The following is a 112,481-nucleotide window of genomic DNA, read 5'->3' as shown; positions in this document are numbered from 1 at the left end:
GTAGGCGTCCCACGAGATCTTCTCGGTGTCGATGCCGTGCTGGGCCAGCCGGCCGTTGACGACCTCGGCCAGCGGGGTCGGCTTCTCCGCGCCCTTCAGCCGGGTGCGGCGCGCGTGCTGGGCGAGCATGGCCCGCTCCTGGAGCACCGGGCCGGCGTAGCGCAGCACCCGGTCGACCGGCACGCCGGCGATGCGGGCGACGTCCTCGGCGGACTCACCGGAGCGGATGCGGGCCTGGATGTCCCGTGGGGACAGCGACGGCGTCGGGTCGGTGGCGCTCGGCACCACAGCGAGCGGCGGGGCGCCCGGCTCGGCGTGCAGCGCCGACGCGATCCGCTCGTCGATGGGCAGCGCCAGCAGGCGCCCCACCTCGTCGGCGAGCACCAGGGCCTGGCCGTCCTCGGAGAGGGCGACGAAGCGTACTGGGCGCATGGGCTTGCCTCCGTCCCGCTTCGCTGGCCGTCACGCCACGGGAGCCGGCCACCCGGGCGTCTCGCACCACCGTACGCTCATCTACCCGCCGATGGGGACTGCGACACCCCGGCATGTCGTGACTGAGCTGCGGTAATGATCACGGTGGGTGGCCGCCGGAGCCCTGACGGCCACGCACCGTGACGGCGTGATCAGAGTCGCTCGACCACGTAGTCGATGGACGCGGTGAGCGCCTCGACGTCGGCCGGCTCGACGGCCGGGAACAGCGCCACCCGCAGCTGGTTGCGGCCCAGCTTGCGGTACGGCTCGGTGTCGACGATGCCGTTGGCGCGCAGCACCTTGGCGATCGCCGTGGCGTCCACCCCGTCGGCGAAGTCGACGGTGGCGACCACGTTGGACCGCAGCGCAGGGTCCGCCACGAACGGGGTGGCGAACGACGAGCGCTCGGCCCAGCCGTACACGATGCCGGCGCTCTCGGCGGTGCGCTTGGCCGCCCAGGCCAGCCCGCCCTGGGAGTTCATCCAGTCGGTCTGCTCGGCGGCCAGGAAGATGGTCGCCAGCGCCGGGGTGTTGTACGTCTGCTCCAGCCGCGAGTTGTCGATCGCGGTGACCAGGTCGAGGAAGGCCGGGATGTAGCGGCCCGACTCCTTGATCTCGGTGGCCCGGGCCAGCGCGGCCGGCGACATCAGGGCCAGCCAGAGGCCGCCGTCGGAGCCGAAGCACTTCTGCGGGGCGAAGTAGTAGACGTCGGTCTGGGCGACGTCCACGTCCAGCCCGCCCGCACCGGAGGTGGCGTCGACCAGCAGCAGCGAGCCCTCGTCGGCGCCCGCGACCCGGCTGATCGGCACCGCGACGCCGGTGGAGGTCTCGTTGTGCGGGGTGGCGTAGACGTCCACGCCCGCCTCGGCGACCAGCGTCGGGGCGCTGCCCGCGTCGGACTTGCGCACCGTCGGCTCGCCCAGGAACGGCGCATCCTTCACCGACTTGGCGAACTTGGCGCCGAACTCGCCGAAGCTGGCGAACTGGGCCCGGTCACGGATCAGGCCGAACGTGGCGACCTCCCAGAACGCGGTGGTGCCGCCGTTGCCGAGCACCACCTCGTACCCCTCGGGCAGGGAGTAGAACTCGGCCAGGCCGCGGCGCAGCCGGGCGACCTGGTCGCGGACCGTCTTCTGCCGGTGCGACGTGCCCAGGTAGCTGGTGGCGACGTCGGCGAGGGCGGAGACCGCGGCCGGACGGACCTTGGACGGCCCGCAGCCGAATCGTCCGTCGGCGGGCCTGATCTCGTCGGGAATCCGGATGGTCGGTGCGTCAGCCACGGTCTTGAAGATCCTTCCGCATGGGCGAGAGGTGAGCTGGCAGGCGCGGACGATGTGCTGCCGCGTGGCGGCGGGCGGCGTCCGAGCCCGTTCCGGCGACACTGCCACGGCAATCCTCGCACCTGCTCCGGGCCGTCCGGCGGCCAGTCCCACGCCGGTCGGTGAGGCGTCCGCCACACGGGCCGCGAGCCGGTCCCGGAAATGCCGGAGCCCCGCTCCACCGGCGGGTGGAAGCGGGGCCCCGGGCGAGACGTCAGACGCCGTGCGGGATGGCGTCCCAGCCCTCGACCTCCTGCGGCTTGCGCGAGCCGTGGCCGACGTACGTCGCCGACGGGCGCACCAGCCGCTGGAGCTTCTTCTGCTCCAGGATGTGCGCCGACCAGCCGCCCATCCGCGCGCAGGTGAACATCGAGGTGAACATGTGCGCCGGCACCTCGGCGAAGTCCAGCACCACCGCCGACCAGAACTCGACGTTGGTGGCGAGGACGCGGTCCGGGCGGCGGGCCTGCAGCTCGGCCAGCGCGGCCTTCTCCAGCGCCTCGGCGACCTCGAAGCGCGGCGCGCCCAGCTCCTTGGCGGTGCGCCGCAGCACGCGGGCGCGGGGGTCCTCGGCCCGGTAGACCCGGTGGCCGAAGCCCATCAGCCGCTCGCCCCGGTCGAGCACGCCCTTGACGTACCCGTCGGCGTCGCCGCTGCGCTCGACCGCCTCCAGCATGCTGAGCACCCGGGACGGGGCGCCGCCGTGCAGCGGGCCGGAGAGCGCGCCGATGCCGGAGGAGATGCAGGCCGCGGCGTCCGCGCCGGTGGAGGCGACGATCCGGGCGGTGAAGGTGGAGGCGTTCAGGCCGTGCTCGGCGGCCGAGATGAAGTACGCGTCGACGGCCTTGACGTGCCGCGGGTCGGGCTCACCCCGCCAGCGCTTCATGAACCGCTCGACGATGGTCTCCGCCTTGTCGATCTCCTTCTGCGGCACGGCCGGCAGGCCCAGGCCGCGCGCCGACTGGGCGACGAAGGACAGCGCGGTGACCGACACCCGGGCCAGGTCCTCGCGGGCCTGCTCGTCGGAGATGTCGAGAAGCTGGCTGAGCCCCCAGTACGGCGCCAGCATGGCGACCGCGGACTGCACGTCGACGCGGATGTCACCGGAGTGCACCGGCACCGGGAACGGCTCGGCCGGCGGCAGGCCGGGGCCGAACCGGCCGTCCACCAGCAGCGCCCAGACGTTGCCGAACGAGACCTGGCCGATCAGGTCCTCGATGTCCACGCCCCGGTAGCGCAGTGAACCCCCCGCGCGGTCGGGTTCGGCGATCTCGGTCTCGAAGGCTACGACGCCCTCCAGGCCCGGTTTGAAATCGGACATGTCGTCTCCTGGCTTCGGCTCGGCGCGCCCGGGCGGGCTGATCGAGCCCCGCAGCTCAGGCGACCCTTCAGGGATGTGGTTCGGAACATCTTGCCCGGTGGGTAACCGGCTGCGCGACCCACAGCCACTGTGCGCCACACGACATCCCCGCCGCTGGCCGTCGGTGAGAGAGGGAGAAGACTGGGTACCGGGGCCTGGCCAGCGTCGGGGGACGCCGGCACGCCCGGGAGAGGGACGAGCACAGTGACAGGCGACACACCCGCACCGGCCGGTATGCGTAACGAGTACGCCGCCGACCTGGGCCTGACCGAGGCGGACCTGGCGCCGGACTGGCACACCCAGTTCGCCCGCTGGTTCGCCGACGCGGTGGCACATCCGCTGCCCGAGCCGAACGCGATGGTGCTCGGCACCGCCGACGCCCGGGGCCGGCCCAGCGGGCGCACCGTGCTGCTCAAGGGGTACGACCCGGAGGGCTTCGTCTTCTACACCAACCACGGGTCGCGCAAGGGCACCGAGGTGACCGGGAACCCGTGGGCCAGCCTGGTGTTCCCCTGGTTCCCGATGCAGCGGCAGGTGACGGTGACCGGCCGGGTCGAGCCGGTGGACCGGGCCGAGACCGAGGCGTACTTCGCCGGCCGGCCGCGCGGCTCGCAGCTCGGGGCGTGGGCCAGCGCCCAGTCGACGGTGGTGCCGGACCGCGCCGCGCTCGACGAGGCGTACCGGGCGGCGGCGGAACGGTTCGCCGACGTGGACCCGATCCCCGCGCCGCCGCACTGGGGCGGGTTCCGGGTCCGGCCCGAGACGGTCGAGTTCTGGCAGGGCCGGGCCAGCCGGCTGCACGACCGGCTGCGCTTCCGGCGTACCGGGAACGGGGTCTTCGTCGTCGAGCGGCTCGCGCCGTGACCGACGTCACGCAGGCCCGGCGGCGGGGTGCGCGCCGCTGGGCGATCGACCTGCGCCCGCTGCGCGTGCCCGCGTACCGGCGGGTCTGGACCGGCAACGCGATCGCGATGTTCGGCTTCCAGTTCACCGCCGTGGCGGTGCCGGTGGAGATGTTCGACCTGACCGGCGGCTCGCTCTGGGTCGGCCTGCTGGGCATCGCCGGTTTCGTGCCGCTGCTGCTGTTCGGGTTGTGGGGCGGCGCGATCGCCGACGCCCGGGACCGCCGCCGGGTGCTGCTCGTCGGCGGTTGCGTGCTCTGGGCGTCGACGCTGGGGCTGCTGGTGCAGTCGCTGGCCGGCGTGCGCAGCCCGCTGCTGCTCCTGCTGCTCGTCGGCCTCCAGTCGACGGCTTTCGCGATCACCTCACCGGCCCGCAGCGCGATCCTGCCCCGGCTCGTGCCGGCCGAGCTGGTCCCGGCCGCGACCACGCTGAACTTCACCACGTTCACCGCCGCCGCCGTCTTCGGCCCGCTCGCCGCCGGCCTGATCTTCGCCGGGTGGGAGGTGGGGACGGCGCTGCCCATCGCGTACGCGGCGGACGCGCTGCTGTACACGGCGGCGCTCTGGGCCACGCTGCGGCTGCCCGCGATGCCGCCCGCGCCGGACCCGGACGGCGGCGTCCGCAAGGCCGGGCTGGCCAGCATCGTCGACGGTTTCCGCTACCTGGCCACCACGCGGGTGCTGCTGCTGTCCTTCGCCATCGACCTGATCGCGATGATCCTGGCCATGCCGCGGGCGCTCTTCCCCGAGCTGGCGCAGGAACGCTTCGGCGGCGCCTCGGCGGTGGGCTGGCTCTACAGCTCGATCGCCATCGGCGCGATGCTGGGCGGCCTGACCTCCGGGTGGATCGGCCGGGTCCGCCGACAGGGCCTCGCGCTCACCGTGGCGGTGGTCGGCTGGGGCGTCGCGATCGCGCTCGCCGGGCTGGCCGGGCAGTTGTGGGTGGCGGTGGTGCTGCTCGGCGTCGCCGGGGCGGCGGACCTGGTCAGCGCCACGCTGCGCCAGTCGATGCTGCTGGTCTACGCGCCGGACCGGATGCGGGGCCGCCTCCAGGGCGTGAACACCGTCGTGGTGGCCGGTGGCCCGCGTCTGGGCGATCTGCGGGCCGGCGCGACGGCCGCCGGGTTCGGCACCGGCGTCGCCATGGTCGGTGGTGGCCTGGCCGCCGCCGTACTCGCGGTGTTGCTGGTGGTGGCGTTCCCGGCGCTGCTGCGCTATCGCTCGACCACCCCCGCCGAGGAGCGCCACTGACGGTAGGGTCGCCGACATGGGGATCGACGTGCAGCCACCGTCCGGTACACAGTGGACCATTTCCGCCGACGGCCACGAGGCCGTCGTGGTCGAGGTGGGCGGCGGGCTGCGGGCCTACCGGCACGACGGCGTGGACTACCTCGACGGGTACGCCGAGGACGAGGTCTGCCCCGGCTCGGCCGGTCAGGTGCTCGCGCCCTGGCCGAACCGGATCCGGGACGGCGTCTACTCGTTCGGGGAGCGGTCGTTCCAGCTCGACCTCACCGAGCCGGAGCGGCACAACGCGCTGCACGGCCTGGTGAACTGGGCGCGGTGGCAGCTGATCGAGCAGTCGGCCCAGAGCGTGACGATCGGCTACGACCTGCCGCCCAGCCCCGGCTACCCGTGGGCGCTGCGGCTGCGGGCCCGGTGGAGCGTCGGCCCGGACGGGCTGCGGGCCGAGCACGAGGCGACGAACCTGTCCGGCGAGCCGGCGCCGTTCGGCTTCTCCGTGCACCCCTACCTGCAACTGCCGAAGGCCGGCGTGGACGGGATTCGGCTGCACCTGCCGGCCCGGCGGCGGGTGCTGGTGGACGGCCGCCTGCTTCCGGTCGGTGCGACCGAGGTGACCGGCTCCGAGTTCGACTTCACCAGCCCGCGCCCGATCGGCGACCTGGTCCTCGACACCGCCTTCGGTGACGTCGAGCGGGACGCCGACGGCGGCTCGGCGGTGACGCTCGGCTCGCCGGACGGCTCGTCCGGGCTGCGGATCTGGGCGGACCGCGAGTTCGGCTGGTGGCAGGTGTTCACCGGCGACACGCTCGGCGGGGAACGGCACCGCCGGTCGGTGGCGGTCGAGCCGATGACCTGCCCGCCGGATGCGTTTCGCTCCGGCAGGGACGTCATCACGCTGGAGCCGGGGCAGACCTGGCGGGGCGCCTGGGGCGTCCGGCCGGAGGTCTGAGCGTGGAGTTCGCCGAGGTAGTCCGCCGCCGCCGGATGGTGCGCAACTACGACCCCGACCGCCCGGTACCGCCGGAGGTGGTGGACCGCCTGCTGGACCACGCGGTCCGCGCGCCGTCGGCCGGGTTCGCCCAGGGCTGGGGCTTCCTGGTGCTGGAGGAACCCGAGGACCGGGAACGGTTCTGGGCGGCGACCACGCCCGGTGGCGGCGGCCGGGAACGCTGGCTGGCCGGGATGCGCCGGGCGCCGCTGATCGTGGTGCCGCACGCCAACCGTGACGCCTACCTGGACCGCTACGCCGAGCCGGACAAGGGCTGGGCGGACCGCGCCGAGGACCGCTGGCCGGTGCCCTACTGGTACGTGGACACCGGCTTCGCGGCGCTGCTGATGCTGCTCACCGCCGTGGACGAAGGGCTGGGCGCCTGCTTCTTCGGCATTCCGCCGCAGCGGATCGAGGCGTACCGGGAGGCGTTCGGGGTACCGCCGGAACTCAGCCCCGTCGGAGCCATCACAGTGGGTTATCGGGCCGTCGACCATCGGTCACCGTCGCTGCGCAGAGGGCGGCGTCCGGTGCAGGATGTGGTGCGGCGGGGACGGTGGACCTGAGCGGTTAGGCTGACATCCACATCGTCAGCCGGGCCTGGGGGAGGAGAGCACGCCGTGATCTTCAGGGCGGTCCGGGACGGGCGTCCCTACCCGGAGCACAACCTCACGCTGAAGCAGTGGGCCGAGATCCCGCCGCGCCCGCTGCGGCTGGACCAGCTCATCACCACCAAGCGCGAACTGGCGCTGGACAAGCTGCTCGCGGAGGACTCCACGTTCTACGGCGACCTCTTCCCGCACGTGGTCCAGTGGAACGGCGGCCTCTACCTGGAGGACGGCCTGCACCGGGCGCTGCGCGCGGCGCTGCAGCAGCGCAACCAGATCCACGCGCGCGTGCTGGTCCTCGGCGACCAGGGCGAGTGACGCCCGGCTGAGCCTTGGTTAAGGTGACGCCATGACTCCTCTGGACCTGCTCGACATCGATGCGTCGCTCAGCGAGGAGGAGCGGCAGATCCGCGCCGTCGTGCGCCAGCTCGTGACCGACCGGGTACGCCCGCACGTCGCCGGCTGGTACGAGGACGGCCAGGTGCCGGCCCGTGAGCTGGCCCGCGAGTTCGGCAAGCTCGGCCTGCTCGGCATGCACCTGACCGGCTACGGCTGCGCCGGCGCGTCCGCCGTCGCGTACGGGCTGGCCTGCCTGGAGCTGGAGGCCGGCGACTCCGGTGTCCGCTCGCTGGTGTCGGTGCAGGGATCGCTGGCCATGTACGCCATCTGGCGCTTCGGCAGCGAGGAGCAGAAGCAGCGCTGGCTGCCCGCCATGGCGGCCGGCGAGGCGATCGGCTGTTTCGGGCTCACCGAACCCGACCACGGCTCCGACCCCGGCTCGATGGCCACCCGGGCCCGCCGCGACGGCGACGACTGGATCCTCAACGGCAGCAAACTGTGGATCACCAACGCGCCGATCGCCGACGTGGGCGTGATCTGGGCGCGCACCGACGAAGGCGTGCGCGGCTTCGCCGTACCCATGGACACGCCGGGGGTGACGGCGCGCGAGATCCGGCACAAGATGTCGCTGCGCGCGTCACTGACCGGCGAGATCGCGCTCGACGACGTCCGGCTGCCGGCCGACGCGCGACTGCCCGAGGCGATCGGGCTGAAGGCGCCGCTGGGGTGCCTGACCGAGGCCCGGCACGGCATCGTCTGGGGCGCGCTCGGCGCGGCCCGCGACTGCCTGGAAACCGCATTGGAGTACGCGACCACGCGCACCCAGTTCGGCCGCCCGCTCGCCGGCTTCCAGCTCACCCAGGCCAAGCTCGCCGACATGGCGGTGGAGTGGAACAAGGGGATGCTGCTCGCGCTGCACCTGGGCCGTCTCGCCGACGCCGGCTCGCTGCGGCCCCACCAGGTGAGCGTGGGCAAGTTGAACAACGTCCGGGAGGCGCTCGCCATCGCGCGGCAGTGCCGCACGATCCTCGGCGCGAACGGCGTCTCCGGCGAGTACCCGGTGATGCGGCACGCCAACAACCTGGAGAGCGTGCTCACCTACGAGGGCACCTCCGAGATCCACCAGCTCGTCATCGGCCAGCGGCTGACGGGCCTGTCCGCGTTCGCCTGACCTGCGGTTTCACCCGATCGGGACGCTCGGCGAGCGACTGTCGCACGGTGGCCGTACCGTCTTTGTCAGTCGATGTGTCGGACGAGGACGGTGAGGGCGATGGCCCGCGACGGTGACATCAACGAGCCCACCCGGGAGTTCCCGGACTACCCCACCAGCGAGTCCCTTCGCGACCGGGCGGAAGGCTCGCCCGACCCGGGCCGCGATCCCGATCGCGAGCCCGGTCCGGGCGCCCCGGCGTCGGGCGGCGGCGCGGCTCGTGGCCTGCTCTGGGTGCTCGGCGCGGCGGCGCTGGCGGTGGTGGTGCTGCTCGGCGTGCAGGCCACCGGTCTGCTGCCCGACTTCCGCAACCCGTTCGCCAAGGAACAGACCGACCGCAGCCAGCCGCCGCTGCTCAAGTCGATCCGCGACCTGAGCCGCTACGTCGCCGCCGAGGGCAACTTCCAGGTCGTGGTCGACGTGCAGAACGACCGGCGCAACGTGCCCGACTTCCTGCTCAACGAGCGCACGCTGTTCGTCGGGGCGGGGCGCGTCGAGGCGTACGTCGACTTCGCGAAGATCGCCGACGGCGCGGTGACGGTCTCCGAGGACGGCAAGTCCGCCGAGATCAAGCTGCCCGCGCCGCAGCTCGGCGAGACCGACCTGGACATGGACAAGAGCTACGTCTTCGCCCAGCAGCGGGGCCTGATCAACCGGCTCAACGACCTGGTGGCCGGCGACCCCAACCGGCAGCAGCAGATCTACAAGCTCGCCGAGGACCGGATCACCGCGGCGGCCCGCGACAGTGGGCTCGCCGCCCGCGCCGAGGAGAACACCCGCAAGATGCTGGAAGGGCTGCTGCGCTCGCTCGGCTACGAGAAGGTGACTGTCACCTACACCGCGCCCTGATCTTCGTGCGCTGACGCCGCGCGCCCGCCCCGATGGTCCGGGGCGGGCGCGTCGCGTGTGTGCCGGTGTCCCGGCTTCGTGTCGCGTCAGCGGGTGGCGAGGTAGCGGTCCTCGTTCGGCATCAGAACCCACAGGATCAGATAGATGATCACCTGCGTGCCGGGCAGCAGCAGCGACAGCAGGAACAGCAGCCGGACCAGGCCGGCCGACATGCCGAACCGCTGCCCCAGGCCGGCGCAGACACCGGCGATCATGCGCCCCTGGCGGGGCCGGACCAGTTTGCGACTCATCGTCGTCTCCCACTTCTGCGGCGATCCGCCGCGCTGATTCCACGGTAGAGAGGGGTGCGCGCCGCGCCCTCGGCCCCGAGGATGATCGGCGACCCGGGCACCCGTAGGTGCATACCCCGGACCGTCCCCACCGACTCACCGCGGAGACTCCCGGGTCGCCGCCGCGGTTTCCGGTCCGAGGTGGTCCCGCAGTCACGGGTCGGGGAACTGCGGTTCCTGCTCAGCGCTTCCGCACTGCTGGCCACACCATCAGCCCTACCTCCCGCCCCCTCCCGCTCCCGCCTTCCGTCTCCCGCCTTCCGTCTCCCGCCTTACGCGATCTTGCACTTGAGGCCCTCGACGTGCCCTATTTGCTCTGGATTGACGGGGCGGGAAGTGCAAGATCGCGGCAGTTGACGGGGTGGCGTGCGGTGGGAGCCGCGCTCGGTCGCGTGTTGCGGCGAGTGCGTTCCGTGGTGCGGGACTGGCGTTCCGTTGAGTGGGATTCGTGGAGATATTGGAAGGAAAGGGTCCCTATGGGTGCCGTTTGGTTCCGAGATCTGCCGGGAGCCGGGAGCCGGGAGCCGGGAGCCGGGAGCCGGGAGCCGGCCTCCCGCCGCGCTGTGCGGCGATCTTGGAGTTGTGGTGGTTCACGAAGGTCGTAAATGCCGCCATCCGGGCGCCACAACTCCAAGATCGACGGGGGGAGTGGGGGCCGGAGGGGACAGCGCTTCCTCGCGGGCGGGCATGGGGCGGAGTGGGGGCGGGTATCACGAGGGCGGGGTAGGCTCGCGGGTCGGGCGCCCCCACCCTGGGCGCCGGCCGTCCCGCCTGGCGGGGGCGGCAACCCCACGCACCGGCTCGGATCCGCACAACGGGGACGACGGCGAGGAAAGCAGCAAATGATCAGTGTTTTCGATCTTTTCAGTGTCGGTATCGGGCCGTCCAGCTCGCATACGGTCGGGCCGATGCGGGCGGCTCGTACGTTTGTGGCGGGTTTGAAGGCTGACGGGCAGCTCGCCGACGTGGCGCGGGTGCGGGCGGAGCTGTTCGGCTCGCTCGGCGCGACCGGTCACGGGCACGGCAGTGACCGGGCGGTGCTGCTGGGGCTGGAGGGCGAGGTTCCGGAGACCGTCGACACCGACTCGGTGGGGCCGCGCGTCGAGCGGATCCGCACCCAGCGGCGGCTCGACCTGTTCGGCAGTCAGGGGGTCGACTTCGACCCGGACACGGATCTGGTGCTGCACCGCCGGCGGTCGTTGCCGTATCACCCGAACGGGATGACGTTCGCGGCGTACGACGTGGCCGGGAACGAGGTGCGGACGCGCACGTACTACTCGGTGGGTGGCGGGTTCGTGGTGGACGAGGCGGCCGCCGGGGCGGACCGGATCAAGGCGGACAGCACCCGGGTACGGCATCCGTTCCTGACCGGCGCGGAACTGCTCGAGGTCACCTCGGAGGCGGGTCTGTCGATCAGTGAGGTGATGCTCGCCAACGAGCTGTCCTGGCGTAGCGAGGCGGACGTGCGGGCGGGGTTGCTGGAGATCTGGCGGGTGATGCGCGAGTGCGTGGAGAGCGGCTGCACCCGTGACGGCGTACTGCCGGGTGGGTTGAAGGTCCGGCGGCGCGCGGCGGAGATGCGGCGCGGCTTGGAGGCGGAGACCGGTAGCGGGGATCCGTTGCGTGCGATGGACTGGGTGACGTTGTTCGCGTTGGCGGTCAACGAGGAGAACGCGGCGGGTGGGCGGGTGGTGACCGCGCCGACGAACGGGGCTGCCGGGATCATTCCGGCGGTGCTGCACTACTACACCCGGTTCGTGCCGGGCGCGTCCGAGGAGGGCGTGGTGCGGTTCCTGCTGGCGGCGGGCGCGATCGGTGTGTTGTTCAAGGAGAACGCCTCGATCTCCGGTGCCGAGGTGGGCTGTCAGGGTGAGGTGGGTTCGGCGTGTTCGATGGCGGCGGCCGGGCTGGCCGAGGCGTTGGGGGGTACGCCGGAGCAGGTGGAGAACGCCGCCGAGATCGGCATGGAGCACAACCTGGGGCTGACCTGCGATCCGGTGGGTGGCCTGGTGCAGATTCCGTGCATCGAGCGCAACGCGGTGGCGAGCATCAAGGCGATCACGGCGGCCCGGCTGGCGTTGCGGGGCGACGGGGTGCACCACGTGTCGCTGGACAAGGTCATCAAGACCATGCGGGAGACCGGCGCGGACATGAAGGTCAAGTACAAGGAGACCGCGCGGGGCGGGCTCGCCGTCAACGTCATCGAGTGCTGACCTCGTTGGGGTGATCCCGGCCCGCACCCGGCCCGGGAGCGCGACTGACAAAGCGACCATCATGCGGTGACGTCAGGCGTCGCGGCGCTCTGGTCCGCCCGCACCTCGCTGCGCATCCTGGTCCGCCGGGACCTCGCGGTGAAGTACCAGCAGTCGGTGCTGGGCTACTTCTGGTCGCTGATCGAACCGCTCGGCATGGGCCTGATCTACTGGTTCGTCTTCGGCGTGCTCTACTCCGGCGCGACCCGGCGGCACCTGGGCGAGGCGGCCGGGTCGTACCCGCTGTTCCTGATCACCGGGATCTTCGCCTGGATGTGGGCGAGTTCGGCGCTGACCGAGGCCGCGAACGCGCTCACCGGGCAGGCCCGGCTGATCACCACGATGAACCTGCCCCGGCCGATCTTCCCGATCGGGCGGGTCACCGGCCGCTTCGCCGAGTACCTGGCCGGGCTGCCGATCCTGGTCGCCGTCGCGGCGATCTACGCGAGCCAGGGGAAGATCCGCCCCGGCTGGAGCCTGCTGGCGCTGCCGCTGGCGGTGGCGGTGCAGTTCGTGCTGCTGGTGGGGCTGGCGCTGCTGCTGTCGGCGGGCAACGTGCTGATGCGCGACATCGAGCGCACCATGCGGCTGATCATCCGGCTGCTGTTCTACGCGACGCCGATCATCTACCCGCTCGACCTGGTCCAGGAGTCGGGCATGCCGGGCTGGCTCAAGATCGGGTACGAGCTGAACCCGCTGGTCGGGATCTTCCAACTGCACCACGCGGTCTGGTACCCGGACGAGTTCCCGGACGCCCGGCTGCTCACCATCACGGTGTCCGGCAGCGTGTTGGTGCTGGCGCTCGGCTGGTGGGCGTTCCACCGCCTCGAACCGGCAGTGCTGAAGGAACTCTGAATGGCCCCGATCATCGAGGCGGACGGGCTCGGCATCCGGTTCGTCCGCAACCGGCGCCGCCAGCTGCGGCTGCGGGAGCTGATCGTGCACCGGGGCGCCCGCGACCCGGACGCGGGCCGGTTCTGGCCGCTGCGTGACCTGTCGTTCCGGATCGAACCGGGCGAGACGGTGGGCGTGGTGGGGCGCAACGGCACCGGCAAGAGCACGCTGCTGCGGCTGATCGCCGGCGTGCTCATCCCGGACGAGGGCTCGATCCGGGTGCACGGCCGGGTGGCGCCGCTGCTCGAACTGTCCGCCGGGTTCTCCGGCGACCTGACCGGCCGGGAGAACCTGTACCTGGTGGGCGGGCTGCACGGACTGTCGTCGGCGTACCTGCGGGAACACTTCGACGAGATCGTCTCGTTCGCCGGTGAGCAGGTGGAACGCGCCATCGACACGTCGGTGCGGCACTACTCGTCGGGGATGAAGGTGCGGCTCGGCTTCGCGGTGATCGCGCACCTGCCGCACCCGGTGCTGCTTGTGGACGAGGTGACAGCGGTCGGGGACGCGGAGTTCCGCGCGAAGTGCTATGCGACCATCGAGCGACTTCTCGCGGAAGGGCGCACGCTGGTGCTGGTGTCACACAACGACAAGGACCTCACCCGGTTCTGCCGTCGGGGGCTGTACCTCGACGCCGGACGGCTGATCGTCGACGGGACGATCGACGAGGCGCTGGCGGCCTACGCCGACGCGGCGAAGCGGTGACGCTCGCGATCGTGCTCGCCGCCGACCCGGCGGCGGGCCACCTCACCGAGCCCGGCCGGCCCGCCGGGGAACCGCTCACCGAACGCCTGGCCGCGCAGTGGCGCGGGGCCGGGGCGGACGACGTGCGTATCGCCGCCGACCTGACCGAGCTGGCCGACCTGGTGGCCGCCGCGACCGGCCCGGTGCTGGTGAGCGGTGCGGACCTGGTGGCGCACACGGCCGTACTCAAGCATCTCGCGACCAGCCCGGTGGGGCCGACGGTGGCGCTGGTGCTCACCGATCCGCCCGCTCCCGGGCAGGCCACCGTGCGCGAGGAGCGCGGCCAGGTGGTCGAGGTCGACGCCGCCGACGCGAGCGGCGTGTTCGGCGGCGCGCTGCGGGTGGGCCCGGCCGACCTGCCGGCGCTCGCCGACGCCGCCCGCCGCGCCGCAGGCGCCGCGCCGGATGCGCCGGACGCGCGCCTGACCGACCCGGCGTCCGCGCCGGGCGTCGGCGCAACGGACGGCGGGCCGCGGAACGCGGTGGACCGGCTCGTGGCCGACCTCGCCGCCCGCGGCACGCTGATCTTCGCCCAGCGGGTACGTCTGCTCGTGGCGCACCGGGTCGGCGACGAGGCGCAGCGGGCGGCGGCCGAGGCGGCGGTGGCCGCTGTCGACGAGGACCGGGCCGAGTTGAAGCTGTCGGTGAAGGAGCGGGACGACTTCTTCACCACGTTCTTCGTCAGCACCTGGTCGCCGTACGTCACGAAGGCGGCGGCACGCATCGGGATCGGCCCGACCGGGGTCACCATGGTCTCGGTGGCGTTCGCGGTGGCCGCGGCGGTGCTGTTCGGCGTCGGTGGACGGCCCGCGCTGGTGGCCGGCGCGGTCCTGCTCTACCTGGGGTTCGTGCTCGACTGCGTGGACGGGCAACTGGCCCGCTACACCCGGCACTTCAGCGCCTGGGGCGGCTGGCTGGACACGATGGCCGACCGGTTCAAGGAGTACGTGGTCTACGCCGGTCTCGGCTTCGGGGCCACGCATGCCGGGTTCCGGTACGGCTGGGCGCTGGCGCTGGCCGCGATGACGTTGCAGACCGTGCGGCACATGACCGACACCTGGTACGGGGCGTTGCACGACGAGGCGGCCCGGCGGCCCAAGGTGGTGACCGCCGACGCGGGCGGCATCGGCGGGAAGCTGAACGCCGCGTCGACGCGGGTGCAGGCGGACACCGGCTCGGTGTCGTACTGGCTGAAGCGCACTGTGGTGTTCCCGATCGGGGAGCGGTGGGCGCTGATCGCGATCGCCGCCGCGCTGTTCGGGCCGCTGGTGGCGCTGGTCGCGGTGCTGGTCTGGGGGACGCTGGCGTTCGCGTACACCGGGGGGTTGCGGACCTTGCGGGCGCGGTGGATGCGGGTGCCGGTGATGGCCACTGTGGACGCGGGTCTGCACCGTGACGACGGCGTGCTGGCGCGGACGCTGCCGACCACGCGGCGGCCGCTGCTGCTGGCGGTGCTGGGCGCGCTCGGCGCGGCGGGGACGCTGGTGTGGGCGCTGCTCGCGGTGCACGGCGGCGGCGACCTGCCGGTCTGGGTGCCGGTGCTCGCGCTGGTGCTGCTGCTGGGCGCCGCGCAGGCTTCGCGGGCGCCGCACGAGGGGTCGCTGGACTGGCTGGTGCCGGCCGCGTTGCGGGCCGCCGAGTATCTGTTCGCCATCGCGGTCGGGGTGGCGGGCCGGGCACCGGCCTGGCTGATCTTCGGGTACGTGCTGGTGCTGACGCTGCACCACTACGACCTGACCGCCCGGCTGGAGAAGCGGCAGTCGGCTCCGCCGCTGCACGCCGCCACGCTGGGCTGGCCGGGGCGTTCCCTGCTGCTGGCAATCGGGCTGATCGCCGGATATGCGAGTATCGCTCTGGCTACACTCGGTGCGTACCTTCTCGTGGTTTTTGTCGCGAGCGTGGTCCTCGCCTGGGTGGTCCTGCCGGCCCGCGCCCGTGGGGGTGTGCGCTCGCCGGGCTGACGGAGGGCGGGCCGGGGTGACCTTGATCAGCTTCGTCGTGCCGGCCTTCAAGGTGCAGGGCTACCTGCGGGAATGTCTCGACTCGATCCTCGACCAGCCGTTCGCCGACATCGAGGTGATCGGCGTCGACGACGCCTCCCCCGACGACAGCGGCGAGATCCTGGCCGAGTACGCGCTGCGCGACCCCCGGGTCCGCCCGGTGCGCCTCGCCGAGAACGTGGGGCTCGGTCCGGCCCGCAACATCGGGCTGGACCGGGCCGTCGGCGAGTACGTGTGGTTCGTCGACGGGGACGACTGGCTGGTGCCCGGCTGCCTGCCGCACGTCGCGGACCGGCTCCGCGACACCGCGCCGGACGTGCTGATCGTGGACCACGTCCGGGCGCACTGGAACAACATCGGCACCCGCAGCGCAATGCGCGAGGTGTTCCCGGTGCCGCCCGGCGCGACGACGTTCACGCTGCGGGACCGGCCGGAGACGCTGAAGCTGCTGCACACCGCGTGGAACCGGGTGGTACGGCGGGAGTTCCTGATCGAGCGCGGCCTGCGCTTCGAGCCGGGCTGGTACGAGGACGTCTCGTTCAGCTATCCGGCGCTGATGGCCGCCGGGCGGATCGGCGTACTCGACCGGATCTGCCTGAACTACCGGCAGCGCCGCACCGGCGCGATCACGAAGACCCGGGGGGACCGGCACTTCGAGGTCTTCGCGCAGTGGCACCGGGTGTTCGGGCTGATGGACCGCTGGCAGGTGACGGGGCTGCGACCGGCGGTGTTCGAGCGGATGATCTGGCACTACCTGACGGTGCTCGGCAACGGCGACCGGATCGCCCCCGAGCTGCGCGCGCCGTTCTTCGCCCAGATGCACGCCGACTACGTGCGGTTCCTGCCGCCCGAGGGCTATCCGGTCCCGCCCGGCCCGGAAGGGCTCAAGCACCGGCTGGTGGCGGCCGGCCGATGGCGAACGTTCAGCGCGTTGCGGGAGGCGCACCAGGCGACGGAGACGGCCCGGCGGACCGCGCGGCGGGCCCGGCGACGGGTCACGCCGGTGGTGCGGCGTACCGCCCGGCGGGCCCGTGACCTGGCGCTGGGCGAGTACTACCGGGCCGAGCTGCACCGGCCGGTCGACCCGACGCTCGCCGTGTACGCGGCCTACTGGTACCGGGGCTACTCGTGCAACCCGGCGGCGATCTACGAGGCGGCCCGCCGGCTCGCGCCGCAGGTGCGCGGCGTGTGGATCGTCCGCCGCGACCGGGTGGCCGCGCTGCCGCCCGGTGTCGAGTACGTGGTGGCCGGCACCCGCGAGTACCACCGCGTGCTGGCGCGTGCCCGCTGGCTGGTCAACAACGTCAACTTCCCGGACTTCGTCCGCAAGCGGCCGGGCTCGGTGCACGTGCAGACCCACCACGGCACGCCGGTCAAGGTGATGGGGCTGGACCAGCAGCGCTACCCGGTGGGCGCGATGGGGATGGACTTCGCCGGGCTGCTGCGCCGGGTCGACCGCTGGGACTACAGCATCACGTCGAACAGCTTCTCCACGCAGATGTGGGAGCGGGCGTACCCGGCGGACTACACCACGCTCGAGGTCGGCTACCCGCGCAACGACCGGCTGGCGCTGGCCACCGCCGAGGACCGCGGCCAGGTCCGCGCCGCGCTGGGCATCGCACCCGACGAGTACGTGGTGCTCTACGCGCCGACGCACCGCGAGCACCTGCCCGGGTGGCGGCCACCGTTCGACCCGGACCGGATGCTCGACGTGCTCGGGCCCCGGGGCCGGCTGCTGATGCGCAGCCACTACTTCCACGACCGGGAGCGGCATCCCCGGGGACCGGCGGCGGACGGCGTGCTGGACGTGAGCGCGTACGACCGGGTGGAGGACCTCTACCTGGCGGCGGACGTACTGATCACCGACTATTCCTCGGCGATGTTCGACTACGCGGTGCTGGACCGGCCGATAGTGGTCTACGCGCCGGACTGGGACGCCTACCGGGTGGCCCGGGGCGTCTACTTCGACCTGCTGGCCGAGCCGCCGGGCACCGTCGCGCTGGACTTCCCCGGGCTGCTCGACGTGTTCCGGTCCGGCGCGGTCGACGACGAGGCGGCCGAGCGGGCCCGGGCGGCGTTCCGGTCGCGGTTCTGCGCGCTGGACGACGGGCACGCCGCCGAGCGCGTGGTACGCCGCGTGTTCCTCGGCGAAATGCCGTAAAAGTGGTTACCGGCAGGTCACTTAACTGCGGAGCCCGGCGAATACCGCTTAATAGGACTGTCACGAGCCGAACATGGCACGTTTACCCGATGTGCGAATCAGATGATCCTGGTCACAGTCATTCCCGGGTTTGGGGAGAGAAAACTGGGGAGGTGGCGGTGGCGACCGTCGCGCTCAAGGATGTCACCAAGGTGTTCCCGGATGGAACAGTCGCGGTCGACACCATCAATCTGGACGTCAACGACGGCGAGTTCATGGTGCTGCTCGGCCCGTCGGGCTGCGGGAAGTCGACGGTGCTGCGCATGGTCGCCGGGCTGGAGGACCCGTCCTCCGGCGCGATCCTGCTCGGCGGTGAGCTGGCCAACGACCTGCCGCCACGCGACCGGAAGATCGCCATGGTCTTCCAGGACTTCGCGCTCTATCCGCACATGACGGTCGGCGACAACATCGGCTTCCCGCTGCGGCTCTCCGGCATCGAGCCCGGCCCGCGCGGCGAGCGGATCCAGGACGTGGCGAGCGCGCTCGGCATCGGCGACGTACTCGCGCGCAAACCCAGCCAGCTCTCCGGCGGCCAGCGGCAGCGGGTCGCCATGGGGCGGGCGATAGTGCGCCGGCCCGGCCTGTTCCTCATGGACGAGCCGCTGTCGAACCTGGACAGCGGGCTGCGCGCCGAACTGCGGGCGGAGATCTCCGGCCTCACCCGCGAACTCGGCGTCACCACCATCTACGTCACCCACGACCAGGCCGAGGCGCTGACCATGGCCGACCGCGTCGCGATCATGCGCAAGGGCGTGCTCCAGGACGTGGGCACCCCCACCCAGGTGTACGGGCGGCCGGCCACGCTCTACGTCGCCGCGTTCCTGGGCAGCCCCCGGATGAACCTGCTGGAGGCGTCGGTCTACGTGCACCTCGACCGGTACGTCGCGCTGAACCTCGGCGAGCAGTCGCTCTACCTGCCCTGGGACGACATCCGCAGCCGGGCGGTGGCGCACTACCACGGCGAGCGGATCGTGGTCGGCATGCGGGCCGAGGCGCTCACCCCGGTCGCCCCGGACACCGCCGGTGACGTGCTGCACGGGCGCATCCGCTACCTGGAGCACCACGGCCACGAGTCACTCGCGTTCCTCGACATCGGCGCCACCGCGATCGTGGTCGACGAGATGGGCACCCAGGTGGAGCAGGCCGCACCGGGCCAGCGCGGCCTGCGCCGGTTCAACCAGGTGATGCAGCGGCTCACCGGCCGCGCGACGGAGGCGTCAGCCCCGGCACCGGAGGCCGGCGGGGGTGGCGGCAACCGCACGAGCGTGCTGCCCGACCCGGGCCGCCACCACCGTCGTCCGGCGGAACTGGCGGTACGGCTCGCGCCGTACCCGCAGGTGTCGCCCGGGCACCCGCTCGCCGTGCAGGTGCGGATGGACGCGCTGCACTTCTTCGACGAGCGAGGCGACCGCATCGACGTCGGCTGGCGGTGAAAGGAAGGGCACCCTGTTAACGCCTCCGGTAGAGGAAGGGCCCCTTATTAACAGCCGCCGCCCGGAGGGACGGGCGGGTGACGGCGGTACGGGCCCCAGCCGACGAAGCGGGCGAACATGTCGGCCGGGGCGGGCGCGTCGTTCGGGTTCAGCCGGTAGAGGTCGCGCGTCGCCTCGTACAGCAGCCCGCACAGGTAGATGGACAGCCCGATCCGGTTGTCCTCGTACTCGCTGCGCAGCAGCAGACGGGCCGTCGGGCACGGCCACGGCTGGCCGCAGGCCCGGCAGCACCACATCGGACGCAGCGGCGTGTGCGGGGTGGCGTGCAACGGGTACGGCCGAGGTCGATCCGGCTTGGGTCCGTCCGGCGGCTGCCCGAGCTGGTGGCTGATCACCGAGGCTCCTCGTGGTGGCCGTCCCGCCGGTTGCCGGCGTCGCCGCCGCGCTGCTCCGGGACCGGCCAGCGACCGCCGTTCGCCCGCCACTGCTGGGCCGGGGTGAGGTTGCCGACCCGGCCGGGACCCATCGTCGGGAGTGGACGGGTGGGCTGCCGCATCCAGTCCGGCAGATTGTCGCCCCGTACCCGCTGGGGCAGTGTCGGTGCCGACGCACCCCGGCAGCGGAACCAGCGCAGTCGCACGGCGCAACTCCTCTCGGTAGCGGGAATCGGACGAATTCGATTCCACTGCGTGACAGTCTCGTCACCGCGCCGCTAGGGTCGGAAGGCGTTCCACCCCCACCTTCCCGGCCGTCCGACCGGCCGATTTCCGTGTGCAGCCGTGTGCAGAGGTGTGCAGATGATCCGTGTGCCGTTGTGGGAACTGTTCGCCGGTGAGCTACGTCGGTTACGTACCGATGCGGGGCTTACCCAGGAGGCGCTGGGCGAGCGGGTGAGCTATTCGGCGTCGCTGGTGGCGGCCGTCGAGCAGTGCCGCCGCGCGCCGCGCGCCGAGTTCACCGAGCGCTGCGACGAGGTGCTGAACGGCGGCGGCCTGCTGGTGCGGATCCGGGACGCGCTGATGCAGGAGGCGCTGATGCCGTGGTTCCGCGAGTGGGTGAGCATCGAGCAGGAAGCTGCCTCACTGCGTAGCTTCGAGCCGCTGGTTGTTCCCGGGTTGTTGCAGACCGAGGAGTACATCCGTGCGTTGCACGAGGGCGCGAGTCCACTCGTCGGTGAAGCGATGGAGCAGCAGGTAGCCGCGCGGCTGGCCCGCCAGCCGGTGCTGGATCGGCCCGCGCCGCCGCAGTTCGTGGCGGTGCTCGACCACTCGGTGCTGAGCCGGGCGGTCGGCGGGCCGAAGGTGATGCGCGAGCAGTTGGAGCATCTGGTCGAGATGGGCCGCCGGCCGCGTGTGCACCTACACCTGGTCCCGGAGACGGTCGGCGCCTATCCCGGGCTCAACGGTGCGTTCGTGCTCGCCACCCCCGCCGACGGCGACGACGTGGGCTACCTCGATAACCAGTTGCACGGCACAATCGTGGAGCGGACGGTGGACGTGAACTTACTGCGACAGACCTGGGAGTCCGTCCGCGCGGAGGCGATGCCGCACGGGGCGACTCTGGCGGCGATTTCGGAGGCGGCGAAGCGATGGAGTTGACCGGCGCGATCTGGCGCAAGAGCACCCGCAGCAGCGGCAATTCCGGCAACTGCGTGGAGGTGGCGGACAACCTGCCCGGCGTGGTGGGGGTGCGGGACAGCAAGGACCGGCAGGGGCCGGCGCTGACGTTCACGTCGTCGAGCTGGGCGGCGTTCGTCGCGTACGCCAAGCGCGCCTGACCCGTAGCGGTCAACCGGCAGCCGGGTCGCGAACGCTGGCCCGACGATCAGCGTTCGTGCTCGGCTCATCAATGAGTGGCAGAGCTGGACGTCGTGCCGTGCGGAGGCGATGCCGCACGGGGAGACTCTGGCGGCGATCTCGGAGGCGGCGAAGCGATGGAGTTGACCGGCGCGATCTGGCGCAAGAGCACCCGCAGCAGCGGTAATGGCGGCGACTGCGTGGAGGTGGCGGACAATCTGCCCGGCGTGGTGGGGGTGCGGGACAGCAAGGACCGGCAGGGGCCGGCGCTGAGGTTCACGTCGTCGAGCTGGGCGGCGTTCGTCGCGTACGCGAAGCGGGGTTAGGCAGCGACCGCCGTCGTCACCCGGCGGCGGTGGTCCGCCGTTCCGGCGCGAACGGCCACTCCTCGAACGACTGGCAGCGGCCGTCCTCGGCGAACCGCATGATCCAGAGGTCGCGCCACTCCTGGTGGACCGGGTCGCCGTACCGGACCTGCACCCGGGCCACAGCGGTGTCGCCGTCGACCGCGACGACCTCCGAGGTCATCTGGAAGACCTCGTCGGGTCCGTCGCGTTCGCTGTCCCACATGCGGACGATGGCGGGCAGGCCGACCACCGGATCCCGGTACGGCCCCTGCTGGTAGGTCGCGTCGGGCGTGAACATCGTGCCGAGCGCCGCAGTGCCCGGTGTGCGCCACGCCTGCTCGTACGCCGCGATCCAGGCGGCCACCCGATTCCTGTCCATGGCTGCCAGCCTGCCATCCCCGCCCGCCCGGATCTCCCACATCGGCCGCCCGGGGTCGTCGTTGTGCACGACGACGTCGGCGTGCTCGGCCGGGCGGGCAGTGGCGAAGTAGAGCCGCTGGGCGGGAAGGTACCGCTCGTGCCAGCGCCGCTCGACGTCGGCTCTCGTCGACACGCGGCTCTCGCGGATCACGGCACGGTCCACCGTCTTGTCGAGCGCGGTGGACACGAAGACGCGCAGCTCCCACCGGTCGACCAGTTCCGGGCGCAGGAGGAAGACACCGTCGAACACCAGCACGGCGTCCGCCGGAGCGGTCGTGGGCGGCGGGGACAGCACCGTATCCGTCGCGTGGTCGTAGACCGTGTGCCGGAAGCGTCGATCTCCGCCCGGGCCGAGCGGATCGAGCAGCACCCGGTTCAGCGACCCGTGATCGTGGGTGTCGACGTAGCAGCCCTCGGCCGAGAACTCGCCTCGCCGGTAACGCCGGGCGCGGGGGAAGAGGAAGTCGTCCACCGTCGCGCGGATGACGTACCGGCCCCGGGCGCGCAGGACGGCGGCCAGCTCGTCGGCGAGCGTGGTCTTGCCGGCAGCGGGCGGCCCGTCGACCGCGACCCGGGTCGGGTACGGCACGGTGACGGACCCGACCGCGTCGGCCAGGAGGCCGATCAGCTCCCGGCGGGGATAAATGGATTGCCCCTGCGCCCGGCCGGGAGTTTCACTGCCGCCCATGCCGTCCCCCTCACCGGTCTTCGTCGCGGGCACAGGTCGTTCGGGCACCTCGCGGATCGCCGACGTCATCGGCCAGCACCCGCTGATCCACCGGATCCCGATGGAAACCAAGTTCATCGTCGAACCCGGCGGCCTGCGGGACCTGGCCGACGCGCTCACCGAACGGTACGACCCCATCGTCGGCGAGGACGCCCTGCAGCGGCTCAGCGACTTCCTCACCGTACGGGTGCCCGGACGGCGTGACGATCGTGGCAAGACCGTGCCCGAGCTGGTCGGCGAACGGCGCTACCGGGATGCCGTACACCAGCTCTGGCCGCTGTTGATCGCGGACGCCTTCGAGGAGCCCGCGCCCGCGGCGGGCTTCGGCGACGGCGACCGGCCCACCGGGCCGTTCGGGCCGACGGGCCGACGACGGGTCGTGCCGAGGTACTTCCGCGACCGGGCCGAGCTGATCGCCGTCCTGCGCGGCCTGGTCGAGACGCTGTTCGGCGGCGCGGCGGCCGACGCGGGCAAGCCGACGTGGTGCGAGAAGACGCCGTTCAACCTCTTCGCCATGGACTTCCTCTGGGAGCTGTTTCCCGAGGCGACGATCGTGCACATCACGCGGCACCCGGTCTCCGTGCTCGCCTCCCACCTGGCCCAGCCGTGGGCGCCGTCAACAGTCGACGGGGCGCTGGCCTACCTCGTGCCTGTCTACCAGCGATGGCTGGCCAGGAGGAACGCCGCCGACCTGACGAGCCGGCGGTACGTCGAGGTGAAGGCGGAAGACCTCGCGGCCGACTGGGCCGGGCAGCGGCGCGCCCTGTTCGAACGGCTCGGCGTCGAGGACGCCGTCACCGCGTCGACGTTCCAGGCGGGCAGGCTCGCGCACCGCGACGACCAGTTCGACGCCGGCACCCGCGCGTACGTCGAGCGGGAACTGGGCGAGATCATCCCCGCCATGGGCTACGAGTGACGGCCGAGCTGTCGAGGGCCGGCCCCGCTGTGCGGAGCTGACCGGCCCGATCAGGTGATGCGGCTCCGGATCACGCCTTGCGGCGCAGTTCGCGGAGCACGCCGTGCCGGCGGAGCGCCCACGCCAGTCGCCGCGCGCTCGGGTGCCGGACGAACAGCACCGCCGCCCGGCGGACCAGCCCGAACCGGTTGTCGCTCACCTGGTCGTCGGCCGCCCGCCAGATCAGCTCGCGGACGCCGGGGCTGTCCAGCATCGCCCTTACCTCGTGGCGTACCCGGGGGTCCTCGGCCGCGGACGTGACGGCGGTGACCAGGCCGGGACGGTCGGCGAGCGGCTCCACTGACGCGGCGACGAGCGGCCGGCGTACGGTGTCCCGCTCCAGCAGCAGCAACACCGCCTCCCGGACCTCGGTGCTGTCGAGCCCGGACCGCAGCAGGCCCAGCGCGCTGCGCTCGACCTCGCGGTCGCGGTCCGGAAGGGACAGTGCGGCCAGCAGCACTGTCACCTCGTCGAGGTCGACGAGGTGACGCAGCCCGTCGCGGAACTCCGGGAGCGCCCACGCCACCGTCAGCCCGCGCGCGAGATCGCGGTTCATGGGCCATTCGCTACCCGGAGTCGACAGCCGCCGAAACGCCGCGACAGCGCCGTGAAATAAGCCGTGGTTACAAGCGTTCACCTGAGCCGGTCGTATTGGCAGCCTCGGTTGCGAGAACGACCGGCATGGCCGGATAGGGGTCGCTGATCGGTTTGCGCTGAGCATGGACTCTTTCCCGCACCGTCACCAGCGTGGGGCCGGCGACGTAATGCCTGCCCCGCCGCTCACCTCGTGCTTCCAGAAGGCCCTGCTCGACAAGGCTGGCCAGATCCCGAGATGCGGTCCTGTCCTCGACATCGGCAAGTTTGACGTACCCGGAGCGACGGATGCGATAGCCCAGGACTGCCTCGTAGAGGAGATCGGTCACCCGCTCAGGGAGCCTGTTCTCGGCAACGATCGCGTCCAACTCCGACCAGATGCCGGACGCCTCCTCGAAGCGGCGAGCGACGGTCTGCGCCTGCATGTGATGGGCGCGCAGGTTGAACGACACCCAGAGGTGCGCCGAACCTTCGGGGTTCCAGCGGCCACGTCCGGTAACCGCCAACACCCGGTAGTAGTCCTCGGTGTTGCTGCCCAGCCATTCCTCAATGCTGGAGAAAGCAGGCTCGACGATCGCGCGTCGGGAGAGCACCAACGTCTGAAGGGCGCGTGCCATTCGCCCGTTGCCATCACGGAACGGATGGATCATCACCAGGTTCAGATGCGCCATGGCTGCTTTGACGAGCGGAGAGGCGGTGACATCCGACCGTAGATCTTCGGTTAGCTCCTCCATGAGGTGAGGCACGTGGTCGGCGTCCGCGCCCTCGTACACCCGCTCATCGGTTCGCTCATCGTGGACGTAGATCGGGCCCTTGCGATATTGCCCCGGGCTCTTGCCCAGATCGTGCGAGAGCATCATGTAGTGCATGCTGCGGATCACCGACGTGTCGAACCGGAAGTGCGGATCCCCGGCGGTTTGCAGCACGTATCCCAGAGCCTGCCGATAGCCCCGGATCTCGGCGAAGGTCCGGTGGTCGGCGCTCAGCGGCTCCTCGCCGTCTAGCGCGGCGGCGGCGTCGTCCTCGGCGACCACGTAGCCCTCGATGCTGTTGGAGCCGAGAATCGCGCGGGCCAACATCGTGCGCCGGAGGCCACCGGTCCACCGGCGAGGAGTGCGCAGGACATCGGCGAGCATGCGGCGCATGTCATGCACCTCGGCCAGGACGGTCTCGTCGCGATCGTTGAGTTCTGGGGTGGCGTAGATCATCTCATGTCCCAATGTCTCTTAATAAGAGACAAGGCTAGCGTCAGGCGATGTGGATGTCACTTATTTAGTGACATTCGGCCAACGTGTTCCGGTGTCTTGCCGGAAAAGTTACCGGCGAGTAGCGTTCGGGCATGAGCATCGACTCTCGCCAGGTCGCGGCCGGTCTCCTCGACGCCGTGCCGTTCGCCCGCACGCTCGGGATCGAGTTCGTCGAGGTGGCGCCCGAGGCCGAGGGCGGGGTCCGGGCCGTGGTCCGGCTCCCCGACGACCCGGCGCACCACAACCACGTGGGCGGCCCGCACGCCGGGGCCATGTTCACGCTGGGGGAGAGCGCCTCGGGCGCGGTTGTCCTGGCCGCGTTCGGGCAGGTGCTCGACCGGGCCGTACCCCTGGCCGTGACCGCGACCATCCGCTACCTCAAGGTGGCGGTGGGGCCGGTGCTGGCGATCGCGCGGCTCGGCGGCACACCGGCCGAAGTGCTGGCCGAGCTGGACGCCGGGCGGCGGCCCGAGTTCCCGGTCGAGGTGGAGGTCCACACCGAGGACGGCACGCTCACCTCCTCGCTCACCGTGATCTGGACGCTGCGACCGAACCGCTGAGCCCTGAACGGGTTTGCCCGGGGCGAGCGCCGGATAGATTCAAGCGATGCTGGGCCTCCCCGCGCACGTGAGCGCGTGTCTCTTCGATCTGGACGGTGTGCTGACGCAGACCGCCAAGGTGCACAACGCCGCCTGGGCGGAGACGTTCGACGCCTACCTGCGGCGACGGTCCGTCGAAACCGGCGAGCCGTTCCAACCGTTCGACCCCGGACCGGACTACAACCGTTACGTGGACGGCAGACCGCGCGCCGACGGGGTGCGCACATTCCTGGCCTCGCGCGGCATCACCCTGCCCGAGGGCTCACCCGACGACCCACCCGAGGCGGACACGGTCAACGGCCTCGGCAACCGCAAGAACGTCGTCCTGCTCCAGCGGATCGAGCAGCACGGCGTCGAGGCGTACGAAGGTTCGGTTCGCTACCTGGAGGCCGCCACCGCGGCCGGGCTGCGGCGGGCGGTCGTCTCGGCCAGCGCCAACTGCGCCGCCGTGGTGCACGCCGCTGGGCTGGACCACTGGCTGGAGGCGCGGGTCGACGGCGTGGTCGCCCGCGCGAACGGGCTGCGCGGCAAACCGGCCCCGGACACGTTCCTGGAAGGCGCGCGGCTGCTCGGCGTCGAACCGGCGCAGGCCGCCGTCTTCGAGGACGCCCTCGCCGGCGTGGCCGCCGGACGGGCCGGCGGATTCGGGTACGTGATCGGCGTCGACCGGGTCGGCCAGGCCGACGAGCTGCTGGCGCACGGCGCCGACGTGGTGGTCACCGACCTCGCCGAACTGCTCGCGGCGGAGCCGGCCGCGTGATCCGGGAACGGGCGTATCCGGTCGAGCCCTGGCATGTCCGGGAGGTACGCCTCGACATGGACGTGCTGGCCCAGTCCGAGTCGGTGTTCGCGCTCTCCAACGGGCACATCGGGCTGCGCGGCAACCTCGACGAGGGCGAGCCGCACGGCCTACCCGGCACGTACCTGAACTCCTTCTACGAACTGCGCCCGCTGCCGTACGCGGAAGCCGGCTTCGGCTTCCCCGAGTCCGGGCAGACCATCGTCAACGTCACCAACGGCAAACTGATCCGGCTGCTCGTGGACGACGAACCGCTCGACGTCCGCTACGGCGAGGTGCTCGCCCACGAGCGGGTCCTCGACATGCGCGCCGGAACGCTCCAACGCGACCTGCACTGGCGTTCCCCGGCCGGGCGCGAGGTCAAGGTCCGCACCACCCGGCTGGTGTCGTTCACCCAGCGCTCGGTCGCCGCCATCCACTACGAGGTGGAGCCGGTCGACGGGCCGCTGCGGCTGATCCTCCAGTCCGAGCTGGTCGCCAACGAGACGCTGCCGCCGCAGAGCCGCGACCCCCGGGTGGCCGCCGTGCTGGAGTCACCGCTGCAGGCCGAGGAAGAACTCACCACCGACGACGGCGGCCTGCTCATCCACCGGACCAAGGTCAGCGGCCTGCGGGTCGCCGCCGCCATGGGCCACGACGTGCACGGCCCCGAACGCACCACGATCGAGAGCGAAGGGTACGAGGACTGGGTCCGCACCACCATCGGCTGCGTGCTCAAGCCCGGCGAGAAGCTGCACGTGATCAAGTACCTCACGTACGGCTGGTCCAGCCGCCGGTCGCTGCCGGCGCTGCGCGACCAGGTCGGCGCGGCGCTCGCCGCGGCCCGGCTCGACGGCTGGGACGGGCTGCGCCGGGCGCAGCGGGAATACCTCGACGCGTTCTGGGACGCCGCCGACGTGCGCGTCGAAGGCGACCCGGAGGTCCAGCAGGCCGTCCGCTTCGGCCTCTTCCACGTGCTCCAGGCCGGCGCCCGCGGGGAACGGCGGCCGATCTCCGCCAAGGGCCTCACCGGCCCCGGGTACGACGGCCACGCGTTCTGGGACACCGAGATGTTCGTGCTGCCGGTGCTCACGTACACCCAGCCCGGCGCGGTCCGCGACGCGCTGCAGTGGCGGCACGCCACGCTCGCCCAGGCCCAGGAGCGGGCCCGCACGCTGAACCTCGAAGGCGCCGCCTTCCCGTGGCGCACCATCGAAGGACCCGAGTCGTCGGCGTACTGGCCGGCCGGAACCGCCGCGTTCCACATCGCCGCCGACGTCGCCGACGCGCTGCGCCGCTACGTGCTGGTCACCGGCGACGAGACACTGGAACGCGAGATCGGACTGGAACTGCTTGTCGAGACCGCCCGGCTGTGGCGATCCCTCGGCCACCACGACCGGGCCGGGCAGTTCCACATCGACGGCGTGACCGGCCCCGACGAGTACACAGCCGTGAAGAACGACAACGTCTACACCAACCTGATGGCGCAGCGGAACCTGCGTACCGCCGCGGACTGCGCGATGCGCTACCGGGACCAGGCCCTCGACCTCGGCGTCACCGAGGAGGAAGCCGCCGCGTGGCGGGACGCCGCGAACGACATGCACGTCCCGTACGACGCCGAGACCGAGGTGCACGAGCAGGTCGAGGGGTTCACCCGGTTCCAGGAGTGGGACTTCGAGCACACGCCACCGGAGAAGTACCCGCTGCTGCTGCACTACCCGTACTTCGACCTCTACCGGAAGCAGGTCGTCAAGCAGGCCGACCTGGTGCTCGCCATGCACTGGCGGGGCGACGCGTTCAGCGCCGCCGAGAAACTGCGCAACTTCGTCTACTACGAGCGGCGCACCGTACGCGACTCGTCGTTGAGCGCCTGCACCCAGGCGGTGCTCGCGGCCGAGGTCGGCTTCCTCGAACTGGCCCACCGCTACCTGCGCGAGGCCGCGCTGATGGACCTGCACGACCTGAACGAGAACACCCGCGACGGCGTGCACATGGCGTCCCTGGCCGGCGCCTGGATCGCGCTCGTCGCCGGATTCGGCGGCCTGCGGGACCACGACGGGACGCTCTCCTTCGCGCCCCGGCTCTCCAGCCGCCTCAGCCGACTGGAGTTCTCGCTCCAGTGGCGCGGGATGCGACTGCGCGTCGACGTGCGGCCGCACCAGACCACGTACTCGCTGCGCAACGGCGGCCCGGACACGGTGGTGGAGCTGCGGCACCACGGCGAGCCGCTGCGGGTCACCTCGGCGCAGCCGGTCACCGTGCCGATCCCGCCCGAGCACCCGACCGAGCCGCAGCCGGAGCAGCCGCAGGGCCGCGCGCCGCTGATGCACCTGCCGGAACGCATGTAGCGGTCCCGCCCCGAAGAGGCGGGACCGCTCGGTACGCGTACCTCAGAACTGGCGGCCGTTTGACGGGCGCCCGCCGGCGTCGCGCGGCGCCGTGGCCCGCGGATCGTCGGATGTCCGCGCCGTCGAGGCGCGGTCGGCCCAGTCCGGCGAGCCCTCAAGCTCCCGCTTGCGGCGCTCCTGGTCGGTGAGTTCCTGTTCCCGGGACCTGTCCTGTTTCGCCATGACGATCCTCGCGATCCGTCGGGGTCCGTGGTCACCCCGCGCGTTCCCGCCCGGCGGCGGCTCAACCGTCCAGGTGGCGGGCGAAGCTGCGCCGCAGGTGGTCCTTGGGGCGGGAGCCGACGATCGAGCCGACCACCTCGCCGTCCCGGAACACCAGCATGGTCGGCGCGGACATGATCCGGTGGGCGCGGGTGGTGGCCGGGTTCTCGTCGGTGTTGAGGGTGACGAAGCGCAGCGCGTCGCCGAACTCCTCGGCCAGCTCGGCCAGGTGCTTCGACACCACCCGGCACGGCGGGCACCACTCGGCCCAGAAGTCGACCACCACGGGCCGGTCGGCGGCCAGCACGGTGGCCGCGAAGGTGTCGTCGGTGACCGGGGTCAGCCGGCCGGTCCCCGTGTCCTGAGGCATCTTTCCTCCCGTTGGGCGATCGCGTGGGCGAGCTGGTCGTGCAGGCGGCGGCGGACGTCGCCCAGCCGGTCGAGGTAGTCGTCCACCTCGGCGAGCTTGCGCCGCAGCACCGCCACCGAATCGGGGCAGACGTCACCGGAGTCGTTCCCCGCACGCAGGCAGGCGACGAACGGGCGGATGTCGTCCAGGCCGAAACCGATCGCCAGCAGGGAGCGGATCTCGCGGACGACGCGCAGTTCCGCCTCGTCGTAGACCCGGTACCCGTTGGCGGACCGGCCCGGCCGGACCAGGCCGTGGGTCTCGTAGTAGCGCAGGGTGCGGGTGCTCGTACCGGCCCGCCGCGCCAGCTCCCCGATCCGCATCCGCCGCCCCCGTCCCTGCCTGGTGAATCGACGCTAAACCTTGCCGCCGACGTCAACGCAACCCCGCACGCGCGGCCTCCCCGCGCGGCGTCCCCGCGCGGCGTCCCCGCGCGGCGTCCCCGCGCGGCGTTCCCCGCCGGGATCCCCGCTGGCTGTCCCCGTCGATCATGAGGTTGACGGCGTTGTGGATCTCCAAATCTGCCGCCAACTTCATGATCGACCCCGTCGGGCGGGGTCCGGTGGGGCTGGGGTGGCGTCCCCGTGGATCTTGGTACGAAACGGCCCCTCCAGGGGCCGTTTCGTACCAAGATCTCCCGTGGTCTTGCCCGGATGGGCGTGATCATGAAGTTGGCGGCGTGGGGAAGCGCTTTCTGGGCCGTCAACTTCATGATCGTGCGGTTGGGGGGTATCGGGTGGGCGGGGGGTGGAGGGATATGCGTGAGGTTTCGGTGCCTGTTGTCGACGGAGGGCTCGTCGGAGATGTCAGTGTGCCCGGCGGGGCCGGTGGGGTGGTGCTGTTCGCGCACGGGAGCGGCAGCTCGCGGCACAGCCCGCGCAACACGGCCGTCGGACGCGCGCTCAACGACCGTGGGCTGGCCACCGTGCTGGTCGACCTGCTGACCGCCGACGAGGAGGCGCGGGACGAGGTCACCGCCGAACTGCGCTTCGACATCGGGATGCTGGCCGAGCGCCTGGCCGGAATCGTCGACTGGATGGGCGCCGACCCGGAGCTGGGGCGGCTCCCGATCGGGCTGTTCGGGGCCAGCACCGGCGCCGCCGCCGCCCTGGTCGCCGCGGCGGCCCGGCCGGACCGGGTGGCCGCGGTGGTCTCCCGGGGCGGCCGGCCCGACCTGGCCGGAAGCTCACTGACCGCGGTACGCGCACCGACGCTGCTGCTCGTCGGTGGCCTGGACGAGCAGGTGATCGTGCTCAACGAGCAGGCCCGGGACGCGCTCGGCGAGGTGGCGGAGCTGCGGATCGTGCCCGGCGCCACCCACCTGTTCGAGGAGCCCGGCACGCTGGAGCAGGTGGCCGACCAGGCAGGTACCTGGTTCACCACCCACCTGCGCCAGCCGCACCCCGCCTGAGCGGCAGCCCGTCAGCCCGCGGCTTCGACGGCCGGGTCCGGCCCGGCGGCGCGGCCGGTTTCGGCGCGGTGCCGCTGCACGGTGTCCAGCACCCGCCAGAGCACCGCCGCGATCGGCACCGACACGAACGCGCCGGCCACCCCGGCGACCAGCGTGCCGGCGGTGACCACCACCAGGATGACCGCCGGATGCAGTTGCACCTGCCGCCGCATCACCAGTGGCTCCAGCAGGTTGCCCTCGATCTGCTGGACGGCGATCACCGCGGCGAGCGTGAGCAGAGCCGTGGTGGGACCGTTCGCGGCGAGCGCGACAAGCACCGCCACCGCGCCGGCCACCGTGGCACCGATGATCGGCACGAAGCCGCCGAGGAACGTGATCAGGGCGAGCGGCAGGGCCAGCGGGACCCGCAACACGACAAGCGCCAGTCCGATGCCGATGGCGTCGATGGCCGCGATGATCATCGTGCCCCGGCTGTACGCGCCGAGCGTGCGCCAGCCGGCCCGGCCCGCCTCGGCGGTCAGCTCCCGGCGCGGACCGGTCAGCCGGCGCAACACCCAGTGCCACATCGAACGGCCGTCCTTGAGCAGGAAGAACAGCAGCACCAGCGCGAGCAGGATCGCGCCGGCCACCTCGGCTGCCTTGCGCGCCCCGGCCACCGGGTCGGGCGTCCCGCTGCTCAGGCCCTGCCGGATCTGCTCCACCAGCCGGTCGAGCTGCTGATCGGTGACCGGCAGGCTGGAGGTGACGAAGTCGCGGGTGCGTTGCAGCCCCTCGTCGAGTTGCTGGCTCAGCTCGCCGAACTGGCTCGCGGTGAGGTTCCAGACCAGTACGCCGGCACCACCGAGGACGCCGAGCAGCAGCAGGACGGTGAGCAGCGCGGCGAGCCCGGCCGGCACCCGCAGCCGGCGCAGGCGTACCAGGACCGGATCGAGCAGCGCGGTGAGGAAGAGCGTGCCGGCCAGCGCCACCGCCAGCGGCGCGAGCAGCACCGCGATCTGCCCCAGCAGCCACAACCCGGCCGTCACCACGAGGAGACAGGCGCTCCAGGTGACAGCGGTCCGTACCGGCCAGGGCAGCCCGGCCCAGGTCTGCCGGGGGCCGGTCGTCGGTGCCGGCCGCGTCGGCTCGGATCCATCAGCGTCCACGTCGCCTCCTCGATCGTGGCCGTTGGTACCCGACGCACGTCGATCCGACACCCCGGCGGGAATCGCCCACCCGGTGTTTGTGCCCCCAGCCCCAGGGAAGGCTTCCAACGTATCGAAGGGAGATCCGACATGAGCGACTTCATGGACAAGGCCAAGGACTTCGCCGACAAGCATGACAAGCAGGTCGACCAGGGCATCGAGAAGGCGGGTGACGCGGCCGACAAGCGCACCGGCGGCAAGTACGACGCCCAGATCGACAAGGGCGTCGACATGGCGCAGCAGCGGACCGGCGAGGGTGACACCGGGCGCTGACCCCGTACACCCGCACCGGCGCCGGACACGACGGCGGCCACGCCCCCTCAGGGAGCGTGGCCGCCGTGGCGTCGGGGTCAGGAGCTGTAGCCGCGTCCGGCGATCCAGTTGGCCAGCTCGGTCACGTCCATCCAGTACGTCGGTGTGTCCGGCCGGGCGGGGTCGGCGATGAGGACGGTGTCGGCGTCGCCCTCGTACCGCACCACGGTCAGGTAGTGGCCGGGGTAGCTGTGCTCCACCCCGTCGATGTCCCGGGCGCCGCCCAGGATGTTCGCCACCACCGGCCGGTCGTCGTCCACGGCGGTCCGGATGTCCGCGCGCAGGCGGGCCACCTGCTCCGGGGTGGCCACGTCGTCGCGGATCTCGGTGGTCCGGTACTTGCCGCCGGTGTACTCGTTGAGCACGCGGGTGATGTCGATGGCGGAGTCGGTGCCGTTCTGGGTGGTGCCCAGCTTCGCGGCCAGCTCGTCCTGGCTCACGTCCTTGCCCTCGGCCGAGAGCGCGATGCGGGCCGAGGCGGGACCACAGTAGAAGAAGTTCGGCTGAGCCTGGTACTCGTAGTCGGCGGTGCGGTCACCCTTGCCCTTGACCGGGGCCGCGTGGGCGGCAGCCGGGCCGGCGACGGCACCGCCGGCAGCGGCGAGACCGGCGACGGAGAGCAGGCACTTGCGGATGATCGGGTTCATGTCGAGGCTCCATTCGGGGGTCGACGGCTCCGTGCGGGAGACGCGGCACCAGGAGTGGCGCTCGGCGTACGGAGAGTTCAACCGCCCTGCTTCCGGGCCTCATTTCCGGGCGTGACCGGGGCCACCGCGAAACCGGACAGAGCGCCTCAGTCGGGCAGGCTGCCCAGGAGCCGGGTCACCGCGATCTCGATGACCACCCGCTCCGGATTCGGACGCGGGGTGCGATAACGCTCGGCGTACCGCCGTTCGGCCTCGGCCACCGAAGCCGGGTCGCCGCGCAGCGCCGCCCGGCCCTCCACGGTCAGCCACCAGCGGCCGTCGACCTGGCAGACCGCCGCCGGAGTGCCGTCCGGTCCAGCCGCGGCGACGTGCCGCGCCTTGGCCGACCCCGCGGAGGTGATCACCCGGGCCAGGCCGGCCTCCGGGTCGAAGGTCACCCCCACCGGTACGACGTGCGGGGTGCCGTCGGCGCGCAGCGTGGTCAGCGTGGCGAGATGCCGGTCCGCGAAGAAGCGGGCCACCCGCCCGTCGTGCGGATCCAACCGGTGCCGTCCCGCCATGCCGTCTCCTCGTTCGCGTGTCTCATCGGCGGGGCGCCGCGCCGGGCGGCAGCGCCGGGGACTTCCCGGTGGCCCGCTGTTCCACCTGGGCGGCACGATGCTTGACGGCCAGCCGGCCCAGGTAGAACAGCGCGCCGGCCAGCACGCCCATGTCGTCCAGGTAGATCGGGTCGGGCAGCAGGTCCACCGGCAGGATCGTGTAGATCAGCGCGCCGTAGAACGCGACCTTGCCGCCGGCGCCGAGCGCGCCGAGCATGCGGCGGGTGCGGACCAGCCGGACGGCGAGCACGACCGCCCCGGCCAGCATGGCCGCCGCGACGACGGCGGCGAGTACGACGAGCACCCAGGCTTCACGGGACACGCCCTCACGCTAGCCGAGCCGGGTCGATGCCGCCCGCGGGTCGTGGCCGTGACGCCCCGGGTCGTGGCCCGGGGCGCTCAGGCCGCCACGGCCGCCCGTCCCCGGGCAACCGGGGTCAGCTCGCGGGTGATGTCGACGGCGGCCGAACCGGTCGGCAGTTCCCGGGTGGTCTCCGGCCCGGCGAACCCGACGATGGACAGCTCCGCCTGCGGCTCAGGGGCCGGGTGCAGCGCCGCGAACGCCTCGTCGCGCAGGCTCTGCGCCGCCGCCGCGGCCCGCTCGGCGGCCTGCCAGGCGGCCTGTTCCCGCTGCGTGGCGGCCCGGTGCCGGGCGGCGAGGTTGTCCCGAACCAGCCGGCGCAGCAGCAGCTCCTGCTCCACCGGGTGCCGGCTCGGGTCCCAGCCGTTCCCGCCGAGGATGTCGCTGAGCTGCCGCACCGTGATCTCGTTGCGCCACTGGGCGTCCATCGCCGCCCGGTGCAGCCAGCGCTCCCGGTCCGCGTACTCGGCCGGGGTCCGGGCGGTCCGGGGCAGCGGCAGCGCCGCGGCGGCGGCCAGGCGCCGCACGTCGTCCTCCGCCGCCTGGTACGCCTGCCAGGCCGCCTCGGCCTCCTCCTGGGCGGTCAGCCACTCCGTCCGGCTCCGCTCGGCGGTCGCCGCCGCGCGGGCGGCGGCCACCGCCACCTCGTCGGCGTACCGGTCCCGCTCCCGATCCTGTACGCGGGCCCGCTCGGCCTGATCGATGCTGCTCGGCCGGGCGGCGTCACTGATCCGGTCGACAAGCTCCGAGCGGAACCGGGACGGGCGGACGATCAGGGCGGCGACCACTGTGGCGGCCACGGCGAGCAGAGCCAGCCAGATCACGGCGGCAGCGGGGACGTCGGGCAGGACGGTGGAGAAGACGGTCTGCATCACCAGCACCTCAAGGTGGAACGACTGACGAACAACGGTTTGTGGCCCGGTCATCCGGGTGGGGTGCGTCTCGCTACGGAGACGCGGCAGGGCGCGCGGGTGCGGCAGGTGTGGCCGCGCCGGGGCGTACCGGAAAGGTGGCCCGGTCAGGCGCGCGGCGGACCGCGGCGGGCGATGGCTGCCCGAGCCGGGTCGGCGACGGCGACGGCCTCGACGCCGGGCACCCGCCCGGCGGCTGTGGATTCGGTGCCGGCCGCGTCGGCGGCGGGACCGGAGGTGGATCGCGGCGCGCCGTCGGCCGTCGTGCCGCCCGCCGCGACCGTCGTCAGGCCGACCTCGGCCGGAACCGGAGACGCGATCACGCTCGGCGCGGCGGCGGAGGCGACAGTGACCGCGACGGACTGCTCGGTCACGGCGGCATGGGCGGGTGCGGCGGCGATGCCCTGGAGGCCGACGATCAGCACCAGGCCGGCCACGGCCGTGCGGGCGATCCGGCGCAGCGTCGCCGTCCAGGTGGACGGGGCGAACGCTACGGGCAGCACCAATTCAACCTATCGGTCAGCGGACGATTTCGCAGCTCAAAGATCTTGCTGGTTACGTGAGCCGTCCCACGGGTCGCTGTGGACGGACCGCTGCCTCGATGCCGCTGTCAGTTGCCGCCGAGCACCGGCGGCGGAGCGCCGTCGCCGTCGCCCCAGACCATCTCGTCCTCGGTGAGCCAGGTCAGCCGGCCGTCGGACTCGTCGTCGCCGTGGCTGCCGCGACCACCGAGCACGCCGCCACGGCCGGCCATCGCGGGCCGCCCGGTGCCGCCGGCCCGCTCGCCGGACCTGCCCCCGGCCTCGACCACCAGGCCGCGACCGGAGGTGAGCCGGCCGGTGCCGGCCGCCGCGCGGTTCTCCGCGCCGGGCGCGCCGCCGAACCGGGCCGAGGACGCAGAGTTGGGACCGGTGCCCGCGAGCGACCCGGTGCTGAGCACGCCGGGGGCGCCGTAGAGCCCGCCGCCGCCCCCGCCGGCCGTCATCGTGGCGGGGCCGCCGCCGGAGCCGAAGCCCGCGCTGCCGCCGATCGTCGGGCCGCCGGTGGTGCCGGTCAACGGGCCGGCGCCGGCCAGCGAGGTGCCGCCCGGGTCGACGGTTCCGCCGGTGGTGACCGAGCCCGGAGCGCCCGCGCCGGGGTTGCCGCCCGGTGTGCCCGCGCCCGGGGCGCCCGCACCGGGCGTGCCGCTGGTCGGCGCCGTGTGGTGCACGCCCGACGTGGTGGCGGTGGCGCTCGCTCCCGGGCCGAAACTGCCCAGGTTCGGGCCGGACGACGGCGTCTTGACCGAGGGGCCGTTCTGCAGCGTCGGGTCGCCGTTGCTGGTGTTGCCGGGCAGCTCGACCTCGGGCGGGTCCGGCACGACGATCCGGCCGTACGCCGAGAAGTCGTAGCCCTCGGCGAGCTTCGCCACCACCTGCACCATCCGCTGGTGCGCCTTCTCCTGCTCGGCCTTGTCCTGCTGGTGGCCGACGATCCCGCCGATCACCGCGCCGGGGGCGCCGCCGAGCAGGAAGCCCTTGCCGGCGCCGGAGAGCAGCTTGTCGTTGTCGTCGGTCTTCTCCGGGCTCTCCGCCTTGGACTGCGCGGCCCGCAGCTCGCTGGACATCATGTCGAGGCCCTGCCGGATGCCCGTCATGCCCTCGGCGAGGTTGCCGGAGTAGCGCACGACCATGTCCAGCCGCCTGGTGAACTCGCGCGCGGCGTCGCCGGTCCAGCTCTTGGACAGCGCCTCCAGGTCGGCGGTGAGGTCGCGGCCGAGGTCGTCGAGCGTGCTCTTGAGGGAGGTCCACTGGGCGCTGAGCGCCTCGATCTGCTTCGGGTCGCCGGCGTTGACGCCCTGGTAGAGCTCCTCGTGGCTGACGTGCTCGTAGCGCCGGGTGTACTCAGACACGCGGGTCCTCCTTCGGCTGCTTCATCGCCTCGTTCAGCCCCGAGAGGGCGGCGGCGATGTCGGCCGCGGCGGCGGCGTTGCGGGCCTCGGCGGTCTTGTAGTTCGTCATGATCTTGTGGGTCGCCTCGCGGGCGGCCAGAATCGCCCGGCGCAGCCGGTCGACGTGGTTGACGTAGCTCTGGTGCGTCTCGGAGTAGCGACGTGCGTTGTCGGTCGCGTCGGTGAACGTGCCGAGCGCGGGCGGGCGGCACTGCATCTGGGTGTTCAGCTTGCGCAACACCGACTCCGCCTCGTCCAGCCGCCGCTCAAGTCGCTGGTGGAAGTCCTCCAGGGACAGTACGTCTACTGTCGTGCGCCCCGTCATGGCTGCATCCCCGTAGTCATCGTCGATAACCTTCGCCGCACTCAGGTTAGTCGAAACGCGCCAACCCGGGCGACCCGTGACAGGCCCCATCCACATCGGACCCGGGCGGGGCCGGTCAACCGCCCTGGACCTGGGCCGCGGCGCCGCCGGTGGAGGGGGTCGCGGTGGGCGCCGCCGGGGTCGAGGCATCGAAGTACGCCATCGCGTCCTGGCGCGACAGCGTCGGGCCGGTCGGCACCAGCGCCAGCAGCGAGGCGGGTACGGCCAGCGGGGTCACGTCGCCGTACCCGAGGGCGCTCTTCGCGTCGCCCCCGGCGGTGCCGAGCGGAAAGCGGATGCCCTGGGCGGTGATCAGGTAGACCGTCGACCCGGCCGCCGGCTTGCCGCTCTCTCCGGCCGTGGCCTGCGCCAGCACGCCCTTGCCGCCGGGCAGCAGCACGTTCTCGGCGGTGCGTACCGCGTCCCGGCCGCCCTGCCGCGACGGCATCGCGGTCGCCTCGGTCAGCTCGGCCGGCGGGGAGTCGAAGACCTCAAGCGTGGTGGTCGGCGGCTGGCCGGGCGGGCCGGGCCGGTAGGTGGCGCAGAGCACCGTGCGCCCCGGGCGGACCTCGTGCGGCGTCGGCAGCCGGGCGGGCAGGCCGTCCGGCTCCAGCCGCTGGTCGGTGAGGAGCCGGCCCGCCTCGTCCGGCGTGATCTGCGCCACCTCGCCACCCCGGCCGAGCAGCAGCAGCGCGGTCACCTCCCGGACCGTGGCCAGGCCCTGCCGGGTGAGCACGTAGTACTGGCCGGCCGCCTGGTAGACCTGGCCGATCCGGGCCGGCCGGCCGCCCACCGTGAGCCCGCTCGCGCCGCCGTCCCCGTCGATCGTGGGCTTGCGCAGCACCGGCCCCACCGGCACCGCGTTCAGCAGCTGCTGCCCGACGGTGAGGTTCGTGACGCCGGCCATCTTCAACGCCACCAGCGCCTGGTCGTCGCCGGCGACACGCAGCCGCGAGCCGCCGGTGAGCAGGTAGCGGGCGTCGCCGGTGCGCACCACGACGGCCCGGTCGGTGAGCGCGGTGCCGCCGGGCAGCGTCCGGTCGATCACCAGGTGCGTGGTGGAGCGCTGCGTGTCGTTCGGGTCGGGCACGTCGCACACCGACCAGGGGAGCCCGACCAGGGACTTGCGGTCCGGCAGGTCGTCGGGGGCGCCCACGATGCCGACCAGCCGGCCGCGCGGCCGGTCCTTGATGGACGCCTGGGACATGGTGCGGGGCTTCGCCGCCGCGTCGTTGACGATCAGCCGCGCCGAGGCGTAGTTGAGCGTCGGGCGCAGCACCCGGTCCTCGCCGAAGTAGTACGTCGCGCCGGTCTCCCGCTCGATCACCAGCGTGTTCGGCTCCAGCGGCGCCGAGTTGCTGGTGAGCTGCCCGTACGCGCCCACCCCGCCGAGCACCACGGCGGCCGCGATCACGCTGCCGAACACCGCCATGCCGAGGCGGCGCATCGGCAGGTCGTTGGTCTCCGGGTCGCCCGACAGCAGCGCCGAGACGATGCGGCGGGTGACGAAGCGGTACGCCTGGACCTGATCGCGGCGGGTCCGCATGACTAACCTCCGGCGGGGTGGGTCCAACGACGACAGGGCCGAGCGGCGTCGCGGGCTTCCCTACGATAAGGGGCCACCGGGGGTGCGCCGGACCCCGTCCGCCGCCCGAACGCCGCACCCCGCCGGCGGATGTCCAGGATGTCCAGAAGGGACGCTCACCGATGACGCAGCTGCAGGCGCCACCCGGTCGTACGGCCACCGCCCCCGCCGTACCGGTGGACCGGCCGGTCACCCCGGCCGACAAGCGCCGCCGGGGCCGGCTCGGCCCGGTCGTGGTCGGGCAGCTCGTCGTGGTGGAGTGCGCCGCGCTGGCGGTCTGGTTCGCCACCGCCGGCCCGGCCTGGCTGCTCGGGGTGGTGGGCGGGCTGGCGCTGCTGGCAGTGGTCGCCGCGTTCGCGCGCCGGGGCGGCCGATGGTGGTACGAGGACCTGATGCTCCGCCGCCGGCTGCGCCGCCGCCGCGACCGGGCCCGGGGCGCGACGCCGGGCGGCGACCCCCGGCTGGCCGCGCTCGCCCCGGAACTGACAGTGGTGGAGCTGACCGAGCGCGGCACCCGCCTCGGCATCGGGCAGGACGACCGGGGCTGGTTCGCCGCGCTGGCGCTCACCGGCCGGCCCGGCGCGCCCGCGGGCTCGATCGAGGCCGCCGTGGTGGACCGCGCGCTCGCCGTGCTCGCCGACTTCTCCGGCCCGGTCACCCAGACCCAGGTCGTCTCGCACACGCTGGTCTGGTACCCGGCCCCCGGCGCGCCGCCGTCGGCGTACCGGACCGTGTGGGTGGCGCTGCGACTGTCGGTGGCCGACGCGCGGGCCGAAACGGTGAGCCGGGGCGGCGGCCTGCGCGGCGTGCACCGGACGGTGGCGGCCGGGGTGGGCCGGCTCGGCAAGGCGCTCAACGCCGCCGGTCTCGGCCACCGCGTGCTCGGGCGGGACGAGCTGCACGCGGCGGTGGTGTCCGGCGCCGGGCTCGACCTGGCGCCGGAGGCGCCGGTGGAGACGTGGACCAGCGTGCGCGGGGGCGGCTGGACGCAGCGCTGCCTGGCCCTGCGGGTACGCCCCAACGGCTCGCTCGGCGCGCTCGTGGACGCGGTCACCGCCACCTCGGCGCCGTCGCACACGGTCGCCGCCGTGGTGCTCCCGGGCGGCCGGCGGGTTCCGCCGCTGCTGCGGGTGGCGGCCATGGACGGGCACGCCGAGGCGCTGGTGAAGGCGGTCCGGGACATGGCCGGGCGCGCGGGTGTGCCGGCCCGCCCGCTGGACGGCCAGCACGGTCCCGGCGTCTACGCCACCGCGCCGGTCGGCACCGCGATGGGGACCGTCACGGTCGAAGGTTGACGATCCAGCCGTACATGCCGCACACCCACACGGCGAGCGGCACCAGCGCGATGATCAGCAGGATCTCGACGATGTCCAGGGTCCGGCCCCAGACCGGCGAGATCCGCTTGCCGGCCACGGTCAGGCCGTAGACCAGGCTGATCACGGCCACCACGGCCAGGCCGCCGAGGACCAGCCCGAGCCGGACCGCCAGCGAACCGGCGGCGAACGTGGCGGCGGCGACCAGTCCCAGGCCGACGGTGCCGGACAGCAGCACCGGCGTACGCTGCCCGCGGCCGAGGAACGGGCGCGCCCGCAGCAGCGACAGCAGCGCCAGGACCAGGCAGAGCAGGACCGCCGGCAGGCGGCCGTCCTCGGCCAGCACCACCTCGCCGCCGAGCACCAGCAGCGAGACGGTCCAGAGCAGGCCGGTGAGGAAACCGTCGGCGCGCTCGCTGTTGCGCAGCACCGACGGCCCGTCCACCGACTCGGTGTCGGTCTTCAGGTCGTCCGGCCCGGTGGGGATGGACGGCACCGGCAGCCGGGCGAGGCGGTAGGCGAGCATCGGCAGCGCCGGCAGCGCGCCGAAGGCGACTGTCGCCACCACTGCCGCCGACGCCGCCGCGCCGATGCCGAAGGCCAGGCTGAGCACCGCGCCGAGCCCGACCGCCGCCCCCACGCCGACCGCGCCGAGGAACAGCGGCAGGCGGTCGCCGACGGCGAGCGCGGCGATCGCGCCGAACACCACCACGGCGGTGCCGGCGAGCAGGACGTGCGGGGCGGCCAGCTCGCCGAGCGTCCGCTCACCGGCGAGCACCAGCAGGCCGCCGACGCCCGCGTAGCCGATCCCGACCAGGGCCAGCACCGCGCCGGTGCGACTGTCTCCGGCCGCCCGGGACAGCACCGCGGCGCCGACCAGCAGCGCCACCGCGACCACGAAGGCGGCCGCCGCGCCGGGCAGGTGCGGCGGGCCGGTGAACAGCGCCGCCACCGCGCCGCCGGCAAGCGCGGAGGCGGCCAGGAGGACCGCGAACGCCCGCGTGGTGCCCACCTGCCAGGCGCCCGCCCGCTGGGTGGTGGAGGTGGCGACCGCGTCCACCACGTCGTCGAAGACGATCTCCGGGGCGGTCGCGGCACGGGGGTTGAAGTAGAGCACCTCGCCGTCGCGGACCCCGAGCTGCGCGGCGGTACGGCCACCGTCGAGCGGCTGGCCGCCGAGCCGGGACAGGGCCCAGCCGCCGTGCCGCACACCCTCGTCGGCCAGGTCCTCGCCCGCGTAGCGCAGCAGCGTGGGCAGCAGGTCGGCGAGCGGCACGTCGGACGGCAGCGCCAGATCCATCCTGGTACGTGGCGCCACGATGGTGATCCGGCTCAGCCCACCGGTCGCCGTCTTCGTCGCCACAGTGGCCTCCTCGTTGCTCGCAAACGATCCGCTCGGCCCACGGCGTCGCCCCCACGGGTCCACGACGCCTCCGGGAGATTACCTACGATGGCGGTCGCACAGGTTGCCCACCCGACGCTCACCGGCGGTGGCAGACCACGATCAGGGCCGCTTCTGGGGAGGGGAGAGCCGTGAGTACGGTGGTGTTCCGCCGGCTTCCGCGTCAACCGGGGCCCGCGCTGCCGCGCGGCGAGGTGCTGCTGGAGTCCCCGCCCGAGCTGCCGGAGCCGAAGGCCAAGGGCATGGGGCAGGTGCTGATGATCCTGCCGATGCTCTGCGGCGTCGGCGCGATGGCCTTCCTCTACGCCGGCCGCGGCGGCGGCATGATGACGTACGTCGCGGGTGGCCTGTTCGGTGTGTCCATGCTGGGCATGGCGATCGGCACGCTCGGCAACGGCGGCAACGACAAGGCCGAGCTGAACGCGCAGCGGCGCGACTACATGCGCTACCTGGCGCAGATGCGCAAGCGCACCCGCCGGGCCGCCGAGCAGCAGCGCGCCGCGATGACCTGGCGGCACCCGGAGCCGGACGCGCTCTGGTCGATCGCCGCCTCCCGCCGGCTGTGGGAGCGGCGGATCACCGAGGACGACTTCGGCGAGGTGCGGATCGCGCTCGGCCCGCAGCGGCTGGCGGTGGAGATCGTGCCGCCGGAGACCAAGCCGGTGGAGGACCTGGAGCCGATGAGCGCGATCGCGCTGCGCCGGTTCGTCCGGGCCCACTCCAGCGTGCCGGACCTGCCGACCGCGTTGTCGCTGCGCGCGTTCAGCCGGATCGCGTTGCGCGGCGACCGGGAGCCGGTGCTCGACCTGGCCCGGGCCGCGCTGGGCCAGCTCGTCACGTTCCACGCCCCGGAGGACCTGCTGGTCGTCGTCGTGGCCGCGCCGGACCGGCAACCGGTCTGGGACTGGGTGAAGTGGCTGCCGCACGCCCAGCACCCGGGGCGTACCGACGCGGCGGGCGCGCGCCGGATGGTGTTCGCCGCGCTGGACGAGGCGGAGACCGCGCTGGCCCAGGAGCTGGGCGGGCGGCCCCGGTTCGCGCCGGAGGCGAAGCCGCTGACCACCGCGCCGCACGTGGTGGTGGTGCTGGACGGCGGCGAGGTCTCGGCGACCTGCGCGCTGACCGGGCCGGGCCTGCTCGGCACCACAGTGGTCGACCTGTCCGGCACGGTGCCCCGCGACGCCGGGCGCTGGCTGCTCTGCCTGGACGCCGGCGACGGCACCGGCCTGGACCTGGTCCGCGGCACCGCCACGTCCCGGCTCGGCAGCCCGGACCGGCTGTCCCTGTCCGCCGCCGAGGGGCTGGCCCGGCAGATCGCCCCGTTCCGGCTCTCCCAGCAGCAGGGCGCGAGCACCGAGGAGCCGCTGGCCCGCAGCATGGAGCTGCCCGACCTGCTCGGTGTCGGCGACGCGGCCACCGTGGACGTCCGGCAGACCTGGCGGCCGCGCAGCCACCGCGACCGGCTGCGCATCCCGCTCGGCCTGGGCCCGGACGGCAACGTGGTCGAGCTGGACTTCAAGGAGTCCGCGCACGAGGGCATGGGCCCGCACGGCCTGGTGATCGGCGCGACCGGCTCCGGCAAGAGCGAACTGCTGCGTACGGTGGTCGCCGCGCTGGCCGTGACGCACTCCTCGGAGGAGCTGAACTTCGTCCTGGTCGACTTCAAGGGCGGTGCGACGTTCGCCTCGCTGGACGCGCTGCCGCACACCAGCGCGGTGATCACCAACCTCTCAGACGAGCTGCCGCTGGTGGACCGCATGCGGGACGCGCTGGCCGGTGAGATGAACCGCCGGCAGGAGGTGCTGCGGGCGGCCGGCAACTACGTCTCCCGTTACGACTACGAGAAGGCGCGGGCGGCCGGTGAGCCGCTGGAGCCGATGCCGAGCCTGCTGATCATCTGTGACGAGTTCTCCGAGCTGCTGGCCGCCAAGCCGGACTTCATCGACCTGTTCGTGATGATCGGCCGCCTCGGCCGGTCGCTCGGCGTGCACCTGCTGCTCGCCTCGCAGCGGCTGGAGGAGGGCAAGCTGCGCGGCCTGGACACGCACCTGTCGTACCGGATCGGTCTGCGCACGTTCTCGGCGGTGGAGAGCCGGATCGTGCTCGGCGTGCCGGACGCGTACGAGCTGCCCAGCGCGCCGGGTCACGGTTACCTGAAGACCGACACCGCCACGATGCTGCGGTTCCGTGCGGCGTACGTGTCCGGCCCGTACCAGGCGCCGGGGCAGGCGCAGCGCTCCACCCGGGCGCAGGTGCAGCGGCGGATCGTCCCGTACGGCATCGACTACGTACCGGCGCCGGCGCTGCCGAGTCCGGCGGAGGCCACGCCGGAGCCGGAGCAGTCGGGCGACGGCAAGGCGGTGGCCATGCTGGACGTGCTGATCGACCAGCTCAAGGGCCGCGGCAAGCCGGCACACCAGGTCTGGCTGCCGCCGCTGGCCGAGCCGTCCGGGCTGGCCGAGCTGCTGCCGAAGCTGAGCGCGCACCCGACGTACGGCCTGACCACCGCCGACTGGCCGGGCCGCGGCCGGCTCGCCGTGCCGGTCGGCATCGTGGACCGCCCGTACGAGCAGCGCCGCGACCCGATGATGGTCGACCTGGCCGGGGCCGGCGGCAACGTGGTGATCGTCGGCGCGTCGCTGAGCGGCAAGAGCACGATGTTGCGCTCGATGCTGGCCTCGCTGGCGCTCACCCACACGCCGCGCGAGGTGCAGTTCTTCTGCCTCGACTTCGGTGGTGGCGCGCTGCGCAGCCTGGACGGGCTGCCGCACACCTCGGGCGTGGCGGGGCGGCGGGACACCGAGGCGGTCCGGCGGACGGTCGCCGAGGTGGTCGCGGTGATCGACGAGCGGGAGAACCGGTTCACCCAGCACGGCATCGACTCGGTGGCCAGCTACCGGCGCCGCCGCGCGGCCGGTGAGTTCGCCGACGACCCGTTCGGTGACGTCTTCCTCGTGGTGGACGGCTGGAACACGCTGCGCCAGGAGTACGAGGAGCTGGAGCAGACCATCACCAACCTGGCCAACCGGGGCCTCGGCTTCGGCGTCCACGTGGTGATCACGGCGGTGCGCTGGGCGGAGATCCGGATCAACATGCGGGACCTGCTCGGCACCAAGCTGGAGCTGCGGCTCGGTGACCCGTCGGAGTCGGAGATCGACCGGCGGGCCGCGCAGAACGTGCCGGTCGGAGCGCCGGGTCGCGGCCTGACCCGGGACAAGCTGCACTTCCTGACCGCGATCTCGCGGATCGACGGCAAGCGCGACATCGAGGACCTGACCGAGGCGTCGGTGGCGCTGGCCGGGCACGTCGCGGCGAACTGGCCGGGCCGTCCGGCGCCGAAGGTCCGGCTGCTGCCGCGCAAGCTGGCGGTCACCGAGCTGGCGAAGGTGGTCGACCGGTCCGTCCCGGGCATCCCGATCGGCGTCAACGAGTCGGCGCTCGCCCCGGTGCACCTGGACCTGGCGAGCGAGCCGCACCTGACCGTGTTCGGCGACGCCGAGTGCGGCAAGACGAACCTGCTGCGGCTGATCGCCCGGGGGATCGCCGAGCGGTACACCCCGGCCCAGGCGCGGCTGGTCATCGCCGACTACCGGCGCGGCCTGCTCGGCGCGGTCGAGGGGGACCACCTGCTCGACTACGCGCCGTCGAACCAGGTGTTCAGCCAGGGTCTCGGCTCGATCCGCAGCGCGTTGCAGAACCGGCTGCCCGGCCCGGACGTGACCACCGCGCAGCTGCGCGACCGGAGCTGGTGGAAGGGGCCGGACCTCTACATCCTGGTGGACGACTACGACCTGGTCGCTTCCGGCGGCAGCAATCCGCTCAGCGCGCTGCACGAGCTGCTGCCGCAGGCGCGGGACATCGGCCTGCACCTGATCGTCACGCGGCGGGTCGGTGGTGTGGCCCGGGCGCTGTACGAGCCGGTGCTGCAACGCCTGCGTGAGCTGGACTCACCGGGACTGCTCATGTCCGGCAGCCGGGAGGAGGGCGCGGTCTTCGGCAACCTGCGGCCGACCCCGCAGCCGCCGGGCCGGGGCACGCTGGTGCGCCGCCGCGACGGCCAGCAGCTGATCCAGACCGCCTGGACGGAACCGGTCTGACGGGACGGACGGCGGGCGTCACTTCCGGTAGCGTCGGCCCGATCGATCGTCGCGATTACGGGGAGAGCCGGAGTTGAGCAGCCCGTCGGGTATCGGTGGAGCCCTGGAGGGCCTGTTGCGGCAGGCGCAGGAGCAGCAGCGGCGGCTGGCCGAGCTCCAGCGGCAGCGTGCGGAGCTGCGGGTCACCGGGGAGAGCCCGGACGGGCTGGTGCGGGTGACCGTCGACGGCGACATGAAGGTCGGCGACATCGAGCTGAACGCGCGCGCCATGCGGTTGGACAGCTTCTCCCTGGCCGAGGCGATGCAGGCCGCGATCGACGCGGCCTACGCCGCCTTCGAGGAGCGGCAGCGGGAGATGCTGGGCGAGATGCTCGGCGACTCCGAGACGGTCCGCCGGGCGCAGGACGGCACGCTGACCCCGGAGGACTGGTTCCGTCAGTTCGGGGTGGATCTGTCCGACCCGACCCGCAATCTGCGGCGCTGAGCGAGAGGGGACGACGATGCCGAACACCGTCGACGTCGACGCGATCCGGAAGGCGAGCCGGATGCTCGACGCCCCGGACGGGCCGATCCAGTACCTGCGCAACGTCGAGGCGCTGCTGGCCGAGGTCAAGCTGCCCGGCGGCGCGCTGAGCTGGTTCGGCACCGGGGCGGTGGAGCGGCACAACGCGGCCGTGGACGGGCACCTCGACAACGTCCGCACCGGCGCGGAGCATCTGCGCAAGGCCGCCGCGCAGCTCGAACAGAGCGCGCAGAACTGGGAGAAGTCGGATCAGCCCTGGGTGGTCAAGTGACCGGCTGGGCCCGCCAGGGGAAGGACGCCTGATGCCACCGGAGATCCTCATCGCCAACGCCTCGGGGACGGTGACCGGCTCGGTGTCGGTCGCCCAGACCACGGCGCCGGTGCGGTCGGCCGCGGCCATCGCCCGGGGCAACCTGGTCTGGATCGCCGCCTCGGCGGCGCTGATCGGCACCATCCTCTACCTGGAGTCCTTCGACAACCAGCAGGTGAACGAGTCCATCAAGAAGTGGGACGAGGCGGCCCGCCTGCTCGGCGCGGACCAGTTCGGCGCGGCGATGGCGGCGGTCCCGCCGGAGGCGTCGGAGTGGGACTTCGACGACCGGGACGCGTTCGACCAGTTCATGCGCAAGCTCGGCGCGGAGATCAACTCGCTGGCCGAGGCGTTCGCCGCCAACCGCGACACGCTCACCGCGGCCCGGGACGCGTACAACGACGCGGTGTCCGGCCTGGCGCAGGCGCTCATGCCGATCCTGGTCGCGGTGATCGCCTCGATCGCGCTCCAGTTCTTCCCCGCGACCACCGCGCTGGCCCAGGCCATCGGCATCGCCGGCCTGGCCGCCACCGCCGCGATCCTGGTCCTGGTCTTCGGCGAGATCAGCGCGTTGCTGCACGCGCTGATGGCCGCGTTCCACACGGACAGCCGGTTCACGTTCACCGCGGACTCCCGGCCCGGCTGGGCGCCCGCCGGCTCCGACCCGGACATCAAGGACATCAAGATCGACTGGGTTCGGGACTCCGCGTTCTACAGGTGACGGGAGCGGGGCATGGACACTCTGATCTTCGTACTGTTCCTGTACGTCCTGCTGACCATCCCGGTCTTCGTGCTCCTGATGCTGTTCGCCGTGCTGACCCGCTCGGCGCGGCTGCGGCGGGCCGCCGAGGTGGTCTCGCTGAGCGCCTGCGCGGCGCTGCTGGTGCTGACGTTCGAGCGCGCGTTCGAGAAGCCGCTGCTGTGGATCGTGGTGGTACTGCTGGTCGCGGTGCTGGCCTTCGGTGTGTCGACGATCGTCAAAGCCGCACGTGAGCGGCCCTGACCTCGGGACGGACCGTCCAACTCGTACGGACAGCGCCGGATCGCCTTGCCGATTCCGGGCTGTCGGAGTACGTCGATGGGCCGGCAGGGCTGCGCGGGTTGGACATCGTCCGCTACGGTTCGGATGAAGTGTCCGTCGGTGGGGTGTGTTCGCCTTGCCGCGGGGGAGGGCGCGGCGGAACCGCCGCCACAAAAGACGGAAGGGTGTGAAGCATGGCGTTCGAGGTCAGTGCAGCGACTCTGCACACCGCCGCGAGTGACGTGCGGTCCACGCGCAGCGAGGTTGACGGTGAGCTCAAGAAGCTGTGGAACGTGGTCGACGACCTCGCGATGGCCTGGAAGGGCCAGGCGTCCACGGGCTTCCAGAGCCTGATGACTCGCTGGACCGAGGACACGAACAAGCTGCTGACCGCGATGGACAACATCGCGGACCTGCTCGACAAGTCGGGCACCACGCACCAGGTCAACGACGAAGAGCAGCAGCAGATGCTGGACAAGTTCCACGCTGCTCTCAACCCGTGATCCGCGAAGACAGGCAGAGGAGGAATCGATGAGCATCAAGGTTGACTACGCTGTTCTGGAGAGCAGCAACCAGCAGATGCAGGCCATCTCGCGGATCATCGACGAGAAGCTGGACACGCTGCGGGCGATGCTGACCAAGCTCGAGTGGGAGGGCCAGGACCGGGCCGCCTACCAGCAGCACCAGGCCCAGTGGGACGCCGCCGTGCGGGACATCAACAAGGTCCTGAACGAGATCGGCGGCGCGGTGGGCATCGCGCGGGAGAACTACATGACCACGGAGATGAGCAACTCCAAGGTCTGGGGCAGCTGACCCCCGACCGGTCCACGACGGCTCCGCTCCGGCTCGTGCCGGGCGGAGCCGTCGTGTATTCCGGCCCTGTCTCGTGTATTTCCGGCCCGGCCGTGCGGCGCGAGGAGGCCGGTCAGGCGTCCTGCGGGACGTCCCGCCGGCCGGGGCGCCATCCGCGTCGCCGGCCGCGGGCCAGGATCGGCCGCAGCGTCAGCAGGACCCCGGCGAGCAGCCCGCCGACGACGGCGACCCAGATCGCGACGGTGCGCTGCCAGGCCAGCGGATCGGTGGGCGGCGCCGGCGGCGGCATGGCGCCCAGCGGCGGGTCCGTGCGGGTGCCGAGCAGGCTGGTCACCGCCCGGTAGGGGTTGACCATCCCGTAGCCGACGTCGGCGTTGTGCCCGTCGGGTGGGTTGTCGGCGGTGCGGGTCAGCCGGTAGGCGACCTCGTCGGCGCTGATGTCGGGGTGCGCGGCCCGCACCAGCGCGGCGACACCGGAGACGTACGCGGTGGCGAAGCTCGTGCCGCCCTGCGGCTCGGCCCGGTAGCCGGACCCCTGCGGCGCGGGCCCGAGGATGTTCAGCCCGGGGCCGGCGATGTCCACATAGTCCCCGCTGACCGAGCTGCCGACGTGGCCGCCCTGCTCGTCCACACCGGCGACGGCGATGACCCCCGGGTACGCCGCCGGATAGGCCGGCCGGTCCTCCCGGTTCTCCTGCCGGTTGCCGGCGGAGGCGACGACCACCACGTCCTTGCCGAGCGCGTACTGCACCGCCGATTTCAGCTGCGGGTCGTCGAGCGTGACCAGGGACAGGTTGATCACGTCGGCGTCGTTGTCGACCGCCCAGCGGATCGCCTTGCCGATCTCGCCCGGCACGTCCGGGTCGAAATTCTCCTTGTTCTCGGCCAGCACGCGCAGCGGCAGGATGCGGGCCTCCGGCGCGATGCCGGTGTACGGCGAGCCGGTGCCCTCCCGCCCGGCGATGATGCCGGCCACCATGGTGCCGTGCCCGACCAGGTCACACTGGCCCTGAAGCCGGACGAGCTGGTTGAAGTCCTCGCCGGGGAGCACCCGCCCGCGCAGCAGGGGATGCGACGGTGAGACCCCGGAGTCGATCACGGCGACGGTGATCCCCGCGCCCTTGCCGACCCGCCACGCGGAGGCCGGGTCGAGGCGGCTCAGCGCCCACGGCGTCTCGGTGGGCGCGGGGCCGCCGGTCGGCCCGCACTTCGGGGCGGCCACGGCGGGCGCGGGCACCGCCAGCGCGCCGCCGAGCAGGGCGGCTGCCGCCGCTGCCGAGAGGACGGTCCGGATCGGGTGTCCGGCCCGGGCGCGCCTCTTTGTCGCGCCCGGCCGCAAGCTGTCGCGCACGCGGTGAGATTACCGTCGCGCCGGCCCGCGCGGGCGCACGCGGTCGCGGGAACCGGTCACCGGTCGGCGGTGACGTCCCCGGCCGGCTCGGCGGCGAAGAGGGCCAGCAGGGCGCCGACCTGCTGGTCGGCCTCCGCCGGGTGCCGGAAGCGTCCCTTCGGGTTGATCGTGTACTCGTTGCGCCGCCCCACGCGGGTGCGCCGCAGGTAACCCCCGGCTTCCAGGTCGGCGACGATGGCCTGGGCCGCCCGCTCGGTGACGCCCACCTCGTCGGCCACGTCCCGCAGCCGCGCCGTGGGGTTGCGCGCGATCGCCAGCAGCACATGTCCGTGATTGGTGAGGAAGGTCCAGTTGCGGCGGCTCCCGTCCTCACCTGGTGTCGTCGCCATGGTGGCCATGCTATGGCCATCGACGCTGCCGACCCGAATCGGACGCGGGCCGGCACGGGAAAGTATGAAATGCGTATCACGAATCTTGACGTGCCCCTGACGCCGTGTGACCGTGAAGTCGCGAGGCCGTCCGGCCTGGTCGTTCCGCAGGTAGACGAGGTGAGGCAGATGACGCCGAGAAGCCCGGAGCAGGCGCTCGCCGAGCTGCGTGCCGGCAACCACCGGTTCGTCACCGGTGTGCCGCAGCATCCGAATCAGGACGCCGGGCACCGGGCGGCGGTGGCCGACGGCCAGCACCCCTTCGCGGTGATCGTCGGCTGCTCCGACTCGCGGCTCGCCGCGGAGATCATCTTCGATCGGGGTCTCGGTGACCTCTTCGTGGTGCGTACCGCCGGGCACACCGCCGGGCCCGAGGTGCTCGGCAGCGTCGAGTACGCGGTCACCGTGCTGGGCACGCCGCTCGTGGTGGTGCTCGGGCACGACTCCTGCGGCGCGGTCCAGGCCGCCCGGGAGGGGGTCCGGACCGGCGCCGCTCCGGCCGGGCACCTGGGAGCGGTGGTGGACGCGGTCTCGCCCAGCCTGCTGCGCGCCGCCCGGCAGGGCATCGACGACCTCGACGGCATCATCGACGTCCACATCGCGCAGACCGTGGAGACGCTGCTGGCCCGGTCCTCCGTGCTGGCCGAGCGGGTCGCGGCGGGCCGGTGCACGGTGGCGGGGATGTCGTACCGGCTCTCCGGCGGCGAGGTGCGGACAGTGGCGCAGGTCCCGGCGTCACTGCCCGCTCCCTCGTCGCCGGCGGACGCGGACGCGGCGCTGGCCGGCTGACCGGAGCGCCGGACGACGAAGGGGCCGCCCACGGGGGCGGCCCCTTCTTGCTGCGTCCAGGTCAGAGCATCGACATGTGGACGTGGTCGGTGTGGTTCGACGGCCCGCTGTACGACCTCCAGCCGGTGGCCGGGAACCAGATCTGCCGGTTCCAGATCACGTAGTAGATGCCCAGCCGGTCGGCGTTGCGGATGAGGAAGGCGGCCACGTCGTTGCCGTACTTGCGGGTGTCGTTGTTGTGCCAGGGTGAGAAGCCGCTGTTCTGCAGCGACCAGTCGCACGCCTTGCCCTTGGGGTGCTCCCACGGCCCGCCCGGCCGGTAACAGCCCACGAAGCGCGTGTAGCCGGCGCGCCGGACCTCCTTGTAGGCGTGCAGCGTCCGCGGCGTGATGCAGCCCGAGGTGGTCGGGTCGTTCTCGCTGCACGACTCGGCCTTCCAGCCGCCGTCGGCGGTGCGGCCGGGGCCGATCTTGGCGACCGGTGAGGTGGCGTCGACCAGGCCGCCGGTGAAGCCGAGGCCGCCGACGAGCTTGAGGGCGCGTTCGGCCTGCACCTTCTCGCGCTCCATCGCGTTCTTCTGCTTCTCCTGCTCTCGCACCTCGGCGTCGAGCGCGATCTTGGCCGTCTCGGCGCGGTTCTTGACCGCGTTGATGGCGGCCAGGCGCTGCGCGTTGAGGAGGTTCAGCTCGTCCAGGGCGTTGACGCGGCGGACGAACGAGTCGGGCGAGTTGCTCTCCAGCAGCATCGCCATCGCGCCCATCCGGCCGGTCCGGTAGGACTGGGCGGCGAGCTGGTTGACCTGCGGGCTGAGCGCCTCGAGTTCGGCCTGTGCCGCCTGTACCTCGGCGGCCAGCCGCCGCTGGCGGTCCTGCGACTTGGCCAGCTTCGCCTTCGCCTGGAGGAAGTTCCGGTTGGCGCTGTCGATCGCCTCGGTGATGAGCGGTGGTTCGCCGTCCTCCTCGTGCCCGGACGGCTTCGGGGCCGCCGCGGCGGGGGCCGCCGTCGCCGAGTTCGGCCCGGCCAGCACTGCCAGCGAGGCCAGCACGGCCACCAGGGGTGTCAGCCAGCGGCGCAGGGGTGGCGTCACAGTGTTCCCTTCCGTCGGCCGCCGACCGGGTTAGCTGACGGGTTCGGGACGGAAGTGGCCCCTACCGCTCGCGCGGATTCACCCCATGTACCTGGTTCCCCGGCTCGCCCGCAGGCGATTGGGCGGCGGCACCGCTGGCGCCGGTGCGCGCCTTCGGCGGTGACCGGCAGCGAGGTTACCCGACAGCACTCCTGCGGATCTACGTCCGGAAGCCGACCAATAGCGAGATTTCGCCGTGGCGCACCGTGACCAGCGTCGCGTTTGAAATCGATGGTCACCGTGCGGAGTGTCACCATGTCGCCTCCGTACTCTTTCCGCCGCCGAGCGCCTCCAGCGCGTCGTCGCGTCCGGTCGGCGGACGGGGCGGCGGGGGTACGGGCGACGCCGGCTCCGGACCGGGCGCGCGCCGTCCGGCGGTGGTCACGATCGCGGCCAGTGCGGTCGTCAGCGGTACGGCGGCGATCAGGCCGAGCGTGGCCACCGCGCTGCGGACGATCTCCTGGGCGAGGAACTCGCTGGTGAGGATCTGGCTCACCGGGCGGGAGTCGGCGACCAGCAGGAGCAGCAGTGGCAGCGACGCGCCCGCGTACGCCAGCACGATGGTGTTGACGGTGGACGCGATGTGGGCCCGGCCGACGCGGGTCGCCGCCCGGTAGAGCTGCCGCCGGGACAGCCCCGGGTTGGCGTGCGCGAGTTCGGTGACGGTGGCCGCCTGGGTGACGGTGACGTCGTCCAGCACGCCCAGCGAGCCGATGATGATGCCCGCCAGCAGCAGTCCGTGCAGGTCCACGTCGCCCTGGAACATGGACAGCGTGGTGGCGTCCTCGCTGCCGAAGCCGGTCAGGTGGGTGGCGGACGTGGCGAGCAGGCCGAGCACGCCGGTGACCACCAGGCTGCCGAGCGTGCCGAGCACCGCCACCGACGTCTGCGCGGTGATCCCGTGCGTCAGGTAGAGCACCACGAACATGATCAACGCGGCGCCCACGATCGCCACCAGCAGCGGCGGCTGGCCGCCACCGATGCCGGGCAGCACGAAGCCGAGCAGGATGGCGAAGCTGGCCGCCAGGCCGCCGAGCGCGGCGAGCCCGCGCCAGCGGCCGAACGCCACGATCGCGGCGGCGAAGAGCACCAGCAGCCAGATCAGCGGCGTGCCGCGCTGGTGCTCGGCGATGTTGTAGGACTTCACCGAAGGGTCGGCCGGGTCGATCAGCTCGACCAGGACGATCTTGTCGCCGACCTCGACCCGGGGCGCGCCCGGTCCGGCCGGGAGCGGCGTCTCGACCTGCCGTCCCGCGTCCGGGCCCTGCTCGGCGGCGACGGTCGCGGTGCCGCAGGGGCCGCCCGCGCCCTCCGGGGCCTCCGGCGTCGGCGGGCAGGGTTCGGTGACCACCCGGGTCACGGTGCCGTGGTAGCGGGGGACGTCCGCGCCGCCGACCGGCTCCCGGTCCTGCCGGGGCCAGAGCACCAGCGCGGCGATCACGGTGAGCGCGAACAGCGGCACCACCACGGCGACGAGCAGCCGCCGTACGCCCGGTGGCGTGGGCGGTGCGGGGCGGGTGTGGTCGGCACCCAAGGCGTCTCTCCCAACGGTCGCGGCGACGCCTGGTCCGCCGGACCGGTCTGGTCACCGGGCCGGCGCGGACGTGTCGACCACGTCCGGGTCGTCGCCCCGACATGGTAGGCAGCCCGGCTGGGTGCTCCCGGACACCGTGACCGGTGACGCGCGCCCCGCGCGGGTCAGGCCAGTCCGGCCCGGCGTCGCCGGTACTCGTCCTCGTCGATCTCGCCGCGGGCGTACCGCTCGTCGAGGATGCGCCGGGCCGCCGTCGGCCCGGACCGCTGCGGGCCGGTCCACCGCACGGCCAGCCAGAGGAGCCCTGCCAGCACCGCCAGCACCGCCAGGGACCAGATCCACATCCAGCCCATCATCGGGCTCTGCCACATCATCGGGCCGCCCTCCGTCCGTCACCGCGGGTCCGCCGGGGCCGGCCTGCCCGCCACTTCGACGGTACGGCCGCACGGGCGCGTCGGCGCGGGTCGATGTGCCCTGCTCGGAGGGGCGGAGGTCCCGTTCAGCCGCGCTTCATCAGGCGGCCGACGGCGGCCATCATCTCGGTCGCCATCTCGTCGGCCCGGCCCTCGGCGGCGCCCTCGTGCATGCAGTGCCGCGCGTGCCCGTCGAGCAGGCCGAGGCCGACCTTGTCCAGCGCCGCCTGGATGGCCGAGATCTGGGTCAGCACGTCGATGCAGTAACGGTCGTCCTCGACCATCTTCTCGATGCCACGGACCTGACCCTCGATCCGGCGGAGCCGGGCGAGGAGCTGGTCCTTGCTGGCGGTGTAGCCCCGGGTCGGGCTGGACGGAGCGGTCATGAGAACGAGGATAGCGTACCCCTCGGGGGTATGCTAACGTTCCGGCTGTACCCCCAGGGGGTATGAGATCGGAGGGCGACATGGAGAGCACCTACCAGGTGAGCGGTATGACCTGCGGCCACTGCGTCAACTCGGTGAGCACCGAGCTGAGCGCGCTTCCGGGCGTCACCGGCGTCCGGGTCGACCTGGCCACCGGCCGGGTCACCGTCACCAGTCAGAACCCGCTGGACACGGACACCGTCCGCGCGGCGGTCGACGAGGCCGGCTACGACCTCGTCGGTGCGTGACGGGTCCACGGGACCCGCAGAACCGAGGAGAAACCATGAACACGGCGACGAAGCTCAGCGGCTTCGCGCTCGGCCTCGTGGCGGTCTTCGGCGCGGCGTACGGGATCGGCAACCTGGCCGATCCCGTCGCCCCGGCCGCCGAGACCCGCCACGACGACAGCGGCAGCGACCACGGGACCGGCGACACCGGTCACGGTGACGAGAACGGCGCCGACGCGCACCTGCCCGGCGGGCTGCTCGTCTCCGAAGGCGGCTACACGCTCCAGCCCGCCACCGCGCCGGCCGGGCAGTTCGCCTTCCGGATCACCGGCCCGGACGGCACGCCGGTCACCCGCTTCGAGGTGGCCCACGACAAGCGCATGCACCTGATCGTCGCGCGCCGGGACCTGTCCGGCTTCCGGCACGTCCACCCGGAGATGGCCGGCGACGGCACCTGGCGGGTCGCCTCCCCGCTCGACGGCCCCGGGGTGTGGCGGGCGTTCGCCGACTTCACGCCCGAAGGCGGCGAGCCGTTGACCCTCGGCCTGGACGTCACGGTCCCCGGCGAGCTGGCCGCCCGGCCGCTGCCGGCGCCGGTGACCAGCACCACCGTCGACGGCTACACAGTCACGCTGACCGGCACGCCGGAGCCGGGCCGGACCAGCCGGCTCACGCTCTCCGTCAGCCGCGACGGGAGACCGGTCACCGACCTTCAGCCCTACCTCGGCGCGTACGGGCACCTGGTGGCGCTGCGGCAGGGCGACCTGGCGTACCTGCACGTGCACCCGGAGGGCACACCCGGCGACGGGCGCACCCCCGCCGGTCCGGCGATCACGTTCGCCGCCGAGGTGCCCTCGGCCGGGGCGTACCGTCTCTACCTGGACTTCCGGCACGGCGACGCGGTGCACACCGCCGAATTCACCGTCCTGGCCGGCGACCCGACCGCGCCGGTATCCACCACCGCACCGACCCCGGACGCCGGACACGGCACGCCGGGGCACGGGCACAGTTGAGCGCCGGAGGTGCCGCGATGACTGCCACGGGAAAGACGCTGCCCACCGCGCCGAACCTGATCGAACTGGCGATCGGCGGGATGACCTGCGCGTCCTGTGCCGCCCGGATCGAGAAGAAGCTCAACCGGATGGACGGCGTCGAGGCGACAGTGAACTACGCCACCGAGAAGGCCACCGTCCGGTACGCCGACGACATCGCGCCGGCCGACCTGATCGCCACCGTCGAGAAGACCGGTTACACCGCCGTGGTGCCGCCCCCGCCCGAGCAGGCGGCCGCAGCGGCCGGGGAGCCGGCGGACGAGCTGCGCGTCGCGCGTACCCGGCTCTGGGTCTCCGCCGTGCTCACGCTGCCGGTGATCGTGCTCGCCATGGTCCCGGCCTGGCAGTTCGACTACTGGCAGTGGGCCTCGCTCACGCTGGCCGCCCCCGTGGTGGTCTGGGGCGGGCTGCCGTTCCACCGCGCCGCGCTGGTCAACCTGCGGCACGGCGCGGCGACCATGGACACGCTCGTCTCGCTGGGCACGCTCGCCGCGTTCGGCTGGTCGCTCTGGGCGCTGTTCCTCGGCGACGCCGGCATGCCCGGGATGAAGCACCCGTTCAGCCTCGACATCACCCGGGGCGACGGCGCCGGCAACATCTACCTGGAGGCCGCCGCCGGGGTGACGGTGTTCATCCTGGCCGGGCGGTACTTCGAGGCCCGCTCCAAGCGCACCGCCGGGGCGGCGCTGCGCGCCCTGCTCGAACTCGGGGCCAAGGACGTCGCGGTGCTGCGCGGCGGCCAGGAGGTCCGGGTCCCGGTCGACCGGCTCGCGGTCGGCGACCGGTTCGTGGTCCGGCCCGGCGAGAAGATCGCCACCGACGGCGTGGTCGAGGAGGGCACCTCGGCCGTCGACGCCAGCATGCTCACCGGCGAGTCGGTGCCGGTGGAGGTGGGGACGGGCGACACCGTGACCGGCGCGACCGTGAACGCCGGTGGCCGGCTGGTCGTCCGGGCCACCCGGGTCGGCGGCGACACCCAGCTCGCCCAGATGGCACGGCTCGTGGAGCAGGCGCAGACCGGCAAGGCGGCGGTGCAGCGGCTCGCCGACCGGATCTCCGGCGTCTTCGTGCCGATCGTGATCGCGCTGGCCGCCGGCACGCTCGGCTGGTGGCTCGGCACCGGCTCCGGTACGACCGCCGCGTTCACCGCCGCGGTGGCCGTGCTGATCATCGCCTGCCCGTGCGCGCTCGGCCTGGCCACGCCGACCGCGCTGCTCGTCGGCACCGGACGCGGCGCGCAGCTCGGGGTGCTGATCAAGGGGCCGGAGATGCTGGAGTCCACCCGCCGGGTCGACACCGTGGTGCTGGACAAGACCGGCACCGTCACGACCGGCCGGATGGCGCTGGCCGAGGTGCTGCCCGCCGACGGCGAGGACGCCGGCGAACTGCTCCGGGTGGCCGGCGCGCTGGAGGCCGCCTCCGAGCACCCGATCGCGCGGGCCGTCGCCGAGGCCGCGGCCGAAGCCGGACCGCTGCCGCCGGTCGGCGGGTTCGCCAACGCCGAAGGGCTGGGCGTGACCGGCGCCGTGGACGGCCGGACCGTGGTGGTCGGCCGGGCACGGCTGCTGCGCGAGCGGGGTCTCGACGTACCCGAGGAGATCGCGCGGGCCGCGACCGGCGCGGAGGCCGCCGGCCGGACGGCGATCCTGGCCGGCTGGGACGGGCGGGCCCGGGGCGTGCTCGCGGTGGCCGACGCGGTGAAGCCGACCAGCCGGACGGCGGTCGCGCGGCTGCGCGAACTGGGGCTCACCCCGGTGCTGCTCACCGGCGACAACGCCACGGTGGCGAAGGCGGTGGCCGCCGAGGTCGGCATCGACGAGGTGATCGCGGAGGTGCTGCCCGCCGAGAAGGTCGCGGTGGTCGAGCGGCTGCAGGGCGAGGGCCGGGTGGTCGCGATGGTCGGCGACGGGGTCAACGACGCCGCCGCGCTGGCCCGGGCCGACCTCGGGCTGGCCATGGGCACCGGCACCGACGCGGCCATCGAGGCCGCCGACCTGACGCTGGTCCGGGGTGACCTGACCGCCGCCGCGGACGCCATCCGGCTCTCCCGGCGCACGCTGGCGATCATCAAGGGAAACCTGTTCTGGGCGTTCGCCTACAACGTCGCGGCGTTGCCGCTGGCGGCCGCCGGGCTGCTCAACCCGATGCTCGCCGGGGCGGCGATGGCCTTCTCGTCGGTCTTCGTGGTGGGCAACAGCCTGCGGCTGCGGCGCTTCCGCCCGATCGGGTGAGGGGATTGGGCGGGCGGTCGACGGGGTAACCAGTTGTCGTCAGGCAATCGCATCAGTGGAGGTCATCATGGGTCTCGACGACAAGATCGACAACACGTCGCAGGACGTGTCCGGCAAGGTCAAGGAGGGCGTCGGCCGCGCCACGGACAACGAGCGCCTGGAGGCCGAGGGCCGCAACGACCAGGCCGGCGCCAAGCTCAAGCAGGCCGCCGAGAAGATCAAGGACGCCTTCAAGAGCTGACGTACGCGACGCACACCCACCGGGTCGGCCCACGGGCCGGCCCGGCGTGCTGTCCGGGCGCGGATCAGCGCGGCCCGTCACCGGCCAGGCGGGCGGCGCGGGCCTGCAGGTACCGCCGTTCCGGCAGGCTCGTGGTGGCCCGGGCGGCGGCCAGGTACGCGGCCCGCGCGTCCGCCCGGTCCCCGGCCAGGTCGAGCAGATGCGCGCGGACAGCGGTGAGCCGGTGGTGGCCGGCGGTCCGGCCGTCGGCGTCGAGCGGCTCCAGCAGCGCGAGCCCGGCGCGCGGGCCGTCCACCATGGCCACCGCGACCGCCTGGTTCAGCGTGACCATCGGGTTCGGCGCGAGGTGGGCCAGCACCCGGTAGAGCGAGACGATCTGCGGCCAGTCGGTGGTCCCGGCGGTGGGCGCCTCCGCGTGCACCGCCGCGATGGCCGCCTGCACCTGGTACGGGCCCGGCGACGACCAGGTCAGCGCCTCGGTCACCAGCGCCACCCCCTCCTCGATCGCAGCCCGGTCCCACCGGCCGCGGTCCTGCTCGGCCAGCGGCACCAGCTCGCCGTCCGGCCCGGTACGCGCCGCCCGGTGCGCGTCGGTGAGCAGCATCAGCGCCAGCAGCCCGGCCACCTCGCCGTCGTCCGGGAGCAGCCGGCGCAGCTCGCGGGCCAGCCGGATCGCCTCGGCGGTCAGCTCCGCCCGGTGCAGCGCCTCGCCGCTCGACGCCGCGTACCCCTCGTTGAAGACCAGGTAGAGCACGCGCAGCACCGCGCCCAGCCGCTCGTCCCGGTCGGCCGGCGAGGGCAGCGTGAAACGCGCGCCGGCCGCCTCGATCCGCTGCTTCGCGCGCCGGATCCGCTGGCTCATGGTCGCCTCCGGCACCAGGTACGCGCGGGCGATCTCGGCGGTGCTCAACCCGCCCACCGCACGCAGCGTGAGCGCCACCTGCGCGCTGACCGGCAGCGCCGGATGACAGCAGAGGAACAGCAGCTTCAGCGTGTCGTCCCCGCCGGGCGGCTCCTCGTCGGCGGGCGGCGCGACAGTCGCGTACGCGGGCTGCCGGACCGCCACCGCGACCTCGCGTGCCCGGCGGGCGTGCTCACCGCGCCACTCGTCGGTGAGCCGGCGGGTGGCGACGGTGACCAGCCACGCTCGGGGATGGTCCGGCAGGCCCTGCTCCGGCCACTGGACGGCGGCAGCCAGCAGCGCCTCCTGGACCGCGTCCTCGCAGGCGTAGAACTGGCCGTGCCGGCGCACGAGCACGCCGAGGACCTGCGGCGCGAGCGTGCGCAGCAGGTCCTCGACCGCAGGTGAGGTCACATCTCCGTCCCGGCCTGCTCCATCACCGCGCGCACCTCCAGCACGCCGAAACCGTGCCGCACGTCCGGCCAGCGCGCGGCGATCTCGGCAGCCCGCTCCGGTGTCTCGCAGTCGACGGTCAGGTAGCCCGCGAACTGCTCCTTGCTCTCCACGAACGGCCCGTCGGTGATCTCGGTGCCGCCACCGGCGGCCGGACGGGCCGTACGGGCCTGCGACGGGTGCGCCAGCGCCTCACCGCCGACCAGCTCACCGGACTCGGACAGCTCCTTCATGATCTCGTCGACCTCGCCGAAGATCGCGTTGCGTTCCGCCTCGGACAGCTCCTCCACGAAGCCGGGCCGGTTCCAGATCAGCAGCATGTACTTCACCGTGCACTCCTCGGGTTCGGGCCACCGTCGGTGGCGCCTCGCAGACGGGTCGGAGCCGGTCCGCCCGAACCGACATCATCGGCCAGGAAGTCAGCGAGAACCGCGCACCGGGCGGCGTGCCGGGCGGCCCGGATCGAGCGAGGCGCGGTCGGCGGCGCTGGTGCCGGAGACCCAGCCCTGTTCGTCGCGCACCTGGAGCCGGTGCCGCGTGGTGCCGGGAAAGAGCTGGTCGACCCGCTCCCGGACGGCGTCCGAGCGGGCCGCGAGCACCGGCAGCAGGCGGTCGTCGTCGCTCTGTCCGGCCGCCGCCGCGCTGGCCTCCCGCAGCCGGTCGCCGATCCGCAGCGCGAACGCGTTGAGGAACGACTCGTCGTAGCCCTTGGTGCGCCGCCCGCCTGCCTGTCCGCGCTCGCGCCGTCCGCGCAGCATCGCGGCGGTGGCCTGCACCAGCAGCGAGGTGTGCAGCAACTCCACCGCCGCCAGGTCGGCCGGGAAGCCGAGCACTGTGGCGAAGCCCAGGTCGTCGGACCAGACCGACTCGCACCGGTTCGCCGCCGCCACCTCCTGGACCAGCAGCGCCTTCGCCGCCGCGTACGGGGCGTCGACCCCGATCCGGACGCCGCCCGGACCGCCGGAGCGCTCGGCGGCGGCGTCGAGCAGCGCCGCGTCGATGCTGTGCCGGGCCATCAACTCCTGCGCCTTGGCGGTGAACGCCTCCGCCTCGGCCGGGTAGGCGGTCGACTCGGCCTTGGCGAGCAGCGCGCGTACCCGGTCGAGCATCCGGGAACCGCTCGGCGTCGCGGCGGCGGGTGCGGTGCCCGCCGAGCCGGGCGGCGGCCGGAGCGCCGCGATCGGCGGCAGCCCCGCCACCAGGACGAGCGCGTCGACCGCGTCCCGCAACGTGGTGATCCGGTCGCCGTCGGCGCGCCGGTCCAGCCAGCCCGCGTCGTCGTCCCAGCGGGCGCCGGCCTCGGTGAGCTGCGCGTCGAACCAGTCCGGGACCGGGACCGGGAGGGTGAGTCGCTGCGCGGCCATGGCGTCGCGCAGCAGCCGGGCACCGCGCGGGGTGAGCCGCCGGACGGCGAGCCGATCCAGGTCGGCGGGCTGCCAGCCACGCGGCCAGAGCCGGCCCACGTCCCGCGTGAGCCGGGCGAGCAGCGCCGCGTCCACCGCCGCGCCGTCGGCCACCACCAGCCCGTCGAGGGCCCGCTCGGCGGCGCGTACGTCGGTGCCGCGCGCCGTCGCGACGGCGTCGTCGAGCAGTCGGTCGGCTGGTGACACGGGTGGCTCTCCCTGAACTCCGGCAGGCGGCCTCTCGCTCACCCCGGCACCGACGGTACCCGGCCGGCCCGTTCAACCGTCCGGGCCTGCCGTCCGTACTCCTGCCCGAGCGCGTGGGGGCGACGGACGGAGATCGACGTGGGCGGGTACGACCGAGGGCTGCACCGGCGACGGCGGAGGCCGCGATCACTGCGCATCCTGGCGGTGGTACTGGTCGGGGCCGCGCTCGCCGCCGGCGGATACGCCGCCCGGCACCCGGACCTGCTGGACCGCGTGGACGTGCGGCGGACCGTGCAGGCGGCGGCACCGACCCCGCCGGACGCGCGTCCCGCGCCGACGACGGTGCCGACGCCGGTCCCGGCGGCCGGGCGGGTGGTACCCGGCATCGTCTACCCGACCCGGGGCGGCGGCACCTTCCGCACCGCCGACACCGTCGGCGCGGTGGCCGGGCGCTCCGGCGAACTGCTGCGCTACCGGGTCGCCGTCGAGGACGGCATCCGCAACGTGGACGTGGAACGCTTCGCCAGTGAGGTGGCGGCGACGCTCGCCGACCGGCGGGGCTGGACCGGCGACGGCCGGTGGCGGCTGCAACGGGTGGGCCGCGACGACCGCGCCGACTTCACGGTGCTGCTCACCACGCCGGTGACCCGGGGGCGGCTCTGCGGCGACCCGAGCGACACCTACACGTCCTGCCGCAACGGCGACCGGGTGGTGATCAACGTGGCCCGCTGGGTGTACGGGGTGCCGCACGTGGCCGACCTCTCCCGCTACCGGGAGTACCTGCTCAACCACGAGGTCGGCCACCGGCTGGGCCGGGGACACGAGCTGTGCCCCCGGGCTGGCGGTCCGGCGCCGGTGATGGTGCAGCAGACGCTCGGGCTGCACGGGTGCACGCCGAACCCGTGGCCGATCGTGGGCGCCGAACCGCTCACCGGACCGCCCGGCCAGTACGACGACCCCGTCCCGGCCGGCGACCGCTGAACCGGCGGCGGGCCGTCAGCGGGAGAACGCGGCCCAGATGTTCTTGGTGGCGTCGGTGGCGTACCAGCCGACGTCGAGCGAGACCGACTGGGCCAGGAACAGTCCGCGCCCGCCCGAGTCGGTCGGGCTGATGTCGGTCAGCTCCGGCACCGAGCTGACGTCGTGGTCGGCGACGTCCAGCAGGAACCGGTCGTCGGTGGCGAGCAGCGTGACGATGGTCGGCGGCCGTCCGTGCCGCAGCGCGTTGCTGGCCAGCTCGGTGGCGACCAGCACGACCAGGTGCGGGACCTCGTCCAGGTCCTCGCCCTGCACCAGCCCGTGCCGGTTCAGCGCGTCCCGCAGCGAGGCGCGCAGACCGCGTAGATCCTCGGGACTGTCCAGCACCCATTGCTCCAGCTCAGTGGCCTCCGGCGGCGGAGGCGAGGTGCGCAACTGTCCCATGATCTGTCTTTACCCTGCGTAGCCGTTCGTTAAGCAGCTCACCGGCGCAGCAGCGCGAACACTCCCCACCCCAGGTACTCGCGCTGGAAACGGACGTATCGCAGCGGGTCCTCGGTCAGCTCCCGGCGCAGCTCCGGGGCCAGCTCGTCGTCCGGATTGGCGTCCAGCCAGCGACGCAGGTTCAGCCAGTGCGCCGCGGCGTACCGGTCCCAGCTGTCCTGGTCGGCGAGGACCATCTCGACCAGGTCCCAGCCGCACTCGCCGAAGAGCCGGACCAGACCGGGCAGGTCGCGGAACTCGTCCCGGGACCGGGCGTGCGACCCGGTGACGGCCTCCTCGTCCGGCGGGTCACGCCGCCAGTAGGGCTCCCCGACGAGCGCCATGCCGCCCGGCCGCAGCGCCCGGCCCAGCAGCTCCAGCGTGCCCGGCACCCCGTCGCCGATCCAGGTGGCGCCGACGCAGGCGGCCACGTCGACCGGCCGCTCCGGCGAGTACGCAGCCGCGTCGCCGTGCACGAAACGTACCCGGTCGGTGACGCCGAGTTCGGCGGCGCGTTCCCGGGCGGCGGCGGTGAAGGCGCTGCTGATGTCGACGCCGGTGCCGGTGATCCCGTGGTCGCGGGCCCAGGTGCAGAGCAGCTCGCCCTTGCCGCTGCACAGATCGAGCAGCTCGTCACCGGGGCGCAGCCGGATCGCGCGGCCCAGCGTGGCCAGCTTGACGTCGTCGAACGGGTTGAGGATCCGCAGGTCGCCCTCGCGGATGGTGAACTGGCGCGGCAGGTCCGGTGCTGTCATCCGGGGAGCGTCCCGCCGTACGGCCGGCGGTGGCAACCAATTTGCGTCTGTGCTGCTCCGGGTCTCCTGCGGTACGGTCACGGCATGGTGGTCGAGGAACACTGGTGGAACGGCGTCAGCAACCCTCGCGGACGGCGCGACGTCTACATCCGCACCGACGGAAGCCAGTGGCAGGTCCAGGCGCAGATCGGTGGGGCCAGCGGCCGGTCCCGTATCCAGCAGTGCCCGAGCCGCGGCTCGGCGAGCATCCTCGCCGGGGCGTGGCGGGCGAGCGGCTCCGGCTGGCGGGCGATGCCCCGCTGACCGCGCGCTCAGTCACGAGGCCCGTGCACCGTGCGATCGACGGGTGGCCCGGCGGCGTGAAACCGTCGTGAAACCGCGCTGATCCCGCCGGCCGCGACGGTTGCGGGCATGACGACGACGAATTTTCCCGGCGCGATGGTCGAGGTGTCCGGGCTGCGCAAGGCGTACCGGAGACAGGTCGTGCTCGACGGTGTCGACCTGCGCGTACCCGAGGCCACCGTGTTCGCCCTGCTCGGCCCGAACGGCGCCGGCAAGACCACCACCGTGCAGATCCTCTCCACACTGATCCGCGCCGACGCCGGCACCGTCCGGGTCGCCGGCCACGACGTGACCGCCGAACCGGATCGGGTACGCGCCGCGATCGGCGTGACCGGCCAGTTCTCCGCCGTCGACGCGCTGCTCACCGGCGCGGAGAACCTGCGGCTGATGACCGACCTGCGGCACCTCGGCCGGGTCGAGGGACGGCGGGTGGTGGACGACCTGCTGGCCCGCTTCGACCTGACCGAGGCGGCGGGCAAGCCGGTGGCGGCGTACTCGGGCGGGATGAAGCGCCGGCTGGACCTGGCGATGACGCTCGTCGGCCGCCCCCGGCTGATCTTCCTGGACGAGCCGACGGCCGGCCTGGACCCGCGTAGCCGCCGGGCCATGTGGCAGATCGTCCGGGAACTGGTGGCCGAGGGCGCCACCGTCTTCCTCACCACCCAGTACCTGGAGGAGGCCGACCACCTGGCCGACCGGGTCGCGCTGCTCGACGGCGGTCGCCTGGTCGCCGAGGGCAGCCCGGCCGAGCTGAAGCGGCTGGTGCCCGGCGGCCACGTACGCCTGCACTTCACCGACGCGGCGCACCTGGCCGCGGCGGCCGGGCTGTTCCCGGCGGCCACCCGGCACGACGACGACCTCACCCTGCGGGTGCCGGGCGACGGGAGCGTCAGCGGGGTACGGGCGCTGCTCGACCGGCTCGACGCCGCCGGTGTCGCTGTCGATTCGCTGAGCCTGCACACCCCCGATCTGGACGACGTCTTCCTGGCCCTCACCGGTCACCCCACCGAGGAGAAGGTGACCGCATGAGCACGCTCGCCCACACTGTTGGGGACTCGGCGACCATGCTGCGCCGCAACCTCAAGCACGCGGTGCGCTACCCATCCTTGACCGTCATGGTGATCGCCCTTCCGGTGATCTTTCTGCTGCTGTTCGTCTACGTCTTCGGCGGCACGCTCGGCAACGGACTCGGTGGTGTGGCCGGGGGCCGGTCCGCGTACGCCGACTACGTGACCCCCGGCATCCTGCTGCTCGCCATGGCCGGTGCGGCACAGGGCACCGCGATCGCCGTGGCCATGGACATGACCGAGGGCATCGTGGCCCGGTTCCGCACCATGTCCATCGCCCGCGCGGCGGTCCTCACCGGCCACGTCGTCGGCGCGGTGGCGCAGACGCTGCTCGGGCTGGCGGTGGTGGTCGGTGTGGCGCTGCTGGTCGGCTTCCGGCCGGACGCCGGTCCGGCGCAGTGGCTCGCCGCAGTCGGGCTGCTCACCCTCACCGCGTTCGCGATCACCTGGCTGTCGGTGGCGCTGGGCATGGTGCCCAAGAGCGTGGAAAGCGCCAGCAACCTGCCCATGCCGTTGCTGCTGCTGCCGTTCCTGGGCAGTGGGTTCGTGCCGACCGACTCGATGCCCGCGTGGCTCGGCTGGTTCGCCGAGCACCAGCCGTTCACCCCGATCATGGAGACGTTGCGCGGCCTGCTCCTGGCCGGCCAGGTCGACGGCGGCGACGCGGTCGCGGCGGTGGCCTGGTGCGCCGGGATCAGCCTGCTCGGCTACCTGTGGGCGCGCCGGCTGTACGACCGGGATCCGTCCCGCTGAGTTCCGCCACGGCGGCGAGCCGCAGCTCGTCGTGGTCGAGGGCGGCGTACGACGTGCGGGCCGCGTCGTACGCCGCCGCGTCCGCGTCGCGCGCCGCCCGGCGGGCCGCCGCCGAGGACATGGTGGGCTGGAAGTTGCGCAGGTAGCCGAAGCGTTCGGCGAGCGCGACCAGCCGGCCGCCGGCCGCCCGGTCGCCGCCCGACCGGCCCAGTTCCACCAGGCCGAGGGCCAGCAGCAGTGACCCGTGAATCGGTAGCTGCACGAGAAAGCCGGGCGGTTCGGCGATCGGGTCGGCCAGCAGCGCCACGCTCCGGCGGCGCAGCGAGTCGGCGAGCCCCGGCACCAGGTCCAGCCGGCCGTGCCGGGCGTGTGCGGCCAGGGCCGCCGCCCGGATCTCCAGGTGCCACGGCGCGTCGCCGGGCGGGCCGGACCAGATGAGCGGGTTCGACGGCCGCCGCAACCCGTCCAGCGCCTCCCGCCAACCGGCCAGCCCGGCCTCGACATCGCCCCGGGCCAGCGCGAACTCGGCCCTGATGCCGCGCTCGTACGCCCGCATGCCGTACTGGTCGTCCGGCACCGGCGGTGCGTCGTACCGGCTGTCGCAGGCGTCGGTGGTGGCCAGCCGCAGCCAGCGTTCCGCCTCGTCGACCTCGCCCAGCGCCAGGTTGACCAGCACCAGGCTCCAGCGGATCTGGAGGCGGTCCCACCACGGGCCGGAGTCGGCCAGCAGGTCCAGCGCGGCGGTGAGGTGATCCCGGGCCTCCGCCGAGCGTTCGGCCTGCATGCAGAGTTCACCGACCCGGGAGTGGGCGAGCACCAGCAGCCACCGCAGCGGCCGGTGCGCCAGCGTGTCGAGCATCCGCCGAGCGGCGTCGAGCGCGTCGTCAGGCCGCCCGGCCTGCTCCAGCAGATAGCTGGCCAGGGCGTTCGCCATCGCGGCGACAAGCGGTTCGCGGTGCGCACGCAGCGCGGTGAGCACGGCCGGGTCGGCGTCGATCTCGGGGAGCGCGCCCAGCACCACCGCCATCGCACCGGCGACCGTGTCCGGTGGGGGCGGCGGAAGGCGGCGCAGCACGACCAGCGAGCGGGTCGAGCGGCGCCCGGCGATCATCAGGGTGTGCGCCACGGCGAGCACGGCAACGGTGCGGACCGGTGCCACGAACTCCGGCGGCGGACGGTAGTGGGACAGCAGGAAGTCGGTGTCGGCTACCAGCGCGAGCATCCGGGTGTAGCTGGTGTCGAGCGTCCACACGGCGGCCAGCGCGGCGGCGACACCCGCTACTGTCGGTGCGTCGGACCGGGCCACTGCCAGGCGCAGCGCGGCGACCAGGTTGTCCTGCTCGGCGCGGACCGTCACGACGGCGGTGAACGGTTCGGCGCCGAGCAGCGCCTCGTGGTGCCCGAGGCCGAACTCGCGGGCCCAGGCGAGGTACGCCGCCAGCACCCGCTCGTCCTCGCCGGCCTCGGCGCGGCGGGCGGCGCCGAACTCCCGCACCGTCTCCAGCATCCGGAACCGGATCGCGTCCGCCGTCTCCTCCACCCGCAGCAGTGACTGGTCGACCAGGTGTTCCAGCACCGGCAGCGCGTCCCCGCCGAGTACCCGGTCCGCCGCAGCGGCGCTGAACCCGGCCGGGAACACCGACAGCGCCCGCAACGCCGCCCGGCCCTCCGGCCGCAGCAGGTTCCAGCTCCAGTCGACCACCGCGTGCAGCGTGTGGTGGCGCGCCGGCGCGTCCCGTGGGCCGCCGCGCAGCAGCCCGAACCGGTCGTCGAGCCGGCGGGCCAGCTCCGGCACGCTCATCGCCCGCACCCGGGCGGCGGCCAGCTCGATCGCCAGCGGCATCCCGTCCAGGTGCCGGCACACCTCGGCCACCTGGTCGGCGGGCAGCACCACGCCCGGCCGGGCGGCGCGGGCCCGCTGCGTGAACAGCTGCACCGCCGTGTCCAGCGGCAGTTCGGGCAGCGCGTGCACCGCCTCCGAGGCCAACCCCAGCGGGGTGCGGCTGGTCGTCAGCACCCGCAGCTCCCGGGTCGCCGCCAGCAGCGCCGCCACCAGCTCGGCGACGCCCCGGACCACCTGCTCGCAGTTGTCCAGCACCAGCAGCACCGACCCCGGTCCGAGCGCCGCCACGATCGCGGCGACCGGGTCGGCGGGCACCGGCAGTGCGCCGACCGGCCCGGCGACCGGCTCGCCGACCCCCAGCGCCGCCGCGAGGGCCTCGGGCACGTCGCCGTCGGTGGTGACCGCGCCGAGCGCCACCAGGCGTACGCTGCGCTGCGGCGCGCGCCGGGCCACCGCGTACGCGAGCCGGGTCTTGCCCAGCCCGCCCGGTCCGACGACGGAGACCACACGGGAGCCGGCGAGCAGGGACTCCACCGAGGCCAGGTCGCCGTCGCGGCCCAGCAGTGGGTTCGGCTCGTACGGGATGCCGGGCCGGGACACCCGGCTCTCGCCGTCGAGCAGTTCCCGGTGCAGCTCGCGCAGCGCGGCTCCCGGCTCGGCGCCCAGCTCGTCGCGGAGCGAGCGGCGGTAGTCCTCGTACCGCGTCAGCGCCGCCGACCGGCTCGTCACCGCTGCCTCGCACCGGAGCAGTTCGGCCAGCACCTCCTCGTCCTGCGGACCTCCGGCGGCCAGCGCGTCGAGACCGGCCAGTGCCTCCGCGGGCCGTCCGAGCCGGGACAACGCGAGCGCCCGCGCCCGGGACAGTTCCCGGTACGTGGCGGCCCGGTCCGCGCGCAACGCGGTGAGCGGATCGTGCTCGCCCGGGTCATCGCCGGGCGGACCGGCCCAGTACGCGAGTCCCGCCTCCGCCTCGGCGAGTGCGGGGGCGTGCGCACCCGCGCGGGCGTGCCGGGCCGCCGCCGCCGCGTGCCGCAGCACCGCCGCCGCGTCCACCTGCGCGTCGGTGAGCGCCAGCCGGTAACCGGTGGCGGTCCGGACGATCAGGTCGGCGCCCAGCTCGGCGCGGGCCCGGGAGACCAGGATCTGCAACGCCTTCACCGGATGCCGGGGCGGATCGTCCGGCCAGAGCGCGTCGACGAGCGCGCCGGTGCCGCAGCCGGACCCGAGCCGGCCGGCCAGCAGGGCCAGCAGCGCGCGCAGCCGGGCGCCGCCCACCGGCACACCTCGGCAGACCACGTCCGACAGCATGGTCAGTTCGGTGGTCACCGGGCCAGCGTAGGCGGCGGACCGGCCCGTCACGGTCCCCGCGCCGGGCGGTCCGTGAAGGCGGCGTGAAAAGTCCCGGCCCGCCCGTACCGGATCCGTCAAAGCCGTCGACCGTGCCCACCCGGCCCGGCTGGTATGGCCCGCGAGGGACGTACCGACGCGGGAGGCGGACATGGGACGAGAACGGGCGGACGGGTGCACCGGATTCCGGGTGGCCGCCGGCGCCGTCGTGGTGGTCGGCGCGGCGCTGGTGGCGGCCGGGGTGTTCACACCCGACGAGCGGCCCGGGCGGGTCCTGGTGATGGCGGGCGTCGTCGGGGCGTACGCCGCTGTGGTGGCCGATCTGCGCGCGGTCGCGGCGGTGGCCGCGCTGGGTGCGGCGGTCTTCGTCGGGTTCCTCGCCCACCGCTACGGCGAGCTGACCGGCCCGGGTGACGCCTGGTCCCAGGCCGTGCCGATCGGGTTCGCCGCGGTGCTCGGCACCGGCTACCGGCACCTCCGGTCGATCGGGGCCGAGGCCCGTCCGGTGACCCGGATCACCGCCCACGGAGGCGGCGTGAAAAGCGCGTCAAGAAACCGCCGTCGCGCGTGATGGTCGCGTCAAGACCCCTGTCGGTCCGGCGGATACGGCGTTGTGATTGCCCGGCGCGGCCGGGAGGCGGTCGCGAGGACATCTTCCGCTAGGAGAGATCAGCCGTGTCTGACGTGCTGTTCGTGTTGCTGACGGTGGGGCTGTTCGCGGCTCTCGCCCTCGTGGTGAGGGGCGTGGAGAAGCTGTGAGCGCCGTCAACGCCGTCGGCCTGGTGCTGGCGACCGGGTTGGGCGTGTTCCTGGTCGTCGCCCTGCTGTTCCCGGAGCGCTTCTGATGAGCATGACCACAGCCGGCGTGCTCTTCGTCCTGTCGCTGGTGGTGGCGCTGGTCGCCGTGCACCGGCCGTTCGGCGACCACATGTACCGCGTGGTGGCCGGAACCCGGTCGTCCCGGGTCGAGCGGGGGATCTACCGCCTGGTCGGGGTCGACCCGGCCGCCGAGCAGACCTGGGGCGTGTACGCCCGCTCGGTGCTGGCCTTCTCGGCCGTCTCCCTGCTGTTCCTGTACGCGTTCCAGCGGCTGCAGAATCACCTGTGGCTCTCGCTGGGCTTCGACCCGGTGGTGCCGCACGGCGCTTGGAACACGGCTGTGTCGTTCGTGACCAACACGAACTGGCAGTGGTACTCGGGTGAGTCGACGATGGGCCACCTGGTGCAGATGGCCGGCCTGGCGGTGCAGAACTTCGTCTCGGCCGCCGTCGGCATCGCCGTGGCGGTGGCGCTGGTCCGGGGCTTCGCCCGTAGCCGCACCGGCGAGCTGGGCAACTTCTGGGTCGACCTGACCCGGGTCACGCTGCGGATCCTGCTGCCGATCGCGGTGCTCGGCGCGCTCGCGCTGATGCTCGGCGGCGTGGTGCAGAACCTCTCCGGCGGCACCGACGTGACCACGCTGACCGGCGGCGCCCAGACCGTCACCGGCGGACCGGTGGCGAGCCAGGAGGTCATCAAGGAGCTGGGCACCAACGGCGGCGGCTTCTACAACGTCAACAGCTCCCACCCGTTCGAGAACCCGACCGCGTGGACGAACTGGCTGGAGATCTTCCTGATCCTGGTGATCCCGTTCAGCCTGCCCCGGGTCTTCGGCCGGATGGTGGGGCAGAAGCGGCAGGGCTACGCGATCGTCGCCGTGATGGCGATCCTGGCGCTCGCCAGCATCACCCTCACCAACGTCTTCGAGCTGACCGGCGACGGCACGGTGCCGCAGGCGGTCGGCGCGGCGATGGAGGGCAAGGAGGTGCGCTTCGACGTGTCGAACTCGGCCACGTTCGCGGCGGCCACCACGCTCACCTCGACCGGCGCGGTCAACTCGTTCCACGACTCGTACACCGCGCTGGGCGGCATGATGACGCTGGGCAACATGATGCTCGGCGAGGTCGCGCCCGGCGGCGTCGGCGCGGGCCTGTACGGGCTGCTGATCCTCGCGGTGATCACGGTGTTCGTGGCCGGGCTGATGGTCGGGCGCACCCCGGAGTACCTGGGCAAGAAGATCGGCTCGCGCGAGATCAAGTTCGCCTCGATGTACTTCCTGATCACCCCGGCGCTGGTGCTCACCGGCACCGCCGCAGCGTTCGCCACCGGCAACGCCTCGACAGCGCTGAACGTCGGGCCGCACGGGCTGTCCGAAGTGCTCTACGCGTTCACGTCGGCCAGCAACAACAACGGCTCCGCGTTCGCCGGCATCACCGTGAACACGCCGTGGTGGAACACCGCGCTCGGGCTCTGCATGCTGCTCGGCCGGTTCCTGCCGATCATCTTCGTGCTCGCGCTGGCCGGCTCGCTGGCCCGCCAGCAACCCACACCCGCCTCCGAGGGCACCCTGCCGACCCACCGGCCGCTGTTCGTCGGCATGGTCGTCGGCGTCACGGTGGTCCTCGTCGCGCTCACCTTCCTTCCCGCGCTCGCGCTCGGCCCGCTGGCCGAAGGGCTGTGACCACCATGAGAGACAAGGACATGACAGCACCTGTGCAGACCGCCGAAGCGCCGGTGGCAGGTACGCCGGGGCGCCGCGACGACCGGGTCGGCGGCGGGCTGCTCGACCCTCGCCAGCTGATCGCGTCGCTGCCGGACGCGCTGCGCAAGCTCGACCCGCGCACGCTGTGGCGCAACCCGGTGATGCTGATCGTGGAGATCGGCGCGCTGTTCACCACTGTGCTCGCGGTGACCGACCCGTCGGTGTTCGCCGTGGCGATCACGGTCTGGCTCTGGCTCACGGTGATCTTCGCGAACCTGGCCGAGGCGGTCGCCGAGGGGCGCGGCAAGGCGCAGGCCGACACGCTGCGCCGGGCCAAGCAGGACACCGTCGCCACCCGACTGGTCGGCTGGACTCCGGGCGCCGCCGCGAACGCGTACCGGGACGAGGCGGTGCCCGCGCCGCAACTGCGCCAGGGTGACGTCGTCCTGGTCGAGGCCGGGCAGGTCATTCCCGGTGACGGCGACGTGGTGGAGGGCATCGCCAGCGTCGACGAGTCGGCGATCACCGGCGAGTCCGCCCCGGTGATCCGGGAGTCCGGCGGCGACCGCAGCGCGGTCACCGGCGGCACCCGGGTGCTCTCCGACCGGATCGTCGTGCGGATCACCCAGAAGCCCGGCGAGAGCTTCATCGACCGGATGATCGCGCTGGTCGAGGGCGCCAACCGGCAGAAGACGCCGAACGAGATCGCGCTGAACATCCTGCTGGCCGCGCTGACGATCGTCTTCCTGCTCGCCGTCGTCACGCTCCAGCCCATGGCGATCTTCGCGAAGGGTTACCAGGCCGCCGCGCCGGACACCGCGGCGATCACCGACTCCGGCGTCACCGGCGTCGTACTCGTGTCGCTGCTGGTCTGTCTCATTCCGACCACCATCGGCGCGCTGCTGTCCGCTATCGGCATCGCCGGCATGGACCGGCTCGTGCAGCGCAACGTGCTGGCGATGAGCGGCCGGGCGGTCGAGGCGGCGGGCGACGTCAACACGCTGCTGCTGGACAAGACCGGCACGATCACGCTCGGCAACCGGCAGGCCGCCGAGTTCCTGCCGGTGACCGGGGTCGACGCGGCCACGCTCGCCGACGCGGCGCAGCTGTCCAGCCTGGCCGACGAGACCCCCGAGGGCCGCTCGGTGGTGGTGCTCGCGAAGAACGAGTACGGGCTGCGCGAGCGCGAGCCCGGCCTCATCCCGCACGCCACGTTCGTGCCGTTCACCGCGCAGACCCGGATGAGCGGCGTCGACCTCGACGCCGGCGGCGGCGTCCGGCACGTCCGCAAGGGCGCCGCCGCCGCGGTGATGAAGTGGGTACGCGACAACGGCGGTCACCCGACCGAACAGGTCGGTGAACTGGTCGACGCGATCAGCGGCACCGGCGGTACGCCGCTGGTGGTGGCCGAGCACGTGGCGGGCGAACCGGCCCGGGCGCTCGGCGTCATCCACCTCAAGGACGTGGTGAAGGCCGGCATGCGGGAACGCTTCGACGAGATGCGCCGGATGGGCATCCGCACCGTGATGATCACCGGCGACAACCCGCGTACCGCGAAGGCGATCGCCGACGAGGCGGGCGTGGACGACTTCCTCGCCGAGGCCACGCCGGAGGACAAGCTCGCCCTGATCAAGAAGGAGCAGGAGGGCGGCCGGCTCGTCGCGATGACCGGCGACGGCACGAACGACGCGCCCGCGCTGGCCCAGGCGGACGTCGGCGTGGCCATGAACACCGGCACGTCGGCGGCGAAGGAGGCCGGCAACATGGTCGACCTCGACTCCGACCCGACCAAGCTGATCGAGATCGTGGAGATCGGCAAGCAGTTGCTGATCACCCGGGGCGCGCTGACGACGTTCAGCATCGCCAACGACATCGCGAAGTACTTCGCGATCATCCCGGCCATGTTCGCCGGCATCTACCCGTCGCTGGACCGGCTGAACATCATGCGGCTGGCCAGCCCCGAGTCGGCGATCCTCTCCGCCGTCGTCTTCAACGCGATAGTCATCGTGGCGCTGATCCCGCTGGCCCTGCGCGGTGTGCGGTACCGCCCGGCCAGCGCTTCCGCGCTGCTGCGCCGCAACCTGTGGCTCTACGGCCTCGGCGGCATCGTGGTGCCGTTCGTCGGCATCAAGCTCATCGACCTGCTCGTCCAGTTCGTCCCGGGGATCTCGTGATGCGCCTTCCCAGTTGGCTCTCCCAGCACCTGGCCGCCCTGCGCGCGGTGCTCGTCTTCACCGTGCTGCTCGGCCTGCTCTACCCGCTCGCCCTGGTCGTCGCCGGCCGGCTCCCAGGCCTCGACGGCAGGGCCGACGGGTCACTGCTCACCGTCGACGGCCGTACCGTCGGCAGCTCGCTGATCGGCCAGTCGTTCACCGACGCGGACGGCAACCCGATCCCGCGCTACTTCCAGTCCCGCCCGTCGGCCGCCGGGGACGGCTACGACCCGACCGCCACCGCGGCCGGCAACCTCGGCCCGGAGAGCGTGGTGGACACGCTCTCCGCCGACCCCGCCGACTCCACGTCGAGCCTGCTCACCCAGGTCTGCGCCCGCAGCAAGGCGATCGGCGAACTGGACGGCGTGGACGGGCGGCGCCCGTACTGCACGCCGGACGGGGTGGGCGCGGTGCTCGCCGTGTTCCGCGCCGACGGACTCACCGGCCGGATCACCCGCGTGGTGAGCGTCAACCAGGCCGCGCCCGCGACGCCGTTCGTCACCACCTGGCAGGGCGTACCGGTGGAGGCGGCGCGGCCCGGTCACGACTACGTGGCCGAGGGCGGCATCGTCACCCCGGTCCGCGGGGACGCCCCGGCCCGGCCCGCCGTACCGGCCGACGCGGTCACCGCCAGCGGCAGCGGCCTCGACCCGCACATCTCCCCGGCGTACGCCCGGCTCCAGGTGGCCCGGGTGGCGCGGGAGCGCGGTGCGGACCCGGCGGCGGTACGGCGGCTGGTCGCCGAGCACACCACCGGCCGGGCGCTGGGCTTCATGGGCGAGCCGGGGGTGAACGTGCTGGAACTCAACCTCGCGCTGGACGAGGCGTTCCCGGCGCGCTGACGGAAGTGTTAAGAAGGGCCCCCTTCACCTCGCGAGGCGTTAACAGGGGGCCCTTCCTTGCACTCAGGGAGGATGGACGCTGTGGGCAGGGGTGAACTGCGGATCTATCTCGGGGCCGCCCCGGGCGTCGGCAAGACGTACGCGATGCTGGAGGAGGCCCAGCGCCGGGCCGAGCGCGGCACCGACGTGGTGATCGGCCTGGTCGAGACGCACGGGCGCCGGCACACCGCCGAGATGATCGGCGCCCTGGAGGTGGTGCCGCGCCGCCCGATGACGTACCGGGGCGTCGAGTTCACCGAGATGGACCTGGACGCCGTGCTGGCCCGGCGGCCCGAGGTCGTCGTGGTGGACGAGCTGGCCCACACGAACGTGCCCGGCTCCCGGCACGAGAAGCGCTGGCAGGACGTGCAGGAGCTGCTCGACGCCGGCATCAGCGTGCTGTCCACGGTCAACGTGCAGCACCTGGAGTCGCTCAACGACGTGGTCGCGCAGATCACCGGCACCACCCAGCGGGAGACCGTGCCGGACCAGGTGGTCCGCGCCGCCGAGCAGGTCGAACTGGTGGACATGACGCCGGAGGCGCTGCGCCGCCGGATGGCGCACGGCAACATCTACCGGCCCGACAAGATCGACGCCGCGCTCGGCAACTACTTCCGGGTCGGCAACCTCACCGCGCTGCGCGAACTGGCGCTGCTCTGGCTGGCCGACAAGGTCGACGAGCAGCTCGACGCGTACCGGGCCCAGCAGGGCATCTCCGACACCTGGGAGGCGCGGGAACGGGTGGTCGTCGCGCTGACCGGCGGCCCGGAGGGCGAGACGCTGATCCGCCGGGCGGCCCGGATCGCCGCCCGCAGCAAGGGCGCCGACCTGCTCGCCGTGCACGTCGCCCGCAGCGACGGGCTGGCCGGCGCCGACCCGGCCCAGCTGGCCCGGCAGCGGGTGCTGGTGGAGAGCCTCGGCGGCACGTACCACCAGGTGCTCGGCACCGACATCCCGGCGTCACTGCTGGACTTCGCCCGGGGCGTCAACGCCACCCAGCTCGTGCTCGGCGCGAGCCGCCGGGGCCGGTTCGCGCAGGTGTTCGCCCGGGGCGTCGGGGTGACCACCACCGCGCTGTCCGGCCCGATCGACGTGCACCTGGTCACCCACCCCGAGGCGGGCCGCGGGCGCCGGGGCACGTCGGTGCCCGCCGCGCTGTCGCGACGCCGGCGACTGATCGGGTACGCGCTCGCGGTGCTCGGCATGCCCCTGCTCACGCTGCTGCTGCGGACGCTGCCCGACCTCACCCTCACAAACGACATCCTGCTGTTCCTCGCCGGTGTGGTGGGCGTGGCACTGGTCGGCGGGCTCTGGCCGGCGCTGGTCGCCGCGCTCGGCGGCTCGCTGCTGCTCAACTGGTTCTTCACCCCGCCGTACCGGACGCTGACCATCGCCGAGGCGGACAACCTGCTCGCCCTCGGCGTGTTCGTCGGTGTCGCCATCGCGGTGAGCTGGGTGGTCGACGTGGCGGCCCGGCGTACCCGGGAGGCGGCCCGGGCCTCCGCCGACGCGCAGACCCTGGCCACCGTCGCGGGCAGCGTGCTGCGCGGCGAGCGGCCGCTGCCCGCCCTGCTGGACCGGCTGCGGGAGACGTTCGGGCTGCGCGCGGTGAGCGTGCTGGAGCTGACCGACGAGGCCGGCGGACGCCCGGCGCGCGCCCGGGACGCGGACGCCTGGCGGGTGGTGGCGAGCGTCGGCGAGCGGCCGCCCGGTAGCCCGGGCGCGGGCGAGACGGTGGTGCCGGTCGACGACCGGCTCAGCGTGGTGCTCGCCGGCCGGCGGCTGGAGGCGGCCGACCGCCGGGTGGTGGAGGCGTTCGCCGCGCAGGCCGCCGTCGCGCTGCGCCAGGAACGGCTGGCCGAGGAGGCCGCCACCGCCCGCCCGCTGGCCGCCGCCGACCGGATGCGCACCGCGCTGCTCGCGGCGGTCAGCCACGACCTGCGTACGCCGCTGGCGTCGGCCAAGGCCGCGGTGAGCAGCCTGCGCAGCCACGACGTCGAGTTCGACCCGGACGACCGGGAGGAACTGCTGGCCACCGCCGACGAGTCGCTGGACCGGCTGGGCCGGCTGGTGGCGAACCTGCTCGACATGAGCCGCCTGCAGGCCGGCGCGCTGGGCGTCACCACCACCGCGATCGGGCTGGAGGACGCCGTACCCCGGGCCCTCGACGAACTGGGCCCGGCGGCGGCCGAGGTGACCACGGACATCCCGGCCGACCTGCCGGCGGCGCTGGCCGACCCGGGCCTGCTGGAGCGCGTGCTCGTAAACGTGGTGTCGAACGCGCTGCGGCACAGCCCGCCCGGCCGCCCGCCGACGATCACCGGCAGCGCGCACGCCGGGCAGGTCGAGCTGCGGGTGATCGACACCGGGCCGGGCATCCCGGAGGACCAGTGGGAGCACGTCTTCCTGCCGTTCCAGCGCCTCGGCGACCGGGACAACCAGACCGGCGTCGGCCTCGGGCTGGCGCTGTCCCGGGGCCTCGCCGAGGCGATGGGTGGCAGCATCACCCCGGAGACCACGCCCGGCGGCGGTCTCACCATGGTGTTGCGGCTGCCGGCCGCCCCGCACGCGGAAGGGCCGCAGGAATGACCCGGATCCTGGTCGTCGACGACGAGCCGCAGATCCTGCGCGCCCTGCGGATCAACCTGCGCGCCCGGGGCTACGACGTGGAGGTCGCAGGCAGCGGCGCCGCCGCGCTCAAGGCCGCCGCCGGGCACCCGCCGGACCTGGTGGTGCTCGACCTGGGCCTGCCGGATCTGGACGGCACCGAGGTGATCCGGGGCCTGCGCGGCTGGACCGCCGTGCCGATCATCGTGCTCTCCGGCCGGGCCGGCAGCGAGGACAAGGTGGCCGCGCTCGACGCGGGCGCCGACGACTACGTCACCAAGCCGTTCGGGGTGGACGAGCTGCTGGCCCGCATCCGGGCGGTGACCCGGCGGCTCGCCCCGGCCACGCCCGCCGTGCCAGCGCTGCGGATCGGCCGCAACACGGTCGACCTGGCCGACCGGACCGTCACCCGGGACGACGGCGTCGAGGTCAAGCTGACCCCCACCCAGTGGGCGATGCTGGAGAAGCTGCTGCGCAACCCGGGCAAGCTGGTCAGCCAGCGCCAGCTGCTGCACGACGTGTGGGGGCCGGAGTACCACCAGGAGACGAACTACCTGCGGCAGTACATGGCCCAGTTGCGGCGCAAGCTGGAGGACGACCCGGCCCGGCCCCGGCACCTGATCACCGAGCCGGGGATGGGCTACCGCTACCGCCCCTGACGTTTGCGACCGCCTCGGCGGGGGACTCGGCGAGCCGGTCGGGCTGCGGGGGAGGGGCATGGCGGGCAACCGGTCCTCGGAGGGGTTCGGCCGGCAACTGGACGAACACGCCATCGACGCCGGCGCGGCGGAGCCGGAGCGCCCCGACGGGCTGGTCGACAGCGGCGTCTACGTCGGCGGGGTACGGCGGGCGTCGCCGGTCAGCCTCGCCGACACGTACCGCTGCCTGCAGCAGCTCGACGACGCGATGGCCTGGATCGGGCTGCTCCGGCCGGGCCGCGAGCAGATCGCCTCGCTCGCCGCCGAGTTCCAGCTCCCCGACCTGGCCGTCGAGGACGCGATCAACGCCCATCAGCGCCCCAAGCTGGAACGCTACGGCGACACCCTGTTCGTGGTGCTGCGCGCCGCCCGCTACCTGGACGAGCGGGACGCGGTCGAGTTCGCCGAGCTGCACCTGTTCCTCGGGCCCGGATTCGTGATCACCGTGCGGCACGGCGGCACGCCCGACCTGGCCGGCGTACGACGGCGGCTGGAGGCCGAACCCGAGGTGCTCGCGCTCGGCCCGGAAGCGGTGCTCTACGCCGTGCTCGACCGGGTGGTGGACGGCTACGCGCCCGTGGTGGCCGGGCTGGAGAACGACATCGACGAGGTCGAGACCGAGGTGTTCGGCGGCGACCCGAACGCCAGCCGCCGCATCTACGAGCTGAGCCGCGAGGTGATCCAGTTCCAGCGGGCCGCCCGCCCGCTGCTGAAGGTGGTGGACGAGCTGGCACACGGGTTCGACAAGTACGGCACGGACGAGGAGCTGCGCCGTCGGCTGCGCGATGTGGCCGACCACCTCACCCAGGTGGTGGAGCGGGTGGACGGGTTCCGGCACCTGCTCCAGAACATCCTCACCGTCAACGCCACGCTGGTCTCGCAGGCACAGAACGAGGAGATGCGCAGCCTGACCGCCGCCAGCTTCGAGCAGAACGAGGAGATCAAGCGGGTCTCCGCCTGGGCCGCCATCCTGTTCGCGCCGACCCTGATCGGCACCGTGTACGGGATGAACTTCGGGCACATGCCGGAGCTGGGCTGGCGGTACGGCTATCTGTTCGCGCTCGCCCTGATGCTCGCCGTCTGCGGCGCGCTCTATCTGCTGTTCAAGCGCCGCGGCTGGCTGTGAGCCGGGCCGGCCGGGCCTCGGCCGTGACCGCGCGCCGTCGGTGATCCACTAAAGTGTCCGGGTGACTACCCCCCGTCGTCCGTACGTTGCCCGGACCTCGTGTCGTGGAGGTAGGCGCTGATCGGGGACACGGTGCCGACCCCGCGCGGCGGTCGCCGGACGAGCACGGGGAGGCGAGGGCTGGCGGGCCACTGTGCCCGGCTCGTCGCGTCCCGGCCGTTCGAGGTGGCCATCGTGGTGCTCATCATGGCCAACGGAGTGGTGCTGGGTATCGAGACGTACCCGAACCTGGGCGCCGCCGGGCCGGTGCTGCGGTGGACGGAGCTGATGTTCCGGGCCGCCTTCGTCGTGGAGATCACCATCCGGATCCTCGCGTACGGCCGCCGCCCGCAGGACTTCTTCCGGCACGGCTGGAACGTCTTCGACCTGCTGGTCACCGCGGCCATCTTCATCCCGGGACTGCACGGCGACTCGGGCGTGCTGCGGTTCATCCGGGTCGCCCGGGTGCTGCGGCTGGTCCGCTTCTCGCCCGGCCTGCGGACCATCGTCACGGCGCTGTGGCGCAGCCTGCCCGGCGTCGCCGGGTTCCTCGCGCTCGCCGCCGTCACGCTCTACGTGTACGGCATGGCCGGCTGGCTGATCTTCGGCGACCGTTACCCCGAGCAGTACGGCGACATCGGCCGTTCCCTCGTCACGCTGTTCGTGCTGCTGTCCCTGGAGACGCTGCCGGACCTGCTGGAACAGGGCCTTGAGGTGTCACCGTGGACGCTTCTCTACTACGTCAGCTTCGTGATGATCGCGGTCAACCTGCTGCTGAACATCCTCATCGCGGTCATCGTCAACTCGATGGAGGAGGCGCGCCGGCTGGAGATGACCGAGGGGCTGGCGCCGGACTACGACGAAGACGGCGACGGGATACCGGACGAGGTGGACCGGATCGCGATCAGTCAGCGCCTGGACGACCTGCGCATGGTCATCGCCGAGTTGGAGCGGGAACTGCGCATCGACCGGGACGAGCCGCCCGGCGCGCCGCGCCGCCGCCAGCACTCGGAGCACTGACCGGCCCGGTCATGACAGTTCTGTGACGAAATCGGACCGTACGTTTGGCCGGACGGTTGATCGGGGCAACCAGCGAGGCGCCAACACATCCGAGGGAAGGGACGCCTCTCGTGGAGATCACGGGCTTCTTCACCGCGCTCATCATCGGCCTGGTCATCGGTGCGCTCGGGCGCCTGGTGGTGCCGGGCAAGCAGAACATCCCGATCTGGCTGACCCTGCTCATCGGTGTGGTCGCCGCGCTCGTCGGCACCCTGGTGGCCGGCGCGTTCGGCGTCGCCGACACCCCCGGCATCGACTGGATCGAGCTGGCGCTCCAGGTCGGCTTCGCGGCCATCGGCGTCGCGATCTTCGCCGGCCTGTACGGTCGTCGCCGCGTCTGACCGGACCGAAGGAAGGGCCCCTTCTTAACGCATTCTGCATAAGAAGGGGCCCTTCCTAACGCCTGCGGCTACTCCCGCCAGCCGGTCAGCTCGACGCCCTTGGCCAGCTCCACCCGGAAGCCCAGCGCGATCTCGCCGCTCTCGCCCGGCGCGAGCGACAGCCGCCAGGTCAGCTCGCCCAGCTCCGTACGCTCGGCGGGCGGCGGCGTCAGCATCGTCTCGCGTACCACCACCGACTCGTCCCGGGACACCGGCAACTGGTCGCGCACCTCGACAGTGGCCGGGCGGGGCGTGTGGTTCGCGACAGTGATCCGGTACTCCACCTCCCGCCGCCGCGTCGACCCGAGCGTCGCCCTGCTCTCGGTGCGCCGGTGCAGCTTCCGCTCCACCCGTACCCGGTCGTCGACCCCCAGCGCCAGCTCGGTCTCCTCGCCCGGCGCCCACATGGTCAACCGCGTCGCCGCGACGAAGTCCGCGCCGTGGAACACCGACGCCGGGCCGGGCAGCAGCGTGTGGTCGGACGTGTTGCGGACCGTCGCCCGCAGGTGCGCCTCGGCGGCGCGTACCGGCACGCTGACGTGGTCCAGCCGGGCCGGCAGCTCCAGCGCCGCGACCGTCACCCGGTGCGCGCTGCCGTCGGCCGGCACCGCCACCGGCCGGGCGGGCCGGTAGGTCGCCGCCGTGACGCCCTGCTCGACCTCGGCCACGCTCTCCCGCACGGCCGGCCGGACCGCCGCCGATCGGGCCACGCCGGCCCGGCCCGGCGGCGGCGCCGCGCCGGGCGCCGGGGGCGGCACCATGCCGTCGAACGACGCGGCCGACACGGCCATCGGCGGCTGCGGGCGGAGCCGGTCGAGATACCAGGGCGACAATTCGGGTACGCCGCTCGCCGCCGCCGGGCGGGCGGTGGAGAGCAGGAGTTCGCACTCCGGCCAGTCCTCCCCGGTGCCCTGGCTGACCAGCCCGAACCAGGTGACGGTCATGGTGTCGCCGACCAGCCGCAGGTCGTAGGAGGGGGTCCAGCGGGCGCCGTCCACCAGGTAGGTCAGCTCCAGCTCCACCTCGGCGTCGTCGGCGTCCACCGAGACCGACACCTCGGCGGCCAGCCGGTCCGGCGTCCGCTTGCCGCGCGCCGCCGCCAGCTCGCGGTCGACGGCGGCCAGCTCCTCCGCCAGGTCGGTGCGCCGCCGGGCCAGCCCGCGCCGCCGGGCCCGGGACTCGGCGAGCTGACCGGACACCGACTCGGTGAAGGCCGCGACGTCGGCGGGGGCCGCGTCGCCGGCGGCCAGGGCCCGGGCGTACGTGCCACCGGCGCGCTCGGCCAGCCGGGTGAGGAACTCGCCGCGCTGGGCCTCGATCGCGTCCGTGTCCTCGACCTCGGCCACCTCGTCGGCGAGTTCCCGCCGCCGCCGTTCCAGCTCGACGACCTGCGCGTCGGTGCTGCGGGCCTGCCGGTGGGCGGTCACGTCGACGCCGAGCACGGTGGCCGGGCCGTGACCGCCCACCCGGATCGAGTCCCGCCGCAGGCCCAGCGGGAGCGGCGCGACGCGTACCCGATGTTCCCCCGCGGCGAGCCGGAGACCACCCCGGCGAGTGACCCGCGCGCGGTCCGGGTAGACGGTCACACCGACGACTGGCGCATCGATCTCCACAGTGTTCACGGGCGCGAGGGTAGTTCAGCCGCGCCCACCTCGGGGCTACCCAAGGTGCAGCCGCTGGTCGACGGCGAGCGTCGCCAGTTCGCGCGCGGTGAACGGCAGCGGGGACGCGGATGTCTGCCTGTCGTACGCGCCCTGCGCCACGAAGACCACCATGCCGTCGGGGTGCCGGTAGGCCGCCCACTGGTCGAACCGGTCGTCCGCGCCGGGACGAACCACCACACCCACAGTCGCGTCGCCGACGGTCATCGGCTGGCACTCGCCCCCCATGCCCCCCATGCCCCAGAACGCGCGCGCCAGGCCACACGGTTCGGTCGGCAGCGGGTTCCCCGGTGTGTGCACCTCGGTGAGCAGGCGTCCCCTCCACGTCCCCTTCGCCACGTCGACCGAGGCCGTGTAGCTCCACAGCTCGGCGCCGTCGGCCCGTCCGATGAAGTTGGCCTCGTGCGTGCCCAGCGTCTCCTTCCCGGTCTTGCTGGAGACGGTCTTCTCAGCGGTGTAGCCGGCGGGCACCACTGTGACGAGCTGGTCGAGCAGCAGGACGGCCTTGTGGTACCGGGTGCCCGCCCGCGCGGTGCGGTCCTCCTGGGGCAGGCCGTCGGGCCCGGTCGGCATCGGCTCGGCGCTGTCGTCCGGCGACGGGGCGGTCTGCGGCAGCGCGGCGGGCGGGCGCCGGTCGCCGCCGTCCGGGGTGGCGAGGGCCACGACACCCGCGACGGCGAGTACCGCCGTCGCCGATCCGGCACACGCCCGGATGACCCGGCGCCGGTTGCGTGCCCGGCGGGCGGAGCGCAGCATGCCGTCCGTGCTCGGTCGCGGCGGCGCGGCGACGCCGAGCATCTCGTCGCGAAGCGCCTCGCGCAGCTGGTCTCCGTTCATCGTTGCCCCTTCTCGCTCGATGAGTGCATGGGTGACAGGAGGCCGCGCAACGTGTCCAGGCCCCGGGCGGACTGGCTCTTCACCGTTCCCGGCGAGCAGTTCAGCAGCGCCGCCACCTCGTCGACCGGCAGGTCCTCCCAGTAGCGGAGGACCAGGACGGCGCGCTGCCGGGGCGGTACGGCGGCGAGCGCCTGGAGCACCACGAGCCGGTCCTCGGACGGACTCGCGGGCGCCGGTGGATCGGCGTCGGGCGTGCCCACCCGTTCCCGCCGCCACCAGCCCCGCCGCCGTTCGTCGAGGAAGGACCGGACGATGATCTGGCGCACGTAGGAGTCGAGCGCGTCGTGCCGGTCGACCCGGTTCCAGACCAGGTACAGCTTGGTGAACCCGGTCTGGACCAGGTCCTCCGCGCGGTGCCAGTCACCGCAGAGCAGATACGCGGTGGCGCGCATGGCGCGGTGCCTCGCCGAGAAGTACTCCGCGAACGCCGTGTCGCGATCACTCATCCGGACCTCCGATCAGATTCGGGATAGTCACGCCAGGTGGGGCTCCCGGGGTTGCTCGAAGCCCGGAGGAATCCGCGTCGCCGACGGTCAGCCGCGGAAGCTGCGCGCGAGCAACCGGAGCCCGTCGGGCACGTCGGCGGTGCCGACGGCGCCGTAGCCGAGCACCAGACCGGTCGGGCCGGGCGGGCCCGCCCGGTAACCGGCGATCTCGCGTACCGTGACGCCGGCCTCCGCCGCCCGGGCGACGACTTCCGGCAGGTCGACGCCGGTCTCCGGGCGCAGCCGCGCGCACAGGTGCAGGCCCGCCGTCGACGGCACCGGGTCGAGCCAGTCGGCGAGGTCGGATCGCAACGCGGCGTCGATCAGGTCGCGCCGCTCGGCGTACACCCGGGTCGCCTTGCGGATGTGCCGGGCCAGTTCGCCGGAGTCGATGAACCGGGCCAGCGCGGCCTGAGTGGTGTGGTCGCCGTGCCAGTCGGTGAGCTGCCGGGCGGCCAGCAGCGCCGGGCGAAGCGACGCCGGGGCGACCAGGAAACCGAGGCGCAGCATGGGCAGCAGGGTCTTGGAGAACGTGCCGACGTAGACGACCTTCCCGGCCCGGTCCAGCGTCTGCAACGGGTCCAGCGGGCGGGCCGAGAAGCGGAACTCGGTGTCGTAGTCGTCCTCCACGACCACCGCGTCCCGGGCCGCCGCCCAGTCCAGCAGCGCCGCCCGGCGGGCCGGGGACATCCGGACGCCCAGCGGGAACTGGTGGGACGGGGTGACGTAGACCAGCCGCGCGTCGCCTGGTAGCGCGCGAACGTCGAGGCCCTGGTCGTCGACGGGCACCGGCACGACCCGCGCGCCGTGGCCGGCGAACAGCCGCCGGGCGGGCGGATAGCCGGGCTCCTCCACCGCCACCCGGTCGCCCGGTTCGAGCACCACCCGGGCGATCAGGTCCAACGCCTGCTGGGCGCCGTGGGTGACGACGACGTCCTCGGGCGCGGCCCGTACCGCGCGGGCGAGTCCCACGTAACGGGCGACGGCGGTACGCAGGCCCTGGTGCCCGGCCGGGTCGGCGTATCCGCCCCGGATCGTCGCGGTGCGCAGTTCCCCGGCGACCAGCCGCCGCCAGGTGGCCAGCGGGAACAGCCCGGTGTCAGGGGTGCCGGCCCGGAAGTCGTGGCCCGGTCGGGGCGCGGCGGTGGGGGCCGGCGCGGCGGACGCCCAGAACCCCCGCGGGCGTACGCCACCGGCCGGTGCCGGACGGGGCCGGGCGCGGGCGACCGGCTCGCCTGCGACGAACGTGCCCGCGCCGACCCGGGCGGTGAGCAGGCCCTCGGCGGTCAGCCGCTCGTAGGCGACGGCGACCGTGTTGCGGGAGACGTCGAGCCGCCGGGCCAGCTCGCGGCTGGGTGGCAACCGTTCGCCGGGCCGCAGCCGGCCGTCCAGGATCGCCTCCAGCAACTGCCTGTGGATCCGGGTGGCGCGGTCGCCGGGGCCGGCCAGGCTCACGTGTACGTCCACCGCGACGACCCTACATTGGCCCAATCGAATCGCCTGGAATCGGCGCTTCTGTGAGCCAATCCGCAGGTCTTGGATGGAGGAAGGAGCACGGCGAACGGGGGACGAGCAATGACCGATGTCGACACCGGCCGCCGGGTCCGGGTGCTGGCCCTGGCCCAGCTCGCCAACTCGGTGGGTGACGGCGCGTTCTACGCCTGCTCGGCGCTGTTCTTCATCCGGGTGGTCGGGTTGTCCCCGGCGCAGGTCGGGATCGCCCTCACCGTGGGCTGGTCGACGGGCATCCTCGCCGGGGTGCCCGCCGGCCAGCTGGCAGACCGCTACGGCGCGCGGCGGATGACAGTCGTCTTCGCCGTCGCCACCGCCGCCGCACTCAGCGGCTTCCTCGTGATCCGTTCCTTCCCGCTGTTCGTGCTGCTCGCATGTTGCTACGCCGCCTGCCAAGCCGGGCTCACCGCCAGCCGGCAGGCGCTGCTGGTCGGGCTGATCGAGCCCGCGCGGCGCACCGCGGTACGGGCCCGGTTGCAGTCGGTCTCGAACGCCGGCCTGGCCGCCGGGGCCGGGCTGGGCGCGCTCGTGCTCTGGGCGGACAGCCGCCCGGCGTACCTGTCCGCCTTCGCGCTCGACGCGGCGAGCTTCCTGGCCGCCGCCCTGCTGGTGCGCCGGCTGCCCGAGGCGGCGGCGCCGGTCCCGGCCGGACCCGAGCCGGGCCGGCTGGCCGTGCTGCGCGACCGCCCGTACGCGCTGATCACCCTGCTGAACGCGGTGATGTGCCTGAACATGCCGCTGCTCAGCCTGGCGTTGCCACTGTGGATCGCGGAACGGACCGACGCCCCGGCGCCGATGGGCGCGATCGTGCTCACCGTGAACATGCTGTGCGTGGTGCTGTGGCAGGTCCGGGTGGCCCGCCGGGTGACCGATCCGGGCACGGCGGCGCGGGCCAGCGGGCACGCCGGTTGGGTGCTGCTTGTCGCTTGCGGCGCGTACGCGGTCTCCGGGATGGTCGGCGGCGCGTGGGTGGCCTCGGCGGTGCTGCTGGGCGCGGCACTGGTGCAGGTGTTCGGCGAGATGGTGCAGGCGGCCAGCGGCTGGGAGGTCGGCTTCACCCTGGCCCGACCCGACCGGCAGGGGCAGTACCAGGGCTTCTTCGGCATGGCGCCGCAGCTCGCCCGGATGCTCGGCCCGGTGCTGCTGACCTCGCTGCTGCTCGGCTGGGGCACCCCGGGCTGGCTGGTGCTCGGCGGGCTGTTCGTGCTCGCCGGCCTGGCGATGCGGCCGGCGGTACGCCTCGCCGAGCGCCGCCGGGCCGCCGCCGAGGTGTGGATCCCCGCTCCGGTACCGGGCTCGACCGGCACTGAGGGGTCCTCCACCACGTTGCGGCGAGGCCGCTGAGCCGTCGCGCACCTACGGGAGGCGATCAGGGCGGATATCTGGCACGGTGGGTAGAAGTGTGGTGCCGTCGGCGGCGCGGTAGAGGGGGCGTGGTGGAGTTCTCGGTGACGACCCGGCAGGGGCGCGTCGGCCCGGTGATCGAGGTCGTCGGCGATCTGGACATGGCCAGCGCGCCTCAGTTGCGTGACCGGCTGCTCGAGGTGGTGGAGACCGGTGCGCGGACGGTGGTCGTCGACCTGACCCAGGTCGGATTCGTGGATTCCAGCGGCTTGGGCGCGCTGGTGCTCGTCTACAAGAACCTGCGGGAGCGCGACGGCTGGCTCGGTCTGGCCGTCGTACGCCAGTCGATCCGCAACGTCTTCTCGATCACCTCGGTGGACCGCGTCATCCCGCTCTTCGGCACGGTCCGCGAGGCCGAGGACGGCTCACCGACGGCGGTGCGCTGAGCGCTCCTCGTCCGGGCTGACGCGGGCGCTGTCCGCGCCGGCGGTGCTGCGGCGTGGCCCGTGGCCGCCGTACCAGTCGACGACGAGCAGTGTGGCGTCGTCGGCCAGAGCCGGCCCGGCGATCTCCAGCATCGCGTCGGACAGTGCCCGGACCGCCTCGCGGGGATGCAGGTGGGCGAGGCGGAGCAGGGCGGCGGCCAGGTCGAGGTCCGCGGCGTTGCGTTCGCGCATGCCGTCGGTGACCACCACCAGCCGGTCGCCGGGCAGCAGCGGTAGCTCCGCGCTGCGGTAGCTCTCGCCGGGGAACATCCCGAACGGGAAGTTGCCCGGCAGTTCCACGGGTACGACCCGGCCGTCCCGGACCAGCAGCGGCGGGACGTGCCCCGCGTTCAGCAGCTCGCAGCGCCCGGTGGTCAGGTCGATACGGCCCAGCACGGCGGTGACGTACGCGCCGCGTACGTTGGCGTGCTCCGCGACCGCCCGGTTGGCCTCCTCGGCCTGCGCGACGAGACCGAGGCCGCGCCGGCGGGTGTTGCGCAGGCTGCCCACGCCGAGGGTGGCGGTGAGCGCGCTCGCCACGCCGTGGCCCATCGCGTCGGTGACGCTGAGGTGCAGCAGGTCCCGGGCCAGGCTGTAGTCGAAGGTGTCGCCGCCGACGCTCGCGGCGGGTTCCAGCCAGCCGGAGAGAGCGAAGGCGCCGGCCTCGCAGGTGAACGAGGCGGGCAGCAGGCGGCGCTGGATCTCGGCGGAGAGGGTGAACGGGGTGGTGCGCTGTCCCCACTCGAACAGGTCGGTGTGCCTGCGGTTGGCGATGACCACGAACGCCAGCGCGTGCGCGGTACGGGCGACCCAGTTCACCACGTCGCCGTCCGGCTCGTCGGGCAGGTCGATCTCCAGCAGGCCGATCGCCTCACCGCGGTCGGTGACCGGCGCCAGCACGGTCCACGTGCCGTCGCCGGGGACGACCTCGGGGGCCTGCTGACGGAGTGCGCGTTCGTAGGGCCCGCCGTCGAACGGGAGGACCTCGGCCTCCTCCTCGCCGTGGCGTCGCCCGGCGCCGCCGCCGTCCGGCTGGTGGGTCAGCCGCACCAGCGCGCGACCGCTGAGGTCGGCGATCAGCAGCGAGACGCCGCGCGCGTTCAGCGCCGTGGCGATGACGCCGGTGACGGCCTCGACCGCCTGCACCGGGGCGGCGTCCTCCGCCGACTGCAACATCCCGGTCAGCACCGCCTGCTCGCTGTCCTCCACCCCTCGAGCATATTCAGCGGGCAGCGCGGCCGCCTCGTGAGCGAGACCGGGGGCCGGCGGGTCACCGCCATCGACCGGCCGGTATTGCATATAGTTGGCAATTACAGAAGAGTGGCGGTAGCGGGCGCTCGGGCACGCGATGATCGATCCTCGCCGGAGCGCCCGCCCGGCTGCCATCCGCAGACGAGTGTTCGAGGGGTTGCCGGTGGCGATCAGACCCAAGCCCGTACGCGTGGCAGCGGTGCTCGCCGCCGCCCTGCTCGTCGCCGCCGGCTGCTCGTCACCCACGGCGTCGACCGGCGGCCCGGGCAACTCCGGCACGCTCGTGGTCGCCACCGCGGGCGAGCCGGACACGCTCAACCCGGTGCTCAACTACGGCGTCGACGGCGCGTCGCTGATCTTCGACGGGCTGGTCGCCCGGGACGCCCGCAACGACCTGGTGCCCGCCCTGGCCCGCGAGCTGCCCACCGTCTCGGCGGACGGGAAGACAGTCACCGCGAAGCTGCGCGAAGGCGTGCTGTTCCACGACGGCAGCCCGCTGACCGCGCAGGACGTGGTGTTCACCTACCAGGCGGTGCTCGACCCGGCCGTCGACTCCACGCTGCGGTCCGATCTGGACATGCTCGCCTCCGTCACCGCGCCCGACCCGGCGACGGTCGTGTTCACGCTGAAGTACGCGTACGCGCCGTTCCTGCAGCGGCTGGCGCTGGGGATCGTCCCGGCGAAGGCCTTCGCCGGGCAGGACATCAACAAGGCGGCCTTCAACCGCAAGCCGGTCGGCACCGGCCCGTACCGGTTCACCTCCTGGACCCCGGGTGACCGGCTCGTGCTCGCGGCGAACGAGACGTACTGGGACGGCAAACCGGCGAACTCGGGCGTGGTGGTGGCGTTCGTCGCCGACGACAACGTCCGCGCCCAGCGGATGCGGGCCGGCGAGTTCGACGCGGCGGAGCTTGCGCCGAAGCTCGCCTCCGGCTTCGAGAGCCGCGACGGCTACCGGGTGCACAAGGTGCCGACCGCCGACTACCGGGGCGTCATGCTGCCGATGGGCAACCCGGTCACCGGCGACCCCGCGATCCGGAAGGCGCTGAACGTCGCGGTGGACCGGCAGGCCATGGTGACCGGCGTGCTCGGCGGCGCGGGGGAGCCCGCGTTCGGGCCGGTGCCGCCCACGTCGGAGTACGCCGAGCCGACGATCGCCGGCAAGCCCGGCGCCGACGTCGCCGCCGCCACGGCGGAGCTGGACGCCGCCGGGTGGAAGCCCGGCCCGGACGGCATCCGGGTCAAGGACGGGCGGCAGGCCGCGTTCACGATCCTGTACCCGGCCACCGACAGCCTGCGCAAGGAACTCGCACTGGCCGTCACCGCCGACGCGAAGAAGGTCGGGATCACTGTCACCCCGGAGGGCCTGACCTGGGACGCGATCACCCCGCGCATGAAGCGCGACGCGCTGATCATGGGCTACGGCACGCCGTACGATCCGGACTTCGTCACCTACAAGCTGTTCAGCTCGGCCTTCGCCGGGCAGGGCTTCTTCAACCCCGGCTCGTACCGCTCGGCGGTCACCGACGCCGCGTTGCAGGCCGGCCGGGACAACGCCGACCCGGCCGCCCGCAAGGCCGCGTACGCCACGTTCCAGAAGCAGCTCGCCGCCGACGTGCCGTGGGTGTTCCTCACCTACCTCCAGCACACCTACGTGCTGAAGGACGCCGTGACCGGAGTGACGCCGCGGGTCGAGCCGCACGAGCACGACGTCGCCAACAGCATCTGGTGGGACGTGCACACCTGGACGAAGGAATCGTGACCGGACGGCGGCGGCTGGCCGGGGCGGGCACAGTGGTCCGGCGGCGGCTGCTGGTCGCCGTGCCGGTGCTGGCCGCCACCAGCATGGGCATGTTCGCCCTGGGCGCCGCCTCCCCGATCGACCCGGCCCAGCAGTACGCGGGCGCGGCGGCGTTCACCACCAGCGAGGAAAACCTGGCGCAGATCCGCGCCAACTGGGGTGTCGACGACCCGCTGCCGGTGCAGTACGCCCGCTGGCTCGGCAACCTGCTACGCGGCGACCTGGGCTGGTCGACGAGCCGGCACGAGCCGGTCACCTCGGTGCTGGCCTCCCGGGCCGGATGGACGCTGCTGCTCGTCGGCACCGCGCTGGCCCTGGTGCTGGTGGCGAGCGTGCTGCTGGGCACGCTGGCCGCGTACCGCCGTGGCGGCTGGTTCGACCGGGCGCTGCGCGCCGTCGCGTACGCCGTGCAGTCCATGCCGGTGTTCTGGATCGGCCTCGCGGCGATCGCCGTGTTCGCGCTCAGCCTCGGCTGGCTGCCCGCCGGCGGGCTCACCGACATCACCGCCACGAGCACCGACCCGGCCGACGTGGCCCGGCACCTGGTGCTGCCGGTGACGGTGCTGGCGATCTCCCAGGCCCCGTGGTTCGTCCTGTTCGTCCGTGACGCGGTCGCCGAGAGCCTGCGCGACGACCACGTCCTGGCCGCCCGCGCCCGGGGACTGCCCGGCCGGGTCGTCCTGTTCGGACACGCGCTGCGTACCGCGTTGCTGCCGTTCCTCACCCTGGTCGGCACGCACCTGCCCGAACTCGTCGGCGGCGCGGTCCTGGTGGAGACCGTGTTCTCGCTGCCCGGCCTCGGCGCGGTCACCGTCGAGGCGGCGCTGGGCGCCGACTTCCCGCTGCTCGCGGCCACGACCCTGGCCACCGCCGTCGTGGTGCTGACCGCGAACCTGCTCACCGACCTCGCCTACGCCGCCGCCGACCCCCGGGTACGCCTCGATGACTGAACTCGCCCTCCCCGCGCGCGTCCGGCGCCTGCGCCGCCCCGGCAGCGCGGGCACGACTGTCGCCGTCGTGGTGCTCGCCGGTGTGGTGGCCGCCGCGCTGCTCGCCCCGGTCCTGTGGCCGCTGGACCAGAGCGCGGTCGACCTCTCCCGTACCCGGCTCGCGCCGTCGGCCGACAACCTGGCCGGCACCGACGACCTCGGCCGCGACGTGGCGTTGCGCAGCCTCTACGGCCTGCGCGTCTCGCTGCTTGTCGGCGCGGTCGCGGCGCTCGTCGCCGCAGTCATCGGCGGGCTGGTCGGCGCGCTCGCCGGCAGCGTCGGCGGCTGGGTCGACCGGGCGCTCATGCGCGTCGTGGACACCGTCGCCGCGCTGCCGCACCTGCTGCTGGGCATCTTCATCGTGGCGATGCTGCGCCCCAGCCTGGGCGCGGTGATCGCGTCCATCGCGCTGACGCACTGGCTGTCCACCGCCCGGATCGTCCGCTCCGAGCTGCTCAGCCTGCGCAACCGGCCGTTCGTGGACGCCGCGATCTCCGGCGGCGCGAGCCGGGCCCGGGTGCTCACCCGGCACCTGCTGCCGCACGTGCTGCCGCGCCTGGCGCTGGCGACCACGCTCATGGTGCCGCACGCCGTCTGGCACGAGACCGCGCTGTCCTTCCTCGGCCTCGGCCTGCCGCCGCACCTCGCCTCGATCGGCAACATGATCAACGACGGGCAGCGGTCGCTGCTCACCGGCGCCTGGTGGGCCAGCATCGTGCCCGGCCTCCTGCTCGTGGCGGCCACGCTGGCGCTCGCCGTGCTCACCGGCCGGTGGCGCGACCGCCTCGACCCGCGCGTACGGGCGGAGCTGCAGCTGTGACCGCCCCGGCGCTGCTGACCGTCGACGGGCTGACCGTCCGCTTCCGGCTGCGTGACGCGCTCGTGCACGCCGTCACCGACCTGAGCCTCACGCTGCGGCCCGGCGAGCTGCTGGCGGTGGTCGGCGAGTCCGGGTGCGGCAAGTCCGTCCTCGCGCACGCCCTGCTCGGCCTGCTGCCGCGCAACGCCACAGTCACCGGGCACGCCCGCCTGCGCGCGCCGGGACGCGACGACGTCGACCTGATCGGCGCGGGGGAGCGGCACCTCGCCCGGCACGTACGCGGCCGGGGCGTCGGGCTGGTCCCGCAGAGTCCCGCCACCGCGCTCACCCCGGTGCGTACCGGGCGGAAGCTGCTGGAGGAGACGCTGCGCGCGCACGGGCACACCCGGCGCGACGCGCCGGCCGCCGCCGACCGGATCGCCGCCGACGTCGGCCTCGACCCGGCCGATCTGGACCGGTACCCGCACGAACTGTCCGGCGGCATGGCCCAGCGGCTCGCCACCGCGCTGGCGCTCGCACCCGACCCGCCGGTGCTGCTCGCCGACGAACCCACCACCGGCCTGGACCGGCCGCTCGTCGACCACACGCTGGACCTGCTGCGCCGCCGCTGCGACACCGGCGCGGCCGTCCTGCTCATCACGCACGACCTGGCCGCCGCGCGCCGCGTCGCGGACACCGTGGCCGTGATGTACGCCAGCCGGATCGTCGAGCACCGCCCCACCGGGGCGCTGTTCGACGCCCCGGCCCACCCGTACACCGCCGGGCTGCTCGACGCGCTGCCCGACCGCGCGTTCGTGCCGGTACCCGGCCACCCGCCGGCGCTCACCGACCTGCCCGGCGGCTGCGCCTTCGCCCCGCGCTGCGCCCGCGCCACCGACACCTGCGCGACAGTGCCCCGCCTCGACGCCGAGGGCGCGGGCCGGGTCGCCTGCCACCATCCGCTGCGCGAGGAGGTACCGGCATGACGGTCACGGTTCCGGACGCCACCGACGCCGTCGCCCCGGGCGCCGCGCCGGCCGCCGGGCTCGCCGCGCACCAGGTCTCCGTCGCGTACGGCCGGCAGCGCGTCCTCGACCGGGTCGACCTGCGCATCGCCCCCGGCGAGACGGTCGGGCTACGTGGACCGTCTGGTAGCGGCAAGTCCACACTCGCCCGCGTCCTCGCCCTGCTGCACGCACCGGACAGCGGGCACCTCACGCTCGACGGGAGTCCCGTCCCGGGCGCCCGGCACCGGCTGCCCGCCTCGGTCCGCACGCGTGTCGCGATCCTGTTCCAGAGCCCGCGCGCCGCCACCGACCCGCGGCTCAGCCTCGCCGACATCGTCGCCGAGCCGCTACGTGCCACCGGCACGCCGCGCGAGCAGGCCGCCGCCCGTACGGCGGAACTGGCCGACCTGGTCGGGCTGACAGCCGACCTGCTGACCCGCCGCCCGCACGCGGTCAGCGACGGGCAGCTGCAGCGCGCCTGCCTCGCCCGCGCCCTGGTGCACCGGCCGGACTACCTGCTCTGCGACGAGGCCACCGCGATGCTCGACGCCTCCACCCAGGCGCACGTCGCCGCCGTCATCGGCGACTACCAGCGCCGGCAGGGCGCCGGGGTCCTGGTCATCACCCACGACCCGGCGCTCATGGCCCGCTGGGCCACCCGGGTGGTGGACCTGCCGGCGGCGTGACGTCGCGTCACTCCCGCACCGGGCGGCGTACGGTGCCCAGCGCCCCGGCGACGACGGTCCCGAATCCGACCGCCATGAGCGGCATCCCCATCTCGAACGGCAGCTCACCGACCCAGTTGATGCTGTCGCGCTCGGGCAGCGCGCCCAGGCTCACCGCGACCACCGCGCCGGCGAGGAACATCCCGGCCACCGCCGCGCCGACCGAGAGCTTGGCGCACGCCACGCTCCGCCCGGCCCAGAGGCCGGCCAGGACGGCAATCGCCAGGGCCACCACGACCAGCCAGGTCCAGCCGCCCTCGGTCTCCAGATAGGCCCAGCCCGAGTACGACCACTGGTGCATGCGGCTGGCGCGGAACCACGGGATCAGGTAGCCGAGCAGCGCGGTGGCGCTGCCGACCAGGAGCAGCAGGTCAGGGACCGGGCGGTACCAGCGAGGGGAGTCGTCCATGCGTCCGGAAGGTAGCAGTGCCATGATCCACGCGCACGGTCAGCACCAGCCGTTTATCGGCCCGTTGACCCCGGTGGAGAGGTAGGCGTCGGACACCCAGCTGCCGTCGCTGAGCCGGTCCCACAGCGCCGTGGTGCCGTAGCGGCCGGTGTGCGAGGTGCCGTTGGCGGAGCAGGAGACGGTGACGGTGGCGCCGTCGGCGACCGACCCGAGGACGCCGTACCCGGTGCCCGGTCCGGAGCGCCGGGTCAGCGTGCCGCCGCCGTTGGCGTCGACGACTCCCTGGTTGAAGCCGAGCGCGCCGTAGTTGTAGACGCCGCCGCCCGCGCCGACGTAGGCGGACCCGTGCCGGGCGCCGCCCTGGTACGCCGCCGCGCCGCTGACGAAGTCCCACTTGCCGATGCCGTGCCCGGCGATCGGGACGTACGCCGAGTTCTGTCGCAGTCCGAAGTGCACGTGCCGGCCGGTGGCGGAGCCGCCGCAGGTGACATCGGTGCCGGTGTTGCCCAGGAACGCGCCCTGGGCGACGCCCGCGCCGTTGACGGAGATGCTGTTCCACAGGTGGTAGTAGTCCGTCGAGTAGCCCCGGTCGTGGATGACCCGGATCCAGCCGGTGCACATCGTGTACGCGGTTCCGGCTCGGGCGGCGCGGACGACCTGGTCGCCGCCGGCGAGGTCGACCGAACTCCACGGCGCGGCGGCGCCGCCCCAGCCGTGCGGCCCGGAGGTGAGCGTCCACGTCTGCCCGACCGCGAACGGCAGCGCCATGCCGGTACGGAAGTCGCTGCCCGCGTACGTCGGTGTGACGGGCGTGGTGAAGACGGCCTTCTCGGTTTCGCTCACCAGCGGCGACGCGGCGGCCAGGTCGCCGAACGCGGCCTCCCCGTCGAACGCGACGGTCCAGCCCCTGGCGTCGGCCCGGGCGAGGAAGACCGAGCCGGTGGGGTGCGCGTCGGCGGACCGGTCCGCCGGCAGCACCGCGGTGCCGAAGGCCCACCGGCCGTTCGTGCGGGTGACGCTGATCCGGGCCTGCTGCGCGTCCGCCGTACGGGCGGCGGCGTCGGCCGAGCCGAGAAGCTTCGCGGTCACGGCGTCGGCGACGGGGCCGGGTGCCGGGCGGGGAGCGGCGGTCGCGGGTGCCGGGGCTGTTGCCCAGGCGCCGATGGCCGCCAGGGCGCAGGAGAGCATGAGCCGTCGCATGGAGCCTCCTTATCGACATGTGTCACTGAATGGAGGCTATCGACGGTGGTGAAAGTTGTCTACGACTATCGATGCGACGGTGAAGGATCTATGCATCGGGGGTACCCGGAAGTGGATCTTCCGGGTGGCGGGGTTCCGAGGCCGGCGCTGTCGCGCGCGGCTCGACGGCGCGGCATCCGTTTCCGGTCGCCATTTCTGATCCGCCTTCAAAGATTGGCGGAAGTGACAATGCCAGCCGACGGTGGAGTAGAGATTTGACCGCTTCGGGTGGTTCATGCGGCCGCACGTAATCGTAGTGATGTCGGTATCGTTCCGTCATTGTGGTGACCAGTCCCTTTCTGTGGGTTGTGGTGCGATGTCGGAAAGAATCGGCGTTCCGACATCCGGTGAAACAAAGGCCTGCCGTATTCGAGATCTTCGACATCTCCCGATGCTCCCGACGGTATAGTGCGACCATCCCCTATGGAGTGCCGGAAAGCGTCTGATCTGCGTGATGACACCTGGGCTGGAAAATGCGCCAACGGGCCCGTGCTTCGTCGGGCGGGGAGCACAGTTGGCGCGTATCGGAAAAGCCCAGGCCGCCGCGCTCGGCCACGGCCGGCAGATGGTCTGCGAAGTGGTCGGAGAGCCGGGCATCGGCAAGACCCGCTTCGTCCGCGAGGCCCTGGAACGATGCGCCCCCACGGTCCCGTGGGCCGTCGGGACGTGCGCGCCGGACGAGCGAGGAGTTCCCTTCCATGTGTTCCGGCACGCCCTCACGAAGGGCCAGCCACCCCGCCGCGGACTGCGTGCCGGGCGACCCGCACCGACCTGGGCGGAGCCCGCGGGCGCGGTGCCACCGGCGTCGGACGCCCGGCGGTTCCGGACCTACCAGGCGGCCCGCCGGCTGATCGGCCTGGCCGCCCGGGACGGACTGGTGCTGGTCCTCGACGACCTGCACTGGGCGGACGCCTCCTCCACCGGCCTGATCGCCCACCTCCTGAGGTATCCGGTGCCCGCGCCGCTGCTGCTCGTGCTCGTCTACCGCCCGCGCCAGATGGCGACCCCGATGCCGTTCGGCCCACCGGAATCCGACGAGAACGCCGATCCGGAACCGACGTCCCGCGACCGGATCGAACTCCGCCCGCTCGGCCTCGCCGAGGTCGCGCTCCTGCACCCCCACGTCGACCAGGCGGAGCTGCGAGCCCGGTACGACCTGACCGGCGGCAACCCCGGTTACCTGGCGGCGCTCCCGGCCGGCCCCGCTCCGGCCGCCGCCGACCCGCTCCGGGAGGCGCCTGGTGTTCGGCTGCCCGACGCGGCGGTGGCCGTGCTGCGCCGCGAGTGGGCCGACCTGCCGTCCGTCGAACTGGCCTGCCTGCGAGCCGGAGCGATAGTGGATGCGCCCTTCGCCCCGGACCTGCTGGCCGAGGTCGCGCAGGTGCCGGCGGCACTGGCGGTCGCGGCCGGCTGGCGGTTGGCCCGGCTCGACCTGATCCGCCGCGTCCCCGGCACCGGACGCTTCGCCTTCCGGCACCCGGTGCTGCGGATGGCGGTCGCCCAGGACACCGACCCGGCGTGGCGGGTGGACGCCTGCGCGCGAGCGCTCACCGCGCTCGTCGACCTGGGCGCGCCAGCCGCGGACCGGGCCCGCTACGCCGAGCGCCTGCTCGCCCTGCCGAACGGCCGCTGGGCCGGACGCTGCGTCGACGTGCTCTCCCGGGCCGCCCAGGAGATCCGGCGCGAGACACCGGACCTGGCCATCCGCTGGCTGCGGCTGGCGTTGCGGGCGCTGCGGCCGACGGCCGGTGAAGCCCAACGTCGCCGCGACGTGTCACTCGCGCTGGCCCAGGTCACCGGCGAGGCGGGCGACCTGGCCGAGAGCCGGGCACTGCTCCAGGAGATCGTGCCGCTGTTCCCGGCCGACCCGGAGGGACGACGGGCCCAGGCGGTAGCCCTGTGGGCGCGCGTGGAACGCCTGCTCGGCAACTACGCGGAGGCGGTGGCGATCAGCCGGCGCGAGCTGGCCGCGCTGCCGGCCGGGACCGGGCCCACCGGCGGCTACCGGCTCGCCACCGAGATCGGCGTCGCCGGCATCCTGGCCGGCCGCCCCGTGGCCGGGCTGCCCGACGCGCTCACCGCGGATCCCGGCGGCCCGGGCGTGGACCGGGCCGGCCTCCTGGCCGTACGCGGCCTGGCCGCCGTGCACGACGGCGCGCTCGACGACGCCCGTGGGCTGCTCGACGCCGGCGCCCGGATCGTCGACTCGCTGCCGGACCGGGACCTGCGGGACCACCCCGACTGCCTCACCGCGCTCGGCCTGACCGAGCTGTACCTCGAACGGCAGGCCGACGCGGTGCGGCACCTCGACCGCGGGCTGACGCTCGTCCGCGCCTCGCACCGCGACGACGGGTTGTGTCAGCTTCTGCTCGCGCGCACCGAGGTGGCGTACCACGCCGGCCGGCTGAGCACGGCCATCGGACTGGCCACCGAGGCCGGCATCGTCGCCCGGCGCATCGGCAGCCGCCACCTGCTGAGCTTCGCCCTGGCGTTCGAGGCGGAGGCGACCGCCTGGCGTGGCGGTCCTCGGGACGACGACCGGGCGGTGGCGCTGGCCCGCAGCGCCGTCGGAATCGCCACCGACCCCGCCACCTGGTGCGGTCGTACCGCCGCGACCGCGCTGGCGACGGCGGCGCTGCTGGCCGGTGATCCGGCGACCTGTGCCGAACTGGTGCGCTCGGCCGGCGGCGACAGCCGGCTCAGCCGCCTCCAGACCACCCTCCGTCCGATGTGGCACGAGCTGCTCTGCGCCGCCGCGCTCGCCGCGGGCGAGGTGGACGACGCCGAGCGGCAGGCCCGGCAGGCGATGGCCGAGGCGGAGCAGGTGGGCCTGCCGGGGCAGCGGGGCTTCGCCGAGTCGGCGTACGGCGAGGTGCTGCTCGCCCGCGGCGAGGTCCCGGCGGCGCAGCTCCACCTGGAGGCCGCTGCCGACCTGTTCCGCTCCGGCGGCATGGCGCTGCGGCGCAGCCTCGCGCTGGCCTCCCTGGCCCGGGCGGCCGAAGCCGCGGACCAGCCCGGCCCGGCGGCGCGGGCCCGCCGCCGGGCGCTGGAACTGGCCGGGTGGTGCGGTACGGAACGGGTCGCCCTGCGACTGGCGCGTCCGGTCGGCCCGCGCGAGGCCGCCGCGCTGACCGACCGGGAATGGCACATCGCGCGGCTGGCGACGACCGGAGTCACCAGCCGGCTGATCGGGCGGCAGCTCAACATCAGCCCGCGCACGGTGGAAGCGCACCTGACCCGGATCTACCGCAAAGCGGGCGTCGCGTCCCGGTCGGGCCTGGTCGCCTGGGTCGCCCGGCTCGACGACACCGATCGGTGACCGCTGTCCGGGCCGGATGACATCGTTCCGTGCAACGCCCGCGGGCCGGGTAGCACGAGGCCGCGCCGCCACCGGCCCGGGCCGACGGTCGCTCACATACTCGACTGCATCGGGCGCGATTCCCGCGCACCGGCTGTGGATGGAGGACGAGATGCTGGGCAGAAGATCCGTCAGGAGCCCGCGTACCCTCGCCGCGCCGGTGCCGGCGATGCCGTTCGCCGCCGCCGCTGTGGCGCTGCTGATGCTGACCGGCTGTGGCGGCGAACCGGTGGACGCGGCCACCCCCGCGCCCGAGGGCTCGGCCGGCTTCGGCCGGGACCGGGCCGCGCTGGTGCTCACCGCCTTCGACCAGGCCGACTCGGCCGCCTCGGTGGCCGGCGACATCGAGACGCTGCGGACCCAGGAGGTTCCGCCCTCGCTGGACCTCAGCGTCGCCGCGGTCCGCCGGGCCGCCTACAACCAGCAGGCGCAACCGTCGTTCCAGCACATCAACCCGGCGTTCGCGGTGCCGCCCGGCGACCCGGCGTGCTTCCTCGTCACGGCCACCCTCAAGCTGGCCGGCTCAGAGCTGGCCCCCACCGACGTCAGCCAGTTCGTGCTCGGCACGGACGGCCAGTGGAAGCTCAGCCACAACGTCCAGGTCACCCAGCCTGCGCTGGTGGCCGCCCGGAGCATCGACGGCCGGCCGGCCACCGAGGGCGGCACCGCCCTGGACGAGACCAGCCGCCGGGCGCTCGCCGCCGAGGTGTTCGCCCGCAGCATCGGGTCGACCACCGGCAACCGGTCCCTGATCGCGTCCAGCCCGCTGCTCGACGGCCAGTTCGCCGGCGGCTGGGAGGTCTACGGGCAGCAACTCGCCGGCGTCGGCGCGGAGGTCCGGCGAACCCTGGACCGGGCGGAGTGGTCGGACTGCGCGGTCACGACGCCGACCGGCACGCTGACCTTCCTGACCGTCCACGCCACCGACACGCTGCGCCCGGCGCCCGGCGGTCCGGCCACCGTCCGGATGGTGCCGCAGAGCCCGGACCTGATCGCCACCGGTCATCGCACGGCGGTGAGCGGAAAATCCATCCGGGTCAACCGGGTGGAGACCTTCCTGCTGCTCGTACCGGAGCAGACCACCGGCACGTCGGTGCTGGGACTCAACGACACCGCGTTGACGGTCACCGCCGGCTGACCGCGCACCGACCCCGCCGACGGCAGAAACCGGTGGCATCACTCGGGATCGGAGGCCGCGGACCGCGACGATGACAGCAGCCGTGATCGCCGGCGGGGCCGGTGGTACCCGCGGCCCGGCCACCAGGCTCGGGAGGAACCATGTGGCGTCCGCGCTTCCGATCGGACTACGTGCCGGTGCGGCTGCCCGACGGCCCGCTCGTGGTGCTGGGGGAGACCCGCAGCCTGCTCGTCGACGATCCGGTCGCCGCGGACCTGGCCGACCAGCTCGACGGCGCCGCGCCGCTGGCCGACGTGGTGGCCCGGCTGGCCACCCGGCACCCGGTCGCCGCCGTCGCCACCGCCCTCGCCCGGCTGCGTGACCACGGCCTGCTCACGTCCGGCCCGGCGCACACCTCGCCGGCCGAGGCCGCCGGCTGGGACGCCCGGGGCGTCCCGCCCGAGGCGGGGCGGCGGTGGATGGCCGGTGGCCCGGTCACCGTCGTGGACCTCGGGGCGCCCCGGGTGGCCGAGACCGCCGACGCGCTGCGCGCCCTCGGACTCGCCGTGACAGTGGTCGGGCCGGACGGACCGGACCCCGGCCCGGACGACGCCCAGGTGCTGGTGCTGCCGTCGTCGATGCTCGACCCCCGGCTGGCGTCGATGAACGACCGCCACCTGGCCGCCGGTCGCGCCTGGACCCTGGCCCGGCCGCACGGCAACGTCGTCTTCCTCGGCCCGCACCTGGTGCCGGGCCGTACCGGCTGCTGGGCCTGCCTGCGGCAACGCTGGCAGGAGAACGAGCAGGTGAACGCGTTCCTCGGCGGGCAGGACCTGGCCGGTCCGCTGCCGCAGCCCGGACGGGCGGTCCTGCCCGGACTGGCCACCACCGCCGCCGGCCTGCTCGCCGCCGAACTCGCCGTGCTCGCCGTGCGGGGTACGTCGCCCCGCCTCACCGGCCGGATGGTGGCCCTGGACACCCGGGACCTGAGCACGGAGAGCCACCAGCTCGTACGCCAACCGCAGTGCCCCGCGTGCGGCGACCCGGACCTCGTCCGCAAGGCCGAGCCCCGGATCGACCTGCCACCGAGCGGCGCCCAGCCCAGCCGGGCCGGAGACTCCCGTACCCGGGAACCCGCCGAGACGTACGCGGCACTCGCCCACCACGTCAGCCGGTACCTGGGCGTGGTGAGCCGGCTGACCCCGCTGGAGGCGACCGACAACGGCGTCACCCACACCTACTCCGCCGGGCACAACTTCGCCCAGCCCCGCGAGCTCGCCGGGCTGCGCCGCAACCTGCGCGGGCAGAGCGGCGGCAAGGGCCGGACCGACCTCCAGGCCCGGATGAGCGCTATCGGGGAGGCGGTGGAGCGCTACTGCGGGGTGTGGCGTGGCGACCGACCGGTGCACCGGGCGACCTACCGGCAGCTCGGTCCGGACCGCGCGGTGCACCTGCGCGAGCTGCTGCTGTTCTCGGACCGCCAGTACGCCGACCGGGACCGGCTCAACCGCGACCTCGGCCACCTGCACCGCGTTCCCCGCCCGTTGCCGGACGACGTGGAGCTGGACTGGACGACGGGCTGGTCGCTGACCCGGCAGACGCCGCGCGAGCTGCCCGCCGCGTACTGCTGGTACGGCCACCCGGAGCTGACCGGTCTGGGGGTGTGCTCGGCCGACTCGAACGGCTGCGCGGCCGGCGGCAATCTGTCCGAGGCGATCCTGCAGGGCTTCTGCGAACTCGTGGAGCGGGACAGCGTCGCCCTGTGGTGGTACCACCGCTCCCGGATGCCCGGCGTGGACCTCGCCTCGTTCGCCGACCCGTGGACCACTGCCTGCGTCGACCACCACGCCACCGCCCTGAGCCGCGAGCTGTGGGCCCTCGATCTGACCGCCGACCTCGGCGTACCCACGTTCGCCGCGGTGTCCCGGCGGGCCGACGGCGGGACGGAGGACGTCCTGGTCGGCTTCGGCGCGCACCTGGACGCGCGGGTCGCGCTGACCCGGGCGCTCACCGAGGTGAACCAGTTCCTGCCCGCCGTGCCCGGACCCACCTCCGAGCGCAACCGGTACGGCGGCGACGACCCGGACACCGCGCGCTGGTTCGGCACGGTGCGGGTCGCCGATCAGCAGTGGCTGTCCCCGGATCCGACCCGGCCGCCGCGCACCGCCGCCGACCACCCGACGCTGACCACCGGCGACGTGGGCGACGACGTGCGCCGGTGCGTACGCCGGGCGGAGCGGGCCGGCCTGGAGGTGATCGTCGTCGACCAGTCTCGCCCGGACGTCGACCTGGCCGTGGTGAAGGTCGTCGTGCCGGGCCTGCGGCACTTCTGGCGCCGGCTCGGCCCCGGTCGGCTGTGGGACGTGCCGGGCCGCCTCGGCAGGGACCCGCTGGCCGCCGACGAGACGTCGGCCAACCCGCTGAACGTGTTCTTCTAGCCGGCGCTCCCGGCCCGCCGGTGAACGTGGAAGGGATGGTGGGGGATGACCACAGTGGCGGACCCGACCGGTCGGCGGCGGTCGTCGTGAACGGCGCCGGCGGCGGTCCTCCGGTCCAGGAGTCGTACCGGCTGCGCCGTGACGCGGAGCTGCGACTCGGTGAGGACGGCTCGCTGCTGCTGCGGCAGACCCGCTTCCGGCTCACCCTGGAGCGACCCGGCATGGGCCGGCGGGCGCTGCTGCTGCGCCTCGCCGCCGACTGGGTCGGCGACGTCGAGGTCGGCCGGCTGATCAGCGGCCTGGAGGGGGAGAGCCGGGTGCTGCCGGCGCAGTTGCTGCTGCGCCGGCTGCTCGCCCACTCCTGGCTGGAGCGCCGCGTCCAGGTCGACGACCGGGCGCTGCTCGACCTCGTGCCCACCGGGCTGGGCCGGGGCAGCCTGCCGGAGAGCCGCCCGCACACCCCGGGGGTCCGCTACCGGCTCTCCCGCTTCGCCACCCTCCACCACGATCGGGGGATGCTGGTGGCCGCGTCGTCGCTGAGCACCCTCACCGTCGGTTGCGCCGACGCCGCCGTCGGCGCGGTGCTGGCCGCCGCCGTGCCGGGCCTCGGACCCGACACGGTGGCCCGCATGCTCGGCGTGCCGCCGGAGGCCGCCGGGCGGGTGCTCGACGAGCTGGCCACCGCCCGGATCCTGGTCACCGACGCCGAGTACGAGGCGGAGCACGACGACGCGCCGCTCGCCTACTGGTCGCCGGAGGAGCTGCGGCTGCACCACCGCTCCCGGGCCGGCCGGCACGCGCTGCCGGTGGGCGGCACCTACCGGATGCGGGAACGCTTCGCGCCGCAGCCGCTGCGCCGCCCGTACGACGGGGGCCGGGCGGTCGAGTTGCCGCTGCCCGACCTGGCGACGATCGCCAAGGCGGATCCCGCGTTCAGCCAGGTCGTCGCGGACCGGCGCAGCGTGCGCGAACACGACGACACCTCGCCGCTGCCCCTGGAGCGGCTGGCCGAGTTCCTGTACCGGTCGCAGCACACCACGGTCGTCGGCGAGGCCGGTGGACAGGAGGTGGGCCACCGGCCCTACCCGGGCGGCGGCGGTGTCTACGAGCTGGAGATCTATCCGCTTGTCGCACGCTGCGCCGGGCTCGACCCCGGGCTCTACCACTACGACGGCGTCGGGCACCGGCTGGAGCCGGTCGCCGGCTGGGGCGCGGCCGCCGACCGGCTGCTGGCGTACGCCCGGGCGGCCGGCGCCATGCCCCGGCCGCCGCAGACGGTCCTGGTGGTCACCGCCCGGGTCCAGCGGCTGATGTGGAAGTACGAAGGGATGAGCTACGCCATGATTCTCAAGGACGCGGGTGTGCTGACCCAGCAGATGTACCTCGTCGCCACCGCCATGGGGCTGGCGCCGTGCGCCCTCGGCGCCGGGGACTCCCAGGCCTTCGCCGAGTTGTCCGGGCTCGATCCGCTCGTCGAACCGAGCGTGGCCGACTTCCTGCTCGGCTCGCGTCGTCCCGCCGACACGGGGGCCCGGCCGTGAAGTTCCGGCGGCAGGCGCTGCGTCAGCTGGAGGCGCCCGAGCAGCTCGACCGCGCGGTCCGGCTGACCACGGTGCCGAACTGGCTGGCCACCGTGGCGCTGGTCATCGTCGTGGCGGCCGCCGGGGTCTGGTCGGTGCGTACCGTGGTGCCCCGGACCGTCGAGGCCGCCGGGGTGCTGATCCACTCCAACGGGATCTCCGCCCTCGACGCGCTCGACAGCGGCCAGGTCACCAAGGTGTGGGCGTCGCCGCACCAGCGGGTCACGAAGGGCACGCCCCTCTACAGCCTGCGCACCATGGACGGCAAGGTGCGGGTGGAGAACGCGCCGGGTGACGCGTACGTCGTGGCCTGGCTGGTCTCGGAGGGCGAGATCGTCACCCCCGGCACGCACCTGGCCGACCTGGAACGGCTCGACACCGCCGGGGACGCGTTGCAGGCCGTCGTCTACGCTCCCGCCGTCGCCGCGCCCCTGCTGCAACCGGGCGTACCCGTCGAGGTGGCCGCCGCGGCGGCGCCCCGCAACGTGTTCGGCACCCTGGCCGGCCGGGTGACCACCATCGGCGCCTTCCCGGAGACCGAGGCCTCGCTGCGCGCCTTCCTGGGCACCGGGCCGGACGTCCGGCGGCTGCTCGCCCGGGGCAGCGTGGTCCGGGTGACAGTCACCCTGGAGCCCGACCCGGCGGCCCCGGGTGGCCTGCGCTGGACCAAGTCCCCGCCGCCGTTCCAGCTCAACTCGGCCAGCGAGGTCACCGCCTGGTTCACAGTGGACCAGGAACACCCGATCGACTGGTTGCTGGGACGATGAGCGCGCCCCCGACCGCCGCCACCGGAACGCCGGAGCCTCCCCGCATCCGGCGTCGACGGGTCCGTACGCCCACCCTGATCCAGATGGAGGCGGTGGAGTGCGGCGCCGCCGCGCTCGGCATCCTGCTCGCCCACCACGGCCGGCACGTACCCCTGGAGGAGCTGCGCCGGGTGTGCGGGGTGAGCCGGGACGGCTCCACAGCGGCCACTGTGCTCCGGGGCGCCCGCCGGTACGGGATGGTGGCGAAGGGCTTCCAGATGGACCTGGCCGGCCTGGCCACGGTGGCGCTTCCGGCGGTGCTGTTCTGGCGGTTCGAGCACTTCGTGGTGCTGGAGGGGCTCGGCCGCAAGGTCTTCATAAACGATCCGGCCACCGGCCCCCGCGCGGTGAGCTGGGAGGAGTTCGACGGCGCCTTCACCGGCATCGCGCTCACCATGGAGCCCGGCCCGGAGTTCCGGCCGGGCGGCACCCGCTACCGGCTGGTGCGGGCGCTGGCCGAACGGTGGCGCGGCCCGGGCTCGGCGATCGCGCAGATGCTGCTGCTCGGCCTGCTGATCGCCGTGGTCGGCTTGACCATCCCGGTGATGGCGAAGGTCTTCGTCGACCGGGTGCTGCTCCAGGAGGACCGGGCCGCGTTCGCCGGCCTGGTGGCGGCGGTGGCGGTGGCCACCGTGCTGACCTTCCTGGCCGGCCTGCTCCAGCAACGCCTGACCGTACGCGCGGAGACGGCGCTCGCCCTGAGCAGCGCGGCCCGGTTCTTCCGACATCTGCTGCGGCTGCCGCCGGCCTTCTTCGACCAGCGGCAGGCCGCCGACCTCAGCCAGCGGGTCCGGGGCAACGAGGTGGTCGCCGAGGTGCTCACCCGCCGCGCGGCCACCACGGTGGTGGACACCGGCCTGGTGCTGGCGTACGGGGCGCTGCTCTGCCAGTACGACCTGCTGCTCGGACTCTGCGCGGCGGTCCTCGCCGGGCTGAACGTGAGCGTGCTGCGTTACGTCGCCTCGACCCGGTCGACAGCCGTCGCCGGGCTCCAGGCGGACCGCAGCAAGCTGGTGACCACCGTCTACACCACGGTCCAGATGATCGAGACGGTGAAGGCCGGTGGCGAGGAGGAACGCGCCGTGGCCCGGTTCGCGGCGCGCCACGCCACAGTCGCCACCCGCCAGCAGCGGCTGGGGGTGCCCACCGCTGTGCTCTCCGTCCTGCCCGCGTTCCTCGCCTCCGGGACCACCGCCGTGCTGCTGGGGCTGGGCAGCCGGCAGGTGGTGGCGGAGGCGATGAGCGTCGGCGTGCTGGTCGGCATGCAGAGCCTGGCCGCCGCGATGAATCGGCCGTTGGGCAACCTGACCGCGCTGGGCTCGCGGCTGCAGGACATGAGCGCCGACCTCAACCGGCTGCGGGACGTGGAGCGGTACCCGCTGCCGTCGGCCAGGGACCGGCCCGCCGGGCCGTTGGCGCCGATGGAGGGGCACCTGCGCATCGAGGACGTGACCTTCGGCTACAACCCGCTGGGCCGGCCGCTGCTGGAGAACTTCAGCCTGGACCTGCCGCCGGGTGCCCGGGTGGCGCTCGTCGGGCGGTCGGGCAGCGGCAAGTCGACAGTGGGCCGGCTGGTGGCCGGGCTCTACCGCCCGTGGACCGGGCGGGTCACCGTGGACGGCCTCGAACGGCCGGGGACCGACGACGGACTCTGGGCGGCCACGGTGGCCATGGTGGACCAGGACCAGCGGCTGTTCGAGGGCACGGTGCGGGACAACGTCACCATGTGGGACCTCACCGTCGCGGACGAGGACGTCGTCACCGCGCTGACCGACGCCTGCCTCTACGACGAGGTGGCGGCCCGGCCGGGCGGCCTGGCCAGCCCGGTACGGGAGAACGCCCGCAACTTCTCCGGCGGGCAGCGGCAGCGGCTCGAGATCGCCCGCGCGCTCGTCCGCAATCCCCGGGTTCTCGTGCTCGACGAGGCGACCAGCGCGCTGGACGCCGAGACCGAACGCCAGATCGACAGGCACCTGCGGCGGCGGGGGGCGACCTGCCTGATCGTGGCCCACCGCCTGTCCACGGTCCGCGACTGCGACCTGATCGTCGTGCTGGACGGCGGCCGGGAGGTGGAGCGCGGCACCCACGAGCAACTGGTCGCCCGCGACGGCGCGTACGCGCGCCTGGTCCGGGACCACTGACCACGACGACCCGAGGAGACGCTGATGAGCGGCGCGGTGGAGAATCCCTCGCCCGGCAATCTGATCGGCTTCTGCGCCGACGGCGTACGCCAGGTCTGCCGCCTCGACGACCCGGTGGCGGGCTGGCTGGTGACCGGCGGCGAGGCCGACCTGTTCGCGGTGCGCCGGGCCGGGACGAACCCGTCGCGCCGGCACCACGTGGCCCGGCTGCCGGCGGGTGGCCTGGTGCCGACGTCCACCGCGATCGGTGTGTGGCAGCTGATCCTGGTGCCGCTGCCCGGCACGGACCTGCGCGGGCTGTCCCGGCCCCACCTGTCGCTGCTGGAGCGGCAGGTACGGCCCGGCCTCCCGGCGGACGAGGAGGTGTCGCCGCGGGCGCGGCGCGCCGCGGCGGAGCTGGTCGCGGCGGTGGACCTGGTGCTGGTGGCCGTCGCCGACGCGCTGCGCCGCGGGCAGGCGCCCCGGGAGGCGTCCACCCTGAGCGGGCGCGAGATCGTGTCGCTGGCACAGGGGAGCGCCCTCGTCTCCACCGGCGGTGCCTGGTGGCTGCGCAGCGCCGGCGGGCAGTTGCGCCGCAACGACGGCGGTCCGGCGGAGATGTCGGGGGAGCGGGAGCTGTTGCTGGTCGCCGAGCGGGACTGGGTGGTGGCCGAGTCGCCGTGCGCGGTGGAGAGCCACGGCAGCTGGGACCTGCTGGTCAGCGGTCAGCTCCGGTCGGCGGTCGACCAGCACGTGGTGCGGCTGCTGCGGATGGTGGAGACCCGCGTCGAGGAGGCCGACGCGGCCCTGCTGAGCGGCGTGGAGCGGCGCCGGCAGATCGACGCCGAGGTGCTCGCCGCGGCGGCCCGCCGGTCGCTCGGGGTGATCGGCGCGGGCGGTTCGCTCCCGGTTCCGGACACCGAGGCCGGCTTCGACAGGTACGGGCGGGCGGCCTCGGTGGTCCGGGTGGTCACCGAGGGGATGGGCAGCCCGGTCAACGAGCCGGCCGACCGCAGCGGCGCGCCACTTGACGACCGGGTGGCGGTGCGTGCGGTGTCCCGGGCGTCCAGCCTGTTCCTGCGCGAGGTGCGGCTTCCGGACCGGTGGTGGCGGCGGGACCTGGGGCCGCTCGTGGGGTGGCGGACCGGCGACGACCCGTCCCGTGCCGTCGCGGTGCCGCTGGTGTTCCGCCGGGGCCGCTACCACCACGTCGACCCGGAGACCCGGGCGTACGGGCCGATCGACGCGACGGTCGCCGCGACGTTCGCCGCCGAGGCGACCCAGGTGCAGGCGCCGCTGCCGCAGGCCGCCCGGATGCGCCACCTGCTGCGGGCCGGGCTCGTCGGTGCGGCCCGCGACGTGCGCGGGCTGCTCGTCGCCGCCGCCTGCGTGGCGCTGCTGGGCCTGGGCGTGCCGCTGGCCACCGGCGAGGTGCTGGGCCAGTTGGCCCGGCAGGGCGAGGTGGACGGCCTGTTCGGTTTCCTCGCGCTGATGCTCAGCGCCGCTGTGGTCGCGGGACTGGTCGGCGTGGTGCAGAACCTGCGGTTGCTGCGGTTGGAGGGCCGGTTGCAGTCCGGCGCGCATCTGGCGCTCTGGGACCGGCTCATGCGGCTGCCCGCCCGGTTCTTCACCGGTCGCAGCAGTGGTGAGATCGCCAACTCGATGTTGGGGATCTCGTTCGTCGGCGAGGCGCTGAGCGCGCTGCTGCCGCAGCTCGTCTCCGCGGCCGCGACCGTCGCGGTGACCCTCGGCCTGCTCCTGGTGGTCGAGCCCGTGCTCGGGCTGTGGGGGGCGGGGATCGTCGCCGTCACCATGCTGGCCTTCGGCGCGTTCGCCGTCCTGATCGTCCGCCGGCAACGGATCGCGCTTCCGGCCGAGCACCGGGCGGCGGCGATGACCAACCAGTTGCTCGGGGGAATCGTCAAGATCAAGGTGGCGGCCGCCGAGGCCCGGGCGCACGCCCGCTGGTCGGAGGTGGCCGCGGTGGCCCGGGCGGCGCTGCAACGGGTCCGGCAGAGCCAGGCGGGCCTGGTCGCGTTCGCCACGGTGCTGCCGGTCGCCGGTCAACTGGTCCTGTTCGCCGTGCTGATGGGACCGCTCGCCGGCCGGGTCACGCCGGCCGACTTCTTCGTCCTCAACGTCAGCTTCGCGATGTTGCTCGGCGCGCTGCTCGTGCTGGTGTCGGCCGGGGTCGAAGTGATCGCGGCGGTGCCCCGCCTGGGCGGCCTGCGGGACATCCTGCGCGCCGACCCCGAGGCCCGGCCGGACCGGGTGGACCCGGGCGAGCTGCGCGGTGAGGTCGCACTGCACCGGGTCACCTTCGCCTACCAGCCGGACGAGCCGCCGGTGCTCGTCGACATCGACCTGCACGTGCGCCCGGGTGAGTTCGTCGCCATCGTCGGGCCGAGCGGCTGCGGGAAGTCCACACTGCTCCGGTTGCTGCTCGGTTTCGAACGCCAGCAGCAGGGCGCGGTGCTCTACGACGGCCAGGACCTCGCCGAACTCGACGTGCACGCGGTCCGCCGGCAGTGCGGGGTGGTCCTGCAGGACGGCCAGCTCTTCGCCGGCTCGGTGCGGGACAACATCTGCGGCGCCGGCAGCTTCCCGCTGGACCAGGTCTGGGAGGCGGCGCGGATGGCCGGCCTCGCGGACGACCTGGAGGCGCTGCCGATGGGGATGAGCACCATGGTGCCGTTCGGCGGCGGGACGCTCTCCGTCGGGCAGCGTCAGCGGGTGCTGATCGCCCGCGCGCTGGCTCCCCGGCCCCGGATCATCTTCCTCGACGAGGCGACGAGCGCGCTGGACAACCGGACCCAGGAGGTGGTCACCAGGAGCACCGCGGACCTGGCCGCGACCCGGCTGGTGATCGCCCACCGGCTGTCCACGGTCCGCGCGGCGGACACCATCGTGGTGCTCGAAGCGGGGCGGATCGTCCAGCGGGGCACCTACGACGAGTTGATGGAGCAGCCCGACGGGCTGTTCCACCGGCTGGCGCGACGGCAACTCGTGGACCAGCCGGAACGGTCCGACGCCGTGGTGGAGAGCCGGCAGCCGGACGGGCAGCCCGCGACGGGCTGAGGCCCGGTCAGCCGTTGTCGATGACCGCGCCGTCCTCCACGCACACGTCCGTGCCGAGGTGGTTCTCCAGCAGTTCCGCGACGTGCGCCTCGGCCTGGTTCTCCACGGCCAGCCGGAACGCCTCGGTGAGCACGCCGACCACGCCCTGGGTCAACAGCAGGGTCTCCCGGTCGAGGTCGGCCCAGGACGATCGGTTGCCGCTGCGCACCAGCTCCGGCGCGAGGGCCAGCAGCCGGGCGGTGACGGCGGCGACCAGATCGTCGGCGACCGGCCGGAGGCTGTCCAGCACCTCGCTGAGGGTCTGCAACGCCGGCACCGTGCCCACCCGTACCCGATGCAGGTCCAGGGCGGCGCGCAGCGGACGTGGCCGGGAGGTGCGGACGGTGCCGTCGTCGGCCCGTCCGATCACGCCGTGCCGGGTCAGCGCATGGGCCAGCGCGGGACGGTCGGCGGCCAGGCGCTGCAGCATCGCGGTCAGCCCGTCCGGCGCCTCGTCACCGGCCCGGACCCCGAGCATGGCCTCGATGGAGACCAGGTTGAAGCCCTGCCGCTGCAGGGCGAGGATCGCGTCCAGCCGGCGGACGTGGGAGTCGTCGTAGAGCGCGGCCCGGCCGTGCCGAACCGGTGGGGGCAGCAGCCGCCGGGCCTGGTGGGCGCGGATGTTGCGCGGCGACATGCCGACCTTGCGGGCGAGTTCGTCCACGCTGTACCCGGCCGGGCCGCCGGGTGTCGTCGTCACCTCGTCGATGGTCACGGTGGCCTCCGGCAGCACTCGGTGACGGAACACGGCAGCCGCCGGACCGCTGTCACGGTGGGCGATCCGACGATCGCAGCGTAGGTGCGGGCGCCGCGCGGGTGACAGGCGAGGAATTACTACTTGTTCACACTGATGACAATCATTAGAATCGCCAATCCGCGTCACGCCGTTGATTTCCATTACCCGGCTTTCGCCGCGGCGCGGACCGGTCGCGGCCGCATTCGATGAAATTCCCACTCGTCGGGCGGGCCGGAACGGCCGGTGGCCCACGATGAATCGGAACCGGCGGCCCGGACCCTCCCGCGCTGCCTGTCGCCGCCCCCGGTGTCGTCGTGGGCGGCCGACCGTCGAAGGGAGCAGGGGTGTGACACATGTCGATCGAGCGGTCTTCGTGGCCGCGTACAGCCGGCTGGTCGCCGACGTCTGGGCCGACCCGGCCAAGGAGCAGGCGCTCGACCGGGACCCGCGGGGGTTCCTCGCCGGCTACGGCCTTCACCTGCCCGAAGAGGTGCAGGTCCGGGTGGTCCGGGACGTCGCCGACGCCGATCCGGACCTCGAGGTGCAGGTCAAGTCGTGGGAGCTGGCGGAGTCCAGCGGCGCCTTCGTGCTCTTCGTGCCCTCGCTGCTGCCGGTGGCCGAGGCGGAGCTGGCCGAGGACGAGCTGGACAGCGTCGTCGCCGGCCTGGACTCCAGCTGCGCGTGCTGCTGCCCGTGCTGCTGCACCTGACACCGATGTCTGCCGCCCGCCGGCCGGCACGGCAGATTCTGATGGCAGTCAGCGGAAATCCTTGATTGCCGAACCTCGATCTTCCTAGCGTTCTCGCCACAGCAATCAACCGCCCGGCCCGCAGCCCCAGGAAAGGACCGAACGATGAGCAACGACGAGCAGGAATACGGCGCGAGATTCGTGACCAAGTACTCGGAACTGGTCACCGCGGTGTGGCGCAGCGACGAGGAACTGCAGCGGCTCCTCGCCGACCCGACCGGCTACGCGACGGCGGCCGGCCTGCCGGTCGCCCCCGGCGCCACCGTCGAGGTCGACCGCGCCCAGCCCGCCACGCTCTACACCAAGGAGCAGATCGTCGCCGACTGGTCCGGTACGCCCGGCCGGCACGTGCTGCACGTGCCCGAGGTGCCGCTGGTCGACCTCAACGAGCTGACCGAGGCCGAGCTGGAGACCGTCGCCGGCGGCGTGGCGCCGGCGGCCGACAACAACGTCAACATCATCGCCGTCCTCATCGTCTGAGTTCCCCTCCGCACCCCGCCGGGAGCCTCGATGACTGACACGACCGAGACCATCGCGTTCCGATCCGGCACCTACCGGACGGCCACTGTGGAGCAGACCTGGGCACGGGTCGGCGGCATGCTCGACCGGTTCCGGATCACCCGGGTCGCCGACATCACCCGGCTCGACGAGATCGGCCTACCGGTGCACGTCGCCTACCGGCCGGTCGGAGCCACCATGGCGGTGAGCGTCGGCACCGGCGCCACGGCGACGCAGTCCCGGGTCAGCGCGGTGATGGAGAGCATCGAGTCCTGGCATGCCGAGAACCTCCGGCCGGGGACCGCCGTCCGGTCCCCGGCCGAGGCGCTCGACCTGCCGTACGACGTCCGGTGGCTGCACCTGGCGGAGCGGTCGCCCCTGACCCCCGCCGTCGAACTCGACTGGGTGGCCGGCCGTGGGCTGGTGACCGGAGCGCCCTGCCTGGTGCCGCGCGCCACGATCGAACTCGACTTCACCGTCCGGCGGGGCTGGGACCGCGCCCTGTTCACCCCCAGCAGCAACGGGCTGGCCACCGGCAACACCTTCGCCGAGGCCAGCCTGCACGCCCTGCTGGAGGTCGTCGAGCGCGACTGCATCGCCCCTTACTGCACCTCGCCGCTCGCCGAGCGCACCTACACCGATCCGGGCACCGCCACGAACGCGATGACCCGCACCGTGCACGAGGCGCTGGTGCGGGCCGGCTGCTGGGTGGAGGTCTGCGACATCACGAACGCGGTCGGCGTGCCCTGCTACGCCGCCTCGATCTGGTCCCCCGACCTGCCGGTCACCTTCGGCGGCTTCGGCTGCCACGTGGATCCGGAGATCGCTGTCGGCCGGGCCATGTCGGAGGCGGCACAGTCGCGGCTGGTCATGGTCTCCGGGGCCCGGGACGACATCGACGCCACCGCGTACCACGACGTCGGCGCGCCGCCGGTGCCGCCACCCACCGTCGACCGGCCGGTCCGGCCGGTCCGCCGCGACCCCCCGCCCGCCGGGGACGTGACCCAGGTGCTGCGCGAGCTCGCGTCGCGGGTGCAGCGGATAACCGGCGTCGAGCCGTTCAGCGTCGACCTGACGCA

108 protein-coding genes, 1 pseudogene and 1 riboswitch (2 of these 110 running past the window's edge) are annotated in these 112,481 nt (G+C 73.4%); of the genes and pseudogenes, 66 read left to right on the top strand and 43 right to left on the bottom strand.

Annotated elements, in window-relative coordinates; all coding sequences use genetic code 11:
• The 3 genes from sepH to O7542_RS23495 all read right to left on the bottom strand — a co-directional run.
• Nucleotides 1–432: the beginning of a septation protein SepH gene (sepH, locus tag O7542_RS23505; RefSeq protein WP_043327153.1), read on the bottom strand. 648 nt of this gene lie to the left of the window's left edge; the window shows 432 of its 1,080 coding nt (coding positions 1–432); the start codon lies at nt 430–432; its stop codon lies off the left edge, out of view.
• A 191-nt stretch (nt 433–623) separates the two neighbouring features.
• Nucleotides 624–1,751, bottom strand: coding sequence for a phosphoserine transaminase (gene serC, locus O7542_RS23500; protein WP_043327151.1), 1,128 nt, complete (start codon nt 1,749–1,751; stop codon nt 624–626).
• A 253-nt stretch (nt 1,752–2,004) separates the two neighbouring features.
• Complete coding sequence (locus O7542_RS23495) at nt 2,005–3,111, bottom strand: citrate synthase 2 (protein WP_043327149.1); 1,107 nt, start codon at nt 3,109–3,111, stop codon at nt 2,005–2,007.
• A 273-nt stretch (nt 3,112–3,384) separates the two neighbouring features.
• Between O7542_RS23495 and pdxH the strand changes: the two genes are divergently transcribed.
• The 7 genes from pdxH (at nt 3,385) to O7542_RS23460 (ending at nt 9,291) form a co-directional block, all read left to right on the top strand.
• Nucleotides 3,385–4,014, top strand: a complete 630-nt coding sequence (pdxH, locus tag O7542_RS23490; protein ID WP_281606499.1) for a pyridoxamine 5'-phosphate oxidase — start codon at nt 3,385–3,387, stop codon at nt 4,012–4,014.
• A complete protein-coding gene (locus tag O7542_RS23485; protein ID WP_069089567.1) occupies nt 4,011–5,303 on the top strand; it encodes an MFS transporter in 1,293 nt (430 codons plus the stop codon). Before pdxH ends, O7542_RS23485 begins: the two co-directional genes overlap by 4 nt.
• A 16-nt stretch (nt 5,304–5,319) precedes the next feature.
• A complete protein-coding gene (locus O7542_RS23480) occupies nt 5,320–6,246 on the top strand; it encodes an aldose 1-epimerase family protein (protein WP_043327144.1) in 927 nt (308 codons plus the stop codon).
• A gap of 2 nt (nt 6,247–6,248) precedes the next feature.
• The gene (locus O7542_RS23475) at nt 6,249–6,851 is read left to right on the top strand and encodes a nitroreductase family protein (RefSeq protein WP_043327142.1); all 603 of its coding nucleotides are present in this window, start codon (nt 6,249–6,251) and stop codon (nt 6,849–6,851) included.
• 54 nt (nt 6,852–6,905) lie between these two features.
• Complete coding sequence (locus tag O7542_RS23470; protein ID WP_013283726.1) at nt 6,906–7,211, top strand: type II toxin-antitoxin system VapB family antitoxin; 306 nt, start codon at nt 6,906–6,908, stop codon at nt 7,209–7,211.
• Between the two features lie 31 nt (nt 7,212–7,242).
• Nucleotides 7,243–8,403, top strand: a complete 1,161-nt coding sequence (locus O7542_RS23465; protein WP_043327140.1) for an acyl-CoA dehydrogenase family protein — start codon at nt 7,243–7,245, stop codon at nt 8,401–8,403.
• A 99-nt stretch (nt 8,404–8,502) separates the two neighbouring features.
• Nucleotides 8,503–9,291, top strand: coding sequence for a DUF4230 domain-containing protein (locus O7542_RS23460; protein ID WP_043327138.1), 789 nt, complete (start codon nt 8,503–8,505; stop codon nt 9,289–9,291).
• A gap of 86 nt (nt 9,292–9,377) precedes the next feature.
• Here the strand turns inward: O7542_RS23460 and O7542_RS23455 are convergent, their stop codons facing one another.
• Nucleotides 9,378–9,581: a PspC domain-containing protein gene (locus tag O7542_RS23455; protein WP_043327136.1), complete on the bottom strand. Its 204-nt coding sequence runs from the start codon at nt 9,579–9,581 to the stop codon at nt 9,378–9,380.
• Between the two features lie 881 nt (nt 9,582–10,462).
• Between O7542_RS23455 and O7542_RS23450 the strand changes: the two genes are divergently transcribed.
• The 6 genes from O7542_RS23450 (at nt 10,463) to O7542_RS23425 (ending at nt 19,143) form a co-directional block, all read left to right on the top strand.
• The gene (locus tag O7542_RS23450; RefSeq protein ID WP_281605214.1) at nt 10,463–11,833 is read left to right on the top strand and encodes an L-serine ammonia-lyase; all 1,371 of its coding nucleotides are present in this window, start codon (nt 10,463–10,465) and stop codon (nt 11,831–11,833) included.
• A gap of 66 nt (nt 11,834–11,899) precedes the next feature.
• Nucleotides 11,900–12,727 (top strand): ABC transporter permease, encoded by an 828-nt coding sequence (locus O7542_RS23445; RefSeq protein WP_281605213.1) that lies wholly within the window; start codon nt 11,900–11,902, stop codon nt 12,725–12,727.
• On the top strand, nt 12,728–13,471 hold the full coding sequence (locus O7542_RS23440) for an ABC transporter ATP-binding protein (RefSeq protein ID WP_030503547.1): 744 nt from the start codon (nt 12,728–12,730) through the stop codon (nt 13,469–13,471).
• Between the two features lie 86 nt (nt 13,472–13,557).
• Complete coding sequence (locus tag O7542_RS23435) at nt 13,558–15,471, top strand: DUF5941 domain-containing protein (RefSeq protein WP_281606498.1); 1,914 nt, start codon at nt 13,558–13,560, stop codon at nt 15,469–15,471.
• A gap of 16 nt (nt 15,472–15,487) precedes the next feature.
• On the top strand, nt 15,488–17,671 hold the full coding sequence (locus tag O7542_RS23430) for a bifunctional glycosyltransferase family 2 protein/CDP-glycerol:glycerophosphate glycerophosphotransferase (protein WP_281605212.1): 2,184 nt from the start codon (nt 15,488–15,490) through the stop codon (nt 17,669–17,671).
• Between the two features lie 158 nt (nt 17,672–17,829).
• Nucleotides 17,830–19,143: an ABC transporter ATP-binding protein gene (locus O7542_RS23425; RefSeq protein WP_043330711.1), complete on the top strand. Its 1,314-nt coding sequence runs from the start codon at nt 17,830–17,832 to the stop codon at nt 19,141–19,143.
• Nucleotides 19,144–19,190: 47 nt separating this feature from the next.
• Here O7542_RS23425 and O7542_RS23420 read toward each other — a convergent pair whose 3' ends face one another.
• Together O7542_RS23420 and O7542_RS23415 are read right to left on the bottom strand one after the other, a co-directional pair.
• The gene (locus tag O7542_RS23420) at nt 19,191–19,538 is read right to left on the bottom strand and encodes a hypothetical protein (protein WP_043327125.1); all 348 of its coding nucleotides are present in this window, start codon (nt 19,536–19,538) and stop codon (nt 19,191–19,193) included.
• On the bottom strand, nt 19,535–19,783 hold the full coding sequence (locus O7542_RS23415; RefSeq protein ID WP_274477242.1) for a hypothetical protein: 249 nt from the start codon (nt 19,781–19,783) through the stop codon (nt 19,535–19,537). The genes O7542_RS23420 and O7542_RS23415 overlap by 4 nt, the downstream gene beginning before the upstream one ends.
• Before the next feature lie 157 nt (nt 19,784–19,940).
• On the opposite strand from O7542_RS23415, the gene O7542_RS23410 reads away from it, so the two are divergent.
• From O7542_RS23410 to O7542_RS23400, 3 genes are all read left to right on the top strand, one after another.
• Nucleotides 19,941–20,741 carry a helix-turn-helix transcriptional regulator gene (locus O7542_RS23410; RefSeq protein WP_209959758.1) on the top strand — a complete coding sequence of 267 codons (801 nt, stop codon included), beginning with the start codon at nt 19,941–19,943 and terminating at the stop codon, nt 20,739–20,741.
• Nucleotides 20,732–20,920: a DUF397 domain-containing protein gene (locus O7542_RS23405; RefSeq protein WP_209959760.1), complete on the top strand. Its 189-nt coding sequence runs from the start codon at nt 20,732–20,734 to the stop codon at nt 20,918–20,920. The genes O7542_RS23410 and O7542_RS23405 overlap by 10 nt, the downstream gene beginning before the upstream one ends.
• 156 nt (nt 20,921–21,076) lie before the next feature.
• Nucleotides 21,077–21,265: a DUF397 domain-containing protein gene (locus tag O7542_RS23400; RefSeq protein ID WP_274477244.1), complete on the top strand. Its 189-nt coding sequence runs from the start codon at nt 21,077–21,079 to the stop codon at nt 21,263–21,265.
• Nucleotides 21,266–21,281: 16 nt separating this feature from the next.
• Here O7542_RS23400 and O7542_RS23395 read toward each other — a convergent pair whose 3' ends face one another.
• Both O7542_RS23395 and O7542_RS23390 read right to left on the bottom strand, forming a co-directional pair.
• Nucleotides 21,282–21,665, bottom strand: coding sequence for a nuclear transport factor 2 family protein (locus O7542_RS23395; protein WP_043327117.1), 384 nt, complete (start codon nt 21,663–21,665; stop codon nt 21,282–21,284).
• Between the two features lie 33 nt (nt 21,666–21,698).
• Nucleotides 21,699–22,394 (bottom strand): annotated as a pseudogene (locus O7542_RS23390) (hypothetical protein); the annotation flags it as partial.
• Here O7542_RS23390 and O7542_RS23385 point away from each other — a divergent pair.
• Nucleotides 22,393–23,349 (top strand): sulfotransferase, encoded by a 957-nt coding sequence (locus O7542_RS23385; RefSeq protein WP_274477245.1) that lies wholly within the window; start codon nt 22,393–22,395, stop codon nt 23,347–23,349. The pseudogene O7542_RS23390 and the gene O7542_RS23385 overlap by 2 nt on opposite strands.
• Before the next feature lie 70 nt (nt 23,350–23,419).
• Here the strand turns inward: O7542_RS23385 and O7542_RS23380 are convergent, their stop codons facing one another.
• Both O7542_RS23380 and O7542_RS23375 read right to left on the bottom strand, forming a co-directional pair.
• Complete coding sequence (locus tag O7542_RS23380; RefSeq protein ID WP_209959767.1) at nt 23,420–23,944, bottom strand: hypothetical protein; 525 nt, start codon at nt 23,942–23,944, stop codon at nt 23,420–23,422.
• Nucleotides 23,945–24,011: 67 nt separating this feature from the next.
• The gene (locus O7542_RS23375) at nt 24,012–25,190 is read right to left on the bottom strand and encodes a Fic family protein (RefSeq protein WP_274477246.1); all 1,179 of its coding nucleotides are present in this window, start codon (nt 25,188–25,190) and stop codon (nt 24,012–24,014) included.
• Between the two features lie 131 nt (nt 25,191–25,321).
• Between O7542_RS23375 and O7542_RS23370 the strand changes: the two genes are divergently transcribed.
• From O7542_RS23370 to O7542_RS23360, 3 genes are read left to right on the top strand one after another with little or no spacing between them, the layout of a single operon-like run.
• Nucleotides 25,322–25,789 carry a DUF4442 domain-containing protein gene (locus O7542_RS23370; protein WP_281605211.1) on the top strand — a complete coding sequence of 156 codons (468 nt, stop codon included), beginning with the start codon at nt 25,322–25,324 and terminating at the stop codon, nt 25,787–25,789.
• A gap of 46 nt (nt 25,790–25,835) precedes the next feature.
• Entirely contained in the window at nt 25,836–26,588 is a 753-nt protein-coding gene (locus tag O7542_RS23365; protein ID WP_104115972.1) for a beta-phosphoglucomutase family hydrolase, read from the top strand.
• Nucleotides 26,585–28,954: a glycoside hydrolase family 65 protein gene (locus O7542_RS23360; RefSeq protein ID WP_043327109.1), complete on the top strand. Its 2,370-nt coding sequence runs from the start codon at nt 26,585–26,587 to the stop codon at nt 28,952–28,954. The genes O7542_RS23365 and O7542_RS23360 overlap by 4 nt, the downstream gene beginning before the upstream one ends.
• A 42-nt stretch (nt 28,955–28,996) precedes the next feature.
• On the opposite strand, the gene O7542_RS23355 is transcribed toward O7542_RS23360, so the two are convergent.
• The 3 genes from O7542_RS23355 to O7542_RS23345 form a co-directional block, all read right to left on the bottom strand.
• Nucleotides 28,997–29,176: a hypothetical protein gene (locus O7542_RS23355; RefSeq protein ID WP_030503531.1), complete on the bottom strand. Its 180-nt coding sequence runs from the start codon at nt 29,174–29,176 to the stop codon at nt 28,997–28,999.
• A gap of 61 nt (nt 29,177–29,237) precedes the next feature.
• Nucleotides 29,238–29,585 carry a thioredoxin domain-containing protein gene (locus O7542_RS23350; protein ID WP_043327107.1) on the bottom strand — a complete coding sequence of 116 codons (348 nt, stop codon included), beginning with the start codon at nt 29,583–29,585 and terminating at the stop codon, nt 29,238–29,240.
• The gene (locus O7542_RS23345) at nt 29,555–29,947 is read right to left on the bottom strand and encodes a MerR family transcriptional regulator (RefSeq protein ID WP_281605210.1); all 393 of its coding nucleotides are present in this window, start codon (nt 29,945–29,947) and stop codon (nt 29,555–29,557) included. The genes O7542_RS23350 and O7542_RS23345 overlap by 31 nt, the downstream gene beginning before the upstream one ends.
• A 434-nt stretch (nt 29,948–30,381) precedes the next feature.
• Here O7542_RS23345 and O7542_RS23340 point away from each other — a divergent pair, with 434 nt between their 5' ends.
• Nucleotides 30,382–31,035: an alpha/beta fold hydrolase gene (locus O7542_RS23340; RefSeq protein ID WP_043327103.1), complete on the top strand. Its 654-nt coding sequence runs from the start codon at nt 30,382–30,384 to the stop codon at nt 31,033–31,035.
• Nucleotides 31,036–31,046: 11 nt separating this feature from the next.
• On the opposite strand, the gene O7542_RS23335 is transcribed toward O7542_RS23340, so the two are convergent.
• On the bottom strand, nt 31,047–32,180 hold the full coding sequence (locus O7542_RS23335) for an AI-2E family transporter (RefSeq protein ID WP_113972143.1): 1,134 nt from the start codon (nt 32,178–32,180) through the stop codon (nt 31,047–31,049).
• A gap of 129 nt (nt 32,181–32,309) precedes the next feature.
• Here O7542_RS23335 and O7542_RS23330 point away from each other — a divergent pair, with 129 nt between their 5' ends.
• On the top strand, nt 32,310–32,492 hold the full coding sequence (locus tag O7542_RS23330) for an antitoxin (RefSeq protein ID WP_043327099.1): 183 nt from the start codon (nt 32,310–32,312) through the stop codon (nt 32,490–32,492).
• A gap of 77 nt (nt 32,493–32,569) precedes the next feature.
• Here the strand turns inward: O7542_RS23330 and O7542_RS23325 are convergent, their stop codons facing one another.
• The 8 genes from O7542_RS23325 to eccB form a co-directional block, all read right to left on the bottom strand.
• Complete coding sequence (locus tag O7542_RS23325; protein ID WP_064448614.1) at nt 32,570–33,178, bottom strand: C39 family peptidase; 609 nt, start codon at nt 33,176–33,178, stop codon at nt 32,570–32,572.
• Nucleotides 33,179–33,324: 146 nt separating this feature from the next.
• The gene (locus O7542_RS23320; protein WP_281605209.1) at nt 33,325–33,738 is read right to left on the bottom strand and encodes a TIGR03618 family F420-dependent PPOX class oxidoreductase; all 414 of its coding nucleotides are present in this window, start codon (nt 33,736–33,738) and stop codon (nt 33,325–33,327) included.
• Nucleotides 33,739–33,760: 22 nt separating this feature from the next.
• The gene (locus tag O7542_RS23315; RefSeq protein ID WP_043327093.1) at nt 33,761–34,099 is read right to left on the bottom strand and encodes a YkvA family protein; all 339 of its coding nucleotides are present in this window, start codon (nt 34,097–34,099) and stop codon (nt 33,761–33,763) included.
• 77 nt (nt 34,100–34,176) lie between these two features.
• Nucleotides 34,177–35,010, bottom strand: a complete 834-nt coding sequence (locus tag O7542_RS23310; RefSeq protein WP_064448627.1) for a hypothetical protein — start codon at nt 35,008–35,010, stop codon at nt 34,177–34,179.
• A 146-nt stretch (nt 35,011–35,156) separates the two neighbouring features.
• Nucleotides 35,157–35,552: a hypothetical protein gene (locus O7542_RS23305; protein ID WP_064448612.1), complete on the bottom strand. Its 396-nt coding sequence runs from the start codon at nt 35,550–35,552 to the stop codon at nt 35,157–35,159.
• Nucleotides 35,553–35,659: 107 nt separating this feature from the next.
• Nucleotides 35,660–36,940 (bottom strand): WXG100 family type VII secretion target, encoded by a 1,281-nt coding sequence (locus O7542_RS23300; protein WP_281605208.1) that lies wholly within the window; start codon nt 36,938–36,940, stop codon nt 35,660–35,662.
• The gene (locus O7542_RS23295) at nt 36,933–37,304 is read right to left on the bottom strand and encodes a hypothetical protein (RefSeq protein ID WP_030503518.1); all 372 of its coding nucleotides are present in this window, start codon (nt 37,302–37,304) and stop codon (nt 36,933–36,935) included. The genes O7542_RS23300 and O7542_RS23295 overlap by 8 nt, the downstream gene beginning before the upstream one ends.
• A gap of 115 nt (nt 37,305–37,419) precedes the next feature.
• A complete protein-coding gene (gene eccB / locus O7542_RS23290) occupies nt 37,420–38,889 on the bottom strand; it encodes a type VII secretion protein EccB (protein ID WP_166455750.1) in 1,470 nt (489 codons plus the stop codon).
• A 161-nt stretch (nt 38,890–39,050) separates the two neighbouring features.
• Here eccB and O7542_RS23285 point away from each other — a divergent pair, with 161 nt between their 5' ends.
• Nucleotides 39,051–40,223: a type VII secretion protein EccE gene (locus O7542_RS23285; protein WP_281605207.1), complete on the top strand. Its 1,173-nt coding sequence runs from the start codon at nt 39,051–39,053 to the stop codon at nt 40,221–40,223.
• Here the strand turns inward: O7542_RS23285 and eccD are convergent.
• The gene (gene eccD, locus O7542_RS23280; protein WP_064448608.1) at nt 40,207–41,604 is read right to left on the bottom strand and encodes a type VII secretion integral membrane protein EccD; all 1,398 of its coding nucleotides are present in this window, start codon (nt 41,602–41,604) and stop codon (nt 40,207–40,209) included. The genes O7542_RS23285 and eccD overlap by 17 nt on opposite strands.
• 170 nt (nt 41,605–41,774) lie before the next feature.
• Between eccD and eccCa the strand changes: the two genes are divergently transcribed.
• From eccCa to O7542_RS23245, 7 genes are all read left to right on the top strand, one after another.
• Nucleotides 41,775–45,740, top strand: a complete 3,966-nt coding sequence (gene eccCa, locus O7542_RS23275; RefSeq protein WP_281605206.1) for a type VII secretion protein EccCa — start codon at nt 41,775–41,777, stop codon at nt 45,738–45,740.
• Nucleotides 45,741–45,813: 73 nt separating this feature from the next.
• Nucleotides 45,814–46,224: a YbaB/EbfC family nucleoid-associated protein gene (locus O7542_RS23270; protein ID WP_281605205.1), complete on the top strand. Its 411-nt coding sequence runs from the start codon at nt 45,814–45,816 to the stop codon at nt 46,222–46,224.
• Nucleotides 46,225–46,240: 16 nt separating this feature from the next.
• Nucleotides 46,241–46,534 carry a hypothetical protein gene (locus O7542_RS23265; protein WP_043327083.1) on the top strand — a complete coding sequence of 98 codons (294 nt, stop codon included), beginning with the start codon at nt 46,241–46,243 and terminating at the stop codon, nt 46,532–46,534.
• Nucleotides 46,535–46,565: 31 nt separating this feature from the next.
• A complete protein-coding gene (locus tag O7542_RS23260) occupies nt 46,566–47,294 on the top strand; it encodes a hypothetical protein (protein ID WP_043327081.1) in 729 nt (242 codons plus the stop codon).
• A 12-nt stretch (nt 47,295–47,306) separates the two neighbouring features.
• Entirely contained in the window at nt 47,307–47,576 is a 270-nt protein-coding gene (locus O7542_RS23255) for a hypothetical protein (protein WP_043327079.1), read from the top strand.
• A 212-nt stretch (nt 47,577–47,788) separates the two neighbouring features.
• The gene (locus tag O7542_RS23250) at nt 47,789–48,097 is read left to right on the top strand and encodes a WXG100 family type VII secretion target (protein ID WP_043327078.1); all 309 of its coding nucleotides are present in this window, start codon (nt 47,789–47,791) and stop codon (nt 48,095–48,097) included.
• Between the two features lie 28 nt (nt 48,098–48,125).
• Nucleotides 48,126–48,407 (top strand): WXG100 family type VII secretion target, encoded by a 282-nt coding sequence (locus tag O7542_RS23245; protein WP_043327076.1) that lies wholly within the window; start codon nt 48,126–48,128, stop codon nt 48,405–48,407.
• Between the two features lie 112 nt (nt 48,408–48,519).
• On the opposite strand, the gene mycP is transcribed toward O7542_RS23245, so the two are convergent.
• Complete coding sequence (gene mycP, locus O7542_RS23240; RefSeq protein WP_223201255.1) at nt 48,520–49,758, bottom strand: type VII secretion-associated serine protease mycosin; 1,239 nt, start codon at nt 49,756–49,758, stop codon at nt 48,520–48,522.
• A gap of 56 nt (nt 49,759–49,814) precedes the next feature.
• The gene (locus O7542_RS23235; protein ID WP_043327074.1) at nt 49,815–50,156 is read right to left on the bottom strand and encodes a MarR family winged helix-turn-helix transcriptional regulator; all 342 of its coding nucleotides are present in this window, start codon (nt 50,154–50,156) and stop codon (nt 49,815–49,817) included.
• A 159-nt stretch (nt 50,157–50,315) separates the two neighbouring features.
• Between O7542_RS23235 and O7542_RS23230 the strand changes: the two genes are divergently transcribed.
• A complete protein-coding gene (locus tag O7542_RS23230; RefSeq protein WP_043327072.1) occupies nt 50,316–50,975 on the top strand; it encodes a carbonic anhydrase in 660 nt (219 codons plus the stop codon).
• 61 nt (nt 50,976–51,036) lie between these two features.
• Here O7542_RS23230 and O7542_RS23225 read toward each other — a convergent pair whose 3' ends face one another.
• From O7542_RS23225 to O7542_RS23210, 4 genes are all read right to left on the bottom strand, one after another.
• Complete coding sequence (locus O7542_RS23225; RefSeq protein ID WP_043327069.1) at nt 51,037–52,062, bottom strand: hypothetical protein; 1,026 nt, start codon at nt 52,060–52,062, stop codon at nt 51,037–51,039.
• Nucleotides 52,063–52,065: 3 nt separating this feature from the next.
• A riboswitch (cyclic di-AMP (ydaO/yuaA leader) is annotated at nt 52,066–52,197 on the bottom strand.
• Between the two features lie 154 nt (nt 52,198–52,351).
• Nucleotides 52,352–53,635 (bottom strand): YibE/F family protein, encoded by a 1,284-nt coding sequence (locus O7542_RS23220; protein ID WP_069087835.1) that lies wholly within the window; start codon nt 53,633–53,635, stop codon nt 52,352–52,354.
• Nucleotides 53,636–53,799: 164 nt separating this feature from the next.
• Entirely contained in the window at nt 53,800–54,009 is a 210-nt protein-coding gene (locus O7542_RS23215) for an SHOCT domain-containing protein (protein ID WP_043327065.1), read from the bottom strand.
• A 125-nt stretch (nt 54,010–54,134) separates the two neighbouring features.
• The gene (locus O7542_RS23210) at nt 54,135–54,434 is read right to left on the bottom strand and encodes a metal-sensitive transcriptional regulator (protein ID WP_013283780.1); all 300 of its coding nucleotides are present in this window, start codon (nt 54,432–54,434) and stop codon (nt 54,135–54,137) included.
• Nucleotides 54,435–54,514: 80 nt separating this feature from the next.
• Here O7542_RS23210 and O7542_RS23205 point away from each other — a divergent pair, with 80 nt between their 5' ends.
• The 4 genes from O7542_RS23205 (at nt 54,515) to O7542_RS23190 (ending at nt 58,224) form a co-directional block, all read left to right on the top strand.
• Nucleotides 54,515–54,721, top strand: coding sequence for a heavy metal-associated domain-containing protein (locus tag O7542_RS23205; RefSeq protein ID WP_281605204.1), 207 nt, complete (start codon nt 54,515–54,517; stop codon nt 54,719–54,721).
• Nucleotides 54,722–54,756: 35 nt separating this feature from the next.
• Entirely contained in the window at nt 54,757–55,713 is a 957-nt protein-coding gene (locus O7542_RS23200) for a hypothetical protein (RefSeq protein ID WP_043327063.1), read from the top strand.
• A gap of 17 nt (nt 55,714–55,730) precedes the next feature.
• Nucleotides 55,731–57,983 (top strand): heavy metal translocating P-type ATPase, encoded by a 2,253-nt coding sequence (locus O7542_RS23195; RefSeq protein ID WP_281605203.1) that lies wholly within the window; start codon nt 55,731–55,733, stop codon nt 57,981–57,983.
• Nucleotides 57,984–58,050: 67 nt separating this feature from the next.
• Nucleotides 58,051–58,224: a CsbD family protein gene (locus O7542_RS23190; RefSeq protein WP_043330702.1), complete on the top strand. Its 174-nt coding sequence runs from the start codon at nt 58,051–58,053 to the stop codon at nt 58,222–58,224.
• A 64-nt stretch (nt 58,225–58,288) separates the two neighbouring features.
• Here the strand turns inward: O7542_RS23190 and O7542_RS23185 are convergent, their stop codons facing one another.
• The 3 genes from O7542_RS23185 to O7542_RS23175 all read right to left on the bottom strand — a co-directional run bounded on the left by O7542_RS23185 (nt 58,289) and on the right by O7542_RS23175 (nt 61,188).
• The gene (locus O7542_RS23185) at nt 58,289–59,539 is read right to left on the bottom strand and encodes a sigma-70 family RNA polymerase sigma factor (RefSeq protein ID WP_187692286.1); all 1,251 of its coding nucleotides are present in this window, start codon (nt 59,537–59,539) and stop codon (nt 58,289–58,291) included.
• Nucleotides 59,536–59,898, bottom strand: a complete 363-nt coding sequence (locus O7542_RS23180) for a YciI family protein (protein WP_205796229.1) — start codon at nt 59,896–59,898, stop codon at nt 59,536–59,538. The genes O7542_RS23185 and O7542_RS23180 overlap by 4 nt, the downstream gene beginning before the upstream one ends.
• 99 nt (nt 59,899–59,997) lie before the next feature.
• Nucleotides 59,998–61,188, bottom strand: coding sequence for a DUF2786 domain-containing protein (locus O7542_RS23175; protein ID WP_281605202.1), 1,191 nt, complete (start codon nt 61,186–61,188; stop codon nt 59,998–60,000).
• A gap of 138 nt (nt 61,189–61,326) precedes the next feature.
• Here O7542_RS23175 and O7542_RS23170 point away from each other — a divergent pair, with 138 nt between their 5' ends.
• Complete coding sequence (locus tag O7542_RS23170; protein WP_051611270.1) at nt 61,327–62,169, top strand: DUF3152 domain-containing protein; 843 nt, start codon at nt 61,327–61,329, stop codon at nt 62,167–62,169.
• Nucleotides 62,170–62,184: 15 nt separating this feature from the next.
• Here the strand turns inward: O7542_RS23170 and O7542_RS23165 are convergent, their stop codons facing one another.
• Both O7542_RS23165 and O7542_RS23160 read right to left on the bottom strand, forming a co-directional pair.
• Nucleotides 62,185–62,610, bottom strand: a complete 426-nt coding sequence (locus O7542_RS23165) for an ATP-binding protein (RefSeq protein ID WP_043327055.1) — start codon at nt 62,608–62,610, stop codon at nt 62,185–62,187.
• 38 nt (nt 62,611–62,648) lie between these two features.
• Nucleotides 62,649–63,404 carry a class I SAM-dependent methyltransferase gene (locus tag O7542_RS23160; protein WP_281605201.1) on the bottom strand — a complete coding sequence of 252 codons (756 nt, stop codon included), beginning with the start codon at nt 63,402–63,404 and terminating at the stop codon, nt 62,649–62,651.
• A gap of 84 nt (nt 63,405–63,488) precedes the next feature.
• On the opposite strand from O7542_RS23160, the gene O7542_RS23155 reads away from it, so the two are divergent.
• The 3 genes from O7542_RS23155 to O7542_RS23145 all read left to right on the top strand — a co-directional run bounded on the left by O7542_RS23155 (nt 63,489) and on the right by O7542_RS23145 (nt 65,566).
• On the top strand, nt 63,489–63,707 hold the full coding sequence (locus O7542_RS23155; RefSeq protein WP_030503492.1) for a hypothetical protein: 219 nt from the start codon (nt 63,489–63,491) through the stop codon (nt 63,705–63,707).
• Nucleotides 63,708–63,815: 108 nt separating this feature from the next.
• A complete protein-coding gene (locus O7542_RS23150; protein WP_113972131.1) occupies nt 63,816–64,775 on the top strand; it encodes an ATP-binding cassette domain-containing protein in 960 nt (319 codons plus the stop codon).
• Nucleotides 64,772–65,566 carry an ABC transporter permease gene (locus tag O7542_RS23145; RefSeq protein ID WP_104115864.1) on the top strand — a complete coding sequence of 265 codons (795 nt, stop codon included), beginning with the start codon at nt 64,772–64,774 and terminating at the stop codon, nt 65,564–65,566. Before O7542_RS23150 ends, O7542_RS23145 begins: the two co-directional genes overlap by 4 nt.
• Here O7542_RS23145 and O7542_RS23140 read toward each other — a convergent pair.
• Nucleotides 65,508–68,735 (bottom strand): BTAD domain-containing putative transcriptional regulator, encoded by a 3,228-nt coding sequence (locus tag O7542_RS23140; protein ID WP_281605200.1) that lies wholly within the window; start codon nt 68,733–68,735, stop codon nt 65,508–65,510. The two genes, O7542_RS23145 and O7542_RS23140, sit on opposite strands and share 59 nt — an antisense overlap.
• A gap of 172 nt (nt 68,736–68,907) precedes the next feature.
• On the opposite strand from O7542_RS23140, the gene O7542_RS23135 reads away from it, so the two are divergent.
• The 10 genes from O7542_RS23135 to O7542_RS23090 all read left to right on the top strand — a co-directional run bounded on the left by O7542_RS23135 (nt 68,908) and on the right by O7542_RS23090 (nt 80,241).
• Entirely contained in the window at nt 68,908–69,327 is a 420-nt protein-coding gene (locus O7542_RS23135) for a hypothetical protein (RefSeq protein ID WP_223201253.1), read from the top strand.
• A gap of 184 nt (nt 69,328–69,511) precedes the next feature.
• Nucleotides 69,512–69,601, top strand: a complete 90-nt coding sequence (gene kdpF, locus O7542_RS23130; protein ID WP_113972130.1) for a K(+)-transporting ATPase subunit F — start codon at nt 69,512–69,514, stop codon at nt 69,599–69,601.
• Nucleotides 69,601–71,256 carry a potassium-transporting ATPase subunit KdpA gene (gene kdpA, locus O7542_RS23125; protein ID WP_064448599.1) on the top strand — a complete coding sequence of 552 codons (1,656 nt, stop codon included), beginning with the start codon at nt 69,601–69,603 and terminating at the stop codon, nt 71,254–71,256. The genes kdpF and kdpA overlap by 1 nt, the downstream gene beginning before the upstream one ends.
• 20 nt (nt 71,257–71,276) lie before the next feature.
• Entirely contained in the window at nt 71,277–73,451 is a 2,175-nt protein-coding gene (gene kdpB / locus O7542_RS23120; protein ID WP_281605199.1) for a potassium-transporting ATPase subunit KdpB, read from the top strand.
• Nucleotides 73,451–74,332 carry a potassium-transporting ATPase subunit C gene (locus tag O7542_RS23115; protein ID WP_281605198.1) on the top strand — a complete coding sequence of 294 codons (882 nt, stop codon included), beginning with the start codon at nt 73,451–73,453 and terminating at the stop codon, nt 74,330–74,332. Before kdpB ends, O7542_RS23115 begins: the two co-directional genes overlap by 1 nt.
• An 81-nt stretch (nt 74,333–74,413) precedes the next feature.
• Nucleotides 74,414–76,960 (top strand): DUF4118 domain-containing protein, encoded by a 2,547-nt coding sequence (locus O7542_RS23110; protein WP_113972127.1) that lies wholly within the window; start codon nt 74,414–74,416, stop codon nt 76,958–76,960.
• Nucleotides 76,957–77,637, top strand: a complete 681-nt coding sequence (locus O7542_RS23105) for a response regulator (RefSeq protein ID WP_043327043.1) — start codon at nt 76,957–76,959, stop codon at nt 77,635–77,637. The genes O7542_RS23110 and O7542_RS23105 overlap by 4 nt, the downstream gene beginning before the upstream one ends.
• A 58-nt stretch (nt 77,638–77,695) precedes the next feature.
• The gene (locus O7542_RS23100; RefSeq protein WP_187692282.1) at nt 77,696–78,802 is read left to right on the top strand and encodes a magnesium and cobalt transport protein CorA; all 1,107 of its coding nucleotides are present in this window, start codon (nt 77,696–77,698) and stop codon (nt 78,800–78,802) included.
• Between the two features lie 132 nt (nt 78,803–78,934).
• Nucleotides 78,935–79,861, top strand: coding sequence for an ion transporter (locus O7542_RS23095; RefSeq protein ID WP_043327039.1), 927 nt, complete (start codon nt 78,935–78,937; stop codon nt 79,859–79,861).
• 110 nt (nt 79,862–79,971) lie between these two features.
• Entirely contained in the window at nt 79,972–80,241 is a 270-nt protein-coding gene (locus O7542_RS23090) for a transglycosylase (RefSeq protein ID WP_043327037.1), read from the top strand.
• A 68-nt stretch (nt 80,242–80,309) separates the two neighbouring features.
• Here O7542_RS23090 and O7542_RS23085 read toward each other — a convergent pair whose 3' ends face one another.
• The 4 genes from O7542_RS23085 to O7542_RS23070 form a co-directional block, all read right to left on the bottom strand.
• Nucleotides 80,310–81,902 (bottom strand): DUF4139 domain-containing protein, encoded by a 1,593-nt coding sequence (locus tag O7542_RS23085; RefSeq protein ID WP_064448594.1) that lies wholly within the window; start codon nt 81,900–81,902, stop codon nt 80,310–80,312.
• A 36-nt stretch (nt 81,903–81,938) separates the two neighbouring features.
• A complete protein-coding gene (locus O7542_RS23080; protein ID WP_064448593.1) occupies nt 81,939–82,778 on the bottom strand; it encodes a hypothetical protein in 840 nt (279 codons plus the stop codon).
• Nucleotides 82,775–83,284: a SigE family RNA polymerase sigma factor gene (locus O7542_RS23075; RefSeq protein WP_043327033.1), complete on the bottom strand. Its 510-nt coding sequence runs from the start codon at nt 83,282–83,284 to the stop codon at nt 82,775–82,777. Before O7542_RS23075 ends, O7542_RS23080 begins: the two co-directional genes overlap by 4 nt.
• Nucleotides 83,285–83,371: 87 nt before the next feature.
• Nucleotides 83,372–84,790 (bottom strand): PLP-dependent aminotransferase family protein, encoded by a 1,419-nt coding sequence (locus O7542_RS23070; protein ID WP_064448592.1) that lies wholly within the window; start codon nt 84,788–84,790, stop codon nt 83,372–83,374.
• A gap of 108 nt (nt 84,791–84,898) precedes the next feature.
• Here O7542_RS23070 and O7542_RS23065 point away from each other — a divergent pair, with 108 nt between their 5' ends.
• Both O7542_RS23065 and O7542_RS23060 read left to right on the top strand, forming a co-directional pair.
• A complete protein-coding gene (locus O7542_RS23065; protein WP_064448591.1) occupies nt 84,899–86,179 on the top strand; it encodes an MFS transporter in 1,281 nt (426 codons plus the stop codon).
• Between the two features lie 104 nt (nt 86,180–86,283).
• Nucleotides 86,284–86,625, top strand: a complete 342-nt coding sequence (locus tag O7542_RS23060) for an STAS domain-containing protein (protein ID WP_231915651.1) — start codon at nt 86,284–86,286, stop codon at nt 86,623–86,625.
• On the opposite strand, the gene O7542_RS23055 is transcribed toward O7542_RS23060, so the two are convergent.
• Nucleotides 86,605–87,873 (bottom strand): PP2C family protein-serine/threonine phosphatase, encoded by a 1,269-nt coding sequence (locus O7542_RS23055; RefSeq protein WP_281605197.1) that lies wholly within the window; start codon nt 87,871–87,873, stop codon nt 86,605–86,607. The genes O7542_RS23060 and O7542_RS23055 overlap by 21 nt on opposite strands.
• Nucleotides 87,874–88,078: 205 nt before the next feature.
• On the opposite strand from O7542_RS23055, the gene O7542_RS23050 reads away from it, so the two are divergent.
• Genes O7542_RS23050 through O7542_RS23030 form a run of 5 tightly spaced genes read left to right on the top strand, consistent with a single transcriptional unit; the run spans nt 88,079 to nt 93,197 of the window.
• Complete coding sequence (locus tag O7542_RS23050) at nt 88,079–89,677, top strand: ABC transporter substrate-binding protein (RefSeq protein ID WP_281605196.1); 1,599 nt, start codon at nt 88,079–88,081, stop codon at nt 89,675–89,677.
• On the top strand, nt 89,674–90,666 hold the full coding sequence (locus O7542_RS23045) for an ABC transporter permease (protein WP_280841770.1): 993 nt from the start codon (nt 89,674–89,676) through the stop codon (nt 90,664–90,666). Before O7542_RS23050 ends, O7542_RS23045 begins: the two co-directional genes overlap by 4 nt.
• Nucleotides 90,659–91,525 carry an ABC transporter permease gene (locus O7542_RS23040; RefSeq protein WP_064448590.1) on the top strand — a complete coding sequence of 289 codons (867 nt, stop codon included), beginning with the start codon at nt 90,659–90,661 and terminating at the stop codon, nt 91,523–91,525. The genes O7542_RS23045 and O7542_RS23040 overlap by 8 nt, the downstream gene beginning before the upstream one ends.
• Nucleotides 91,522–92,490 (top strand): ABC transporter ATP-binding protein, encoded by a 969-nt coding sequence (locus O7542_RS23035; protein WP_064448589.1) that lies wholly within the window; start codon nt 91,522–91,524, stop codon nt 92,488–92,490. Before O7542_RS23040 ends, O7542_RS23035 begins: the two co-directional genes overlap by 4 nt.
• Nucleotides 92,487–93,197 (top strand): dipeptide/oligopeptide/nickel ABC transporter ATP-binding protein, encoded by a 711-nt coding sequence (locus tag O7542_RS23030; protein ID WP_281605195.1) that lies wholly within the window; start codon nt 92,487–92,489, stop codon nt 93,195–93,197. Before O7542_RS23035 ends, O7542_RS23030 begins: the two co-directional genes overlap by 4 nt.
• A 7-nt stretch (nt 93,198–93,204) precedes the next feature.
• On the opposite strand, the gene O7542_RS23025 is transcribed toward O7542_RS23030, so the two are convergent.
• A complete protein-coding gene (locus O7542_RS23025) occupies nt 93,205–93,645 on the bottom strand; it encodes a hypothetical protein (RefSeq protein WP_043327021.1) in 441 nt (146 codons plus the stop codon).
• Between the two features lie 39 nt (nt 93,646–93,684).
• Nucleotides 93,685–94,845, bottom strand: coding sequence for a peptidoglycan DD-metalloendopeptidase family protein (locus tag O7542_RS23020; protein WP_113972120.1), 1,161 nt, complete (start codon nt 94,843–94,845; stop codon nt 93,685–93,687).
• A 493-nt stretch (nt 94,846–95,338) separates the two neighbouring features.
• Between O7542_RS23020 and O7542_RS23015 the strand changes: the two genes are divergently transcribed.
• From O7542_RS23015 to O7542_RS22985, 7 genes are all read left to right on the top strand, one after another.
• Nucleotides 95,339–98,203, top strand: a complete 2,865-nt coding sequence (locus O7542_RS23015; RefSeq protein WP_281605194.1) for a LuxR family transcriptional regulator — start codon at nt 95,339–95,341, stop codon at nt 98,201–98,203.
• A gap of 151 nt (nt 98,204–98,354) precedes the next feature.
• Nucleotides 98,355–99,380, top strand: a complete 1,026-nt coding sequence (locus O7542_RS23010) for a hypothetical protein (RefSeq protein ID WP_281605193.1) — start codon at nt 98,355–98,357, stop codon at nt 99,378–99,380.
• 140 nt (nt 99,381–99,520) lie between these two features.
• Nucleotides 99,521–101,797: a TOMM precursor leader peptide-binding protein gene (locus tag O7542_RS23005; RefSeq protein ID WP_140946145.1), complete on the top strand. Its 2,277-nt coding sequence runs from the start codon at nt 99,521–99,523 to the stop codon at nt 101,795–101,797.
• 35 nt (nt 101,798–101,832) lie between these two features.
• Complete coding sequence (locus O7542_RS23000; protein ID WP_281605192.1) at nt 101,833–103,338, top strand: SagB family peptide dehydrogenase; 1,506 nt, start codon at nt 101,833–101,835, stop codon at nt 103,336–103,338.
• Nucleotides 103,335–104,144 (top strand): HlyD family efflux transporter periplasmic adaptor subunit, encoded by an 810-nt coding sequence (locus O7542_RS22995; protein WP_281605191.1) that lies wholly within the window; start codon nt 103,335–103,337, stop codon nt 104,142–104,144. The genes O7542_RS23000 and O7542_RS22995 overlap by 4 nt, the downstream gene beginning before the upstream one ends.
• Nucleotides 104,141–106,324 (top strand): NHLP family bacteriocin export ABC transporter peptidase/permease/ATPase subunit, encoded by a 2,184-nt coding sequence (locus O7542_RS22990; RefSeq protein ID WP_104115850.1) that lies wholly within the window; start codon nt 104,141–104,143, stop codon nt 106,322–106,324. The genes O7542_RS22995 and O7542_RS22990 overlap by 4 nt, the downstream gene beginning before the upstream one ends.
• A gap of 24 nt (nt 106,325–106,348) precedes the next feature.
• Complete coding sequence (locus tag O7542_RS22985) at nt 106,349–109,381, top strand: ATP-binding cassette domain-containing protein (RefSeq protein WP_281605190.1); 3,033 nt, start codon at nt 106,349–106,351, stop codon at nt 109,379–109,381.
• A gap of 7 nt (nt 109,382–109,388) precedes the next feature.
• On the opposite strand, the gene O7542_RS22980 is transcribed toward O7542_RS22985, so the two are convergent.
• Nucleotides 109,389–110,168, bottom strand: coding sequence for a MerR family transcriptional regulator (locus tag O7542_RS22980; RefSeq protein ID WP_158629852.1), 780 nt, complete (start codon nt 110,166–110,168; stop codon nt 109,389–109,391).
• A gap of 334 nt (nt 110,169–110,502) precedes the next feature.
• Here O7542_RS22980 and O7542_RS22975 point away from each other — a divergent pair, with 334 nt between their 5' ends.
• The 3 genes from O7542_RS22975 to O7542_RS22965 all read left to right on the top strand — a co-directional run.
• The gene (locus O7542_RS22975) at nt 110,503–110,865 is read left to right on the top strand and encodes a hypothetical protein (RefSeq protein WP_281605189.1); all 363 of its coding nucleotides are present in this window, start codon (nt 110,503–110,505) and stop codon (nt 110,863–110,865) included.
• Between the two features lie 144 nt (nt 110,866–111,009).
• Complete coding sequence (locus O7542_RS22970; RefSeq protein WP_043327003.1) at nt 111,010–111,384, top strand: hypothetical protein; 375 nt, start codon at nt 111,010–111,012, stop codon at nt 111,382–111,384.
• A gap of 30 nt (nt 111,385–111,414) precedes the next feature.
• Nucleotides 111,415–112,481 carry the 5' portion of a YcaO-like family protein gene (locus O7542_RS22965; protein ID WP_043327001.1) on the top strand. The gene runs 100 nt beyond the window's last position, so only the first 1,067 of its 1,167 coding nucleotides appear in the window; it begins with the start codon at nt 111,415–111,417; its stop codon lies beyond the right edge, outside the window.

The organism is Micromonospora sp. WMMC264 (assembly GCF_027497275.1).
Classification (GTDB): Bacteria; Actinomycetota; Actinomycetes; order Mycobacteriales; family Micromonosporaceae; genus Micromonospora; species Micromonospora chalcea.
This window is presented reverse-complemented; position numbering and strand designations above follow the sequence as displayed.

Bases quoted from the DNA above. Each gene is read 5' to 3' on its own strand.
- O7542_RS23495 (WP_043327149.1), bottom strand. From the start codon at position 3,111: ATGTCCGATTTCAAACCGGGCCTGGAGGGCGTCGTAGCCTTCGAGACC.
- pdxH (WP_281606499.1), top strand. From the start codon at position 3,385: ATGCGTAACGAGTACGCCGCCGACCTGGGCCTGACCGAGGCGGACCTG.
- O7542_RS23480 (WP_043327144.1), top strand. From the start codon at position 5,320: ATGGGGATCGACGTGCAGCCACCGTCCGGTACACAGTGGACCATTTCC.
- O7542_RS23465 (WP_043327140.1), top strand. From the start codon at position 7,243: ATGACTCCTCTGGACCTGCTCGACATCGATGCGTCGCTCAGCGAGGAG.
- O7542_RS23460 (WP_043327138.1), top strand. From the start codon at position 8,503: ATGGCCCGCGACGGTGACATCAACGAGCCCACCCGGGAGTTCCCGGAC.
- O7542_RS23455 (WP_043327136.1), bottom strand. From the start codon at position 9,581: ATGAGTCGCAAACTGGTCCGGCCCCGCCAGGGGCGCATGATCGCCGGT.
- O7542_RS23450 (WP_281605214.1), top strand. From the start codon at position 10,463: ATGATCAGTGTTTTCGATCTTTTCAGTGTCGGTATCGGGCCGTCCAGC.
- O7542_RS23440 (WP_030503547.1), top strand. From the start codon at position 12,728: ATGGCCCCGATCATCGAGGCGGACGGGCTCGGCATCCGGTTCGTCCGC.
- O7542_RS23410 (WP_209959758.1), top strand. From the start codon at position 19,941: ATGATCCGTGTGCCGTTGTGGGAACTGTTCGCCGGTGAGCTACGTCGG.
- O7542_RS23405 (WP_209959760.1), top strand. From the start codon at position 20,732: ATGGAGTTGACCGGCGCGATCTGGCGCAAGAGCACCCGCAGCAGCGGC.
- O7542_RS23400 (WP_274477244.1), top strand. From the start codon at position 21,077: ATGGAGTTGACCGGCGCGATCTGGCGCAAGAGCACCCGCAGCAGCGGT.
- O7542_RS23395 (WP_043327117.1), bottom strand. From the start codon at position 21,665: ATGGACAGGAATCGGGTGGCCGCCTGGATCGCGGCGTACGAGCAGGCG.
- O7542_RS23385 (WP_274477245.1), top strand. From the start codon at position 22,393: ATGCCGTCCCCCTCACCGGTCTTCGTCGCGGGCACAGGTCGTTCGGGC.
- O7542_RS23380 (WP_209959767.1), bottom strand. From the start codon at position 23,944: ATGAACCGCGATCTCGCGCGCGGGCTGACGGTGGCGTGGGCGCTCCCG.
- O7542_RS23375 (WP_274477246.1), bottom strand. From the start codon at position 25,190: ATGATCTACGCCACCCCAGAACTCAACGATCGCGACGAGACCGTCCTG.
- O7542_RS23370 (WP_281605211.1), top strand. From the start codon at position 25,322: ATGAGCATCGACTCTCGCCAGGTCGCGGCCGGTCTCCTCGACGCCGTG.
- O7542_RS23365 (WP_104115972.1), top strand. From the start codon at position 25,836: ATGCTGGGCCTCCCCGCGCACGTGAGCGCGTGTCTCTTCGATCTGGAC.
- O7542_RS23355 (WP_030503531.1), bottom strand. From the start codon at position 29,176: ATGGCGAAACAGGACAGGTCCCGGGAACAGGAACTCACCGACCAGGAG.
- O7542_RS23350 (WP_043327107.1), bottom strand. From the start codon at position 29,585: ATGCCTCAGGACACGGGGACCGGCCGGCTGACCCCGGTCACCGACGAC.
- O7542_RS23345 (WP_281605210.1), bottom strand. From the start codon at position 29,947: ATGCGGATCGGGGAGCTGGCGCGGCGGGCCGGTACGAGCACCCGCACC.
- O7542_RS23340 (WP_043327103.1), top strand. From the start codon at position 30,382: ATGCGTGAGGTTTCGGTGCCTGTTGTCGACGGAGGGCTCGTCGGAGAT.
- O7542_RS23330 (WP_043327099.1), top strand. From the start codon at position 32,310: ATGAGCGACTTCATGGACAAGGCCAAGGACTTCGCCGACAAGCATGAC.
- O7542_RS23325 (WP_064448614.1), bottom strand. From the start codon at position 33,178: ATGAACCCGATCATCCGCAAGTGCCTGCTCTCCGTCGCCGGTCTCGCC.
- O7542_RS23320 (WP_281605209.1), bottom strand. From the start codon at position 33,738: ATGGCGGGACGGCACCGGTTGGATCCGCACGACGGGCGGGTGGCCCGC.
- O7542_RS23310 (WP_064448627.1), bottom strand. From the start codon at position 35,010: ATGCAGACCGTCTTCTCCACCGTCCTGCCCGACGTCCCCGCTGCCGCC.
- O7542_RS23295 (WP_030503518.1), bottom strand. From the start codon at position 37,304: ATGACGGGGCGCACGACAGTAGACGTACTGTCCCTGGAGGACTTCCAC.
- eccB (WP_166455750.1), bottom strand. From the start codon at position 38,889: ATGCGGACCCGCCGCGATCAGGTCCAGGCGTACCGCTTCGTCACCCGC.
- O7542_RS23285 (WP_281605207.1), top strand. From the start codon at position 39,051: ATGACGCAGCTGCAGGCGCCACCCGGTCGTACGGCCACCGCCCCCGCC.
- O7542_RS23265 (WP_043327083.1), top strand. From the start codon at position 46,241: ATGCCGAACACCGTCGACGTCGACGCGATCCGGAAGGCGAGCCGGATG.
- O7542_RS23260 (WP_043327081.1), top strand. From the start codon at position 46,566: ATGCCACCGGAGATCCTCATCGCCAACGCCTCGGGGACGGTGACCGGC.
- O7542_RS23255 (WP_043327079.1), top strand. From the start codon at position 47,307: ATGGACACTCTGATCTTCGTACTGTTCCTGTACGTCCTGCTGACCATC.
- O7542_RS23250 (WP_043327078.1), top strand. From the start codon at position 47,789: ATGGCGTTCGAGGTCAGTGCAGCGACTCTGCACACCGCCGCGAGTGAC.
- O7542_RS23245 (WP_043327076.1), top strand. From the start codon at position 48,126: ATGAGCATCAAGGTTGACTACGCTGTTCTGGAGAGCAGCAACCAGCAG.
- O7542_RS23235 (WP_043327074.1), bottom strand. From the start codon at position 50,156: ATGGCCACCATGGCGACGACACCAGGTGAGGACGGGAGCCGCCGCAAC.
- O7542_RS23230 (WP_043327072.1), top strand. From the start codon at position 50,316: ATGACGCCGAGAAGCCCGGAGCAGGCGCTCGCCGAGCTGCGTGCCGGC.
- O7542_RS23215 (WP_043327065.1), bottom strand. From the start codon at position 54,009: ATGATGTGGCAGAGCCCGATGATGGGCTGGATGTGGATCTGGTCCCTG.
- O7542_RS23210 (WP_013283780.1), bottom strand. From the start codon at position 54,434: ATGACCGCTCCGTCCAGCCCGACCCGGGGCTACACCGCCAGCAAGGAC.
- O7542_RS23205 (WP_281605204.1), top strand. From the start codon at position 54,515: ATGGAGAGCACCTACCAGGTGAGCGGTATGACCTGCGGCCACTGCGTC.
- O7542_RS23200 (WP_043327063.1), top strand. From the start codon at position 54,757: ATGAACACGGCGACGAAGCTCAGCGGCTTCGCGCTCGGCCTCGTGGCG.
- O7542_RS23195 (WP_281605203.1), top strand. From the start codon at position 55,731: ATGACTGCCACGGGAAAGACGCTGCCCACCGCGCCGAACCTGATCGAA.
- O7542_RS23190 (WP_043330702.1), top strand. From the start codon at position 58,051: ATGGGTCTCGACGACAAGATCGACAACACGTCGCAGGACGTGTCCGGC.
- O7542_RS23180 (WP_205796229.1), bottom strand. From the start codon at position 59,898: ATGCTGCTGATCTGGAACCGGCCCGGCTTCGTGGAGGAGCTGTCCGAG.
- O7542_RS23165 (WP_043327055.1), bottom strand. From the start codon at position 62,610: ATGGGACAGTTGCGCACCTCGCCTCCGCCGCCGGAGGCCACTGAGCTG.
- O7542_RS23160 (WP_281605201.1), bottom strand. From the start codon at position 63,404: ATGACAGCACCGGACCTGCCGCGCCAGTTCACCATCCGCGAGGGCGAC.
- O7542_RS23155 (WP_030503492.1), top strand. From the start codon at position 63,489: ATGGTGGTCGAGGAACACTGGTGGAACGGCGTCAGCAACCCTCGCGGA.
- O7542_RS23150 (WP_113972131.1), top strand. From the start codon at position 63,816: ATGACGACGACGAATTTTCCCGGCGCGATGGTCGAGGTGTCCGGGCTG.
- O7542_RS23145 (WP_104115864.1), top strand. From the start codon at position 64,772: ATGAGCACGCTCGCCCACACTGTTGGGGACTCGGCGACCATGCTGCGC.
- O7542_RS23135 (WP_223201253.1), top strand. From the start codon at position 68,908: ATGGGACGAGAACGGGCGGACGGGTGCACCGGATTCCGGGTGGCCGCC.
- kdpA (WP_064448599.1), top strand. From the start codon at position 69,601: ATGAGCATGACCACAGCCGGCGTGCTCTTCGTCCTGTCGCTGGTGGTG.
- kdpB (WP_281605199.1), top strand. From the start codon at position 71,277: ATGACAGCACCTGTGCAGACCGCCGAAGCGCCGGTGGCAGGTACGCCG.
- O7542_RS23115 (WP_281605198.1), top strand. From the start codon at position 73,451: ATGCGCCTTCCCAGTTGGCTCTCCCAGCACCTGGCCGCCCTGCGCGCG.
- O7542_RS23105 (WP_043327043.1), top strand. From the start codon at position 76,957: ATGACCCGGATCCTGGTCGTCGACGACGAGCCGCAGATCCTGCGCGCC.
- O7542_RS23100 (WP_187692282.1), top strand. From the start codon at position 77,696: ATGGCGGGCAACCGGTCCTCGGAGGGGTTCGGCCGGCAACTGGACGAA.
- O7542_RS23080 (WP_064448593.1), bottom strand. From the start codon at position 82,778: ATGAACGGAGACCAGCTGCGCGAGGCGCTTCGCGACGAGATGCTCGGC.
- O7542_RS23075 (WP_043327033.1), bottom strand. From the start codon at position 83,284: ATGAGTGATCGCGACACGGCGTTCGCGGAGTACTTCTCGGCGAGGCAC.
- O7542_RS23065 (WP_064448591.1), top strand. From the start codon at position 84,899: ATGACCGATGTCGACACCGGCCGCCGGGTCCGGGTGCTGGCCCTGGCC.
- O7542_RS23040 (WP_064448590.1), top strand. From the start codon at position 90,659: ATGACTGAACTCGCCCTCCCCGCGCGCGTCCGGCGCCTGCGCCGCCCC.
- O7542_RS23030 (WP_281605195.1), top strand. From the start codon at position 92,487: ATGACGGTCACGGTTCCGGACGCCACCGACGCCGTCGCCCCGGGCGCC.
- O7542_RS23025 (WP_043327021.1), bottom strand. From the start codon at position 93,645: ATGGACGACTCCCCTCGCTGGTACCGCCCGGTCCCTGACCTGCTGCTC.
- O7542_RS23020 (WP_113972120.1), bottom strand. From the start codon at position 94,845: ATGCGACGGCTCATGCTCTCCTGCGCCCTGGCGGCCATCGGCGCCTGG.
- O7542_RS23015 (WP_281605194.1), top strand. From the start codon at position 95,339: ATGACACCTGGGCTGGAAAATGCGCCAACGGGCCCGTGCTTCGTCGGG.
- O7542_RS23010 (WP_281605193.1), top strand. From the start codon at position 98,355: ATGCTGGGCAGAAGATCCGTCAGGAGCCCGCGTACCCTCGCCGCGCCG.
- O7542_RS23005 (WP_140946145.1), top strand. From the start codon at position 99,521: ATGTGGCGTCCGCGCTTCCGATCGGACTACGTGCCGGTGCGGCTGCCC.
- O7542_RS23000 (WP_281605192.1), top strand. From the start codon at position 101,833: ATGGTGGGGGATGACCACAGTGGCGGACCCGACCGGTCGGCGGCGGTC.
- O7542_RS22990 (WP_104115850.1), top strand. From the start codon at position 104,141: ATGAGCGCGCCCCCGACCGCCGCCACCGGAACGCCGGAGCCTCCCCGC.
- O7542_RS22985 (WP_281605190.1), top strand. From the start codon at position 106,349: ATGAGCGGCGCGGTGGAGAATCCCTCGCCCGGCAATCTGATCGGCTTC.
- O7542_RS22970 (WP_043327003.1), top strand. From the start codon at position 111,010: ATGAGCAACGACGAGCAGGAATACGGCGCGAGATTCGTGACCAAGTAC.